This is a genomic window from Cryobacterium algoricola (assembly GCF_004402485.1).
Classification (GTDB): Bacteria; Actinomycetota; Actinomycetes; order Actinomycetales; family Microbacteriaceae; genus Cryobacterium; species Cryobacterium algoricola.
In genome coordinates, this window is record NZ_SOFG01000015.1 from 1 (window position 1) to 85,449 (window position 85,449).

72 protein-coding genes, 3 tRNA genes and 1 pseudogene are annotated in these 85,449 nt (G+C 68.8%); 36 read left to right on the forward strand and 40 right to left on the reverse strand.

Translation table 11 applies throughout. The annotated features are described in order from the left end of the window. Positions 1 to 859: NlpC/P60 family protein (locus tag E3O44_RS12035; protein WP_134535023.1), on the reverse strand; the 859-nt coding region annotated here is incomplete at its 3' end. Next, positions 852 to 2,249 (reverse strand): M23 family metallopeptidase, encoded by a 1,398-nt coding sequence (locus E3O44_RS12040; protein ID WP_134535024.1) that lies wholly within the window; start codon positions 2,247 to 2,249, stop codon positions 852 to 854. The genes E3O44_RS12040 and E3O44_RS12035, both read right to left, overlap by 8 nt. A gap of 252 nt (positions 2,250 to 2,501) precedes the next feature. Between E3O44_RS12040 and E3O44_RS12045 the strand changes: the two genes are divergently transcribed. The 3 genes from E3O44_RS12045 to E3O44_RS12055 all read left to right on the forward strand — a co-directional run bounded on the left by E3O44_RS12045 (position 2,502) and on the right by E3O44_RS12055 (position 2,894). Next, a tRNA-Glu gene (locus tag E3O44_RS12045) sits at positions 2,502 to 2,574 on the forward strand. Positions 2,575 to 2,679: 105 nt separating this feature from the next. Next, a tRNA-Asp gene (locus E3O44_RS12050) sits at positions 2,680 to 2,753 on the forward strand. A 68-nt stretch (positions 2,754 to 2,821) separates the two neighbouring features. Then, positions 2,822 to 2,894, forward strand: a tRNA-Phe gene (locus E3O44_RS12055). Between the two features lie 300 nt (positions 2,895 to 3,194). On the opposite strand, the gene E3O44_RS12060 is transcribed toward E3O44_RS12055, so the two are convergent. The 3 genes from E3O44_RS12060 to E3O44_RS12070 all read right to left on the reverse strand — a co-directional run bounded on the left by E3O44_RS12060 (position 3,195) and on the right by E3O44_RS12070 (position 5,415). After that, on the reverse strand, positions 3,195 to 3,500 hold the full coding sequence (locus E3O44_RS12060) for a hypothetical protein (protein WP_134535025.1): 306 nt from the start codon (positions 3,498 to 3,500) through the stop codon (positions 3,195 to 3,197). Positions 3,501 to 3,763: 263 nt separating this feature from the next. Beyond that, complete coding sequence (locus tag E3O44_RS20000) at positions 3,764 to 4,474, reverse strand: GNAT family N-acetyltransferase (RefSeq protein WP_134535026.1); 711 nt, start codon at positions 4,472 to 4,474, stop codon at positions 3,764 to 3,766. Positions 4,475 to 4,839: 365 nt separating this feature from the next. Beyond that, complete coding sequence (locus E3O44_RS12070) at positions 4,840 to 5,415, reverse strand: helix-turn-helix domain-containing protein (protein WP_134535027.1); 576 nt, start codon at positions 5,413 to 5,415, stop codon at positions 4,840 to 4,842. A 196-nt stretch (positions 5,416 to 5,611) separates the two neighbouring features. Between E3O44_RS12070 and E3O44_RS12075 the strand changes: the two genes are divergently transcribed. The 5 genes from E3O44_RS12075 (at position 5,612) to E3O44_RS12095 (ending at position 8,075) form a co-directional block, all read left to right on the forward strand. Then, positions 5,612 to 6,253: a hypothetical protein gene (locus E3O44_RS12075; protein WP_166792640.1), complete on the forward strand. Its 642-nt coding sequence runs from the start codon at positions 5,612 to 5,614 to the stop codon at positions 6,251 to 6,253. A 193-nt stretch (positions 6,254 to 6,446) separates the two neighbouring features. Continuing rightward, positions 6,447 to 6,881, forward strand: a complete 435-nt coding sequence (locus tag E3O44_RS12080; RefSeq protein WP_134535029.1) for a hypothetical protein — start codon at positions 6,447 to 6,449, stop codon at positions 6,879 to 6,881. A 134-nt stretch (positions 6,882 to 7,015) separates the two neighbouring features. Continuing rightward, positions 7,016 to 7,210 carry a helix-turn-helix transcriptional regulator gene (locus E3O44_RS12085; RefSeq protein WP_134535030.1) on the forward strand — a complete coding sequence of 65 codons (195 nt, stop codon included), beginning with the start codon at positions 7,016 to 7,018 and terminating at the stop codon, positions 7,208 to 7,210. After that, entirely contained in the window at positions 7,197 to 7,607 is a 411-nt protein-coding gene (locus E3O44_RS12090) for a hypothetical protein (RefSeq protein WP_134535031.1), read from the forward strand. The genes E3O44_RS12085 and E3O44_RS12090 overlap by 14 nt, the downstream gene beginning before the upstream one ends. 39 nt (positions 7,608 to 7,646) lie before the next feature. Further along, positions 7,647 to 8,075 (forward strand): GNAT family N-acetyltransferase, encoded by a 429-nt coding sequence (locus E3O44_RS12095; RefSeq protein WP_134535032.1) that lies wholly within the window; start codon positions 7,647 to 7,649, stop codon positions 8,073 to 8,075. Here E3O44_RS12095 and E3O44_RS12100 read toward each other — a convergent pair. Continuing rightward, on the reverse strand, positions 8,017 to 9,024 hold the full coding sequence (locus tag E3O44_RS12100) for a DMT family transporter (RefSeq protein ID WP_134535033.1): 1,008 nt from the start codon (positions 9,022 to 9,024) through the stop codon (positions 8,017 to 8,019). The genes E3O44_RS12095 and E3O44_RS12100 overlap by 59 nt on opposite strands. A gap of 72 nt (positions 9,025 to 9,096) precedes the next feature. On the opposite strand from E3O44_RS12100, the gene E3O44_RS12105 reads away from it, so the two are divergent. Next, complete coding sequence (locus E3O44_RS12105; RefSeq protein ID WP_134535034.1) at positions 9,097 to 9,999, forward strand: LysR family transcriptional regulator; 903 nt, start codon at positions 9,097 to 9,099, stop codon at positions 9,997 to 9,999. A 22-nt stretch (positions 10,000 to 10,021) separates the two neighbouring features. Here E3O44_RS12105 and E3O44_RS12110 read toward each other — a convergent pair whose 3' ends face one another. Together E3O44_RS12110 and E3O44_RS12115 are read right to left on the reverse strand one after the other, a co-directional pair. Continuing rightward, positions 10,022 to 10,486, reverse strand: a complete 465-nt coding sequence (locus tag E3O44_RS12110) for a DUF2975 domain-containing protein (protein ID WP_134535035.1) — start codon at positions 10,484 to 10,486, stop codon at positions 10,022 to 10,024. Positions 10,487 to 10,622: 136 nt separating this feature from the next. Beyond that, the gene (locus E3O44_RS12115; protein WP_134535036.1) at positions 10,623 to 11,186 is read right to left on the reverse strand and encodes a hypothetical protein; all 564 of its coding nucleotides are present in this window, start codon (positions 11,184 to 11,186) and stop codon (positions 10,623 to 10,625) included. Between the two features lie 270 nt (positions 11,187 to 11,456). Between E3O44_RS12115 and E3O44_RS12120 the strand changes: the two genes are divergently transcribed. Next, the gene (locus E3O44_RS12120; RefSeq protein WP_241976299.1) at positions 11,457 to 13,493 is read left to right on the forward strand and encodes a nuclease-related domain-containing DEAD/DEAH box helicase; all 2,037 of its coding nucleotides are present in this window, start codon (positions 11,457 to 11,459) and stop codon (positions 13,491 to 13,493) included. Between the two features lie 40 nt (positions 13,494 to 13,533). Here E3O44_RS12120 and E3O44_RS12125 read toward each other — a convergent pair whose 3' ends face one another. Beyond that, the gene (locus tag E3O44_RS12125; RefSeq protein ID WP_134535038.1) at positions 13,534 to 13,920 is read right to left on the reverse strand and encodes a DUF4180 domain-containing protein; all 387 of its coding nucleotides are present in this window, start codon (positions 13,918 to 13,920) and stop codon (positions 13,534 to 13,536) included. Between the two features lie 126 nt (positions 13,921 to 14,046). Here E3O44_RS12125 and E3O44_RS12130 point away from each other — a divergent pair, with 126 nt between their 5' ends. From E3O44_RS12130 to E3O44_RS12140, 3 genes are all read left to right on the forward strand, one after another. Beyond that, entirely contained in the window at positions 14,047 to 14,304 is a 258-nt protein-coding gene (locus E3O44_RS12130; protein WP_134535039.1) for a hypothetical protein, read from the forward strand. A 518-nt stretch (positions 14,305 to 14,822) separates the two neighbouring features. Next, positions 14,823 to 15,305 carry a DUF1579 domain-containing protein gene (locus tag E3O44_RS12135; RefSeq protein WP_134535040.1) on the forward strand — a complete coding sequence of 161 codons (483 nt, stop codon included), beginning with the start codon at positions 14,823 to 14,825 and terminating at the stop codon, positions 15,303 to 15,305. Continuing rightward, on the forward strand, positions 15,266 to 15,778 hold the full coding sequence (locus tag E3O44_RS12140; RefSeq protein ID WP_134535041.1) for a GNAT family N-acetyltransferase: 513 nt from the start codon (positions 15,266 to 15,268) through the stop codon (positions 15,776 to 15,778). The genes E3O44_RS12135 and E3O44_RS12140 overlap by 40 nt, the downstream gene beginning before the upstream one ends. Positions 15,779 to 15,962: 184 nt before the next feature. Here E3O44_RS12140 and E3O44_RS12145 read toward each other — a convergent pair whose 3' ends face one another. Then, a complete protein-coding gene (locus E3O44_RS12145) occupies positions 15,963 to 16,331 on the reverse strand; it encodes a DUF1801 domain-containing protein (protein ID WP_134535042.1) in 369 nt (122 codons plus the stop codon). Between the two features lie 85 nt (positions 16,332 to 16,416). On the opposite strand from E3O44_RS12145, the gene E3O44_RS12150 reads away from it, so the two are divergent. The 3 genes from E3O44_RS12150 (at position 16,417) to E3O44_RS12160 (ending at position 18,347) form a co-directional block, all read left to right on the forward strand. Beyond that, positions 16,417 to 17,256 (forward strand): sigma-70 family RNA polymerase sigma factor, encoded by an 840-nt coding sequence (locus tag E3O44_RS12150; protein ID WP_134535088.1) that lies wholly within the window; start codon positions 16,417 to 16,419, stop codon positions 17,254 to 17,256. Between the two features lie 114 nt (positions 17,257 to 17,370). Further along, positions 17,371 to 17,607: a hypothetical protein gene (locus E3O44_RS12155; protein WP_134535043.1), complete on the forward strand. Its 237-nt coding sequence runs from the start codon at positions 17,371 to 17,373 to the stop codon at positions 17,605 to 17,607. An 89-nt stretch (positions 17,608 to 17,696) separates the two neighbouring features. Beyond that, positions 17,697 to 18,347, forward strand: coding sequence for a DUF6518 family protein (locus E3O44_RS12160; protein ID WP_134535044.1), 651 nt, complete (start codon positions 17,697 to 17,699; stop codon positions 18,345 to 18,347). A gap of 31 nt (positions 18,348 to 18,378) precedes the next feature. Here E3O44_RS12160 and E3O44_RS12165 read toward each other — a convergent pair whose 3' ends face one another. Next, positions 18,379 to 19,065 carry an NUDIX domain-containing protein gene (locus tag E3O44_RS12165; protein ID WP_134535045.1) on the reverse strand — a complete coding sequence of 229 codons (687 nt, stop codon included), beginning with the start codon at positions 19,063 to 19,065 and terminating at the stop codon, positions 18,379 to 18,381. A gap of 169 nt (positions 19,066 to 19,234) precedes the next feature. Here E3O44_RS12165 and E3O44_RS12170 point away from each other — a divergent pair, with 169 nt between their 5' ends. Further along, positions 19,235 to 20,224: a DUF389 domain-containing protein gene (locus E3O44_RS12170; protein WP_134535046.1), complete on the forward strand. Its 990-nt coding sequence runs from the start codon at positions 19,235 to 19,237 to the stop codon at positions 20,222 to 20,224. A gap of 238 nt (positions 20,225 to 20,462) precedes the next feature. Then, positions 20,463 to 21,047, forward strand: coding sequence for an acyltransferase (locus tag E3O44_RS12175; RefSeq protein ID WP_134535047.1), 585 nt, complete (start codon positions 20,463 to 20,465; stop codon positions 21,045 to 21,047). A gap of 16 nt (positions 21,048 to 21,063) precedes the next feature. Here the strand turns inward: E3O44_RS12175 and pip are convergent, their stop codons facing one another. The 10 genes from pip to E3O44_RS12225 all read right to left on the reverse strand — a co-directional run bounded on the left by pip (position 21,064) and on the right by E3O44_RS12225 (position 32,925). Further along, complete coding sequence (gene pip, locus E3O44_RS12180) at positions 21,064 to 22,020, reverse strand: prolyl aminopeptidase (protein WP_134535048.1); 957 nt, start codon at positions 22,018 to 22,020, stop codon at positions 21,064 to 21,066. Positions 22,021 to 22,038: 18 nt separating this feature from the next. Beyond that, positions 22,039 to 22,710, reverse strand: coding sequence for a response regulator (locus E3O44_RS12185; RefSeq protein WP_241976303.1), 672 nt, complete (start codon positions 22,708 to 22,710; stop codon positions 22,039 to 22,041). Between the two features lie 95 nt (positions 22,711 to 22,805). Further along, positions 22,806 to 24,176: a sensor histidine kinase gene (locus E3O44_RS12190; RefSeq protein WP_134535050.1), complete on the reverse strand. Its 1,371-nt coding sequence runs from the start codon at positions 24,174 to 24,176 to the stop codon at positions 22,806 to 22,808. Positions 24,177 to 24,271: 95 nt separating this feature from the next. Beyond that, positions 24,272 to 25,150 carry an ABC-2 transporter permease gene (locus E3O44_RS12195; RefSeq protein WP_134535051.1) on the reverse strand — a complete coding sequence of 293 codons (879 nt, stop codon included), beginning with the start codon at positions 25,148 to 25,150 and terminating at the stop codon, positions 24,272 to 24,274. Next, positions 25,147 to 26,160, reverse strand: a complete 1,014-nt coding sequence (locus tag E3O44_RS12200) for an ABC transporter ATP-binding protein (RefSeq protein WP_134535052.1) — start codon at positions 26,158 to 26,160, stop codon at positions 25,147 to 25,149. The genes E3O44_RS12195 and E3O44_RS12200 overlap by 4 nt, the downstream gene beginning before the upstream one ends. Positions 26,161 to 26,311: 151 nt before the next feature. After that, positions 26,312 to 28,408: an acyl-CoA dehydrogenase family protein gene (locus E3O44_RS12205; RefSeq protein WP_134535053.1), complete on the reverse strand. Its 2,097-nt coding sequence runs from the start codon at positions 28,406 to 28,408 to the stop codon at positions 26,312 to 26,314. A 224-nt stretch (positions 28,409 to 28,632) separates the two neighbouring features. Further along, on the reverse strand, positions 28,633 to 30,666 hold the full coding sequence (gene recQ / locus E3O44_RS12210; RefSeq protein WP_241976300.1) for a DNA helicase RecQ: 2,034 nt from the start codon (positions 30,664 to 30,666) through the stop codon (positions 28,633 to 28,635). Positions 30,667 to 30,803: 137 nt separating this feature from the next. Beyond that, the gene (locus tag E3O44_RS12215; RefSeq protein ID WP_134535054.1) at positions 30,804 to 31,421 is read right to left on the reverse strand and encodes a copper resistance CopC family protein; all 618 of its coding nucleotides are present in this window, start codon (positions 31,419 to 31,421) and stop codon (positions 30,804 to 30,806) included. 9 nt (positions 31,422 to 31,430) lie between these two features. Next, entirely contained in the window at positions 31,431 to 32,147 is a 717-nt protein-coding gene (locus E3O44_RS12220; protein WP_134535055.1) for a YcnI family copper-binding membrane protein, read from the reverse strand. Positions 32,148 to 32,247: 100 nt separating this feature from the next. Then, entirely contained in the window at positions 32,248 to 32,925 is a 678-nt protein-coding gene (locus tag E3O44_RS12225; protein ID WP_134535056.1) for a hypothetical protein, read from the reverse strand. Between the two features lie 107 nt (positions 32,926 to 33,032). On the opposite strand from E3O44_RS12225, the gene E3O44_RS12230 reads away from it, so the two are divergent. After that, entirely contained in the window at positions 33,033 to 34,064 is a 1,032-nt protein-coding gene (locus E3O44_RS12230) for an EamA family transporter (protein WP_241976301.1), read from the forward strand. A gap of 204 nt (positions 34,065 to 34,268) precedes the next feature. On the opposite strand, the gene E3O44_RS12235 is transcribed toward E3O44_RS12230, so the two are convergent. Next, positions 34,269 to 36,530, reverse strand: coding sequence for a DEAD/DEAH box helicase (locus E3O44_RS12235; RefSeq protein ID WP_134535057.1), 2,262 nt, complete (start codon positions 36,528 to 36,530; stop codon positions 34,269 to 34,271). Positions 36,531 to 36,850: 320 nt separating this feature from the next. On the opposite strand from E3O44_RS12235, the gene E3O44_RS12240 reads away from it, so the two are divergent. From E3O44_RS12240 to E3O44_RS12250, 3 genes are all read left to right on the forward strand, one after another. Continuing rightward, complete coding sequence (locus tag E3O44_RS12240; RefSeq protein ID WP_134535058.1) at positions 36,851 to 37,975, forward strand: FUSC family protein; 1,125 nt, start codon at positions 36,851 to 36,853, stop codon at positions 37,973 to 37,975. 146 nt (positions 37,976 to 38,121) lie between these two features. Then, complete coding sequence (locus tag E3O44_RS12245) at positions 38,122 to 39,315, forward strand: aggregation-promoting factor C-terminal-like domain-containing protein (RefSeq protein WP_241976302.1); 1,194 nt, start codon at positions 38,122 to 38,124, stop codon at positions 39,313 to 39,315. A gap of 180 nt (positions 39,316 to 39,495) precedes the next feature. After that, positions 39,496 to 39,870 (forward strand): hypothetical protein, encoded by a 375-nt coding sequence (locus E3O44_RS12250; protein ID WP_134535059.1) that lies wholly within the window; start codon positions 39,496 to 39,498, stop codon positions 39,868 to 39,870. An 8-nt stretch (positions 39,871 to 39,878) separates the two neighbouring features. On the opposite strand, the gene E3O44_RS12255 is transcribed toward E3O44_RS12250, so the two are convergent. Beyond that, positions 39,879 to 40,661, reverse strand: coding sequence for an IclR family transcriptional regulator (locus E3O44_RS12255; RefSeq protein WP_134535060.1), 783 nt, complete (start codon positions 40,659 to 40,661; stop codon positions 39,879 to 39,881). Between the two features lie 107 nt (positions 40,662 to 40,768). On the opposite strand from E3O44_RS12255, the gene hutH reads away from it, so the two are divergent. The 3 genes from hutH (at position 40,769) to E3O44_RS12270 (ending at position 44,592) form a co-directional block, all read left to right on the forward strand. Beyond that, the gene (hutH, locus tag E3O44_RS12260; protein WP_134535061.1) at positions 40,769 to 42,376 is read left to right on the forward strand and encodes a histidine ammonia-lyase; all 1,608 of its coding nucleotides are present in this window, start codon (positions 40,769 to 40,771) and stop codon (positions 42,374 to 42,376) included. Positions 42,377 to 42,514: 138 nt separating this feature from the next. Next, a complete protein-coding gene (locus E3O44_RS12265; protein WP_134535062.1) occupies positions 42,515 to 43,162 on the forward strand; it encodes a response regulator in 648 nt (215 codons plus the stop codon). 14 nt (positions 43,163 to 43,176) lie between these two features. After that, positions 43,177 to 44,592, forward strand: coding sequence for a sensor histidine kinase (locus E3O44_RS12270; protein WP_134535063.1), 1,416 nt, complete (start codon positions 43,177 to 43,179; stop codon positions 44,590 to 44,592). Positions 44,593 to 44,630: 38 nt separating this feature from the next. Here the strand turns inward: E3O44_RS12270 and E3O44_RS12275 are convergent, their stop codons facing one another. From E3O44_RS12275 to E3O44_RS12310, 8 genes are all read right to left on the reverse strand, one after another. Then, entirely contained in the window at positions 44,631 to 47,072 is a 2,442-nt protein-coding gene (locus tag E3O44_RS12275) for a S8 family serine peptidase (protein ID WP_134535064.1), read from the reverse strand. Further along, on the reverse strand, positions 47,069 to 48,907 hold the full coding sequence (locus tag E3O44_RS12280; protein ID WP_166792641.1) for a copper resistance CopC/CopD family protein: 1,839 nt from the start codon (positions 48,905 to 48,907) through the stop codon (positions 47,069 to 47,071). Before E3O44_RS12280 ends, E3O44_RS12275 begins: the two co-directional genes overlap by 4 nt. A gap of 29 nt (positions 48,908 to 48,936) precedes the next feature. Next, positions 48,937 to 49,461, reverse strand: coding sequence for a hypothetical protein (locus E3O44_RS12285; RefSeq protein ID WP_134535066.1), 525 nt, complete (start codon positions 49,459 to 49,461; stop codon positions 48,937 to 48,939). Between the two features lie 57 nt (positions 49,462 to 49,518). Further along, positions 49,519 to 50,121, reverse strand: coding sequence for a hypothetical protein (locus E3O44_RS12290; RefSeq protein WP_134535067.1), 603 nt, complete (start codon positions 50,119 to 50,121; stop codon positions 49,519 to 49,521). Then, positions 50,118 to 52,541, reverse strand: coding sequence for a multicopper oxidase family protein (locus E3O44_RS12295; protein WP_134535068.1), 2,424 nt, complete (start codon positions 52,539 to 52,541; stop codon positions 50,118 to 50,120). Before E3O44_RS12295 ends, E3O44_RS12290 begins: the two co-directional genes overlap by 4 nt. Before the next feature lie 19 nt (positions 52,542 to 52,560). Beyond that, positions 52,561 to 53,907: a multicopper oxidase domain-containing protein gene (locus E3O44_RS12300; protein ID WP_166792642.1), complete on the reverse strand. Its 1,347-nt coding sequence runs from the start codon at positions 53,905 to 53,907 to the stop codon at positions 52,561 to 52,563. A 23-nt stretch (positions 53,908 to 53,930) separates the two neighbouring features. Beyond that, the gene (locus tag E3O44_RS12305; protein WP_166792643.1) at positions 53,931 to 55,331 is read right to left on the reverse strand and encodes a multicopper oxidase domain-containing protein; all 1,401 of its coding nucleotides are present in this window, start codon (positions 55,329 to 55,331) and stop codon (positions 53,931 to 53,933) included. Then, on the reverse strand, positions 55,321 to 61,989 hold the full coding sequence (locus tag E3O44_RS12310; protein ID WP_134535071.1) for an SdrD B-like domain-containing protein: 6,669 nt from the start codon (positions 61,987 to 61,989) through the stop codon (positions 55,321 to 55,323). The genes E3O44_RS12305 and E3O44_RS12310 overlap by 11 nt, the downstream gene beginning before the upstream one ends. A 332-nt stretch (positions 61,990 to 62,321) precedes the next feature. Between E3O44_RS12310 and E3O44_RS12320 the strand changes: the two genes are divergently transcribed. Both E3O44_RS12320 and E3O44_RS12325 read left to right on the forward strand, forming a co-directional pair. After that, entirely contained in the window at positions 62,322 to 64,010 is a 1,689-nt protein-coding gene (locus E3O44_RS12320) for a M23 family metallopeptidase (RefSeq protein ID WP_166792644.1), read from the forward strand. Between the two features lie 214 nt (positions 64,011 to 64,224). Beyond that, a complete protein-coding gene (locus E3O44_RS12325; protein ID WP_194088621.1) occupies positions 64,225 to 65,253 on the forward strand; it encodes an ice-binding family protein in 1,029 nt (342 codons plus the stop codon). A gap of 108 nt (positions 65,254 to 65,361) precedes the next feature. On the opposite strand, the gene E3O44_RS12330 is transcribed toward E3O44_RS12325, so the two are convergent. Then, positions 65,362 to 66,297 (reverse strand): 5'-3' exonuclease, encoded by a 936-nt coding sequence (locus tag E3O44_RS12330; protein ID WP_134535092.1) that lies wholly within the window; start codon positions 66,295 to 66,297, stop codon positions 65,362 to 65,364. Positions 66,298 to 66,429: 132 nt separating this feature from the next. Between E3O44_RS12330 and E3O44_RS12335 the strand changes: the two genes are divergently transcribed. Together E3O44_RS12335 and E3O44_RS12340 are read left to right on the forward strand one after the other, a co-directional pair. Then, positions 66,430 to 66,804 (forward strand): ArsR/SmtB family transcription factor, encoded by a 375-nt coding sequence (locus E3O44_RS12335; protein ID WP_134535074.1) that lies wholly within the window; start codon positions 66,430 to 66,432, stop codon positions 66,802 to 66,804. Positions 66,805 to 66,814: 10 nt separating this feature from the next. After that, a complete protein-coding gene (locus E3O44_RS12340) occupies positions 66,815 to 67,048 on the forward strand; it encodes a hypothetical protein (RefSeq protein ID WP_134535075.1) in 234 nt (77 codons plus the stop codon). Between the two features lie 34 nt (positions 67,049 to 67,082). Here the strand turns inward: E3O44_RS12340 and E3O44_RS12345 are convergent, their stop codons facing one another. The 3 genes from E3O44_RS12345 to E3O44_RS12355 form a co-directional block, all read right to left on the reverse strand. Further along, a complete protein-coding gene (locus E3O44_RS12345) occupies positions 67,083 to 68,186 on the reverse strand; it encodes an acyl-CoA dehydrogenase family protein (RefSeq protein ID WP_134535076.1) in 1,104 nt (367 codons plus the stop codon). 185 nt (positions 68,187 to 68,371) lie between these two features. After that, positions 68,372 to 68,884 (reverse strand): Dps family protein, encoded by a 513-nt coding sequence (locus tag E3O44_RS12350; protein ID WP_134535077.1) that lies wholly within the window; start codon positions 68,882 to 68,884, stop codon positions 68,372 to 68,374. A gap of 139 nt (positions 68,885 to 69,023) precedes the next feature. Next, positions 69,024 to 69,542 (reverse strand): NUDIX hydrolase, encoded by a 519-nt coding sequence (locus E3O44_RS12355; RefSeq protein ID WP_134535078.1) that lies wholly within the window; start codon positions 69,540 to 69,542, stop codon positions 69,024 to 69,026. A gap of 282 nt (positions 69,543 to 69,824) precedes the next feature. Here E3O44_RS12355 and E3O44_RS12360 point away from each other — a divergent pair, with 282 nt between their 5' ends. Continuing rightward, positions 69,825 to 70,523, forward strand: coding sequence for a DUF4232 domain-containing protein (locus tag E3O44_RS12360; protein ID WP_134535079.1), 699 nt, complete (start codon positions 69,825 to 69,827; stop codon positions 70,521 to 70,523). Positions 70,524 to 70,728: 205 nt separating this feature from the next. Here the strand turns inward: E3O44_RS12360 and E3O44_RS12365 are convergent, their stop codons facing one another. From E3O44_RS12365 to E3O44_RS12375, 3 genes are all read right to left on the reverse strand, one after another. After that, positions 70,729 to 72,369, reverse strand: coding sequence for an NAD-dependent malic enzyme (locus E3O44_RS12365; protein WP_134535080.1), 1,641 nt, complete (start codon positions 72,367 to 72,369; stop codon positions 70,729 to 70,731). 96 nt (positions 72,370 to 72,465) lie between these two features. Further along, a complete protein-coding gene (locus E3O44_RS12370) occupies positions 72,466 to 75,909 on the reverse strand; it encodes an efflux RND transporter permease subunit (protein WP_134535081.1) in 3,444 nt (1,147 codons plus the stop codon). 77 nt (positions 75,910 to 75,986) lie between these two features. Further along, positions 75,987 to 77,648, reverse strand: a complete 1,662-nt coding sequence (locus E3O44_RS12375) for an aminotransferase-like domain-containing protein (RefSeq protein ID WP_134535082.1) — start codon at positions 77,646 to 77,648, stop codon at positions 75,987 to 75,989. Positions 77,649 to 77,711: 63 nt separating this feature from the next. Between E3O44_RS12375 and yczE the strand changes: the two genes are divergently transcribed. Beyond that, positions 77,712 to 78,335: a membrane protein YczE gene (gene yczE, locus E3O44_RS12380; protein WP_134535083.1), complete on the forward strand. Its 624-nt coding sequence runs from the start codon at positions 77,712 to 77,714 to the stop codon at positions 78,333 to 78,335. Here yczE and E3O44_RS12385 read toward each other — a convergent pair. Beyond that, complete coding sequence (locus E3O44_RS12385; protein WP_134535084.1) at positions 78,332 to 79,117, reverse strand: MerR family transcriptional regulator; 786 nt, start codon at positions 79,115 to 79,117, stop codon at positions 78,332 to 78,334. The genes yczE and E3O44_RS12385 overlap by 4 nt on opposite strands. Before the next feature lie 116 nt (positions 79,118 to 79,233). Here E3O44_RS12385 and E3O44_RS12390 point away from each other — a divergent pair, with 116 nt between their 5' ends. From E3O44_RS12390 to E3O44_RS12400, 3 genes and pseudogenes are all read left to right on the forward strand, one after another. Beyond that, the gene (locus E3O44_RS12390; protein WP_198415912.1) at positions 79,234 to 80,076 is read left to right on the forward strand and encodes a CPBP family intramembrane glutamic endopeptidase; all 843 of its coding nucleotides are present in this window, start codon (positions 79,234 to 79,236) and stop codon (positions 80,074 to 80,076) included. Between the two features lie 221 nt (positions 80,077 to 80,297). After that, positions 80,298 to 81,233, forward strand: coding sequence for a DUF4097 family beta strand repeat-containing protein (locus tag E3O44_RS12395; protein ID WP_134535085.1), 936 nt, complete (start codon positions 80,298 to 80,300; stop codon positions 81,231 to 81,233). Continuing rightward, positions 81,230 to 81,616: pseudogene (locus E3O44_RS12400) on the forward strand (PadR family transcriptional regulator); the annotation flags it as partial. The gene E3O44_RS12395 and the pseudogene E3O44_RS12400, both read left to right, overlap by 4 nt. Positions 81,617 to 82,246: 630 nt before the next feature. Here the strand turns inward: E3O44_RS12400 and E3O44_RS12405 are convergent. Further along, on the reverse strand, positions 82,247 to 82,531 hold the full coding sequence (locus E3O44_RS12405) for a hypothetical protein (protein WP_134535086.1): 285 nt from the start codon (positions 82,529 to 82,531) through the stop codon (positions 82,247 to 82,249). Positions 82,532 to 82,615: 84 nt separating this feature from the next. On the opposite strand from E3O44_RS12405, the gene E3O44_RS12410 reads away from it, so the two are divergent. Continuing rightward, the gene (locus E3O44_RS12410) at positions 82,616 to 83,134 is read left to right on the forward strand and encodes a MarR family winged helix-turn-helix transcriptional regulator (RefSeq protein WP_134535087.1); all 519 of its coding nucleotides are present in this window, start codon (positions 82,616 to 82,618) and stop codon (positions 83,132 to 83,134) included. 173 nt (positions 83,135 to 83,307) lie between these two features. Next, positions 83,308 to 85,449: APC family permease (locus E3O44_RS12415; protein WP_134535094.1), on the forward strand; the 2,142-nt coding region annotated here is incomplete at its 3' end.

Genomic DNA, 85,449 nt, shown 5'->3' on the forward strand with positions numbered 1-85,449 from the left:
CTGCCGCGCGCGCGGCCGACGCGGCCTGGTCTGCGGCAGCCTTGGCCGCAGCCGCACTCTGGGCCGCAGCGAGCGCGGCCGCCGCGGCCGCGGCATCCACACCGGCCTGGTAGGAACGCTCGGTGTCTGCCGTGGTGTCCTTGAGGAGGGCGAGCTGCCCGTAGAGATCGTTCGACTTCTGCTGCTCGGCCTCGAGGGCGGCTTCCGCGGCCTGGGCCGCGCCACTCGCCGCATCGAACTTCGTCATGGACTCGCCGGTGAGCCTGGTGCGCTCGACAGTCGCCGCGGCGGCCTGCCCACCGAGGGACTCTGCCGAGTTCTTGTCCTGGACGGCCTCCCGGTAGATGGTCTCGGACTGTTCGCTGAGCTTGCTCGCGGTTCCGAGCTGCTCGAGGAGCACGTCGGCGGAGCTGCCGTTGAGAAACAGGTTGAGCGAGAGGTCCTGCGCGCCGGTCTTGGCGAGGTGGGCGGCGATCAGGCCGGCCCGCATCTTCGAGGTGTCCGCCTTCTTCGACGCGGTCGCCGCCTGCTCGGTCAGGCTCGTCTCGCGCAGGGTGGCGGCGTCGAGCTCGTCTTGGGCGACCCGGTACGCCTCCGCGGCGATCTGCGAGGCCTTGGACGAGGCATCCGCTGCCGCCTGCAGGCCGGTCAGCAACGCCGTGATCTTCTCGATCTCGGCCTGCTTGGTCGCCTCGCTCGCCTTCGCCTTCTGCACGTCGTCCCAGCTGGGGTACCCCTGGTCGCCGTAGGCGGCGGGCGCGATGATGCCGACGGATGCCGACACCGCGCCGATCGCGACGGCCGCGGCGAAGAGGCGCACGGGCTTCCGTCTCGTGAAGGATGTGCCGTCGTTAGCCAAGTGGTGCTCCCCTGCTCGCCATGAAGGGCTGCGGATTGATCTGGGGGCCATTGACGCGGACCTCGAAGTGCAGATGGCATCCGTCGGCTGCGCCGGTCATCCCGACGCTGGCTATGTTCTGCCCGGCGCTGACACTCTGGCCGTTGGAGACGAAGGTTCCGCCCGAGCGGATGTGCGCGTACCCGGTGGATACCCCGCCGCCATTGTCGATCTGGATGTAGTTGCCGTAGGTCCCGTTGGGGCCGGCGTAGGTGACCACGCCATCGTGGGCCGCATAGATCGGGGAGCCGCAACTCGCGCCGATGTCGGTGCCGCTGTGGAATCCCTTGCTGCAGCTCGAGCCGCAGATCACCGCGCGTGGGCCGAAGCCGTCGGTGATGCGCCCGCTGGCCGGAACGGCCCAGCCCTGGGAGCTGATGTAGCCGCCGCCGAGTCCGGCGCCGGGGCTGCTGCCGCCGCCACCGCCGCCCGAGTTGCCGCGGTTGGCTGCCGCTGCCGCGGCAGCCTCAGCGGCGATCCGGGCCGCTTCGATCGCGGCGAGGCGCGCACGCTCGGCCACACCGGCCTCGTAGCCGGCCGTCGTGGAGGCCTGGGCGTCCTGCATGAAGGCCAGCTGGGCGGCGAGTTCGACACTCTTGGACTCTGACTCTGCGAGGGCGTTCGCGGCGGCCTCTGCGGCCGCCTGCGCCGCCGCCATCGCGGCCTGCGCAGCTACATTGAGCCGCTCGCGCTCGGTCTGAGCGATCTTGGCCTGGTCACCGAGCGACTGCGCCGAGTTCGTGGCGGCCTGGGCCTCCTCGTAGACGCCCGTGCTGCGTTCGACCATTTTGCTCATGCTGCCGAGCTTGGAAAGCAGGGCGTCGGCGCCTGTGCCGCTCGCCTCACCGTCCAGGAGCAGGTTGACGGTGAGGTCGGTGCCTCCCGTACGGTAGAGCTGGGCCGCGAGCTGACCGGCCTGCTTCGTCGCGGCATCCGCTGTCGCCTTGCTGGCGTCGGCCTGCGCCTGCAGGTCAGATGCGCGCCGGGTGGCTTCGTCGTAGTTCTCCTGGGCGACCCGGAGTTCGGCGCCACGCTTCTCGGACTCGGCCTGGGTCTGGGCGACCTGGGTCTGCAGATTCGAGATCAGATTCTGGATTTCGGTGACCTTGGCGGACGCGGCGGCCGTGTTCGACTTGGCGTTCTGCACGTCCTGCCAGCTCGGGTAGTCGACCGCCTGAGCGCCGCCGGCGGGAATCACGAGCGTCACGATGAGGGCGAGGGCCGTGGCGAGGGCGGTGGCGGCGGTGCCTCTGATCAGGCGCCGATGACTGTGAACGCGGCGTCCGCTGACCGGCCGGAGCGGACCTGCCTGTACTTTGGCCCCGCGGTCACTCGTCACTGCCTTGCGCATAAAACTCCCTGATTGGGCACCGCGTGAACACACTGGTCACGATGCCACCTCAATTCACAGTAACAAGTTCGCGCCAGTATCGCCCGGTATCGGACCCGAATCTAACCCCCAACCGGGTGGATTTGCCGCCATTCGTGGGCGCGCCGGGGCGCGGGCGACACGCCGCGGATATCCGCTCGGCCGCCGATTTGGGGTTTTCGACCAAGAGACCGTATGCTTACTCGTCGGTAGCCATGATGTTTATGGCGTCTCGGCCCCATCGTTTAGAGGCCTAGGACGGCGCCCTTTCACGGCGTTAACACGGGTTCGAATCCCGTTGGGGCTACGCAACCTGCCTAACTGAATGTGCAACAATAAGCAGGTAGTAAATCAGTACAAGCAACACCAGCATCACCAATAAATGAAAACGCACGTTTGGTTCTCATTGTGAGGCCCTGTAGCGCAGTTGGTTAGCGCGCCGCCCTGTCACGGCGGAGGTCGCCGGTTCAAGTCCGGTCAGGGTCGCAAAGGTAAAACGCCCTTTCGCGAGAGAGGGTTTTTTCCTTGGAAGCGACTTCTCGAGGTTGTTTTCTGGCCCTGTAGCTCAGTTGGTAGAGCGTTCGACTGAAAATCGAGAGGTCACGGGATCGACGCCCGTCGGGGCCACCCGCTGAAATCCCCGGTTATCCGGGGTTTTTCTCGTTAACGGATGTCTTTTCTCCGGCCTGACAGGAGACCTAGAGCGGATGCCGTCGCATCCGCTCGCCCAGCGTCGCCGTTCGCACCGAGAATCGCCCGCAGGCCAGGGTCGCTGGGCGCAAGGAGCGATTCTTGATGAGGCCGGCCCGCGAGACGGGACCCCATCTATCCAGTCCCCAGTGGATTTTCCTGCGTCTACTGTCCACAGTAGGCAGGGACCGATTGCCGCAAGTCGAGTCAAAGGAGAGTTTCCAGTGTCGCAATGGCCTAGAGTCCACCCATCAGGCTGCAGGTGTAAACGCCGTCGCTTGTCTTAACCAGGATGGTCTTAGTCGCCTCGGCGCTCGATGAGTAGATCTCACCGCCGCCGGCGGTGAGTCCACGGAAGCTGAGTCCGTCGATCGTTTCGCCCCACAACGTTTGCTCGGGCATGCAGTCGTAGTGGCGTCCGCCGAATGAGACCTTCGAGGGGACGGCGTGGGGCCAGAAGTCCCAGTCGCCTGTCGCGTTATGCACGGACCAGCGTTGGATTCCGACGCCAATGACGGCGAGCATTGCCAGGGCGAGAATCACATTCCCCCACTTGACTCTCCGAACGCTCTTAGGCTGAACTCCCCCGTTTGCTTCAGCGGCGACGGACGACTATGACAAGTCGCCGTCCTCTGCACCTCACCCTGCCCCGGGCACTTTCCCTGCTTCCGCAGATAACTCGGCCCGGCCTTGGACTTGACCATAGCGGGCCAGTGCGACCACGCCTGGGGCCATCGCCGTCGATCTTCGTCGTTGAAATGGATACCATCCTGAGTTCGGGCACCCGTGCTAATTCCGAACCGGTCCTAGACGTGGCGGATGAGCCAGTCAAGAGCGGGCGCCCCCAAAGCGCGGTCGGCATAGATTTGTCCGCCGATCTCCTCGGCTGCGTCTGCAGTTGTCGGTCCTTCCCAGATCAGGGAAAGGCCAACTCGACGAGCTACGGATGCCGAGGCCGGATTGTTGGTCAAGATTCGTGCCGTGATCGGCCGGCTCGAATCTGTCGAGCCGGCTGCGTCCACGGCGGCGCGTGCAACCTCGGATGCGAGCCCACGGCCCCACCACGACGGTGACAGCCGGTACCCGAGATTCCAGACGCCTGCAGGCGTCATCGACACGCCGCCCGTGCCCACAAAACTGCCGTCCGGACGTGACCGGCCCGGCCTAAGGCCTCGGTAAGTGATTGCCCACTCGCCAAGGCCGAAATCCTTCCAACTCTTGATCGACCTCGCGATCACTGCATCCGACTGCGCTCGGCGAGTGTGTCGTCCGGTTGGCAGATGCAACCATGTCTCCGGATCCGAGTAGACGCTGAACACAGCATCCGAATGACCAGCGAGCAATGGCGAGAGGTACAGGTGTTCAGTCTCGATCAGCCCAAGGTCGGCAGTCGCGCAGCCCCTCTGCCCGTTCACTTGACGATTCTCCCGCTTCGGCGTTGGGATCCCAGGTTCCGGAGGACTACTCCAACGGCGGCAATAGCAAGACAGAATAAGAAGTCGATCGTGCCCGCCCATCCCGGACTCGCTGTCACAAAACCGTTCCCATCTGTCCGCTCCCAGTCGCAGGCACGGCCGAGTGGCCACGATGAGAAATAGCCATGCACCTGAACCGCCTCCGACACGACAGCGAAAGGTGCGGACTCCCGCTGCGGTCCTTCAACAATGCACTTGTAGTCGAGGCCACCATACGTGGCAGCCAACCAGACGAACCCGAACACTCCGATCGCCGCCAGGAGCCCGATCGTGGTCAGAGCAATACCGGTACGCCTCATCGCCTGAATCTCCACCCGAGCATTCTGCATGGGCCAGTCCCGTCAATCAATGACGCCGAGGACCCTGAACAGAGCGTACTGCGTAGTCGCTGCGGGCCTGCAGCCTGGTCAGACGCTCTCCAGCGTGGCAGCCTCAATCAGGATGCCGCGGTCACGGAACTCGCGAGGCACGCGGTCCGCCTCTGCAGGGATGTCGTAGTCGCTGGTCGAGGGCGACCACGGGTTGTCAGGGTTCCCCTCCCTGGCGAGGATCCAGTCCGGGATTGGCAGCGCATCCGCGTTCAGTCGGTACTCGCACAGCGCGGCGATGGCGGTGTCCCAATGCTGGGAGCGGGTCGGGAGCGGCTCGGTCAGTGTCAGGCCGACTCGTGTCGAGCCTCTCTCGGCAGCCAGGTTGTCGGCGAGCTGCAGGAAGCGGCGGAACGCCTCGGGCTCGTCGGAATCGGCCAGCGCGGCACTGATCTCCGAGGCGATCCGGGCGGCGTCACTGCGCACCGTCGGAAGCGTGACGACGGTGTGCCGCGTCGCGAGGAGGAGCGCCTCGAGCGTCGCAACTGTGGGCTCACGCTTGCCGTTCTCGATCAGCGACAGCGAGGAGCCGGCGATCCCGGATCGAACGGCCAGCTCACTCTGACTCAGTCCGCTCGCCGCACGGGCAGAACGAGCCAGGATTCCTGCGCTCATGACCCCACCACCTTTTACTAGTTAGTAAAAATCTAGCACTGTGGCTTAGTGAAGTCACCGGTTGAACGGACCAAGATTCGTGTAGCCGCGCCACCGCATCCGCTCGCAGAGAATAGTCGGCACACCTTGGCCAGTGGGCGAACACGGCAACTCTCGGCATCGAGTGCGATCACGCAGATCGTGGCACTATCTCGGCATGGGACGCGAATCCGGTCACGAACGATGGGTCTCCCTGCGGGGACCGAAGAGTTGGCTACCGGTCTTCGTCGTGACTCCGCTGCTTCTCATGGTCTTAATGGTCGACGGCATCAACCTGAGTCTTCTTTTTGTCCGAGACGGTCTGGCTCTCATCTGGTTAATCGCGATAATGGCTGGTTCGGCCGCATTGATGCTCGCCCTGCCATTGTGGGTCGCCCGACTCGCATATCCCTTTGCGCGGATCAACCCGTCAACGTCAACGATCCGCGCCCGACGGCGTCGCGCTCACTATTCGGACATCACATCGGCGCAATTGCTCGTCAGCGCCTCGAAGAAACATCGGGCGATCAATCTGCTGCTGCGATCGGGCACCGGGCTGCGCGCCGTAGTTCTCATCAGAGATGCTCGGCGACGCACGCTCAACCGCGAGCTCGCCGAGCTTGCGCTGGATGTGATTCGGCAGTCACATATCGCGATACCGGTATCCGTTCACGACCCCGAGGGCAGATTCGCACGGTACAACTTTCCGACCAACGTCACTCGCGAGGACGCCCTGGAACTCATTGAATCTCCGCCAGACCTGGAAGACGCCCTCCCCATCCCGCACCGACCCAGGTCCCGCCCGGCTGCCACCGACTGAGATGGCCTCGCCTGTGCCTCGGTTCTCGCCCGAACCCAATCCGGGATCGGCAGCGCACCCGAGTCGAGTCCTCGCGAAGGGTGGGACAAGTCAGAATTTGCGGGCCCAGGAACCGCACGAGGTCGCCGAACTCTCCAGTGCGGAGAACATTCGTGGAGATCCGGAACGCGTCTGACGGTGCGACACTACCGGTATGAGCGCAGCGGAAAGGGTCATCGTCTCGACTCTCGACGGGCAACTCTTCGTCGAGGTCTGGCTTGATGCGGATGACGAGTTCAATCGCGCCCAGGAAACCTTCGAGGTAGCACTGCGTGATGGACGGTTCGAAGAACAGGCAGCAAGCGTGCTGATGCCAGAGTGGTCGGTTCAGGCCGTCAATACCGGCGGAGCCCAGCTATCCATCATGCGCAAGACATCGGGCGGTACGGGCACGGATGCCCAGATGGAATGGACCCTGTGGCCCCTCTCGGTGCCTCTCGTTGACATCACAATCCGAAACTGCGGCGAAGTCGTCTGGTCTGTTCGGGGATTCGCACCAGCAGCGGACGAACACAAGCAGTCCGTATCGGCCGAGTCGTTGAAACGCCTTCGACCGATGCCGGACTCGACCTGGCCCATGGTTCCCTAACCGGTCGTGGTCGGTGGGATGGCTACCATCACAACTTTGGGCGCCAGTAGTTGTTCCAAATCCGTTCTTGACCTGGACATCCGATATGACAAGCAGGCTTGTCATATAACTGGTGTGACAAGTACGCTTGTCACATGAGAAGCGCACTGAAGGAACTGCGAATAGAAGCGGGGCTTTCGCAGGCTGCACTCGCCGGCATCCTCATGGTTTCGCGTCAAACGATCAACGCGATCGAGACCAGTCGGTATGACCCGTCTCTGACACTCGCCGTTCGGATTGCCCGTCATTTCAACCGCCCTGTGGAGGAGATTTTCTATGTCGAAGATTGACCGCTCGCTCGCTCTCAACATTGGTGTCGTGGTCGTCACTATCGTGGTCGCGTCAGTGATCATCGGGCTGACGGGAAACCCGGCCTTCCTCATCGTCATTCTCGCCGTGGCGGGAAGTGCGGCCTGGAACATCGTTCGCATTTATCGGCGACCCGGGGAAGCCTCGGACGTCGACCGGCTCAATTCGATGAAGTACATCGATGAGCGGGATCGAAGCCTGGCCATGAATGCCTTCGGGATTGTGGGGATCGTCGCACTGGTGATGTCGGTAGTCACGGTCTTCCTCACGCTCGTCACGGATGCCCTGGGAGCGGAGTACATCGCGCTCGTACAGTTCTTCGTCCTGTTCGGGACTTGGGCGGCGGCCAATAGCTACGTGACACGCAGTCGACGGTAAATGGGGCAGTTCGGTACGCGTAACCGGTTAACTGACGGCATGACTGCTCACTATCGTTTTTCGGGGGATGCCGCAGAGATCAACCGGGAGTTGGTCCACCGTTGGATCAGCAAACTGTCGTATTGGGCGCCAGGTCGTTCCCGGTCACGACAGGACGCAGCGATAGACGGCTCACGGAACTTCGGCATCTACAGCACCACCTCGAATCAGCAGGTCGCGTACGCCCGGATGGTCACCGACGGAGTGACCTTCGCGTGGCTGTGCGATGTCTTCGTCGACCCGGAGGTTCGCGGCCAGGGCATCGGGGAGATGCTCATCGCGGGAATCGTCGAGGACTGCCGACCCCTCGGACTGCGTCGCATCGCTCTCGCGACCGCTGACGCGCACGGCCTCTACGCCAAGTTCGGGTTCACGCCCTTGGCTTCAGCGGAGGGCTGGATGGAACGCCTCGACCAGCCAGACTCCTAGCCCCTCCTCGGTCGTCCTCGACTGGTGTCGGGCACGGGTCGATGCCTGCTCCCGGGGCGAGGCGGTGCCGTTGCTCGATGGACCGGCCCCACGCCGTTCCCGCGAGAATCAGGGCGATGCCGACGTATCCGGCGAGCGCCACGGGGTCGTGAGCGACGGCGATTCCGACGACCGCGGCCCAGACCGGCTCGGTTCCCAGGAGGAGACTGACGCGCGAGGGCGAGGTACGCCGCACCGCCCAGGTTTGGATCAGGAACGCGCAGACAGTGCACGCGACGACGAGGTAGAGGAACAGGACCGTGCTTCCGGGGTCGAGACGGGCCAGAAAGTGCGGGATCGAGTCGCCGTAGAACAGTGACGCCGCCGAGAAGAGCACCGCGCAGGTCGACAGTTGCACCGTGGTGAGGTGGAGCGAGTTCATCGGCGTGTTGCCCGTGAGCTTGGACATCGACGTGACGTGGACGGCACGGATGATGGCCGCGGCAAGCACGAGCAGGTCGCCGAGGCTCGGCGCCTGGAAGACACCGCCACTGGCGAGCAGGGCCACTCCACCGATGGCGATGAGCGCGGCCAGGAAGAACCTGCCGGGCAGACGTCGACCGGAGACCGCGGAATCCAGGATCGGGGTGAACACGATCGTCAGGCTGATGATGAGTCCGGCGTTCGTGGCCGAGGTGTGGGCGATCCCGAAGGTTTCGAAGGCGAACACGGCAGCCAGCACACTCCCGAGCAGCATCCCGGAGCGCAACTCCGCTGCCGTGATCCGGTGCCGCCCCGCGGCGACGAGGGCCGCCATGATGACCGCAGCGAGCAGCATCCGTGTTGCAAGCAGGGCGACGACGGATTGGGGCGTAACCAGTTCCTTGGCGACGAGGTAGGTCGATCCCCACGCGGCGGCGACGAGAAGCAGGAGCAGGTCGACACGAAAACGACTGAGGAGGGCGGGCATTCCTTCATCGTCCAGCCTGCCGTCGCGTAATACAAGACAGCACTTTGGTGTCCCATGCGTTAGTTTCAACTTATGGAACTGGGTCAGCTTCGGGCGTTGAGAGAACTGGGCGACCGCGGCAGCATTGCCGCCGTCGCGGCCGCGCTGCACGTCACGCCGTCGTCGGTCTCGCAGCAGATCAGTGCCCTGCAGCGTCAGTCAGCAGCTCCCTTGACCTTCAGAGACGGCAGAAGGACGGCACTCACGGATGCCGGGCGCGCCCTCGCGCTGGCGGCGATCGATGTCGAAGTGGCACTGGAACGCGCCGGGCAGGCGGTGGCACGCTTTCAGGGCGATCAGCTGGGCACCGTGTCCGTCACGGCGTTCCACAGCGTGGGCCTGGCCGTCTTCGGACCGTTGCTCGCCGCCTGCCGGAGGCCTGACCTGCCCGGCGTCCGGCTGAGCGATTTCGACGTGGCCCAGGAGGACTTCCCCCTGCTCACCACCGATCATGATCTTGTGCTCGCCCATCGTCTGGCCGGAAGCCCCGCGTGGCCACGGTCAGTTCGGGTGGAACCCCTCTTGTACGAGCCGCTGGATATCGCGGTCCGCCACGATCACCGCCTCGCGTCGAAAGCCACGATCGAACCGGCTGATCTTCGCGACGAGGACTGGGTCGCGGTGCACGACGGCTTCCCGCTCACGCAGGCGCTCGCCCTGATCGCGGGAATCGGAGGGAACGAGGCCCGGATCCTGCACCGGATCAACGAGTTCGCGGTTGCCGCCTCCGTCGTCGAAGCGAGCGGATGCGTCGCGCTGATGCCTCGGTACACAACCGACCTGCGCGACCACCCGGAGTTGGTCCTGCGTCCGCTGGCCTACCCCGGCCTCGGACGGCACATCGATTGCCTGGCCCGGCCGGAAACGCTTGAGCGCGCCAACGCACAGGCAGTTCTTGCGCAGGTCAGGGCGATCGCCGCGACGCTCACCGGGTGACCCGGGCGGAACCGAGTCAGGATCAGTCGTGGGAGTACTGCGGCGATGAGGCGCCCGCCCGCAGGAAGCGGGCAAGCGCGCCAAGAGCGCCAATCGCGATCAGCGCGAGAAGTCCCCCGCCGATGAGCCCGAGCATCACACCCGGAGTCGTGTATCCCATCACGCTCAGCGCGATGAAGGCCGCCACAACGAGCACGAGGAATGCGACGAGACACCCGGCCATAGCGAGCAACCAACCGTGCGCCACCTCGAATCGGTGCTGACGCGCGAGCACCACGACTCTCAACCCGAAGACGGCAGCAACCTGCCAGCACGCGATGGCGAGTACGCCCCACGTAATGCCCGGAACCACGAGCAGCGAGACCTCCGGGAACGCGGCACCAACGCTCGCCGCCTCGGCGGGGAGAACCCACACCTGGATGAACACTGATGCTACGAGTGCGACCACAAGTACCGCAATCAGCGCGAGCGACGTTCCACGATTCAAGTTCTGCCTCCAACCACTGACTGGTTGCCCCCCATAGACACCACGCCTTCTCGAACCTTACCGACGACACCTGCCCGGGGACAAGCATCTCGGTACCATCGCTCGGCGGGGTGCGGTAGCCCCGGGGGTTCATCCCCTATGTCAGTCCGAGGTGGCTCGCAATACCGTCGAATACTGCAGACTGGGCGGTGAGTGAGCCGCGCCAATCTCCAGGAATGGCCAACGAGTGGTTGGCCCTCGGCACCGACATCACGTTCGCCCGCGTCTCAGCGATCGACGCGGGGAGCCACAGCGCGTCAGCGGTGCCTCCAATGGCCATATCGGTGACCGGGGCTTCGGCGAGTGCCGTTCGAACACCAGCGTCGGTCAGGACGGGCGTCAGCCAGACGCCGGGAATGCCATTGCGGCGTGCCCAGGGGAGAGCAAAACAGCCAAATGACTTGGCGACGACGAGCCGCCGCGACGATGAAGGCGCAGCATCGAAGGCCTCCGCGACTGCCTTCTCGACGAAGGGCTGCGGATCGCTCCGCGCGTCGTCGTTGATGGTCCACTCGACGGCCTGCACGTGCCATCCGCTTTGGGCCAGCATCTGTCCACACCAGTAGAGGATTGGACCCTTCACGGGATAACCGACGCCGGGAAGAAGGACTGCGACAGGCGCATCCTCCAGATCAGACGGTGACCAGACGAAAGTCGACATGGCCCCAACCTACTGGCACGAGCGCTCCGGGAATGCCTCGCCATCGACGCCTTCCGTGAGCACGGCGACGTCTGGCGCTCCGTCACGAACGGTGCAGCACTGCCAACACCCACGCCCTGGTGCGGCCCCGAAAAGGGCTCAGCGGCCCGGTCAGCAATGCGGGTCTGGGCCGCTAGGCTCAGCACATATCTAGGTTCGGGGGGACGGATGCCGGCAGGCGGATCGGCATGGACCGAGGCGACACGCCAGCTGGCACTTTCGGAAGCTCACGTGCTCGCCGCTGAATCCTCACGGGCCAAGGCGGCCAACTACTTCGCCGCGGCCGACAGTGAAAAGCGCATCGCGCACGTCCTCGCTCCCCTGGCCGCGGCCGGATACCACTTCCTTCCCGACCGCCAGTGGCCCGGCAGCCGTCGCGCTCAGGTCGACATGGTCGTGGTGGGGCCGGGCGGACTTTTCATTGTGGACACCAAAGCCTGGAAGGACCCGGTTGTCGCCGCGGGTCGAGTGTTCCGGGGGCAGGCCGATGTGACTGACGAATTCGACGCCCTGGCCGACCTCGCCTGGAAGACGGAGGCGGCCCTGGCGGAGATCGGTCTTGCTCCCGGTGAAGTTCGGCCGATCGTCGTCTTCGCCGGCCACAAGGGAGTCAACGCATCGGTCGGCGGGGTTGAGATCGTCGGCGAAGGTGACATCGTGCGCCATATCGCGCGCCGCGGGCAGCGCCTGACCACGTCGGCCGTCGAGCGGGTATTGGCCGCGGCTCTGACCTACTTCCCGCTGATCGGCGCGCCGGCCCCGGTCGACGTCACCCTGCCCGAGCCGATCATCGCCCCGGAACCAGCGCCCGACCTGGACCATCTGCCGAACGAGAGCGACATCGAAGCCGCCATCCTCGAAGGGCTCCTCGCTCCTCCGATCGAGGAGTGGATGACGTTCCTGCATCCCGACCAGGCGAAGCTCGTGCGCCGCAGCTTCAACGGGCCATCCCGCATCCGCGGCGCGGCCGGCACGGGCAAGACCGTCGTCGGGCTGCACCGCGCGGCATACCTCGCGCGTTCCCAGGCCGACGCCCAAGTGCTCGTAACCACCTACGTGCGCACGCTGCCCGCAGTCCTGGGCAATCTGCTCGCCCGCATGGCCCCGGACGTCGCCGACCGCGTCGAATTCAGCGGGGTGCACCAGTTCGCCCGCAAGGTACTCGATCTGCGCGGCATCGACGTGCGGGTCAACACCAAGGCGGCCGACCTGGCTTTCGCGGATGCCTGGCGCCAGACATCCGCTCCGCTCACGGCGATCGAGGCGAAGTCCGCGTATTGGAAGGAGGAGCTCGATCACGTCATCAAAGGTCGCGGCCTGACGACCTTCGAGGACTATGCGGATTGTGCCCGCATCGGCCGTCGTCGCCGTCTCACCGTTGACCAGCGTCGATCCGTCTGGGCGCTCTATCAACGATACGAGTCGTTGCTTCGAGAGCGCGGTGTCCATGATTTCTCCGATCTCATCCTGCTTGCCGAAGCGACCCTTCGGGCTCAACCGCTTCTCGGGTACACCGCGGTCATCGTGGACGAGGCGCAGGACCTGTCCTGTGCGATGATCCGTATGCTCGCCGCGGTCGCAGGCGATGGCGCGGATGCGTTCACCCTGATCGGCGACGGCCAGCAGACCATCTACCCCGGCGGGTACACCCTCGCCGAAGCCGGCCTGTCTGTCGCCGGTCGAGGAGTGGTGATGGACGTCAATTACCGCAACACCGCAGAAATCCTTGCCGTCGCGGCCCGCATCGTCGATGGCTCCGACTACGTCGATATCGAGGGTGCGACGTCCGGTGCCGTCGCCATGACCTCACCGCGGCACGGCGAGAAACCGGTGCTCGTGAAAGCACGCACCGGCACCGAGCACGACGGCCGCCTCGTGCAACACATCCGTCGCATCACGACGGGCGTGGACGTGGGCTGGGGCGACGTGGGCGTGCTCTGTTTCCGCACGAGCGAAGTGAAAGCCGCCGTCACGTTGCTGCGCGCCGCAGGCATCCCGGTGATCGAACTGACCGCATACGATGGCCGCCCCACCGATGCCGTGAAGGTCGGCACGATCAAGCGGGCCAAGGGCCTTGAGTTCAAACAGGTTCTCCTGCCGTGGGTGGCCGAGCATCTCATGTCTCCGGGCGTCCGCTCCCCCGGATCGCAGATCGACTCGACGACGGAGCGAGACGAACGAGACCGGCGGGAACTGTTCGTCGGCGTCACCCGTGCCCGGGACGGCGTGTGGGTCGGCTGCATCGCCACGCATGGCAGCTCGGCGTGAACACCCGACGAGGGTCAACGGCCAGCCGACCTGACAGGGGTTACTCGGCGCTGACGGCGATTCTCGGCGCGAGTTTGGCCTCGAGGGCGGCGCGATCGGCGACGAACCAGACGTGCTGGCCACGGTTGGACTCCCAGACGAAGTCGCGGAATGAGTCGCTTCGGGCAACCCATTCGCTCACGTCTCCGAGCACGACAAGCCGCAGCTGATAGTTCACCGCCTTCTGGGTGATCTCCCCCGCGAGCCCCGACGACAACCGGAAGAAGTCCGGATCCAGCCGCGCAACCGGGATGGCGAGCAGGTCAGCATGGTCCATCCAGGCGTTCCCGATCAGGTCGGAGGTCTGTTCCGGGGTCGAGATCGCTGGGCCGTCGGCCTCGACGTACAGGACGCGAATACTCTCGCCCGATTCCCGCGCACTGCTCATGCCTCGACTGTAGATCGTGCCGGCCCCGAGCGCCGGAGTGCTACGCGGCGGGCCGCGCACCCCGCACATGTATGCGCGCTACCGTGACAGCACGACCACAGACATCGGCCTGGAAGGGACACAACCATGCAGAGCGAATTTTTCGCGAAGGTCTTCGGAGACAAGGAAGACCCTCGGCGCCGCCTCGAGGTCATCTTCGGCGGAGTTGCACCGTCAGCTGGACCGCCACCCGCCGCGCGCATGTGGGCGACGACAGTTCTCGCTCGGGCCGGAATTGACCCGGTGAGCAATGACCTCGCCGCGATCACCTGCCTCAGGCGCGCTCAGCCACGATTGACCCTGCGGGCCGCAACCTACCTGGCCAAGGACGCGGCCGTTCGGTAGCGACCGACCTGGCCCACAAGACGGGTCGCTCGAGCGGATGTCCGCGGCTGTGAAAGAACTAGGCCCGGCGGCATCCGCCCTCGCTCAGAAGTCTCGACATGCCCCAACGCACCGGCAGGAGTCTTTCGGGCGTGCCGAGCTACTCCACGGCGGGCCGGATGCCCGCACCCTCGGGAACGAGGACGATTCGACCGAAGACCGAACCCGCATCCAACTGCCGGTGCGCGTCGGCAGCAAGTTCCAGCGTGGGTGGGCTGCATCGCCACGCACGGCAACTCGGCGTGACCACGGACGCGGTCAGGCGGCGAGGGCGGCCTGACATCGGCTACGTTGGGCGGAAGCACAGGTCTGGGAAAACCAGATGACTGTTCGACGCCCGCTCCTTGTCGGTGGGGGCTCGCTCGTCGTCCTGATGGCTGCCTCTGGATGCACGACTGACAGCGCGACGATTCGCCGGCCGTCGGCTGCGGCCGAGACGTCGAACCCTGCCGCTCCAATACCTAACTGAAGGACGAGTCATGCCGCTCCCCCGCTCAGCTCACGCACCGAACGATTTCGACTTCATTATTGGAGACTGGGTCGTGAAACATGAACGGCTGCGCGAGCGGTTCACGGGCTCCGAAGTATGGGACGAGTTCGACGGGCTCTCGTCAACATCAAAGATCCTCGGAGGCTTCGGCAATCTGGAGGACAACCTTTTGAGGTATCCCGCGGGTGATTCACGTGCTGTCGCCCTGCGTTCCTACAACCCCGAGACGGGGCAGTGGAGCATATGGTGGCTCGACGGCCGCAATCCATCGTCGTTGGACACGCCCGTCACAGGGGCCTTCGAAAACGGGATCGGGACCTTCCTGGCGACCGACACGCTCGATGGAATCCCCATCGTCGTGCGTTTCATTTGGGACTCGACGCGCGAGGACCCGACGTGGGAGCAAGCTTTCTCCACCGACGACGGATCGACGTGGGAAACGAACTGGCGGATGAGGTTCATCGCCGCATGATCCGCCACGGCAGTGCAGAGGACCTTGAGGAGTGCGCCGCGCTGTGGGTGAGGGCCTGCGCCGCGCGTGACGGAGTCGCCGTCGCCGGAGTGGCGGAACGAGCCCGACCGAAGTTCGGCCACGCGGAGAGCTGGATCGTAGCCGAAGAGCCCGGCACCGGGATCGTGGGGTTCGTACTCGCGACAAAGCCGCAAAGCGGCCTGCCGACTGATCCGCCTGACGCTGCGGTCGTCAGCCTGCTCGCCATCGCACCCGACGCACAGGGACTCGGGCTCGGCGGCACGCTCCTCGCCCGGGTCGCCGATGCCCTCGCTCGCCGCGGCCATGAGCGCGCCGTTCTGCACGTCCTGGCCGACAACCACCCGGCGGTTCGGCTCTATGAACGTCAGGGGTGGATGCCGTGGGGCGCGCCGTTCCCACACTCGCTTCTGAAACGGCCGACGCAGACGTATCTGCGCGACCTGGGAGCGTAGGCCGCGCGGAGCATCCGCTCACCGTCTGCATCCGGTCTTCGAGCTCGTCCCCTCCACCGACGACGGGTCGACTTGGGAAACGAACTGGCGAATGAGGTCCATCGCCGCCTGATACCGAGCGGGTCAGAGGAGGCCGGCCAGGATCGCCCCGGCGAACGAACGGTGTTTTCCAGTCTGAGCTTGTCTAGGCGGCGTTGAGCGCTACCGCGGCACGGACGAGCGTTTGGAAGGCCGTGGCGTTGATGGTGTCTCCCTCGTGGAGGTCAATGGCTCGCCGCACGTTCGCGTCGAGGCTGGAGTTGAAGAGTTCGTCGGGGTCCTCGAGCGAGGCGCCTTTCGCGAAGGTGAGTTTAACCTTGTCCTTGTAGGTCTCACCGGTGCAGATGAGGCCCTGAAGGCTCCAGGTCGGCACGCCGAGCGGGTTGGTCGCCTTCTGCCATTTGGTCTCCTCGACGACGCCGGACTCGGCCGTGAGGATCAGCTCGCGAACGTGGGCGAGCATGTCGCTCCGCCAGCCGCCGACTTCGGCGATGATCTGCTCTATCGATGACATGGGAATCCGTTGGACCTTTCTGAGGCACGGAGCGAAGCCCGCATGCCTCCCATAGTATGAGACCTCCAATGAAGGCGTGGCGATCATGGACGAGACGGTAGTTTTCGAGCGGGAGCGTCCCAGACTGTTGAGTCTTGCCGGACGCATCCTGCGGGACAACACAGAAGCCGAGGACATCGTCCAACAGGCCTGGCTTCGACTTCACACCACTGACGCCGAAATCGAGAATCTGCCGGGTTGGCTGACCACGGTCACCACCCGGCTCTGCCTGGACAGACTGCGCGCCGAGAAACCGATCCTCGTCGAGGACACAACGCTCCCGTCCACGACCACCGATCCCGCCGACGAAGTCGCGCTGGCAGAGACGGTCGGGACGGCGCTTCGGGTGGTCTTCGACCGCCTCTCGCCCAACGAGCGTGTGGCTTTCGTGCTTCACGACAGCTTCAGCGTTGACTTTCCCACGATCGCCACGATACTCGGAAGCACTCCCGCGGCTACGCGCAAGCTTGCCTCGCGGGCGCGCAGCAAAGTGCGCCCGCATGACATCGGAAGAAGCGGCAGGGCCGACTGGAAGGTCATCGACGCGTTCCTGGCCGCTGCACGAGAGGGCGATTTTGAGCAGCTCCTGGAACTCCTGGCACCGGGCGTGGTCGTCGCCGGTGATGAAGCGGCCATTGCGACGGGCACACCGACCCGACTCGAGGGGAAGAGCGCTGTCGCTGCGCTGTTCAACGGTGCCGCCAAAGCCGCGCTCCCCGTGTTCATCGACGGTCGCGCGGGTGCCGCGTGGTTCCACCGTGGTTCGGCACGCGTCGCGTTTGATTTCACGGTCATCGACGGCGTTGTCGCCCGAATCGACTTCCGCGCCGACCCGGTAGTACTGGCTGCAGTCGTCCGGCGTGATGCGGGGAAAAGCCGCGGCTGACCGTCACCTGATATCCATCGAGGACGTCAGCGGTCACACTTAGCAATGCTCAACCGTCATACAGGTAGCAGACCTCAGCAGGGGACTGCGCATTCACAGTGAGGATTCGAATCGATGAGGACAATGACCTGCGAGCAGCTAGGCGGACCCTGCCAGGAAACGTTACGTGGCGAAACAGCCGATGACGTCATCAAGGCCCAGAACCAGCACCTCAAAGATGCCGTGAAGGCGGGAGACACCGCGCACGAGCAAGCGCACAACGAGATGAAAGCGCGGTGGAGGCACCCGAAGCAATCGATGGACTGGTACACCTCCACCAAGAAGGAGTTTGCCGAGATCCCCGCGGACTGAACAGCAGCATCCGCTCACCCGGTGTCGCCGCGACTGACCCGGCACGCGGCCCTCGTAGACAAGTCCTTCGACACGGCTAAGGTCAGGGGATGTCCACTCGTGCCGCCTCAGTTACTCCGCGCTGGTACTCGGCGACCTGGCGTTCGGGCCTCCTCGCCGGCGTGATCGTACTGCTGGGAGCCCTCCTGATCGGCGGGCTCACCAGCGTCGCCCAGCAGTACCTCCCGGACTGGATTCGGTCGCTGAGCAACTCGGCCGGCGGCTGGACGATGTTCAGCTTCCTGCTGGTGTGGTCCAGCCGCGCCCGCCCGTTGCTCGGCGGGTTCCTGGGCATCGTCGCCTTCCAGGCCCTCAACGAGGGCTATGGCCTCGTGTCCTTGTGGCGCGGGTACTTCTACTCTGACCCGTTCGCATCCAATTGGACGATCATCGGCCTCGCGGCCGGCCCTGTGCTCGGCGTCGCTGCGGCACTCACCCGGCATGGCAACCCTCTGTGGCGGGCCCTGGGCGTGACGCCGCTCGCTGCCGTGCTCCTCGGCGAGGGGGTGTACGGGCTGCAGTTCATCGCGAACACCACCAGCCCGATCTACTGGACTCTCGAAATCGTGCTGGCCACGCTCTTCATGGGCATCGCGATCGGGCGCACGCGCCTGCGCTCACCGTCACTGATTCTGGTCGTGTGCGTGTGGCTGGCCGGGTCTCTCGCATTCTGGTTCCTCTTCTCCTACGTGCTGCAGTAGCGCCGCTCCATCTGCAAGCTCGCCGCTCGGTTCAGAAGAGGCCGTTAAGGGCGGCCCACTGCAGGAGGAGCACGGTCTTGCCGTCGACGATGCGGCCGTCGGCCACCATGGCCAGGGCGTCCTGGAAGGGGATTTCCAGGACCTCGATCTCCTCGCCCTCCTCGGGCAGGCCGCCCCCTGGCGATACCCGGTCGGACGGGCCGTATGCGGCGACGTAGAAGTGCAGACGCTCGGTGACCGAACCCGGACTCATGTAGAGGTCGAACACGTGCCGCAGCTCCCCGACCGCCACGCCGAGCTCCTCGCTCGCCTCGCGCCGGATGGCGACCTCGGGCGAGTCCTCGTCGAGCAGGCCCGCCGCGGTTTCGATGAGCATGCCGTCGGGATGGTCGTTGACATAGGCGGGATACCGGAACTGGCGAGTCAGCAGGACGGTCTTGCGATTCGGATCGTAGAGCAGGATCGTGGCGCCGTTGCCGCGGTCGTAGGTTTCACGCTGCTGGCTGGTCTGCTGCCCGTTGCGTCCGCGGTACCGGAAGGTCGTGCGACGCAGAACGTGCCACCCGTCGGAGGTGACTTCGACACGGTCGACGGTGACGTCAGGGTTCCTGTCCAGGTCTGTTCCGACCCGATCCAGGCCGGTTCTACCCCGGCCGTCCGGCACGTCGACGCCGGGGTGGCCGGGTCCTGGATTCGATGCGAGCGGGGTCCGGGTCATATCCGCAAGCGTACGGCGTCGCGTCTGGCGTCGCCGGGGCTCCAGGTGCTCTGGTGCGCCCGCTGTCACCTGCCCCTGCCGCGGATGCACGTTCCTCTCTAGGATCACTGCATGCACCTACCCATTCCCCGCACGACGGCGCCGCACCCACGATCGCGAGGGACGAATCATGCTCGATGAGGCCCGCTTCAACACCGTCGCGAACATGCGCGCGTCGGTCTTCTTCGACGGCCCGGATGTCCGCAGCCGCTACAGCCGGTTCTGGATGCTGCTCGTGCTGTCTGCGTTCATCGCCTCGGCCGGGATCGTCGGCGACTCCACGGCGACCGTGATCGGCGCGATGATCGTCGCCCCGCTGATGACGCCGATCATGGGCACCATGCTCGCGACCGTGATCGGGGACCGGGCCAACCTCATCCGCTCGCTGCTCCTGGTCGTCGCGGGCGCCGCGACCGCGGTCGCGATCGGGTACGCGGTCGGGTTCCTCGTCGTCAACGACGTGCTCGCCGACACGAACGCGCAGGTCTCCGCCCGGGTCACCCCGGGACTGATCGACCTGCTCGCGGCCCTCGGCACCGGCGTGGTCGGCTCGGTCGCGCTCGTGCGCAAGGACATCTCGGACACCCTGCCCGGCGTCGCGATCGCGATCTCGCTCGTGCCGCCGCTCGCCGTGGCCGGCCTCACCCTCGAATCCGGCTCGGTCGCCCAGTCGCTCGGCGCGCTGCTGCTCTTCGTCACGAATGTCGTGGCCATCATCGGCACGGGCGTCGTCGTGATGTCCGTCTACGGCGTGACCCGGCTCGCCCGCGAGCCCCTGGCCGGCGAAGCGCACCGGGGAATGGGCCGCACCGTCGCCCTGCTCACGGTCATGTTCGTCGTGATCGGCGTGCCGCTCGCCATCTCCAGCATCGGCATCAGTGCACGCGCCATCGTCGAGCAGGGCGTCCACCGGGTGGCGGAGACCTGGGCGCAGTCGGTCGGCTGGGAGGTCGATACGGTGAGCACCCGGGACGCCGATGTCTACATCCGCCTCGAAGGCCCCCTCCCGGTCCCCGACACCGCGGCCCTCAAGGCCCAGCTGGATGCCGCAGGCATCGACACGAGCCGGGTCACGGTCAACCTCGTCCCCGTCTACTCGGTCAAGCTCTCCACTCAGTGAAGCTCGCACAGTGGGGGATGTCCCCCCGAGGGGTACTAGCGTGTCGCGGCAATTGCGGGGTACGTTCCGTTCGTGACCGCCGGGATCGGCGGTCACGACGCATCCGTTCCTCGTACCGTCCGCTTCCTCCTGTACACCCGAGCACAGGGATTGCCGTGAATACGACCTCACCGCGCCGACTATCGCAACGACCCCGATCAACCACACCGCCCTCCGCCTTGCCGAGGGGAGCCGCCCGATGAACGTCACGGCCCCCGGGGAAGTGGACCCGAGCGCGGTCATCGGCGCGGGCGCACACATCGCCGACCTGGTGCAGGTGCGCGAGTACGCCCGGATCGGACCGGGCAGCATGCTCGGCCGCGGCGCGTACGTCGGACCGGGCGTTGTGGTGGGCCGGAACTGCATCGTGCAGGAATACGCCGTCGTCTACGAGCCCGCGCTGCTCGAAGACGGGGTCTTCGTCGGGGCGGCTGCCGTGTTCACGAACAACCCGCACCCGCGCGCGATCAACGGCGACGGGTCGGCACGGCCCGCCAGCGAACGGTCGACGCTCGGCGTGACGGTGCGCACCGGGGCATCCGTCGGGGCGCACGCCGTGTGCCTTGCGCCCCTGACGATCGGGCGCTGGGCGATGGTGGCCGCCGGCGCCATCGTGACCGCGAACGTGCCCGACTTCGCCCTCATGGTCGGGGTCCCCGCCGAACGCGTGGGCTGGGTCGGCCGCAGCGGCGCGACCCTGGAGCACGTCGGCGACGGACTCTGGGTCTGCCCGGCCACCGGGGAACGCTACCGGCAGCACGACGGGCAGCTCACCCTCGAGTGAACCGCCCGTGCGCGGCTCAGGCGGCGAAGCGGTCGGTCGCCTCGATGATCGCGTCGAGGTTGCCGGGCTCCTCGAAGGAGTGTCCGGCGTCGGGGATCATGCGGAAGTCGGCTTCCGGCCAGTTCTTGTGCAGCTCCCACGCGGTGAACGCGGGCGTGCACATGTCGTAGCGACCCTGCACGATCACGCCGGGGATCTCGCTCAGCCGACCGGCGTCGCGGATCAGCTGACCGGGCTCGAACCAGCCGAGGTTCCTGAAGTAGTGGTTCTCGATGCGCGCGAACGCGACCGCGAAGTCGGGCTCGGTGAACCGGGCGATCGTCGCGGGCTGCTGCAGCAGTGTGATCGTCGACGACTCCCACGTCGACCAGGCCACGCCGGCGCGCTCGCGCACGTAGCGGTCCGGGTCGTGCAGCAGGCGGCCGTACGCCTCGATCAGTTTGCCGCGTTCCTCGACGGGAACCGGTGCGAGGAAGCCCTCCCACAGGTCCGGGTAGATCGCCGCGGCGCCGCCCTCGTAGAACCAGTCGAGTTCGACCGGCCGCAGCGTGAAGATGCCGCGCAGGATGATCTCGGTCACCCGTTCCGGGTGGGTTTCGGCGTAGGCGAGGCCGAGGGAACTGCCCCAGGATCCGCCGCAGACCTGCCAGCGGTCGATGCCGAGGTGCTCGCGCAGGCGTTCGATGTCGGCGACCAGGTGCCAGGTCGTGTTCGTGCTGAGGTCGGCATCCGCTGCGCTCGCGTGCGGGGTGCTCTTCCCGCAGCCGCGCTGGTCGAAGAGGATGATGCGGTACTTCGCCGGGTCGAACACGCGACGCTGCTGGGGGCTCGATCCGCCGCCGGGGCCGCCGTGCAGGTAGACCGCCGGCTTGCCGTCCGGGTTGCCGGATGCCTCCCAGTAGATGGTCTGCCCGTCACCGACCTCGAGCATCCCGGTTTCGTAGGGTTCGAGTTCAGGGTAGAAGGTGCGCATCTTCCGAGCCTACGGCGCTCACGGGCGGGCCAGGCCCTGTTCGTAGGCGAGGATGACGATGTGCACGCGGTCGCGGAGGCCGAGTTTCTGCAGGATCCGGCCGACGTGGGTCTTCACCGTGGACTCGGAGAGGAAGAACCGCTCGGCGAGTTCGGTGTTGGAGAGGCCCTCGGCGATCGCGAAGAAGACCTCCCGCTCCCGGTCGGTCAGCACGTCGATGCGCGCGGCATCCGCTGAGGAGCCTTCGCCCGCCTCGGCCGAGTCCTCCCCGTCGGCGGGGAGCCGGGAGCCGAACAGCTCGAGCATCCGCCGGGTGACCCGGGGCGACACGGATGCCTCCCCCGAGGCGACCGCCCGGATCGCGGCGGTGAGTTCGCTCGGTTGGGCGTCCTTGAGGAGGAAGCCGCGGGCGCCGGCCTTGAGGCCGCCGAACGCGTACTCGTCGAGGTCGAAGGTGGTCAGGATGATGATGCGGATCTGGGGGTGTGCCGCGGTGATCAGCCGGGTCGCCTCGATCCCGTCGACGCCGGGCATCCGCACGTCCATCAGGATCACGTCGGGCTGCATGCTCGCGGCGAGCCGCACCGCCGCAGCCCCGTCGCCGGCCTCCGCGACGACCGTGAAGTCGTCCTCGGCCTCGAGCACCATCCGGAAGCCCATTCGGAGCAGGGACTGGTCGTCGACGAGCATGATCCGGGTCTGGGCCGGGGCGGGATCGACCGCGGCGGGGACGGACGCCGGGTCTAGGGCAGCCGGGTTCGTGGCAGCCGGGTCGAGGGGACCGGTCATGCGGGGGCCTGCCCTTCGTCGAGACTCATCGTCGCGCGCACCCGCCAGCCGCCACCGCGAAGCGGACCGGCCTCGAGGGTGCCGTCGTAGAGGGCGACCCGTTCGCCGAGACCGATGATGCCCCGCCGGCCGCCCACGCTCGGCTGCTCCGCGCGGGAACGGCCGTCGTCGTCGATGACGACCTCGACCCGGCCGGGCGTCGAGGAGAGCCGCACCGAGACGACGCTCGGCTGCGCCGCGTAGCGCAGGGCGTTGGTCAGGGATTCCTGCACGATCCGGTAGATCGTGAGCTGCACACCCGGGCTGCCGGGCACGCGCCCGCTCAGCTCGAGCCGTGCCGGGAGCCCGGCGGAGCGGAAGGAGTCGACGAGGTCGACGAGCTGGTCGGCGCCGGGCTGCGGGGCGAGTGGGGCGGCGGCACCTGTGGTCGCCATGGCCGACGGAGTGGTGGCCGACGCGGTGCCGGCGCCGAGCCCTGGCGCCGGCTGCCCGGGGGCGGATGCCGCGGCATCCGCCGTCTCCTCGTCGTCGCGGTCGTCACCGAGCACGCCGAGGAGCCTGCGCATCTCGGCCATCGAGCCGCGCCCGGTGGAGGCCACCTCGCGCATGGCGGCGCGGGAGCGTTCGGGGTCGCGGACGGCGAGGGCGTCGGCTCCGTCGGCGAGGGCGACCATGACGGACAGGCTGTGGGCGACGATGTCGTGCAGCTCGCGGGCGATCCGGGCGCGTTCGGAGCTGCGAGCGAGCTGGGCCTGCCGGTCGCGGTCGTGGGCGAGCTGGGCGGCGAGGCTGACGAGCGAGGCGACGTAGCGCATCCGGTCGCCCACGCTCACGCCGATGACGGTGGCCACGATGAGCAGGACCGCGTCCTGCGAGGCGACGGTGACCCAGGAGATGAACGGGTTGCCGGAACCGAAGTAGGCGCCGAGGGTGGAGATGCCGACCGCGACGGCGAGGCCGATCCAGGCACTGCGCACGTTGCGGTAGACCGCGACCGCGTAGAGGGCGATCATCACGGGCAGGGTGTCGCCCTGGCCGTGGTTCGGGAACGACGGGAGCAGCGCGGTGCACGAGATCGCGAGGGCGAGCAGCGGCGCGTGCCTGCGGAAGAGCAATGCGCCGGAGATCAGTGCGGTGAGGAGCAGTGCCGAGACGATGGCGACCGGCGCGGGGCCGCCGCCCGGGCGGGTCGCGTCGATCAGTAGCACGATCGCGGTCGGCACGAGGTAGGCGGCCGCGACGAGGGAATCAACGAGCCAGGGGTGCCGCGCCCAGAACCGACGGGCGACCCCGGGAGGCGTCGGCAAGCGCAGGCCAGCCCCGTCCGCGACGGGGGTCGCGGCGGGGCTGGGACTGGTGGAGGTCATGCTTGGGACTCTACTTGCTGCGAACTGGGCGGATGCCTGTCACCGGTCGGCGCCCCGCCCCGCGCTGGCCGCACGGTTCCGTTCGACCCTGCCGGTCACGCGTCGCGGCGCTTGAGCAGCACCGCGGCGGAGCCGAGGCTCACGATGACCCAGACGAGGACGATGATCAGGTCGACCGTCCAGTCGAGCGGCACCTGGGCGAACTGGATCAGGCCGAACATGCTGACTCCCGCGGAGGAGATCAGGTACGGGAGCACGTCGGTCGCCCACGTGGCCGGGATCATCTGGAGCACGACCGGGAGGAGCAGGATCACGCCGAGCGCGACCGCGATGCTGCCGGCCCCGCTCCGCACGATCGTGCCGATGCCGAGTGCGAACACCGCGACGAGCGCCAGGTACAGCGCACCACCGAGCACGGGGAAGATGACCTCGGGGGCGAAGAGGCTCGCGTGCAGGCCCTGGCCGTTCGCGATCGCGACCGTGACGGCGTAGGCGGCGATGTTGCTGACGAGGCCGGCGACGAAGGTCGTGACGAACAGCACGAGGGCCTTCGCCCAGAGCGCCGGGAGGCGCTTCGGCACCGCAGTCAGGGTGGACCGGATCATGCCCGTCGTGAACTCGCCGGTAACGACGAGCACGCCGAGCACGGCGACGATGAGCTGGCCGAAGAACACGCCGAAGGTCGAGGCCTGCGCCACGAACCGGGCCTGGTCGGTGCCCGGAACCGTCGCGATGTCGGTCCCGGCGAGGTCGAGCCCGAATGCCATGATCGCGGCAAGGCCCATCGACACGACGAGCAGCACGGCGAAGCACCAGATCGTCGAGCGCACGGTGCTGAGCTTGATCCACTCCGAGCGGATGATGCCGATCGCGTTGAGGTGCGGACCGGTCGGTGTCGACGCGGGCACGAATTCCGTGCCGATGTCGGCGAGGGTCTCCGGGGTGCCGGCAGCCAGGGTCGTGGGCGTGCTCATCGTGCTGCCTCCTGCAGTTCGGTCTCGCGCGGATCGTCGTTCGCTGCGGCATCCGCTGCGGCATCTGTCGTGTCGGAATCGTCGTCGCCGAATTCGTCGTCGCCGGTGCCGCCGGTGCGGTACTCGACCTCGTTCTTGGTGAGGGACATGTACGCGTCCTCGAGGGATGCGGTCAGGCTCGTGAGTTCGTGCAGCGCGACGCCGGCCGCTGCGGCCTGGTCGCCGATCTCGGCGGCCGTGATACCCGAGATCTGGAGCACGTCCTGTTCGAGGTTCACGACGGTGACCCCGGCCTGCGCGAGCAGGGTGGCGAGTCTGGTCGCCTGCGGGCTGCGCACGCGGACGGTCGCTCCGCCGGCCTGGCCGATGATCTCGGACACGGGAGCGTCGGCGATGACCCGGCCACGGCCGAGCATGATGATGTGGTCGGCGGTGAGCGCCATCTCACTCATCAGGTGCGAGGAGAGCAGCACGGTGCGGCCTTCGCCGGCGAGGTGCCGCATCAGCTTGCGCACCCACAGCACGCCCTCGGGGTCGAGCCCGTTGACGGGTTCGTCGAGGATCAGGATGCCCGGGTCGCCGAGGAGCGCGGCGGCGATTCCGAGGCGCTGGCCCATGCCGAGGGAGAAACCGCCGACGCGCTTGCGGGCGACGGAGGTGAGGCCGGTGAGCTCGATCACGTCGTCGACGCGGCTCGTCGGGATGTTGTGGGTCGCGGCCATCGCGAGCAGGTGGTTGCGCGCCGAGCGGCCGGTGTGGATCGCCTTCGCGTCGAGCAGCACGCCGACCTCACGGAGCGGGGCGCGGAGGTCCTGGTAGCGCTGCCCGTTGACGAGGACCGTGCCGGAGTCCGGCCGGTCGAGGCCGACGATCATCCGCATTGTCGTGGTCTTGCCCGCGCCGTTCGGGCCGAGCAGGCCCGTCACGGTTCCGGGCTGGATGGTGAAGTCGATCGCGTCGACCGCGACCTTGCTTCCGTAGCGTTTGGTCAGGGACTGTGCCTGAATCATCCGTCTCCTCATTCGCATCGTTGGCGGGGCCGGACGTCGGTGGACGTCGGCCCCGCACTCACGATACGCAGGGCGCCTCTCGGGGCGCATCGGCCGAACGGATGCTTACCGGCCGTTGCGCGTGGTACCCCGGTACGACAACCGGGCGCCGCTACTTCTTGCGGGACGCCTTCTCATCTGCCGGGGCGTTGCCGGAGGCGCGGAGCGCGGTGTAGTAGTCGCGGGCCTCGTCCTGGCGTTCCTGCTCCGCTCCGGAGGCGATCTTCGCGCGCAGGTGCTCGGGGCTGTACCCGAACGAGTCCACGAGGTCCTGGGCGAAGGGGCGCAGGCGGGCGATGATCCGGTCGATGTACGCCGTGACCGACTGGGCACGCTGCGCGGACAGGCGTCCGTTGATCAGGTACCAGGCGAGGTGCTTCTCGACGAGTCCGAGCCCGAACAGGTCGCGCAGCCAGGTCAGCACCTGCTTGTTGCCGGCATCCGTCGTGTGCTCGACGGCGCGGGTGAAGGCCTCCCACTGCAGGAGCTCGCCGTGCGCGCGGGCCGCCTCGATGAGTTCGTCCTGGTGCGAGTTGAACAGGTCGGCGGACTGCTGCGGGGACAGCTTGCTCGCCGGGCGGAGCTTGCCGGCGATGTCGCGGATCATGGTCTCGACCCGGTCGGTGAGCAGCTCCCGTTGCACGTTCGTCTCGCGGAGCTGGCCGACCGATCGCGCGGTCGAACCGAAGTCGGCGACGGCCTGGCCGAGGGTGCGGAGGCCGGTGTTGTGCAGGGCACGGTCGGTGGCCTGCTGCACGACGTAGCGGGCGAGGACCCCGCTGCCGGCGTCGGCGAACTTGCGGCTGAAGTCGGTGAGGAGCCGCTTGGCGACGAGCTGGAGCAGGACGGTGTTGTCGCCCTCGAAGGTCACGTAGACGTCGAGGTCGGCGCGGAGGCCGACGAGGCGGTTCTCGGCGAGGAAGCCGGCGCCGCCGCAGGCCTCGCGGGCCTCCTGGATGGTGTCCAGTGCTGCCCAGCTCGAGAGCGGCTTGAGGGCTGCGGCGAGGGTTTCCAGGTCCTGGCGGTCGGCATCCGTGTCTGCGACGCCGCTGAAGACCTTGTCGAAGGCGACCAGGAACTCGTCGTGGGCGAAGGTCTGCGCGTAGGTCGTCGCGATGCGCGGCAGGAGTCGGCGCTGGTGGCGCTGGTAGTCGAGGATGACCTGTTCGGCCTCGCCGCCGGCGGTGAACTGGCGGCGCTGGCTGCCGTAGGTGACGGCGATGGTGAGGGCCATGGCGGATGCCTGGGTCGCGGCCCCGTCGAGGGACACCCGGCCCTGCACGAGGGTTCCGAGCATCGTGAAGAACCGGCGGCCGGGGCTCGAGATGGCACTCGAGTACGTGCCGTCTTCGGCGACGTCGCCGTAGCGGTTGAGCAGGTTCTCGCGGGGGATGCGGACGTGGTCGAAGGCGAGCCTGCCGTTGTCGATGCCGTTGAGGCCGCCCTTGAGGCCGTCGTCCTCGCCGCTGACGCCGGGCAGGAAGGCGCCGGTCTCGTCGCGGAGGGGCATCCAGAAGGCGTGGACGCCGTGGTTGACGCCGCCCGTGATGAGCTGGGCGAAGAGCACGGCCGCGATGCCGTCGTTCGCGGCGTTGCCGAGGTAGTCCTTCCAGGCAGCGCGGAACGGGGTGTGTACGACGAATTCCTGGGTCTCCGGGTCGTAGGTCGCCGTGGTAGCGATGCTCGCGACGTCGGAGCCGTGGCCGGTCTCGGTCATCGCGAAGACGCCGGGGGTGGCGAGGCTCATGATGCCGGGCAGGTAGGCGTCGTGGTGCGTGCGGGTGCCGAGGTGCATCACGGCGGAGCCGAAGAGGCCCCACTGTACGCCGGCCTTGATCTGCAGGCTCGGGTCGGCGGTGACGAGTTCTTCGAACCCGGCGATGTTGCCGCCGTGGTTGTCTTCGCCGCCGAGGTGCACCGGGAAGGCGCGGTGTACGTGGCCCTCCGCGGCGAGGAGCTTCAGCTGCTCGAGCACGCGCAGACGGTGCTCGGCCATCGAGAGGCCGGGTACACCCTGGAGCTCGGGGCGGGCGGTGAGCTTTCGGGCCTCGATCCGGATCTCCGGCCAGCTGCCGAGCAACTGGCGGCTGAGCGCCGCGACGTTGATCGAGGGAACCGGGGTGAAGGTGCCGGTGGGGGCGGGTTTAGGGGCGACCGGGGAGGGCGTCGCCGGTGTCAGAGGTGCGGAGCGCTGGGCAGTGTCAACCATCGTTGGTCCTTTGTTCTCGCTCGAACTCGAAATTTTCTACGCGGACGTTGTCTACAGAGATTTTTTGCAGGCAGAATTTTTCTACACACTAGGGCGGGTCGGCGAGGGCCGGAAATAGTGCATGACGAGGCTACAAAGGCGGGTGCCGCGCCCGGCATCCGCCTTGTAGCTTTCCACAGGTGCCGCGCCCGAACGAGTGCCCTTAGGCACAAAGGCGAGAAATCCTAAGCGGATGCCGCGGCGACGACCTCGAGGACGCCTTCCCCGTAGGCCTCGAGTTTCTTGGCGCCGACCCCGGAGATGCCGTCGAGGTCGCCGACGCTGCCGGGGTTCGCGACGGCGATCGCGATCAGGGTCGCGTCGCCGAAGACGATGTACGCGGGAACGCCCTGCTCCTTCGACACGGCCGAGCGCCAGGCCCGGAGTGCCTGGAACAGCGCCTCCTGCTGCGGGGTGAGATCGGCGGCCGCGGCCTTCGCGGCGCCGGTGCGGGCGGAGGACGTCGACCGGGCGGCGCGCTCGGGTTCGCTGCGGAGTTCGACGGTGCGGTGGCCGCCGAGCACCTCGGTGGCGACCGGGGTGAGCACGAGGGTGCCGTATTCGCCGGAGGTGGCGAGGATGCCCTGGGCGAGCAGCTGGCGCACGACGCCGCGCCACTGCTGGTCGGACAGGTCGGCGCCGATGCCCCAGGTCGCGAGCTGTTCGTGGTGGTGCTGGGTGGTGCGCGGGGTGGTCTTGCCGCGGAGGATGTCGACGATCTGGCCGGCGCCGAAACGTTGGTTGCGCTCGCGGAGCAGCCGCACGATGGTGGAGAGCAGTTTCTGGGCCGGCACGGTGCCGTCCCAGCCGACGGGCGGTTCGAGGCAGGTGTCGCAGTTGCCGCAGGGTTCGCTCGCCTGGCCGAAGTAGCGCAGCAGGTTGACCCTGCGGCAGTGCACCGTCTCGCAGAGGGCGAGCATGGCGTCGAGGTGGGCGGAGAGCTTGCGGCGGTGGGCGAGGTCGCCGGGCGACTCGTCGATCATGCGGCGCTGCTGCACGACGTCCTGCAGGCCGTAGGCGAGCCAGCCGGTCGAGGGCAGGCCGTCGCGGCCGGCGCGGCCGGTCTCCTGGTAGTAGCCCTCGACGGACTTCGGCAGGTCGATGTGGGCGACGAAGCGCACGTCGGGCTTGTCGATGCCCATGCCGAACGCGATCGTCGCGACGATGATCACGCCCTCCTCGCGGAGGAACCGGGACTGGTTGCGGGCGCGCACGGCCTGGTCGAGGCCGGCGTGGTACGGCAGGGCGTTGAGGCCGTTGGCGCGCAGGAATTCGGCGGTCGCCTCGACGCTCTTGCGGCTGAGCGCGTAGACGATCCCGGCATCGTGCGGGTGCTCCGTCTTGATGAAGGAGAGCAGTTGCTTGCGGGGTTCGGCCTTCGCGACGATCCGGTACTGGATGTTCGGACGGTCGAAGCTCGCGACGAAGTGCCGCGCGCCCTCGAGTTGCAGGCGCTGGGTGAGTTCTTGGTGCGTCGCATCCGTCGCCGTGGCGGTGAGGGCGATGCGCGGCACGTCGGGCCAGCGGTCGGCGAGCTCGGACAGGGCGAGGTAGTCGGGGCGGAAGTCGTGGCCCCACTGCGAGACGCAGTGGGCCTCGTCGATGGCGAAGAGCGCGATGGTGCCGCGCTCGAGGAAGCGCTTGGTGGCCTCGGAGGAGAGTCGTTCGGGGGCGACGTAGAGCAAGTCGAGGTTGCCGGCGAGGTAGTCGCGTTCGACACGGGAGCGTTCGGCGGAATCCTGGCTCGAGTTGAGGAATTCGGCGCGGACACCGACGGCAGTGAGGGCGTCGACCTGGTCTTGCATGAGGGCGATCAACGGGGAGATGACGATGCCGGTGCCCTCGCGCACGAGGGACGGGATCTGGTAACAGAGGCTCTTGCCGCCGCCGGTGGGCATCAGGACGACGGCGTCGCCGCCCCCGATGACCTGGTCGATGATGGCGGCCTGCTCGCCGCGGAACGAGTCGTAGCCGAACACCGTACGGAGCGCATCCGCTGCGGTCGCGAACTTCGCGGTGGCGCGGCGGGGCGGGGCGGATGCCTGTGCGAACGCGCCCGCGGATGCCGCGCGCCGCGGGGCACCGGCTCCCGGGCCAGAGTCCTGCCCGTCGCCCGCTCCGTAGTCCGGGGGCGGCGGAGCGTCGTAGTCCTCCGGCGCATCGCGGTCGTCGGGCACCCACTCGTCCGGTTCACGGGGCAGTTCGGCAGTCCAACTCACCCCGCGAGTCTACCGGCGACCCCGGACACCCTCGCCGGCTTTCCCCACCCCGCCCATCCCGCGAGAGTACGAAAAGTGCCCCTTCCCGCAGCGGGAAGGGGCACTTTCTCCGCTCTCGCGGCAATGGGTGGGGCGGGTTAGGGGGTGGGGCGGCGGCGGGTGAGGAGGAGGGTGGCGGCTACGGCGACGATGACGGCAGCGGCCGCGCCGCCGATCCAGAGCAGGTCGGTGGGGGCGACCGCGCCTTGCGCGGCGCCGGAGGGGGCGGATGCTGCGGGGGTGTCCGTGGGGGTGGTCGTGCCGCAGGTCGGGGCGGCGGCGAGGCCCGGCGCCAGGACCTGGCCGGCTGCGGGCTGCCACGTGAAGGTGTAGCTGCCCGAGACGGGGTGCCCGTCGGTCGAGACGACCTGCCAGGTCACGGTGTACTCCCCCGGCTGGCCGAGCTGGGCCGTGGTCTCGAGTTTCGCGCCGAACAGGGTGATGCAGCCGTCGCCGTAATAGAGAGGTGCGTCGGTCGGACCGCTGATCCGCATGGCGTTGCCGGTTCCGGTGCCGTCGAGGTTCAGCAGGGTGTCGTTCGTGGTCACGGTGAAGTGGCCCGGCTGCTCGGTCACGACCGAGTTCTCCGCGGGCGCGTAACCGACCGGGTAGTTGTGCGCGGATGCCGGGGCGGCGGAGAACCCCAGCGCCGCGGCAACCACGGCCGCGACGCCGAGCGCGCGCAGGGACCAGTCGCGGACGTGGTTGCGTCGCATGGTTCTCTCCTAGGCCGAGTGCTTGCGGCGGGCGGTGATCGCGAGCACGAGCCCGACGACGCCGACGACGAGTCCGCCGACTCCGAGCACCCGGGCGAGCACGTCGGGGGCGGATGCCGAGGCAGCCGTCGCTTCGGAGCTCGCTTCGGTGGTGGTGTCGGTGTGGGCGGCGCCGTGCTCATCGGAGGCGACGGCCGCGGTGACCGCGATCGACGGCGCCGGGTGCTCCGGCTCGGCCTCCCCCTCGACGGTGTGCGCGTCCCAGTTCGTCGAACCGGTGACACAGGTCTGCACGACGGGGAACTCGAGGGTCGTGCCCGCGGCATCCGCCGGCAGCATCAGGCTGAGGTCGAAGGTCGTGCGCAGGCCATCGGCCATCGGGGTGATCGCCGTGTACACGACGCCACCGATGCGGGTCGTGATCGAGTTGCCGTCGTCGTCGGTGATCGGGGTCGCGAGCGGGGTCTCGGTCTTCGCGACCGTCCAGAGCGGGTTGACGGTCGGCGTCACGCTCGCGATGCTCTCCGGGATCGCGATGCTGATGGAGGTCGTCGGCGAGCCTGTGCAGCCGTGCGGGAGCGCGAAGCTCAGCACGGTGTACGAGCCGGCCGCGGCCGACGACGGGTCGATCTCGATGTGCGCGCTCGCGGAGAGCGGGGCGGCGAGGGCGAGAATGCCGCCGGCGAGCAGGGCGGATGCCGCGAGGGCGGTGGTCTTGAACGTCACTGTGGTTCCTTAGATGGTTGGCGCCGCCGAACGACCGGGGCATCGGGCTGCAGCGCACGCGACTGCCCCTGGTTCGGAGCGAAAAGCAAAACGGTCTGGTCTAGGCGAATCGCAGGGTCGCCGGCGGGCCGCGGTGCCGCATCACGGACAGGGAAACCAGGAGTTTGCGGGGCAAGACGATGCGGGCCAGTGCGGGGGCGCTGTGCCCGGTGCGCGCGCGGACCGGCAGGGCGCGGGAGACCAGAATCCTGCGGACGACCAACCGCGCACTCGCGACGAGGACTCCGAGCGCGCGCGTACCGTGCCGCAGTGCGACGATCGTCACCACGGCCGCCAGGAGGTGCGCAAGCCACATCAGCGCCGCGTCGAGGGGGGCCGCGGACATGCCGGCCATCGACGGGGCCGAATGAGCATCGGACAGGCCGGGCGCGGTCGTCGCCCCCGACTGCACCGCGAGCAAAGCGGAACCGGCCGCGTGGCTGTGGGCGGGCAGGGTGCCGGCCAGGGCATCCGCCCGGAGGGAACCGCCGGACGCGCCGAGGGAGAACAGACCGTGGAAGATCAGCTGGCTCGCGAGCACGGCTGTCGCGGTGCGCCAGAGGGAGCGAGTGCCGCCGGACAGGCCTACGCAGACGATGCCGGCGAAGGCGAGGGAGACGACGACGGGGAGGAGACCGGGGGTCGCGCCACCGCCGAGGGTGTGCGAGAGGGCCGCGACGAAGGTCGCGAAACCCGCGATCGCCCAGCCGCGGACGAAGCGCGTCCAGCGTGCGGTCATTGTCCCTCCTTCGGCCGTATGGCTCCCACCATACCGGTGCCGGAATCGGCACCGGTGCCCGGGAAGTGTGCAGGCCTGTGCCGGCGCGCGGCACTCGCCTAGGCTGGATGCCTATGCTCACCGCCCTGGTCGGACTCGCCGGCGCCCTCATCTACGGGAGCGCCGACTTTCTCGGCGGTCTCGCGGCCAAGCGGCTCAGCTCGGTGCTCGTGACCGCGATCGCGGCGAGCTCCGGGCTGGTCGTCCTGCTCGGTGCCCTGCCGTTCGTCGGCGGCGTCTGGTCGCCGGATGCCGTGCTCTGGGGCGCACTCTCCGGCGTGACCGGGGCGATCGCGATCTCCCTGCTGTACGCGTGCCTCGCGATCGGTCCGATGAGCATCCTCTCGCCCCTGACCGCCGTGGTCTCGGCGGTCGTGCCGATGACCGCCGGCCTCGTCGGCGGCGAGCGTCTCGCCCCGGTCGGATACGCCGCCCTCGGCCTCGCCCTCGTCGCGGTCGTGCTCGTCGGCTTCGTACCGGAGAAAGGCGCGGTTCGGCCGACGACGCTCGGGTTGCTGATGGCGATCGGGTCCGGCATCATGATCGGCGCGTTCCTGATCCTGATCGACCTGACGCCCGACGACAGCGGACTCGTGCCGCTCGTGCTCAATCGGGCGGTCAACGCCGCGATCATGTTCTCGATCGTGGGCGTGCTCGCCATCGTCGCCGCGCGTCGGCGGCGGGTGCTCGCCGGGGTCGGCGCGACCGGCGGCGATGCGAGCGGAATGAGCAGCAGCGTGGGCAGCAGCGCCGGCCGTGTCGGGAGCGATGCCGCCTCCGGCTTCGAGGCCACGGATGCTGTGGCTCGCGCAACAGACCCGGCCGCGTTTCCCGAGCACACCGGCCGGCGCACCCGGTCCACCCTCACGATCGGCCTCACACTGGCCGCGGTCTGCGGTGTCATCGACGTCGCGGCGAACCTGCTTCTGCTCATCGGGATCCGGATCGGGGACCTCAGCGTGATCAGCGTGCTGACCGCGATGTACCCGGCCGGGACGATCCTGCTGGCTGCGGTCGTGCTCAAGGAACGGATCGCACCCGTGCAGTGGGTCGGCCTCGGTCTCGCGCTCGCGGCGGCCGCGATGCTCGCACTCGCCTGACCCGCGGCATCCGCTCACCCACGCCACGCGCCGCGCCGCCCTGCCCCCGCCGCCCTTCCCCCGCCGCGCCCACCGTGAGGTGTCGCGAATCGAGGTTCATCCGCCCCAGGGAACCTCGATGTGCGACACCTCAGCGGGGAAGGGCGGGGTTAACGAGCGCAGGGCACCCACCGGATGGTGGATGCCCTGCGGGTGGTGCGAGTGTTACAGGCCGGCGAGCTCGCGCACGGCCGCGTCGCCGGGGGCGGCGTTCATGAAGCTGGCTTCGATGTCGGCACGCTCGAGGAGCTCGTCCATGCGACGACGACGCTGCTTCGGGATGAGCGTGACGACGGTGCCGGACTTGCCTGCACGGCCGGTACGACCGGAGCGGTGCAGGTACGTCTTGTACTCGTCGGGGGCATCGGCCTGGATGACCAGGTCGATGTCGTCCACGTGGATGCCGCGGGCCGCGACATCCGTTGCCACCAGCACGTTGACGCGACCGCTGGTCAGCATCTGCAGGTTGCGGGTACGGCGGGCCTGGTTCAGGTCGCCGTGCAGGCTCGTCGCCTTCACGCCGGCGTCTTCGAGCTGCTCGGCGAGCTGCTCGGCGTACGCACGGGTGCGGGAGAAGATGAGCGTCTTGCCCTGGCGGTCGACGAGCTGGCCGATGATGGCGCTCTTGTCGCGGTGCTCGATGACGAGGACCTTGTGGTCGATCGTGGAGGAGGCCTGGTCTTCACCGGCGACCTCGTGGACGGCCGGGTTCGTCAGGAACTCCTTGACGAGCGAGGCGACACCCTTGTCGAGGGTTGCCGAGAAGAGCAGCTTCTGGCCGCCCTTCTTGGTCTGACGCAGGATGCGCTGGACGGGCTCGAGGAAGCCCAGGTCGCACATGTAGTCGGCCTCGTCGAGGACGGTGACGACAACCTCGCTGAGGTCGAGGCGACCCTGTTCGATGAGGTCCTCGATGCGACCGGCGGTGCCGATGATGATGTCCACGCCGCGCTGGAGGGCGCTGACCTGGCGGTACTGCGGAACGCCGCCGTAGATCTGGGTGGTGAAGAGGCCGACGCTGCGGGCGATGGGCTGCACGGTGCGGTCGATCTGGAGGGCGAGCTCGCGGGTCGGGGCCAGGATGAGCGCGCGGGGCTTGCGGGCCATCTTGCGGTCCTTGGCGCCGTTGTTCTCCATCAGCTTCTCCACGAGGGGAGCGCCGAAGGCGATCGTCTTGCCGGAGCCGGTCTTGCCACGGCCGAGCACGTCGCGCCCGGCGAGCACGTCCGGGATGGTCGCGGCCTGGATCGGGAACGGGCTGGCGGCACCGAGGGCGCCGAGTTCGCGGACGATGTTCTCGCCCAGGCCCAGGTCGCCGAAGGTCACGCCGACAACTTCAGCTGCCGTGGTCGCGATGGCTTCGAGGCGCTCGAGGACGACGTCATCACCGGAGGCGAAGTGCGCCTTGGTGTCGCGGCTCGGGTAGAAGTTGCTGGAGTGGCCGCCGTCGTCGTGCGCGGAACGGTTGCTGCGGTCGGAGTGCGAGCGGTCGGGACGGTCACCGTAGGAAGGACGGTCGGACCTCTCGGTGCGAGCCGCACGGTCGGGACGGTCACCGTAGGAGGGACGCTCGGTGCGGGCCGGACGGTCGCCATAGGACGGGCGGTCGGAGTGCGAACGCTCGGGACGGTCACCGTACGAGGGACGCTCGGTGCGGGCCGGACGGTCGCCGTAGGACGGACGGTCGTTGCTGCGGGCGGGACGGTCACCGTAGGACGGACGGTCGTTGTTGTACGCCGGACGGTCAGTGCGGGGACGGTCGTTGTTGTACGCGGGACGGTCGTTGCTGCGGGCGGGACGGTCTCCGTAGGACGGACGGTCGTTGTTGTACGCCGGACGGTCGGTACGGGGACGGTCGCTGTTGTACGCAGGACGGTCGTTGCTGCGGGCCGGACGGTCACCGTAGGACGGACGGTCCTTGTTGTAGGCCGGACGGTCGTTGCTGCGGGCCGGACGGTCACCGTAGGACGGACGGTCGTTGTTGTACGACGGACGGTCCGTACGGGGACGGTCGCTGTTGTACGACGGGCGCTCCGAGCGGGCGTTGTACGTCGGGCGATCGGTGTTGCTGTGCGTCGGGCGATCGGTGCGCGAGGCTCCGTTGTACGACGGACGGTCGTTGTTGTAGGACGGGCGGTCGTTGCCGCGGGCCGGCCGGTCACCATAGGCGGGACGGTCGTTGCTGCGGGCCGGACGGTCACCGTAGGCCGGGCGGTCGTTGGCGGGGCGTCCCGCGGCGCGGTCGGCGCGTTCGCCGGCGTTCCAGCGGGCCTTCTTGGGGGCGCCCGCATCGGCCTGGTAGCCGCGGTGACCCGGGCTCTTGCTGCCGTTGTTGGATCCTCCGCGGGATGGTCCGCCCTTGGCGGCATACTTCGGGTCGAAGTTCTTGTTGGATCGACTGACAGCCGGATTGTTGCTCGTAGGCATAGAAAATTCCTGGGTTGTATTGGGTACATGGCAGAACAACGACGCACACGCGTCGCAACCTGAGAACCCGGGCAGTCTATGGCCGGGGCCGTTCACATACAGTGATTTTTCACCAGCGGATTACTGGGAAACCGGCCCATCCTGACTTACAAACCCATCCGCGCATACAAGTGCACACGGTGTCAAGAGCCGACCTGACTACGTTACCGGATAGTCCCCCAAAAGTCACGGACGAGTTTCGGCACGCCCCTGGTTCGGTCGCACCTACCGGCAGAAGAACCGGTTCAGGCGGTACCGTGTCGTGACAGGAGGGGCCGCAGATGACGCAATCGGGCGTACGAAAGACCGTGCGACACGCGCCCCGGTGGGTGGGATCGCAGCTGAGCGCAGCACGGCTGCTGGCCGCGGCGAAGGCTGCCCTCGCCGTGGCGATCGCGTGGACGGTCGCCGGATACCTGCCGGGAGTCGCCAATGAGTACCCCTATTACGCGCCGCTCGGAGCGCTCGTCAGCATGTACCCGACACTGATGAGTTCCGTTCGGAACGCACTGCAGACTCTCGGCGGCCTCTTCGTCGCGATCGTGCTCGCGGGTGCGGTGCTGCTCGTGAGCGCACCGAACGTGCTGACCATATCGCTGGCCGTTGGCGTGGGCGCGCTCGTCGCCGCGACAGGGGTGTTCGGCGCGAACCGGGAGTACATCCCGGTGACGGCCCTGTTCGTACTCATCGTCGGAGGGCCGAACGCGGACGGGTACTCGATCGGCTACCTCGAGCAGATCTCCCTTGGTATCGTGATCGGCCTCGCGGTGAACCTCCTGATCCTGCCGCCGCTCACCCTCGACGCGGTCGGCCGCCAATTGTCGCACTACCGCGGCAGGCTCGCCGGCCACCTCTCCGACCTGGCCGAGGCGCTCACCGACACCTGGCCGCCTGAACGCGGCGACTGGGCGAGCCGCGGGGACGAACTCATCGCGCTGACGCGTGACGTTCACGATGCCCTGTTCCACGCGGAAGACAGCCGCAAGGGAAACCCTCGGGCCCGCATCCACCGACGCGACCTGGCCAGTGACCGGGACGACCTGGCCGCGCTCGAGACCGTCACGTTCCACGTGCGCGACATCACCGATGTGCTCGCCGGGGCCGCGTGGGGAGCACCGATCGCGCTCGAACTGCGTCCGGAGCTCAGGCCGTCACTCGGTCGCGCCCTGCTCGCGGTCGCTGCGGTGCTGACCGGGTGGGAGTCTGGCCGGGACGGAGAAGCAGTCCTGACGGACTCCGGCGCTTTCGAGACGGCCGAGACCGCCGTTGCCCAGCTGACGGCCGAGTTGGACACCCGGCAGGACGCCACTCCCGCGACGGCGATGGGCGCCGCGACCGCGATCTCGCTGGACCTGACCCGGATCCTCGCAGCCCTCCGCCCTCGACTGGCCCGGACCGCGACCTGATGTGGGCGGGGCCGGCGGATGCCCGAACCCGGCCTCCCGATGACGCCGCCCGGGAATCCGGCCGGGACGGTCCACGGGCCGCGAACTACACTCGGTAAACGGCGGATGGGAGACAAGTGCGGGCGAGAGTGCGGGCGTGGAGTGTGATGGCGACCGTCATCGCCCTGCTCGGCGCGGGCGCATCCGTCGCCGTTCCCGCCCAGGCCGACGACTATCCGAGCTGGGCCGACGTCGAGGCCGCCCGCGCCTCGACCGCGGCGACCGAGGCGGAGGTGTCCCGGATCGGCACCCTGCTGACGGGGCTCGAAACCCAGGCCGCGACACTCGGAGACGCGGCGATCACCGCGAGCGCGGCATCCGCCACCGCCGACACCCAGTCGCTCGCTGCCGCCGCACGCGCCGCGACCCTCGCCGGCAGGCTCGCGACCGCGACCGAGAAAGCCCAGACAGCGGATGTCCAGCTCGGGCTCCTGGGTGCGCAGCTGTACCGCTCCGGCGCGAGCGACGCCGTCGCCACCCTGCTCCTGGTTCCGGGCCAGGCGAGCGATCTCCTCGCGGCGCTGAGCACCTCGACCAGGCTGAGCGAACTGACCTCCGGCATCCGCGACCGGGCCCTCGCCCAGCGCAACCTCGTGCAGAGCCTCGAGGAGCAGGCCGCCGTGGCGTCGACGGAACGCGACCGCCTCGCCGTCGAGGCGAAGGATCGCGCGGCGGCCGCGGCCGAGGCCCAGCGCGCGGCCGATGCCCAGCTCGCCGAGCAGCGCACACGCTCGGACGTGCTCGATGCCCAGCTCGCGAGCCTCAAGAACACGACGGCCGAGACGGAGCGCTCCTACCGGGCCGGCGTCGCAGCGGCCGCGGCGTACCAGAAGCAGCAGGAGGAAGCCGCGCGGGCGGCCGTGGCGAACGCGGCGGCCCAGGCCGCTGCGGCAGCGGCGGCCCAACCGGCGTCGGGCGGGTCCGGGTCGAACGGATCCTCCGGTTCCGGCTCGGGCGCCGGGTCGACCACGGCCCCGCCGTCCGGCACCGTGTCGTCTCCCGCGGCCGCCCGGGCGTACGCGGCCGGCGCAGTCTCCGCGCGGGGCTGGGGCGGCGGCGAATACACCTGCCTCGTGTCGCTCTGGAACAAGGAGTCCGGCTGGCGGGCCGACGCCTACAACGCGAGCTCGGGGGCATACGGCATCCCCCAGTCGCTGCCGGGCAGCAAGATGGCCTCCGCCGGAGCCGACTGGCGCACGAACGCCGCAACCCAGGTCGACTGGGGCCTCGGCTACATCGCCGCCGCCTACGGAACGCCCTGCGGCGCGTGGGCGCACTCGGTCAGCGTCGGCTGGTACTGAGCCGGGCATCCGCTGCGCGACCGGGCTCCCAGCATTGACCGCTGGGGACAATGGTCACCCGCGCACCGGCCACACAGTGGTCGCAGCGACGACTGTTGCGCTCGGCGGGTCCGCAGATGGATGCGCCGCGCGAGAATGGAGGCACGTCGCCCGTCCGCGGTGACCGGAGTGGAGCCCCGCATGACCGAATCCGAGCTCGTCAACCTGTGGATCAAGGCCCGCTGGCACGTCATCGTGTCCCAGGTCGCCCCCACCTTCCTGCTCACCGCACTGGTGGGTTTCCTGGCCCTGGGTCTGGCCGGAACGGCGCCGAGCGTGCGGGTCGCGGCGGCCGGCGTGCTCCTGGCCTCCGGCATCCTCGGCGCGCTCGTGCAGATCAACGCCGCCAATGAGGCCCTCGCTGTGATCGCCGACCTGCGAGCCGGGGGAAGCACGTCGGCCGTGACCCTGCGCATCGTGTCTGCGGCACCGTGGGTGAACGTGGTGCGGTTCGTGACGCCGGCCGTGTTCGTCGTCGTCTACGTGGCCCTGCTGATCGCCCTGTTCGTCCGCTGAGGCAGCTGTCACGGACGCCCGTGGATGCGGCGGGAGAGTTCCGCGGCGGTGCCGGCGAGTTCGGCGGCGAGCGCGGGCCACAGGTCTTCCGCGATCCGCTCGCGGGGGAAGGTCACGGCGATCCCGGCGGCGGGCCAGCCGGTGTGGTCCCGCACGGCGACGGCGACGGATGCCATCCCCGGCGTGATCTCCCCGTCCTCGCGGGCGAAGCCGTCGGCCCGCACCCGCGTCAGCAGCGCACGCAGTTCGGATGAGCTCCGCGGTCCCTGGCCGGGGCCCTCGCCCTGGCGGCGTTCGAAGGCCGCCTTGTCGGGATATAGCGCGCGCAACTGGGCGGCGGGCAGCGCCGCGAGCAGGGCGCGGCCGCTCGCGGTGAGGTGACTCGGGAGGCGGACGCCGACATCCGTGACGAGCGAGGGCCGCCGCGGCGCGCGTTCCTCGACGAGATAGACGACGTCGCGGCCGTGCAGCACGACGAGGTGGGCGCTCTCGCCGATGCGGTCGACGAGCTGCGCGACGAGCGGCCGGCCCAGGTGGGAGAGGGGTTGCTGGCGGGAGAATCCGGTGCTGAGCTCGAAGGCCGCGACGCCGAGGCCGTAACGGCGCTCCTCGGGGAGGTGCACGACGAATCCCTGCTCGACGAGCACGGCGAGCAACTGGTACACCGTCGACCGCGGCAGGTCGAGGGCGGTCGCGATCGCGCTCGCCCGGGCCGGGCCACGCTGCGCGGCGAGGTGGGAGAGCAGCCGCAGGGTATTGAGTGCGGCCGGCACCTTGGGGGTGACCGCCATCCTGATGCCTCCCTGCCTGCCACCCCGTGCGCAAGATGTCCGGTATCCCGGACACATTCGAGTGTATCCGTGTCCCCCGGCCGCCGCGTCGGGTGTGCAATCAGAAGATGAGCCACACCGAAGCATCCGTCACAGCGGGCACCCACCCGGCCGCAGCATCCGCCGCCACATCGAGCGCCGCACCCGTCACCGTCGGCGCCGGCGCCGTCTCGTTCGCCGACGTCGTCGCCGTCGCCCGTCACGACGCTCGCATCGTGCTCGACCCGGCCGCTCTCACCGGCGTCGCGGCGACGCGCGCGATCATCGACGGCCTCGCGAGCGACGTGAACCCGCACTACGGCATCTCGACCGGTTTCGGCGCGCTCGCGTCGACGTTCATCGAGAGCGACCGCCGCGCCCAGCTGCAGGCGAGCCTCGTGCGCTCCCACGCCGCCGGCAGCGGGCCGGAGGTCGAACGGGAGGTCGTGCGCGCCCTCATGCTGCTGCGGCTCTCGACCCTGATGACCGGACGCACCGGAGTGCGCCCCGCGACCGCCGAGGCCTATGCGGCGGTGCTCAACGCCGGCATCACCCCGGTCGTGCACGAATACGGTTCGCTCGGCTGCTCGGGCGACCTCGCCCCGCTCGCCCACTGCGCCCTCGCCGTCATGGGCGAGGGGCGCGTGCGCGACGCTGCCGGCACGCCGATGGGCGGCGCCGAAGCCCTCGCCGCAGCCGGCATCACCCCGGTCGTGCTCGCCGAGAAGGAGGGCCTCGCCCTGATCAATGGCACCGACGGAATGCTCGGCATGCTCGTCCTGGCCCTCACCGACCTGAAGCGCCTCCTCACGACCGCCGATATCGCCGCGGCGATGAGCGTCGAGGCCCTGCTCGGCACGGATGCGACCTTCGCGGCCGACCTGCAGGCCCTCCGGCCCCAGCTCGGCCAGGCCGCGAGCGCCGGCAACCTCCGCGCGATCCTCACCGGCTCGCCCCTGCTCGCCTTCCACGCCGGCCCCGAGGACCCGACCGTCCAGGACGCCTACTCGCTGCGCTGCTCCCCGCAGGTGCACGGCGCCGCCCGCGACACCGCGGACCACGCCGCACTGATCGCCGGGCGCGAGCTCGCGAGCGCGGTGGACAACCCCGTCGTCACCCTCGACGGCCGGGTGATGTCCAACGGCAACTTCCACGGCGCCCCGGTCGGCTACGTGCTCGACTTCCTGGCGATCGCCGCCGCCGACGTCGCGAGCATGAGCGAGCGCCGCACCGACCGCCACCTCGACGCATATCGCAACAAGGGCCTGCCGCCGTTCCTCGCCCACGAGGTCGGCGTCGACTCCGGCCTGATGATCGCGCAGTACACCGCCGCCGGGATCGTCTCGGAGCTCAAGCGGCTCGCCGTGCCGGCCTCTGTCGACTCGATCCCCTCCTCCGCGATGCAGGAGGACCACGTCTCGATGGGCTGGGCCGCCGCCCGCAAGCTCCGCCGCTCGATCGACGGCCTCGAGCGCGTCCTCGCGATCGAGATCATGACCGCCGCCCGCTCGCTCGACCTGCGCGCGCCGCTCCTGCCGGGTGCGGCGACCGGCGCCGTGCGCGACCTCGTCCGCACCGTCGCCGAGGGTCCGGGACATGACCGCTTCCTCTCCCCCGAGATCGAAGCCGTCGTGCAGATCGTCGCGACGGGCGCGGTGACGGATGCCGCGGCATCCGTCACGGGGCCGCTCGCCTGAGTGCTCGACCGGCGCCCGGTTCGTCCCGAACGGGGGTATCGCGGCAGATAGACGAACCGGTCGGGTGAGGCCATGATGATGACCTCAACACGCAGGTAGTCCAGTTCCCGACAGGGCAGCGACCGACCCGGGGGAACAATGATTCGCATCCTGCTCGCCGACGACCACACCACGTTCACCGAGCTGCTCGCGGGCGCGCTCAACCGGGAACCCGATCTCTGTACGGTGGGAACGGCCCAGAGCACACGACGAGCCGTCGAGTTGAGCCGTGAGCTCCAGCCCGATCTCATCGTGCTCGACTACCACCTGACAGACGGCAGTGGACTCGCCGCCGTCGCACTCATCCTCGCCGAGCGGCCGTCGACCCGGATCGTGATGCTCACCGGGGATCCCAGCCCGGAGGTGATCGAGCAGGCGGCGGCGCTCGGCGTGTGTGCCTTCCTTCCCAAGGATGGCTCCCTCGCCGGGCTCGTCGACACGATCCGTCACGCGCGGCTCGGCACCTTCTCGCTGCACCCTTCCCTCATGGTTCAGCTCAGCACCCAACGGCAGTCCCGAATGCTGGAGCAGCCGTCAACGTCGCTCACCCGCCGCGAGCTGGACGTACTCGCCCTCATGGCCGAGGGCACCGAGGTGCGGATCAGCGCCCAGATCCTCGGAATCTCCGAAAACACCTGCCGCGGCTATGTGAAGTCGATTCTCGCCAAGCTCGACGCGCACTCGCAGCTTCAGGCCGTGGTCAACGCGACGAAACTGGGCCTCCTGGAGGTGCGGGAGCGTGTGTAGTCCAGCATGCGACGATGGCTGAGACTCGTCGTCGTCGCGACGAGCACGACCGTCGGTGGCTTCGCGACCGGGGTGGCGGACACGACCGGACCTGGCTTCGCAACCGGGGGTGGGTCCACGACCGGGGATGGGCCCGCACCAGAGGGACCAGTGATACCTCCGAGGTTCGGAGCGCCGTCCTGCGTTTCCTCGCCATCGGCGTGATCACCCTGGTCGCCGTCCTGATCCCGGTGTACGCCTGGATCCACGGCCAGGCCGAGCAGCGTGCCCTCTCCGAAGCCATCCTGCGCACTCATCAACTCGCCGATTTCACGGTGGGCCCGCTCCTGGACAGAGCCGTCCGGGCCGGAGACGCATCGGCGATCAGTCGAGTGAATGCCGGGCTCAAGCCGTGGATGGCAGACGGCTCCCTGGTGCGGGTCAAGATCTGGAGCGGCGACGGGAAGATCCTGTATTCGGACAGCGCGGACCTGATCGGCGACACGTATCCCCTCCCGGCGTGGAGCCCCGACCTCCTGTCCGGGGGACGGGAACACGCGTGGCTCGGCCAGCCCATCGGCCTGGACACCGTGAACGAGGCGGCGGCGGGCGAGCTGGTCGAGATCAACGTCCGTGCAACGGATGCCGAGGGCTGGCCGGTCATCTTCGAGGCGTATTTCGACGATGAGGCCGTTCAGAACGCCCAATCCCGGCTCATGCTGGACGTGCTCCCCGTGCTCGTGGTCTCGCTCGTCCTGCTGCAGCTGGCGCAGCTCCTTCCGGCGATCGGACTTGCCCGCCGGATCCAGGCCGGCCAGGCATCCCGAAGGCGTCTGGTGCAACACGCCATCGTCGCATCCGACTTCGAACGACGCAGAATCGCCCGGGAGCTCCACGACGAAGTGATCCAGGACCTCGCGGGCCTGTCGTATGCCCTCGAAGCGGAGGAGAGGCACGGTGCGAGTGAACGTCGCGCACTCACAGGGCAGGCCCGTGGGATCCTCCTGCGCAACCTGCGCACCTTGCGCGCGATCACCACCGAGCTTTATCCGCCGGACCTGGAGCGGCTCGGTCTCAACGAGGCGCTCCGACGCCTCCTGGACCACGTGGCCGATACCGGCATCGTCGTGCACTCCGAGTTGTCTCCGGATGTTCCGTCCGACAAGGAGCGGATCGCTGTGCTGTACCGCGTCGCCAGGGAGGCCCTCGCCAACGTCGTCAAGCACTCCCGTGCCTCCGTCGTCGACCTCGTCATCACCGGGGACGCGGTGACGACGAGCCTGTCGATCCGGGACAACGGTCGCGGCTTCGACCCGGCCGCTGCGGCCCCCGGTGGGCATCTGGGACTGCGCATCATGCGCGACACCGTGCAGATGACGGAAGGGTCCCTCTCGATCACGTCCGTCGTCGGAGAGGGAACCACTGTCCTGGTGCGGATTCGCCGAGCCTGACCAGGACCTGGCCTCGCCCGGCCTCGCCGGCCTCACCGTTACGGGACATCGAAGGCGTCCAGGTCCTGGTTGGCGGCGGTGAGGCCGTGAGCGGTGCCGTCGAAGTAGACCGACCAGGTGCCCGCGTTGTAGTAGACGACGTCCTCGTCCTGGACCGCGCCCAGAACCGGCACCGTCGTCGTGTCGGCGCTGAAGGACAGGTAGAAGTGCGTGGCATCCACCCGCACGAACCCGTCCACGTTCGCCGCGGCCGGCAGACCGTACGGCGCGGCGCTCGCGTCGATCACCCGGCTGAACACCGTCCCGTTCCAGCTGTAGACATCCGCGTCATCGGCGGTACCGCCCACTCCGGGCGGGTTCGAGTTGCCGAGGGTGGAGAAGTACAGCGTGGATCCGACGACGCTGATCGCGTCCACGTCCAGACTGTTGCTGCCGCCCAGGCCGTGCGCACTGCCCGTGAAGTAGAGCGACCAGGAGCTGCCGTTGAAGAAGACGACGTCCTCGTCCTGCACGTTGCCGATCCCGGGCACGTTCACCTGGTCCGTGAATGACAGGTAGAACTGGGTCGGGCTGACCCGGTCGAAACCGTCAACGTTGGCACCGCCCGGCAGGTTGTACGGCGCGACACTCGCGTCGACCACCCGGCTGAAGGCCGTGCCACTCCAGTAATAGATGTCCGCGTCATCGGCCGTGCCGGCCACACCGGCCGGGTTCGTGTTCCCCAGCGTGGAGAACGACAGCGCCGCCGGCACCACGGGCTTGATCTTGTCGATCACCAGGATCGTCGTCGCCACCGCACCCCAGTTACCCGCCGCATCCCTCGCATGCACGAAGACGGTGTGGTTACCGCCTGCGAGCGCGGCGAGGAGTGCTGCGGGGATCGCGGCGTCCAGGCCGGCCGTCGGCGGGGTCGAGGTGACGCTCATGGCCGCCCCCGTCCCATTGGCGCCGAGGGTATCGAGGAAATACTCGGCCGCCGCGATGGCGGAGCCCCCGGTCGTGGTGTCGTTGGCCGTGGCGTGCAGGCCGGCATCGGTCGTGCCGTTGCTGAGGCTGGGTGCAAGAACGAGTGACGACGTCACCGGGCCGGTGAGGTCGGCGGCGATCGGATGTTCCAGGAGCCACTGGTAGGCGGCCAGGACGTTGAGCCGTCCGGAGCCATAGGACGGGTCCGGACCGGTGGGGCCGAGATCCAGCGCGGTCGCGGTGAGCGCCGCCTGCGCCTGGTCGGTGGTCAGTCCGGGGACCGAGCTGAGGAGCAGCGCGAGCGCTCCCGTGGCGTTCGGCGCGGCCATCGACGTGCCGGAGGCGGTCTGATAGAGACCGTAGCGATCATCGGTGAGGATATTCACGCCCGGCGCGACGAGGTCGGGGAAGATCCGGGTTCGCCCGCCGCACGTGGATGGCCCACGACTGCCGGAGGTATAGATCAGATCGTTTCCGGTGACCGCGCCAACGGCCAGGGCCTCGGGGTAGTTTGCCGGACTCACGCTCGTGGAAGCGCCCGAGCCGTAGTTTCCGGCGGCGAAGACGGGCAGGATGCCGACCGCGCGCAGGGCTTGCAGGTCGGGCTGGAACGAGAGATCGCACCCGGGTCCGGCGCCGATCGACCACGACCCGTTGACGAGCTGGGGAGCGTCCGGCGTGTTCGGATCATGGTCGGGGTCCAGCACCCATTGGAATGCCTGGTGGATCGCCGTCGCCGTCGCCACGCCCCTGTCGTTGAAGATCTTTGCGGCGATCCAGCGGGCGCCCGGAGCCACCCCGATCGACGTGCCGCCGGCATCCCCGCCGAGGATCACGCCGGTCGTCGCCGTGCCGTGGCCGGTGAGGTCGGTCGGCGTGACGGGATGCTCGCCGTAGGGATCGAACCAGCTGTCCGTTCCACCGCGCCAGCGGCCCGCGAGGTCCGGATGGGAGACGTCCACGCCGCTGTCGAGGCTCGCAACCACCACGCCCTGCCCGGAAAAGCCCAGGTTCCACAGGGCCGGAGCGCTGACCTTGTCGACGCCGGGTTCCGGGAGGCCGACGGAAGGAACCACGGTGACTTCGTCGGGGATGATGCTCTCGACGTCCGGGCGCTCGGCGAGGTCCCGGATGACATCCGCGGTGGCGGTCACCGAGATCCCGTTGACGACCCAGAGGGGGATGCTCCTGGTGACCGTGCCCTGGTCGGCCCTGGCTCGCAACAGGGTTCGGATCGGCACCTGCGACGCGTTCGCGGTTGCCGTCAGCTCCTGGATGGCGCCCTTCAGCCGGGCTGCCCGGCTGGTACCACGGACGCGCTTGAGGTCGGCCCTGTCGCGCAAGGTCACGACCACGGTGGTCACACCGCCGGGAGGGAGGGCGGCGAGGATCGCCTGGAGACCGGGGTCGAGGCCGGCGGATCCCGGAGCGGTGCCGGGCCGGGCCGAGGCCGCGGGGGCGAGCCCCGTGACCAGCAACGCGACCAGTGCCGCCACGGCAAGTGTCTTCTTCATCGTTTGCTCCCGCTGTTTTCGCTGGCCCGCACCGGATGGAGCGAAACCGCGACCGCGGCGGGCCTCCGGCGACGGACGAAGTAGACGGCTCCCAGCAGGGCTCCGAGGAGCAGGACGGCGAGAACGGACGTCACCATTTCCAGTGGACGGACATCCGCGGGGCCCGCGACGGCGACAGTCCAGTCGACGCGCGTGACCGCGGTGGGGAAGCCGTCCCGATCGAGGGCAACGGTCGCACTCCAGTCGCCCGACGCCGGCTGGGCCGTCTCGGCTTCGAAGCGGCCGGGCTCGATCCGCTCGAGGACCACCCCACCCGTTGTCCCTGTCGGTCCGGCGAGGGTGACCGTGACGTCGCTGACGGGCTCCGCCTCGAGCTTGACGATCGAACGGGACCGCACGATGAGGCGGCTCCGGTCCGGTCCGGCCGCCACCTGCTCGAGCGTAACGAAGAGCCCGTCGACGGTAGCGGTGTGCAGGGTGGTCTCCTTGGTCGCCGAGGCGACCTCGCGGGCGGTGGGAACCGAGGTCAGCAACCCCGCGGCGCCCACCGCGAGCACCAGAACGAGGACCTCAGCACCGACGATGACGGCAAATCGCCGGGGTGGTACCGGCGCCCATCCGCCGGATCGGCCGAGGATTCGGCCCACCCGCGCGGCCAGTCGGGGATTGACGAGCAGGGTGTTGATCCCGCCCAGAACCAGGGCGACGACCACCAGGACGAGCTTTCCGGCGACGACGGCGCCATAGACGGTCGAGGCCACGAAGCTCAGGTCGGGGACGTGGAGACCCGCCTCGTAGAGTCCGGTCGCGACCAGGACGACGGTTGCGATGGCCGCCATCGGGCTGAACGCCCGCCAGGCCGACGCGAGGATCGACCTGCGGGTTTCCCGGTTGCGGTGGAGCAGAGGGCTCAGACACAGGGCGAGGACGGCGAGGCCACCGGCCCAGACTCCGGCGGCGACCAGGTGCGACGCGGCAGCAAGGACAGCCAGGACGGATCCCCGGGGCAAAGTTGACGCGTGACCAGCCCACGACTCCAGCCCGACGACGGCCACGAGCGCGATGACGGCACTCCGCAGCTGCCCGCCGGCCCGAGGTGAACGTGCGGCCCGGTACAGGGCGACCGCCGTGATCACGAGCGCGATTTCCCGCCCCGACCACAGGTAACCCCAGGGGGTGCCGGTCAGGGTTGCCCAGGTTGCGTCGAACCAGTCGCCCAGGGAGCCGCCCCCCGGTTGAGTGAGCAGAAAGGGGGTGAGTGCCCCGGTGACGACCGCGACGCCGGCGGCGAGAGCTCCGATGAACCGTGCCCGCCGGCGCGGAGCCATCCCCGTCTCGTCCGTCGAACCGAGCACTCGACCCGAGACGGCAAACGCCCCGATACAGAGGATGATCGCGGAGAGATCGATCCAGCGGATCAGGAGTCCCGGCAGGTCGGGGAGTCCGTCCGCTGCGGAGGCGACTCCCGCGGGACGGGTCCCGACGCCGAAGTACATCGTCCCGTTGGACGTGTGACCGTCGTCGGTGGCGAGCACCTTCCAGTCCAGCAGGTACGTCGCCTTCGCGAGCGGTTGCGTCTGGATCCTGACGATGCCGCCGTCATCCGCTTCGGACACGGACGCACTCGCGGCCACCCGCTCTCCGTCGGCCGTGCGGAGCTCGAAGGTGCTGGCATCCTCGGAGATGGCCTCCGTGAACCAGAGAGTGAGGGTCGTTCTGCCCACGGAAATCACGCCGCCATTGGGCGGATCGGAGCGCTCGAGTCCGCTGTGGGCCCAGGCCGGCGACGCCCCGAACAGCACCAGCACGACGGCGGCAAGGAGAATCGCGGCCACGCGGCTCCGAATCCGGGGCCAGGACCGGGTCATCCCCGGGCCTCGATGTGCTCGAGCCGGGAGTCGCCCAGAACCAGGGTCACGAGTGACCCGGCGTGAATGGCGTTGTGGGAGTTGGCGAACAGGAAGAAGTAGGTTCCCCCCAGCTCGAGCTCGGACGCGTGGTGGGGCCTGGAGATGACCATGGTCGCCCCGGTGTCCTCCACGACCACGATGGGGAGCAGGGTCGTATCGTGGATCATCCGATCGGCCTTGTCCGGGTCGACGACCTGGTAGCGGAATTCGATCAGGCCACCCGCCGCCGTGACTCCGATCAGATTGACGTCGATCCCGTACCGGGCCGCCATGCCCTCGGCGGTGACGAGGGTGGTGCCCGCACGGACATCGGCCTTCTGTCCCGGCCACCAGGCGAACGCGGCACCTGTGCTCACACCGAGAAGAAGGAGGGCGACCACGGCGATGGCGACCAGGCGGCGGCGACCGGGACGCTCCATCGAATCCTCCGGGTTCGACTCCGGGTGCGTGTCCGACTGGGGCAGGATGTCCGTGGTCATTGTGAGTCCTTCCTTCCGTCGGCCGGCCGGGGGTGGCCGGCCGGCCGACGGTGTTCGCTACGGGACATCGAAGGCGTCCAGGTCCTGGTTGGCGGTCGTGAGGCCGTGGGCGGTGCCGTCGAAGTAGACCGACCAGGTGCCCGCGTTGTAGTAGACGACGTCCTCGTCCTGCACAGCGCCCAGGACCGGCACCGTCGTCGTGTCGGAGCTGAAGGACAGGTAGAAGTGGGTCGCATCCACTCGCACGAATCCATCCACGTTCGCCGCGGCCGGCAGGCTGTACGGCGCGGCACTCGCGTCGATCACCCGGCTGAACGCTGTCCCGTTCCAGCTGTAGATATCGGCGTCGTCACCGGCTCCAGTGACGCCCGGGGGTACCGCGGCATTGTCGGTGGAGAAGTACAGCTGACCCCCGACGATGCTGATCGCGTCCAGGTCCGTCGCCCGGGCTCCGGTGAGGCCACGAACACTGCCATCGAAGTAGAGCGACCAGGTGGTGCCGTTGAAGAAGACGACGTCCTCGTCCTGCACGTTGCCGATCCCGGGCACGTTCACCTGGTCCGTGAATGACAGGTAGAACTGGGTCGGGCTGACCCGGTCGAAACCGTCAACGTTGGCACCGCCCGGCAGGTTGTACGGCGCGACACTCGCGTCGATCACCCGGCTGAAGGCCGTACCGCTCCAGGANTCACCCGGCTGAAGGCCGTACCGCTCCAGGAATAGATGTCCGCGTCATCGGCCGTGCCGGCCACACCGGCCGGGTTCGTGTTCCCCAGCGTGGAGAACGACAGCGCCGCCTGCACCTGGAGCACCGTGGACGCGGTCCCGCTCCAGTTCCCGGCAGCATCCCGCACCCGCACCGTCAACGTCTGCGGGCCCTCGCTGAACCCTCGCACGTCGACAACCGAGGACACGGCCCACGGGCCCGTCCCGGTGAGAGTCATCGGCGTCCCATTGCCGGCACCCGGATCCGCCCCCGAGAACCACTCGGCACGCGTGACGGCCGAACCGGCATCCGTCGCCTGCGCCGTCAGGGTTACCGTAGCGGCGCCCCCCGTCGGGTTCGGTGTTGCCGCGACCGCACTGACCGAAGGCTTGACCTTGTCGATCACCAGGGTCGACGTCGCCACCGCACCCCAGTTACCCGCGGCATCCTTCGCATGCACCGAAATGACGTGGCTCCCATCCGAGAGCTTGGCGACGGTCGCCAGTGGAATCTCGAAGTAGCCGGCCTCGGAAGTGCTGTTGTAGGCGGCGTCCGTGGCCCTGACCACGATGCCGGAGCCGTTTGCGGTGACCGTGTCGATGAAGGCCTCGGCCGAGCTGATGTTGCTGCTGACGGTGGCGGAGACGGGATCAGCCATGGTCGCCACGGTCACCCGGATGGCTGAAGGGCTGCCGTTGAAAGCCAGGGTGCCGTTGTTGGGTGTCGGCGCGACCGTGATGCCCGAGGTGGTGGGCGCGGTCTTGTCGACCACCAGGTTGATGGCGACTGGCGCGCCCCAGTTGCCCGCTGCATCCTGGCTGTGGATCGACACGACGTGGGTGCCTTCGGCGAGCGCGTTCACGGTCGCCGCAGGGATGGTGGCGTCCAGGCTGGCCGTCGGTGCGGCAGCGTTGACCGCCAGCACCGGTCCCGAACCATTGGGTCCGACGGCGTCGATGAAGTACTCGGCCCCGGTGATATTCGAGCCGCCGGTCGCCGAGTCGTCCCCGGTGGCGTGCACGGCGATGACCGCAGTCCCTGTCCCGTTCGTGAGGCTGGGAGCCAGTGACGGGGACTTCGTGGTCGGTCCGGTGGCGTCGCCGCCGGTGACCAGCACGGAGCTGAAGACACCCCGGTTACCGACGGAGTCCTGGCCTCGGACGTAGACGATGTGCTGGCCGGACGGAATGGACACCGAGGCGGTGACGTTCACGCTGCCGGCTCCGCTGCCCGTCATCGGGACGCCTGTGCCGGTCACGGTGTCGATGAAGTATTCGGCCCCCGCGATGATCGATCCACCGGTGCTGGTGTCGGAGACGGTGGCGCTCAGGGCGCCACCCGCGAACGCGACAGAGTTCGTGGCCGGTCCGCTTGTGTCCGGCCCCGCCACACCGCTCGCGGGGACCGTCACAAAGGTGAGCATCCCGCCGGCGCCGGCCGCGTTGCTGTTGTGCAGCAGCAGGCTGCCGTCGTAGATCGGCAACCGGTTCAGCGCGGCAGTCGCGGCAGGGGTCGTGACGACGGCGTCCGCCGTTTGGCCGGGACCGAAGGTCTCCGCAATGTAGTGACGTGAGTACTTCAGTGGGCTGCCGTCCAGTGCGACGACCTTCTGCTCTGTGCCGAGTGAGGCCAGGGAATGGTACAGGCTGCCCGCGTTGACGTAGCGGAGTAGGACTTTGTTACCCGCGGCCGCCGCCGGGATCGGGTCCGTGTTCGGGTAGGCCTTCCCGTTGATGAGGGAGTACCGGGGAGCGTACTTGCGCATGTCGAAGGCCGCCGGGCTGGCAGCGTTGTTGAGAGCCGGGTCGATCTCACTGAGAACCAGGACCGCCTCATCGTCGAACGCGGTGGTCGCGTCGTACGCCTGACCCGGTGTCGCGGGACGGACGATCAGCGCGCCATACAGCCCCATCGCCACCTGGTGCTGGCCATTCGGAACCAGACCGGCCTCGTAGAGGTACGTGCCCGGACGGCTGGCCGTGAAGGTGTAGGTCGTGGATGCCGCGGGGGCGGCGCCGACGCGATCCGGAACCATTTGCTGCCCCTGGAAGAGCAGGGCGGTGTTCTCCGGCAGCTGGTTGTGCAGCGTGACGGTGACCGTGTCGCCGGCGTTGACGCACAGTGTCGGCCCGCCGGGCCGGGTCACGCCGGCACCAGCGGTGGTGCTGTAGCCCCAGACGGTGACGGCCTGGGTTCCCAGGGTCGTGGATCCCGAGGCCGCGTACAGGTCGCCAGGCGCGGTGCAGGACACACTCGCGGCCTGGGCCGCGGCCGCCGGCGCGAGGAGGGCCACCAGCACGGCGAGCCCTCCCCCCGCCAGCAGCCCGGTCACGAGGGCGGAGACCGTCTTCTTCATGCTCTTCCGGTGAGACATCGTTCTGCACCCTTCCTGGTCAACCGCAGCTGTTGGGCGTCGGCGGATCGATCCGCATGTACGTGATCGGCCCGGTCATATTCGTGCCCCAGGACGTGATCTGGAACAGGGCGTGGTTGTGGGAGATGATGTAGTACTCGCCGCACTGGTTCACGCTCTGAATGCCGGGCGGCAGGGCTTCCTTGGTCCCGAGGTACGGACTTCCGCTGTAGAAGACACCGATCGATTGGTCGGCCAGCGACGGCACCGTCACCGGGACCGGGTTGGACGGGGAGTAGTTCTCGGCGTCGTACCACTTGAAGATCACGTCCCAGGTCTGCCCGGGGCCGATGTTGATGGCGAACTTCTCGAACGCGAGGTCCTCCCCCGTCGGACCCTCCAGCGGGCGGCCATCCCTGGCCACGACGAGGCCGTTGTTACCGTGCGGGTGGAACGGATAGTCTTCGGTGCCCACATTCAGGTAGCGGGCCATCCCTGGCTGGTCGACCGGGACGGCCGTGCGGTCGAATTCGCCCACCTGCGCGAGCGCACCGTACGGCTGCGCAGGCAGCCAGCTTGCCCCGTTGTCTGCGATGCTGTCCGGGTAGCCGCGCCCGTTGATCAGCCAGTACCGCGGGTGGTAGTTGTTCATGTTGAAGCTCTTGCCGTTCTCGACCGCCTGGTGCTGGTAGGGGTCGATCTCGCTCAGGAGCACCATGAATTCCTCGGCCGGATTGAACCGGCTGTCCGCCCGGTTGTTGGCGTACTCGCTCGCGACCGAGCCGGCCGCTCCACCCGATGGAACGGCCGACGGGCGCACGATCAAGGCGCCGAACAGGCCCATCCGGACCTGTTTCTCGGGGTTGGTCCCCGACTCGTACACGAAGGTGCCCGGGTTGGCGGCCACGAAGCTGTATGTGACGGTCCCGCCTCCGGCAGCGGCCGTGCTGGTCAGCGAGGTGATCGCGCCTGACCCTGTGGACTCCGGTTGCGCCGGGGTCCCGTTGGCCAGGACATTCGTCTGGCCCGGAAAGACGATCGAAGCGGCCTCCGGCAGGGTGTTGCGCAGGATCACGGTGACCGTGTCTCCGGCGTTGACGCACAGCACCGGACCCGGGTGCTGGAAGGCGCCGAACCCACTGGAATACCCCCACATGAACGCGGTGTTTCCGTCGGGCAGGCTGATGTAGCCGGTCTTGGTCGTCAGGTTGAAGATCGGGGTGGTGGCACCTCCCCCGACCCCCGTGGTGCAGGCGATACCGACCCGTGGAGGGGTCACGGCGATCGCCGGCTGGGTGAACGTGGCCATCGTGGCCCCGACCAGGGTCAGGGCGAGCAGCAGCGCCGCCCGGCGCAGACCGCGAGCGCGAACCTTCACGTGCGACACGGCATTCCCTCTCATCATGGCTCTCAGACTCCCCAGTCGTTCGGATAGGCCTGCGCGCGGAGGCCGCCGGGCGCGTACACGCGGATCTCGGTGGCCTGGCCACCCATTCCGCCCGGGGCCAGGTTGTTCGTCGCGGGGTAGTTGCGGTTGTAGAGCATGTAGGTGTCGAAGCCCGGCCCGGTGTGCGCGGGTGCGGTGAAGACCACGTCGAAGCTCTCGCCGGGGCCGATGCTGATCGTCTCGGTCTCATAGGACGTGTCGGTGCCGTCGCGTCCCCGCATCGGGGTGGCATCGCGGCCGACCACGCGCATCCGGATCCCGGCCAGGGTCATCGCCTGCTCCCGGAATCCGAGGTTCGCGAACCGGAGGGCGACCGTCTCGCCGGCGTTGCAGGTCACGAGCGACGACTGCGGTTGGTACTGCAGCTCGGGATGCCCGTCGGGGGCGACGAGGTCGCCGGAAACCGGGTCGGTCTGCACCGCGAGGGCGTGAATGGATGCTGCCGCATCGATCGGCGCATTGGGGGCGATGGTGTCCGGGTAGACCCGTCCGTTGAGGAGGCCGAAGTCGGCCCGGTAGTCGCTCCACTGCGGCAGCTGGATATGAGCATCCGCCCAGTGCGCCTCGGCCCACACCTCCGACAGGAACATCGCAAACTCGCGGTCGTAGCCGGTGGAGCCGTCCCCGTCGTTGTAGATGAACTGGGTGTGCCCGCCGATGTTCTGACCGTCCTGCAGGGGACGGACGAATACCAGACCGGTCATGCCCATCTGGACGTGCTCGACATCCTCGACGTGGCAGTGGAACATGTAGGTCCCCGGCTCGCGCGGACGGTACACGTAGGAGAAGACCCGCCCGGTCCGCACGGCCACCGACCCGGACGGTTCACCGTCGAAGAACGGGATCACGTTGCGGAACCCATGCCAGTGCAGGGTATGGGCGTCGAACAGGTCCGGCCGCAACGCCAGACCGAGGTTGGTCAGCTGCACGGTGAAATCGACCGGGTGGGCAGGGTCGAATTGCTTCGTCCAGAACATCGGTGCGGAGTGCTGGGCCTTGTTCTTCTGGTTCGTCAACTGGGTGTCGCCCAGGCCCGTGACGTTGCGGAACCCGAAGATGTAGGTCGTGAACGGGTCCGGCGCGAGCACGTCGGGGTGGAACGGCGGGATGGCCGGGGTCTTCGGGAGGAAGATCCACCCGTCTGTCCCGGCCAGGTAGAGGTCGGGATCCCCGATGGCCGCGATTGCGGCCTCGGGAAGCAGGACGTTGCCCGCCCAGACGCCGGTCCCGACGATGGCCACCGCGCCGCCGGCGAACTTGAGGAGGTCGCGTCGGCTGAAAGGCTGTTTGAAGATCATTCCCGTATCTCCCTTGGGATCGGAGGTGCCGTTGCGGTGTGCCTGGTCGATCGGGTCAGGGGACATCGAAGGCATCCACGTTGAAGTCGCCGTTGCCACCGAGGCCGTGTGCGGTGCCGTCGAAGTAGACCGACCAGACGCCGTTGTTGTAGTAGACGACGTCTTCGTCCTGAATCGCCCCCAGCGTCGGCACGGTCGTGTTGGCGGCGCTGAACGAGACGTAGAAGTGGGTGGCGTCCACCCGCACAAAGCCGTCGATGTCGGTGTTGGTCGGCAGGTTGTATGGCGCGGCGCTTCTGTCGATCACCCTGCTGTATGCGGTGCCGTTCCAGCTGTAGATGTCGCCGTTGTCTGCGGAACCTCCGACGCCTGGCGGGTTCGCGTTGCCCACCGTGGAGAAGTACAGAATTCCGCTGACGACGCTGATCGCATCCAGATCGAGGTTGTCGTTGCCGCCGAGGCCGTGGACACTGCCGTCGAAGTAGAGCGACCAGGTGCCCGCGTTGAAGTAGACGACGTCCTCGTCCTGCACGTTCCCGAGGCCGGGCACGGTGACCTGCCCGGTGAAGGAGAGATAGAAGTGGGTGTCGTCGACCCGGTCGTAGCCGTCGACATTGGCACCGGTCGGCAACCCGTATGGCGCGGTCGTCACGTCATGGACCCGACCGAAGGTGCTGCCGGTCCAGCGGTAGATGTCCGCGTCGTCCGCCGTGCCACCGACGCCGGGCGGATTGCTGTTCCCTTGCGTCGAGAAGTACAGGGACTGGCCGGCCGGTGGCGGAGGCGGAGGAAGGGCACCGGTGGCGAACGAGATCGCGTCCAGGTCGAGGTTGGCCGAGGCGTCGAGGCCGTGGGCGCCGCCGTTGAAGTAGATCGACCAGGCGCCGTCGAAGTAGACCACGTCCTCGTCGTCCACCGCGCCGACGCCCGGAACGGTGGTGGTCGTGTTACTGAACGACAGGTAGAAGTGGGTGGCGTCCTTCCAGATGAGGCCGTCGACGTTGGGGTTGGTCGCGCCGGTGGCCGACCCGCTGTTCGGCAGGTTGGTCGGCGCGGCCGTGGCATCCAGGACGCGAACGTAGGAGCTGCCACCGTTCCAGCGGTAGACGTCGGCGTTGTCACCGGTGCCGCCCGCGCCCGGAGGTACGGCCGCGTTGTTCGTGGTGAAGAACAGCGTGTTCCCGACGACACTGATCGCGCCCATGTCGATGGCGCCCAGGAGCCCGTTTGCGCTGCCGTCGAACCACAACGACCACGAGCTGCCGTCGAAGTACACGACGTCCTCGTCGGCCACGGTGCCGATCCCGGGGAGGGTGACGTTCCCGGCGAACGAGGCGTAGAAGTGCGTGGCATCCACTCGGGAAAAACCGTCCGTGTCGGCACTGCTCGGGACGTTGTACGGCGCGGCGGTCATATCGATCGACCGGCTGAATGCGGTGCCGTTCCAGACGTGGATGTCGGCGTCGTCAGCGGTGCCGGACACGCCGGGCGGGTTGGTGTTTCCCGTTGTCGAGAAGTACAGGTCCGAGGCCGGCGGAGGCGTTGTCGTCGCGCCGAACTCGTCTGCGCCACTGTCGAAGCCGCCCAGTGCCGGCCGGGCCTGGTTGTCGAAGTCCGTGGCCGGCGCGTTCACGCCGGCGGTGCTCGCCGCGCCCAGGTTGCAGGCAGGCGTTCCGGGGCAGGCGCTCAGGTGGTAATTGCCGAGCAGGTTCGGCGGCGCTTGCAGGGTGACGAGCGTGGCGTCCACGAACGCCGGGTTCTGTCGCCAGGTCGCGAAGGAAACGGAGACGTCATACGTCGAGACCACTGCCGGGTCGGCAGAGCTGTTCGTCGGACTGGTCGTGTACGCGTGGGACGCTGAGCTCTGCTGGACGACCGAGTTGGTCGGGGCGAGCACCCCGGTGCCGTCGGCCACACCGAGATCCCAGTTGTTGATGTCCGCTGCGCCGGTCAGGCCGATGCCGGTGACTGTGGTTCCGGCCCGGGTGCCGGCCCGGTTGTCCCAGAAGATGTTGTTGAACGACACCGGATTGCTGAAGGTCGGCGAGCCGGCAGGCAGCGTGGCCTGCAGCTGGTCGCTGTTGGCCGAGGTCGCCAGGCCGGCGGGGGCCGGTTGGCCGTCCGACGTGACCGCTGTGGCCGTCGTCAGGTTCTTCATGATCGTGTTGTTGTAAACCCGTACGTTCGGGGCATCGTTGATGCCGATGCCGCCGCCCTCGTGGGTGGACACGTTGTTGACGATCATGTTGTTGTAGACATTCATCGGGAAGTTGCCGGCCATCAGGAAACGGATGCCGCCACCGTCGTCATTGGCCATGTTGGCCTGGATCTGGTTGGCATAGATGTCTACCGGACCGGAGCCGGGCGAGAGTGCACCGACCGTTGCCGGCAGCTGCCCGGCGATCATGATCGCTCCGCCCTCGTCGTTGGACGAGTTGAAATAGATGCGGTTGTGGTGGATCTTGCCGCCCGGGCTCAGGCCGTAGGCGCTCAGCCCGCCGCCATACTCCAGCGAGAAGTTGCCGCAGATGTCGTTGCCGGATACTTCGTAGCCGTCGGCGCCCGCGAAGAGGCCGATGCCGCCTGCCAGGTTGGTTCCGGCGTTGGCGATGACGCGGTTGTTGGCGATCCGCACGTTCTCGTTGTGGTTGCTCGTGTTCGGTGCGGCCAGGTCGGGCGTGCCGATCCGGATGGTCCCGTAGCCGCCGCCGTTGTTCTGCACCACGTTGTTGGTGATCTGCAGGGAGCGGGCGTACGCGTTGGCGAAGATCGCTCCGCCCTGCGTGGTGATGTTCGGCGGCAGGCCCGTCGGACCCCCGGTGAGGGCGTCGATGTTGCCGGGGAAGCCCACCTGGTCGCCGCCGCGGATGTCGAAGCCGTCGATGGCCGCCGTGAATCCACTGGTGAACTGGCGGGCCGCACCGGGTGCCGTCGTGGCGTTCGCCGACGCCAGAACGTAGATCGCTTCGCCGTCGTTCACCGCCTGGTTACCGTCCCAGGTCAGGCCGCCGACCTTGGCGAACCAGGCCGTGGCCAGGGCGGTGTCTCCGCCGAACGCGCCGGCGTCGATGATCGATCCCGGCACGAAGGTGGTGCCCTGGAAACCGCCGGACCCGACGCCCTGCAGCTTGACCGGAGAGGCCATGACCAGGTTCTCGTAATATGCGCCGCGGGGGTTGGCCGCGGTGGGCGTTGCCGGGTACACGATGACCAGGTCGTCGCCGTTGTTGGCGAACGCCGCGTCGAGTGCGGCCTGGATCGTTGTGTGGGTGCGGCCGGGGCCGACCTCTCGAACGGCAGGGTTGTAGCCGGTTCCGAGCACGTGGAAGCTGAGCCCGTTGACGGTGCTTTGCCCGTTGCCCGAAGTGATCGTGAGCTGTTGCGCCCCGACCGGGGCCGTCGCCGGCACGCTGGCCGTGATCGACGTGTCGCTCCAGGCGGTGACGTCGAGCGTTGTCGAGCCCAGATTGACGTGACCGGTGCCCTGGGCCGAGCCCAAGCCGGTACCGGCGATGGTGAAGGAGCGGCTGCCCGTTGCGGCCACGTACGGTTGCGACACGCTCAGCAGCTGCGGTGTGGCGGTGTCGAGGGCGCAGGTCACCGCCGTGTTGACCCCGGTGGTCGGGGACCCGACATACACGCCGACCTGGGTCGGGGCGAGGTCGGTCGGAATGGTCACGCCGGGGAATGCCTCGAACTCGGTCGCGATCGAGCGATATCGCGGGTTGTAGTTTGCGTTCAGATGCCCGGGGACACCGGGGTCGTTGCCCACGAAACGGTACATGTTGGCGCAGACACCCGAGGGGGTCGGGCAACTGATGTGGTTCGTCGAGGGCAGCAGCACATCGTACGCGCCGTTGAAATCGGACTCGACGGTCGTAACCAGCCGGTTGGCGAAGTCATAGATCCCGACCGGGGCGAAGGCCACACCCGTCTTCTCACCGAAGAGTGTGGACCGCGGGTCGGTGGAGAAGTTGATGTCGTCCACGATCAGGCCGCGCAGACGGGCCGGGACGGGGACATCCGTGAAGATGTTGAACATGGGCACGACCGACTTACCGTTGTTCACCCGCACGAGTTTGGTGTCGCAGGTCGGCTTGGCTGCGCCTTCATAGGGCGACCCGCCGATGCCCAGGAACGTGGGGTTCGAGACTGCTGTCGAGGCCGGTACGGTGACGCCGACGGGGACCCCGTTGGTACCGTCGCCGACCACTGCGGGGTAGTTGTCCGTCTTGCTGCCCGCGAGGTCGACGGTGTGGAGCGTTCCCGCGCAGGCCGGCGGCGGCACCTGCGGAACGATCTGATCGCCGTTCGCGATGTTGATGTCCGTCTCGCTGGTGACCTTGTACAGGGGGTCGCCGGTGGCATCCTGCGGGATCGCGATCTTGACCAGATAGTCGCCGCTTCCGAGCGGCTGGAAGGTACCGCCGTCGCACACGGGGTTGGCCGGATCTGTGGCGATCACCGTTCCCGTGCAGGCGTCGGCGAAGCCGTAGTTGCCGTCCACGGCCGCACCGAAGTTCGCCGCCGGTGTGCCCTGGTCGGTCGGGTACGGCCCGAACTGGACGCCCTGGATGAAGCTCGAGATGCACTCTCCCGATGTCTCCTGGTTCGGCGCGAGCACGTTCTCGTCGAAGGCCGCCGAGTTGTCTGCGGCGTGGACGAGAGGCTTGCCATCGACATCCCGGGCCACGCAGCCGGTCGGGCGGCTCCAGTGTTCCGAGAGGTAGGTGTTCAACAGCTTTCCCTTGGCCAACGACCCGTCCGGCGCGAGTTCGAACGCGTCGTTCGTGCCCCCACACGGCGCGGTCGTCGTGCCGCAGTCGACTGTCGACCAGAGCTCGACCGGCACGTCGGAGACACCCGGCTGCCAGTCCTCGGATGCGGCATATTGCGGGTCGAGCTCATTGCGGGTCGTGTCGTAGCTGACCGAGCCGACGATGCCGCCATTGCGGGGGTCGATGCCGTTGGCGCCTGTCGAATCGTAGGAGTGTACGCCCCAGTCCATCGTGCCGCCGAGGCCGATGATGCTGAGCACGCTGACGTCGACGCCGGCGCCCTTCACCGTGGTCGGGGTCGGCTGGTTGTCGGCCTGGTACGTGACACCGGTCGTGTAAAAGGAGTTGTTGAAGTTCTCCATGACGGTCCACTCGCTGAGAGGGTATGCGCTCTCGAAGTGGTAGTAGCCGGTGCTGTCGGTGGTGACGAGGTTCGTCCCTCTGTCCATCAGCGAGTTGTCCTGCTTGCGCATGGTCAGCGTGAAGTTGGGCATGCCGGTCTCGCCCGGGTCCTTCACACCGTTGCGGTTGGTGTCGTTGAAGACGTACCCGTCGTATTCGGTCCACCAGCCACTGTCCGGCAGATTGCCCATCTTCACCGTCTCGCCGTTCTTCACGGTCACATTGACCGAGTCGAGGAAGTGGTTCTGCGGCTCGTCCCACCAGCTCAGGCTGTAGTTGCCGTCGGGCACGCCCGAGATGTCGAAGGTGCCGTCCGTGCCGCCGTGACCCACCCAGACTGCCTGGTCGCCGGCCTGCAGGTCGCTGAGCGAGAGCCACGGGTTGACGATCGGCTTGCCCATCTTGCTCCCGGTCAGACCGAGCCAGTGGTTGTAGTCGCCGCCCTTGGGCGGGCTGTACTGCTTGACGTTGACGACCGCGCCTGTAATGTGACCCGAGCCTGCGGTCAGGGTGTTCGTGGGCTTCACGAATCCGAAGATCGGCCCGGGTACGGGTTCGCCGGCCAACAGGGCCTCGGTGTCATATCCGGTGCTGCCCTCCATCACCCAGGCGTCGAAGTCATGGTTTCCTTCAAGGGTCGTGGTCTGGATCCAGGTCTGGTTGGGCGGGGCCGAGGCAGTGAGCGCGTAGCGGTTGCTCCCGAGGTGGGGCATGGTCAGGATGCCGTCGGCATTGCTGACACAGTGGCCGCCTGACCCCGGGATCGGCACGGGGAGCATGCCCGCGTCGAGGCTGGCCACCGGGATCACGTGGCTGATCGGGTCCTCACCCTGGTACACGGTGCACAGGGGGTTGCCATACACGTCGGTCTGTACCTCGCCGAGAGTGTCGGCGATGTGGCCGGTGAAGCCGGCCAGGCCCGGCTCACCCTGGTCGAGGGTTCCGTTGGTCGTCGCGCTGTCCTGGAAGATCTGCGCCCGGAGCGTCGAGTCGGGAAGGGGGGTCGGCTGCAGTTCGACCGTGACGAGACCCGGGTCGGGAAGCGGCACGGTGAAGTGCGCGCCGTCGATCTTGTAGCCGTCGGAGAGCACAGAGATCAGATAACGCCCGTTCGGGAGGGTGAGACCGCCGGCGAAGTCGGACTGGTCGCCCTGGCGCACGATCGGACTCGTGCTGTGCGGAGTCTCCCTGATCGATGTCCACTCGCAGGAGCCCGGATACCCGGTGTCGAGGGTGTTGCAGCCGGAACCGAGCGCCGGACTCCGCTGGGCGGTCGTCCCGGTGTTGTCCTCGTTGACCATGTAGGTGAAGTTGGGGATGGCGGCACCCTTGGCGACTCCGGCACCCGAGAAGGCACGGGGCTCCGTGCGGGCGCTGATCACGTTCAGCGTCAGGCTGCTCGTCGTCGCGGCCTGGGCGGGCAGCGCGGGCGGGGCCGAGAGCATCGCTATCGGCATGACCACCGCGGCGGCGGCGATCACAATCCGCTGCCACAGAGGCCGCCGTAACGAAGTGAACCCGGACGAGTCTCTCGTCGCTTCCATGGTGACCTCCAACGTCTGGAAGGCTCCATGCTGGTCGGACGCGACCTGCCGACCAAGCCGCACCTGAGGGATGCCCTCCTCCCCAAAATTGGGGGGCGAGCGTCACTGCACCCCCCGAATTGGGTGGTCGAGCACCCCAACGTGAGGCTTGTCCGCCCGGAGTGCCGTGGTCACGATGGGAGCCCATCCTCGATGGGAGCCCATCCTGCCCGGAGGCCGGCGTGGCACGCCTCGTGCCGCGCTTGTCACCCGGGCCGGCCCATGTCACGATGGCCGGGCATTGACCCGGTCGATCTGCCCATCCATCACCCGAAGCTGGATTGCTGAGACTCATGAGTGCACCCCGAGGTGTCCGTCGGATCAGTCGCCGTGCGCGCATTCGCCCGGCCTCCCGACTGGTGCCTCCGCTCGCGACGATCGTGATCGTCGCGCTCGTGATCGCGGGGATGCCGACGTCGGCACAGGCGGACGCCATGCAGCCCGCAGACCAGCCGGTTCCGGTCGCAACGACCGTCCCCACGCCGGATCCGGCACCGACGCCCGTACCCGATCCACTGCCCGCGCCCGTGCCCGTGCCCGTGCCCGTGCCCGTGCCCGTGCCCGTACCCGATCCAACGTCCACGGCGACGACGACACCGACGACGACGGAACCCGCACCCACCCAGGCGCCGTCGCCGGCGCCCGACCCTACGACGGCCCCGGAGCCCACACCTACTCCACTTCCCACCCCGACGCCGACTCCGACTCCGACGACGACTCCGACTCCGACCACGGCCCCGGATCCCACGCCCAGCACTCTTCCCACGCCGACGCCGACTGAGACCCCGACGGCGACAGCGACAGCGACTCCGGAACCCACGCCCACAGTGTCGCCGACCCCGACTGCCCCGGTCATAGTCGCGCCGGAACCCCTGCAGGCCTTCGGCCCCCGGGCATCCGTCGTGTCGTCGGCCGTTCGACAGGCAGCCGCTGCCGCCCGCGCCGCCGACTCCACGAGAGCACTGACGGAACAAGCGTCCGCCCGCCGCGCCGCCGCAGTCGCGGCCGCCCAGTCCCGCCTGCGCGCGGCGGAGATCAGCCTGGCTGCGGCGAAGCTCGCAGACGCCTCCGCCCACGCCGACTACGCGGCCGCCGTCAGCCGGGCCGACCTCGTGCATGCGCTGAGGCAACGGGCCGGAGTCACCGCCGAGGCATCCCGCCGAGTGCTGGCGACCCTGATTCGCGGCCTGATGCAACAGTCCGGCAACAGCACCCTCGACGTGCTGCTCGACGACAGGGTCGACCACGACCTGTTGTTCCAGCTCGGCACACTGGATACCCTGTCCAGGCTGACCGCGAATCTCGACGACGTGCGCACGCGAGTCGCTGCGGACGTGAGTCGGGAGCAGGCGCTCGAGAAGCAGGATGTCGCAGCCCAGGACGCCATCGCCGCGGTCCCCGTTTCCGCCGCCCGCACGGCGGTCGCGGCGGCGCAACACGAGATCGATGCCGCATCCGCCGCCCTCGCCGACCTTGCCCGGTCAGCTCCGGCCGCCACAGCTGCGAGCGAAGTGCACCCGTTCCCTGCACCCCCACCAGTCACAGACAGCGGGCGTCTGAGCGGACAGGGCTGGACGGCACCGGCCACCGGGCGCATCACCGATGAGTTCGGTCCGCGTCTCGTGCACCCTGTTGCCGGGGTCGGTGACTTCCACCGGGGGACGGACATCGGCGCCGGGTGCGACGCGGCCATCTATGCGGCGGCCGACGGAGTCGTCGAGGCCGCCGGCGTGCTGGGCACCTACGGCAACTGGATCTTGATCGACCACGGAAGCGGCGTCGCAACGGGCTACGCGCACATCGCCCCCGGGGAGACCCTGGTCAGCGTCGGTGAACGCGTTGTGGCCGGCCAGGTGATCGCCGGGGTCGGGAACACCGGCGCCTCGACCGGCTGCCACCTGCACTTCGAGGTCAGGATCGACGGGACCGCCGTCGACGCCGTCCCGTTCCTGGCCCTCCGCGGCGTGAACCTCGGCACCTGAACCGCACTCGCTCGCGATCAGGACCGCCGCCGGATCGCTCGACCGCTGCGCGCCTGACCGGGGAATCGTCTGAACGAACCAATAAGTTGTATACAAAATCTGAGGGTTCCTCTAGGGTGAAACCGGAAGTAGACGGGAGGGAATGGCCCTCCCGCCCTCCCGCGCACCTGCATAGCAGGATAGGGCAGTGGCTTCCTTTCTCTTGGGGGCCCCCATGCACCTGCGTAACCTGAAATCATCTCCGCGGCGGATACTCGTGACGGGTGCCGCCTTCGCCCTCGGCGTTCTGCTCGCGACCGGCGGGGCCGGTGCAGCGCAGGCCGCCGGCTCAGTGCAGGCCGTCATCGGCCTCGGCACCCTGGACAGCTTCGAAGTGCTCGGCCACACGACAGTCACCAATACGGGCGCGACCACGATCACGAACGGTGACCTCGGCCTCAGCCCGGGAACCTCCGTCACCGGGATCGCCCCGGTCACGATCGCCAACGGCGTGGTCCACGCCACGGATGCCCAGGCCGAGCTCGCGCAGGCCGACCTGACCACGGCCTTCAACGATGCGGCCAGCCGGGTGCCCGACGTCTCCAATCTGAACGACCTCGCCGGCCAGACCCTCGCTCCCGGCGTCTACGCCGGCGGAGCGCTCTCCCTCAGTGGCACGGTCACCCTGGCCGGTAGCGCAAGCTCGGTCTTCATCTTTCAGGCCGCGAGCACGTTGATCACCGCATCGTCGAGCACCGTCGCCTTCTCCGGCGGCGCGAATGCATGCAACGTGTTCTGGCAGGTGGGCAGCTCGGCAACGCTCGGCAGCAACTCGGTCTTCGCCGGCACGATTCTCGCCCAGACCTCGATCACCGCCGAGACCGGCGCCACGGTCGCGGGCCGACTTCTCGCGAGCACCGGTGCCGTCACCCTGGATTCCAACGTGATCACCCGGCCCAGCGACTGTGCGGCGCGCACCGCGATCGTCGCGAGCACGCCGACGGCGGCGCAGACCGCGGCCGCCGCAGCAGCTGCGCAGGCCGCTGCCGAGGCCGCCGCCGCTGAAGCCGCCGCCAAGGCCGCCGCCACGGCCACACCGACGCCCTCGGCCACGACCCCGTCCAGCACGACCGGGCCCGCCACGGAGCTTGCCGCGACCGGAATCGACATCGCCCCCGTTCTGTTCGGAACCGCAGTGCTGCTCGGCATCGGACTCCTGCTCGTCCTGGTCGGGCGTTCACGGCGAGCGCGCCAACGCCGCTGACGGGAAACACCGCGGCGACCCGGAGCGTTCGTCCGGCGCCGTGCGCGACAGCGGATGCCCGGGCATTCCGACCCGGGACCGCTCGCCCGGGACCGGCGCTCACGGCCGTCAGGTGCGGGCGAGGAGGGCGGCGCGAACGCGCTTCATCGAGGAGTCGAGGCCCCATTCGGCGGAGATCCGGTCGAGGTCGGCATCCTGCTCGGGGGTGGCCGGGCGAATGCGGGCGTCGAACGTCGGCAGAACCAGCTCGCGCACGACATTCACGACCGTCGGGGCGACCGTGAGGTAACCCGCGGCGGCGCGGATCTTCGCGCGCACCCCCGCGGCCATGACCGAGGTCGGGTCGGCCGCTGCGGCGACGATCCCGTCGAGGTCGCCGAAGTCCGCGAGCAGGGTGGCCGCGGTCTTCTCGCCCACACCAGCGACTCCCGGCAGGCCGTCCGAGGCGTCGCCGCGGAGGGCCGCGAAATCGGCGTACTGGGCCGGGGTCACACCGGTCTTGGCGACCAGGGCGGCATCCGTCAGGGTCTCGAGCCTGGCCATGCCGCGGCCGGTGTAGATCACCCGCACGTCGCGGGAGTCGTCGACGAGCTGGAAGAGATCCCTGTCACCGGTGACGACGTCGACGGGGATGTCCGAGTGGGAGGCGAGGGTGCCGATCACGTCGTCCGCCTCGTGCCGCGGGGCGCCGATCACGGGGATCCCGAGCGCGCCGAGCAGCTCGCGGATGATCGGAACCTGAGGACTGAGAAGGTCGGGGACGTCCTCGGTCGCTGTGGGGGCATCCGCTGGGGAGGACTCGGGCGGGTTGACTGCCGCTACCCGGTGGGTCTTGTACGTCGGGATCAGGTCAACGCGCCACTGCGGCCGCCAGTCGTCGTCCCAGCACGCCACGATCTCGGTCGGCGGGAACTCGGTGACGAGCCGGGTGATGATGTCGAGCAGCCCGCGCACGGCGTTGACCGGCTGGCCGTTCGGCGCGCGCACGGTGTCGGGCACCCCGTAGAAGGCACGGAAGTACAGGGCAGCGGTGTCGAGCAGCATCCGGCGCTCCGGTGGAGTGGTCACGGCGGAATCCTGTCACATCAGGCGGCCGTGCGTCCACCGCGCCGCCTCCGTGTGATTGACTTTCTTTCGGGTGTAAGAATATAGTTACACCCGGAAGGAGGAACCGACATGAACCTGGAACAACTCAGCGCAACCCTCTCCGCCGTGGCGAGCCCCCAGCGAATGACGATCCTCGCCGAATTGAGCACGGGCCGCGTGCACGTGAGCGAACTCGCCCGTCGGGTCGGGATGTCCAGGGCCCTGCTCTACATGCACCTCGCCAAGCTCGAGGCGGCCGGGTTCGTGAGCACGTCCCTCGAGTTGTCGCCGGAGGGCACCGCGCTCAAGCACGTCGCTCTCGAACCGTTCTCCCTCACGATCGACATCGACACCATCACCCGGGCGCTCGCGGCGACCAGCAACGCCGCGAACTCCACCGCGCCCGACGAGGCCGTCAGCACACCATCCGCCCAGACACCATCCGCCCCGACAACATCCGAGTAAAGGACGCCTCATGGACATCCCGTTCACCATCATTCCGCTGGTCGCCATCATCGGCGGCATCACCTACGCGATCCTCACCCGGTACTTCGCCTCGCGCGCCGAGATTGCCGCTTCGACGGGATCGCCCGGCCTGCAGGCCGCCCTGGCCGCGAGCAACGACCTCAACGCCCAGCTCCTCGAACGGCTGACCTCGATGGATGCCCGGCTCGGCTCGATCGAGCGGACCCTCACCGAGGTCGGCTGACCGCAGAGCGCAGGCGCGCGGGCGAGCGACACCGCTACCAGGGCGAGGGGCCGCCCCCGGGGACCGAGCCACCGTCGAGGAGCAGGGCGCCGAGCGCGGCCTCGTCGCGTTCGGCGTGGTGCTGGCGCACGTAGAGCTCGAGGTCGGCAACCCGCTGCGAGTGACGGGCCTCGAAGGCGAGCGGCCACGGGCCGAGCGCATGGCCGGCCCGCATGATGACGTCCTCGACCGAGCGCGCGACGAGGCCCCGCACCCTCGCCGCGAGGACCGCCCCCGCCTGGCCGGTCGCAGTGCCGTCGTCGATGGCCGCAGCCGCTGCCGCAAGGGCGCCGCCGCACGCGCTCAGGGCAACGTCGATCGCACCGAGGTGCGCGAGCGCGATCTGGTCCGCCGGCCAGTCCTGCGCCCCCCGGAACACCCGGCGGGCGATCCCGACCGCCCCGCCGAACCAGCAGGCGGCGACACCGATCCTGTCCCAGGCGTAACCCGGCCGGTCGAAGTACCAGTCGTCCTCGCGGATCGCGACCGCGGGCACGCCGCGGAAGTCGACCGGGCCGCTCGTGATCGAGGGAAGTCCCCGGCCGACCCAGGCGTCCTCGAGCACGGTGATTCCCGGCGCGGTGAGGTCGACGGCGAAGAGCCGCATCGAATGGCCCGAGGTGTGCGCGGTGACGAGGGCGTTGCTCAGCGAGCCCGCGAGGGAGCACCACGGCTTGAGCCCGTCGAGCCGCCAGCCCTGCTCCGACTCGATCGCATCGAGGCGGGTGCCGCGCGCTTCGGCCGCGAAGACACCCCAGCTACGGGTCCCGTCGACCTCGCCGCCGGGAAGCTGCCCCGGTTCGACGGATGCCTGGCCCAGGATCGAGAGGGCGGCGAGATGACCGTCCGTGGCACGCGCCGCAGACAGGTCCGCCGCCGACACCGTCGCGAGCGTCTCGAAGAGGCGCCGGGTATCGCCCTCGCCCGTACCGGGCAGCCGGCTCCCGAGGTGCGTCGCCAGGCGGAGGGCCCGCCCGGTGTCGCCGTTCACGAGCAGGGCCTCGTCGGCGACCACCCGGAGTTGCTCACTCGCCTCACGGTCTCCGGGCGCGGCGAGCCAGACCGGTGCGCTCTCGCTGTCGAAATTCCGCTGGTTCATCTGCGGCCTCGCCTTCTTGTGCTTGTCATCGTCGACCCGCGTGCCGGTTCCCGGCGTCCTCCTCTCGCCGCTTCCCCCGTCGCCGCGTCCCCGGGTTCGCGGCGTTCGGCGTTCCGCCCTCGCGGCCGCACCCCGTCCTGATCCTGATCCTGATCCTGATCCTGACGTGCCCGTCCGGCCAGGGGTCAGTCCGTGATCTCCGTGACCGCCCGGCCGGAGGGGCGGGTCGGCGATTTGGCGGTCGCCTTCCGCGGCAGGCGGTTCTCGGCGCTGACCATCCAGGCGTACTGTTCGAGCTTCTCGATGAAGCCGTGGAGGATGTCGGCGCTCGTCGGGTCCTCGTCGTCGACGGCGTCGTGCACCGTGCGGATGTTCTTCACCGTCGCGTCGAGCCGTTCCGTGATCATGACGACGGTCTCGGCGGTGTCGACCTCGCCCGCAGGGAACTTCGGCAGGTGGGTGTCTTTGGTGACCGTCTCGGTGCGGCCATCGGGGAGCGCGTCGAGGGCGCGCATCCGCTCGGCCAGTTCGTCGGAGAAGATGCGGGCGTCGTCGATGATTTCGTCGAGCTGCAGGTGCAGGTCGCGGAAGTTGTGGCCGACGACACTCCAATGCGCTTGCTTGCCCTGCACATGCAATTCGATGAGGTCGACGAGGACGGACTGCAGGTTGCCGCCGAGTTCTGCTGATGCCTTCATGGGTGCCCCTCTCACGCGGGAACCGTCGCCGGCGGGCTGCCGGGCGAGGGTCCCGCTCGTTTCGAACAGCACGATAGCAGGGGTGCGCAGGTCACGTCAGGCCGGGCGGATGCCCCGTTCGGGTCCGCTGCGGGGGTCGCTACTCCGGGGTGCCTACCGGGCTGTCTGCCGGGCTGTCTGCCGGGCTGTTGCGGCGGCGGAAGAGCGCGGGTCCGGCGTGGGCGAGCGCGAGCCGAAGCCGCTCGTCGTGGGTGCCCGGCAGGGGCGGGAGGGCGTCGAGGGGCCACCAGGCGGCGGCCGTGTTCTCTCCGTCGGCCGGGTGCGGTTCGCCGCTCACCCAGCGGCAGAGGAAGAGGACGTCGAGGTATTGGGCGTGATCGCCGTTCGCGTACTGAAGGGGCTCGCTGGCGAAGACGCCGACGAGAGCGTCGACCTCGGCGACGAGGCCGGACTCCTCGAGGACCTCGCGTGCCGCGGCATCCGCCGGCTCTTCACCGGGATCGACGACGCCGGCGACGTTCGACCAGTTGCCGTTGTCGGCGCGACGGACGAGGAGCGCCTCGTCGCCGCGCACAACGACCGCGGTCACGCCGATGAGCCAGAGCGGGGCGTGACCGATGCTTTTGCGCAGTTCGAGGACGAAATCAGGAGTGGCCATCCTTCGAGCCTAGCCAGTGCGGTCCCGGGCACCACGCCTCACTCGCCGCCCCGCCCTCACCCGTGCAGCATGGGGGCTAACTCAGGAAGATTTCACGTCGGCTCGAAGCGCGGGCCCGGAAACACGCGGATGTCCCAGGCAGACTCCACGGATCTCCTGAGTTAGCCACCGCGGCACCGGCTACCGGTCTGCGCAACCCCCCTCCCGCACGGAGGCCCCGCGCGAGGCTGGTGCGAGACTGGTGATGCGGCCGCTCAGACGGACCGCGACAGGGGGGGCGACATGACCAGATCACGGGTCGAGGCAGCGCGGCGGGGGACGTCGGGCGGCACCGGGCACCGAATGGCGGCGGCGCTCGGGGCAGCGGTGCTGCTCTGCACAGCGCTCTCCGCGTGCGGGACGGCGGCACCGTCGTCGACGGCCAGCACGACGGCGACGGCCCCGGCCTCGGCGACCCCGACGGCGACGGATGCCCCGACCGGCACCCCCACCCGGTCACCCGCAGCGGTCCCCACGTCCACGCCCGGCGACGACGTTCCCGTCGCCTGCCCGGCCGGTGCGCTCGGCGCGGCCCTGATCTCGCGGCCGATGGACAGCGGAATGAGCAGCTTCTTCTGGGACCTCACCCTCACCAACACCGGGTCCCAGGCCTGCACGGTGCAGGGGTACCCCGGTGTCCGGCTCGTGAACGCGGTCACGGGGGCACTGCTCGGCCCGGCCGCGGCACACGAACGCTACCCGACGGTGACGGAGGATGCCGTCGAGCTCGCTCCCGGCGCATCCGCCTACAGCCTGCTGCACCTGCACCAGGCGGGCGTCTACACCTGCACGCTCGTCGCCGTCACCGAACTCGACGTGACACCGCCCGGCACGGATGTCCCTCTCCGGGTGACGACGCCCAATCCGATCCAGGGTTGCGACGACCCACTCATCGGCCTCGTCAATGCCGGTCCGTTCGCCCCTACTTCTCTCGTCTACTAGGCGCCCACCGGACAGTCCCTGCTGGTCGCGTGCACGGGCGGTCACGGCGAACATCGGGGGCCAACTCAGGAAGACCGTGCCTCACCTGAATGCCGGGGCCCGGAATCACCCGGATGCGTGCCGGCGCCGACGCGAATTTCCTGAGTTAGCCCCCGGGTCTGCCGGAGAGTGCGGCGAGAAGGACGCGCCAGGAAGGAAAGACTAGCTAGTAGGCGGGATGCCAGGTCGCGGCGGCGACCGCGGCCTCGGGGTCAGCGATGGCGACGCCGTTGACCCCGTCGCGCACCGCCTGGGCGACCACGGCGACGGCGACGCGGCGCGAGACCTCGGGCAGATCCCGGAAGGAGGGCAGCACGGCAGCGCCCGGCCGGGTGACGTCGACCATGCCGGCGATCGCGTGGGCGGCGGCGAGGAGCATGGCCCGGTTGAGCACGGCCGCCCGGGCGACCATCGCGCCGAAGCAGATTCCCGGATACATCAGGGCGTTGTTGCCCTGGCCGATCTCGTAGTCGATCCCATCGAAACGGACGGGGGCCGAGGGGCAGCCGGTGCTGACGAGGGCGGCGCCCGCCGTCCACTCGATCACGTCGGCCGCGGTCGCCTCGGCGAGCTCGGCCGGGTTGGAGATCGGGCAGATCAGCGGACGTTCGACGTGGGCGGCCATCTCGCGCACCGCCGCCTCGGTGAAGGCGCCGAACTGGGTCGAGGTGCCGATGAGCGCGGTCGGGTGCACGGCGGCGATCACGCTCTGCAGCGAGCGCGGGTCGGCGAGCGCGGGCGCGAACGCATCCCCCGCCAGTTCCCGCGCGGGGCGGGCGTACCGCCGCTGGCCCGCGGTGAGGTCGGGCAGGCTGTCCACGATGAGTCCCTGCCGGTCCATCAGGTAGATCCGGGCCTCGGCCTCGGCGAGGGACTGTCCCCCGGTCACGACGAACTCGTCGACGATCTGGTCCGCGATGCCGATCCCGGCGGACCCGGCCCCGAAGACCAGCACGCGCTGGTCGCCCAGGGTCAGCCCGGAGATCAGCATGCTCGTGTTGAGCGCGGCGAGGATCGTGACACCGGTGCCCTGGATGTCGTCGTTGAGGGTGCAGATGCTGTCGCGATAGCGCTCGAGGATCGGCGCCGCCGTCGCACGGCCGAAGTCCTCCCAGTGCAGCAGGGCACCGGGGAAGAGTGCGAGCGAGGTCTGCACGAAGGCGTCGATGAACCCGTCGTAGTCCGCACCCCGGATGCGCGGAAACCGGTTCCCGAGGTACCGCGGGTCGGCGAGCAGGGCGGCGTTGTCGGTGCCGACGTCGATGAAGACCGGGAGGATCTGGGCGGGGTCGATGCCCGCTGCCGCGGTGTAGACGGCGACCTTGCCGGTGAGGATCTCGGCCCCGTTGACGCCCCAGTCGCCGATGCCGAGGATGCCCTCGCCGTCGGTCGCGACGATCAGGCGGATGTCCCTCCCGTTGGCGTATATCCGGAGCGCGTCCGCGATGCTCTCCGGGTCGAGTGCGGAGATGTAGGCGACATCGCTGCCCGCGTAGTAGTCGCTGTACTGCTGGATCGCCTGGGCGACGGTCGGCGCGTAGACGATCGGCAGGAATTCGACGAGGTGCCGCGACATGGCGTAGTAGAAGAGGCGCCGGTTCCGGGTGCAGACGTCCATCAGGAACAGGCGCTTCTCGAGGTCGTTCGGCCGGGCCAGGAATCGGCGGTAGAGCTGGCCCGACTGCTGCTCGATCGTCTGCACGACGTGCGGGAGCTGTCCGGTGATGCCGCCGCGCATCCGCTCGGCCCGGGTGAATGCGGTGCCCTTGTTGCGGTACGGGTCGGCGAGGATGGATAGCCCGGTCATGGAGTGCCTCTCGCGAGTTGGAGGCCGCGACGGTGTGACCGGTGTGCCGGGCCAGAGGCTGCTGCCTACCCCGCTTCACCCAGTTTAACCCCGCGTTTACCCCAGGTTCGTCGCTGCGGCATCCGCCTCGGCCGCGCGGGCCGCGTTCTTCTCCTCGCGGCGGACGGCCCGGCGTTCCCGGCCGCCCTCGACGAGGAAGTAGAGCACCGGAAGCACGATCAGGGTGAGCAGCGTCGAGGAGACCAGCCCGCCGATCACGACGAGGGCGAGCGGCTGGGAGATGAAGCCGCCGGTGCCGGTGAGGCCGACCGCCATCGGGAGCAGGGCGAAGATCGTCGCGAGCGCGGTCATCAGGATGGGGCGCAGCCGCCGGGAGGCGCCGTTGACGAGCGCCTCGCGCACGTCGAGCCCCCGCCTCCGGTACTGGTTGACGAGGTCGATCAGCACGATCGCGTTCGTGACGACGATGCCGATCAGCATCAGCACGCCGATCAGCGAGGGCACGCCGAGGGGGATGCCGGTGATCACCTGCAGCGCGATCGCTCCCGTAGCCGCGAACGGGATGGACACGAGCAGCAGCAGCGGCTGCAGCAGCGACCGGAACGTCGCGACCATCACGATGTAGACGATCAGGATCGCGGCGAGCAGCGCGATGCCGAGCTGCTGGAAGGCGTCGGTCTGGTCCTTCGTGACGCCGCCGAGGGTCGCGGTCGCGCCGGTCGGCAGGGTCGTGTCGGCGAGCACGGTCGCCATCTGGGCGTTGGCGGTGCCGAGGTCGTTGTTGTTCGGCGTCGCGGAGACCGTCGCGGTGCGCAGGCCCTTCGTCGTGGTGAGGGTGGCCGGACCGTCGACCTGCGCGACCGTCGCGAGGGTACTGAGCGCGACCGGCCCGGCGAGCGTCGGGATCGGCAGGGCGGCGAGCTCGGCGGTCGTCGCCGGGGAGGTGCCCCCGGTGAGATACACGGACAGGTTCGCCTCGTTGATCACGATCGACCCGACGACGCTCGGCTGCATCGCCTGGGAGACGAGGGTGCCGAGGGCGAGCTCGCTGAGCCCGGCGGCGGCGGCCTTCGTGCGGTCGATTGTCACGGCGAGGTACGGCCGGGAGGCGGCGAGGTTGCTCGAGCTCTCCTTGATCGCGTCGAGCTTCTTCACCGCGGCGAGGATGCTGTCGCTCGCCTTCTGCAGGTCGGCGCCGTTGGCCGCGGTGATGTCCACGGCGATGTCCGAGGTGCCGCCGAAGCCGCCGCCTGCCGAGACGCTGAAGTCGCCGACGTCGGTGAGCGCGGCGAGCTTGCCGCGGACGGCGTCCTGCACGGCGTCGGGCTTGGCCACGCCGTCGGTCGTGATCGAGTAGCTCACCGTGCTCGTGGTCGGCGCTCCCCCGGCGAACGCGGCGAGGGCGCTGCCGCCGCCGATCGACACCTGCACGATCTTGACGCCCGCCGTGCCGCGCAGGGCCGTTTCGACCGTCGTCGAGGCGGCGTCCTGGGCGGCGAGACTCGTGCCGACCGGGAGCGCCTGCGCGACCCGGAACGTGGTCTGTCCCGTCGACCCGAGGAAGTTGACCTTCATGAACGGGATGATCGCGACCGTTCCGCCGAGCACGAGCACCGAGAGCAGCAGTGTGACGACGGCGTGCCGGAGCGTCCACCGGATGATCGGCAGGTAACCGGTCTGCAGGCGGCTCGTCTCCTCGACGATGGCGGTCTCGGGGGCGGATGCCGCGTGCCGCGTGCGCCGGGATGCGGGGGCCGCAGGGGCCGCAGTGGTGGAGGTCGCGGGGGTCGCCGCGAGGACGGACTCGCCGAGCGGGTCCGCCGCCGCTCCGGCTTCGGCAGCCCGCGCCTGCGGTTTCGGGAGCGGGCTGCCGAAACCGGCGCGGTCGCGGTCCGATTCCGCCGAAACCGGCGCGGTGGTGGCCTCGCCGGCGGCGGCATCCGTTGCCACGAAGACCGGGGCCGCCTCGGGAGTTGTGACCGGCTTGGCGGACTTCGGCGTCTTCTCGGGCTTGCCGGGCTTCGGCGTCTTGGCGGGCTTCGACTTCGGGGCACGCAGGAACCAGTAGGCGAGCACGGGCACGATCGTCAGAGAGACGAGCAGGGAGGCGAGCAGCGCGATCGTGACGGTGAGGGCGAAGGGGCGGAAGAGTTCGCCGGTCGACCCGCCGACGAAGGCGATCGGCAGGAAGACCGTGACGGTCGTGATCGTCGACGCGGTGATCGCGCCGGCGACCTCGCGCACGGCCTCGACGATGGTCTCGGACCGGTCCGCCCCGGGCACAAGGTGGCGCTTGATGTTCTCGATCACGACGATCGAGTCGTCGACGACGCGGCCGATCGCGATCGTGAGGGCGCCGAGGGTGAGGATGTTGAGCGAGTATCCGACGCTCTGCAGGCCGATGAACGTGATCAGCACGGAGGTCGGGATCGAGATCGCGGTGACGAGGGTCGCCCGCACCGAGAGCAGGAAGACGAGGATCACGAGCACGGCGAAGACGAGGCCGAGGATGCCCTCCTGCGTGAGCGAGTTGATCGACTCCTGAATGAAGGGGGCCTGGTCGAAGACGACGGTGAACGTCGTGCCGGGCACGACATCCTGGAGCTTCGGGAGGATCGCCCGGACGGCCGTCGACACGTCGACGGTGTTGGCGGCGGGCACCTTCGTGACCGCGATCGTGAGGGCCGGTTGCCCGTTGACGCGGGAGATGCTCGCGACGGGGTTCTCGCCGAGCACGACCGTGGCGACGTCGCCGATCGTCGGCGGGGCGGCGGGCGCGGCACCCGGGGCGGCGCCGGTACCGCTTGCAAGCAGCGGCAGGGCGGCGATGTCCGCAGCGGAGGTGAGCTTGCCGCCGGCCTGCACGGACAGGGTCTTGTCCCCCTCGGTGAGTGAACCGGCGGGGATGAGCGCGCCGTTCTGCTGCAGCGCCGAACGGATGGCCTGCGTACTGAGGCCACGGGCGGCCAGCTGGGCGGCATCCGCTGTGATGGTCACCCTGCGGCCGACGTCGCCGACGAGTGCGGCCTCGCGCACGCCGGACACGTCGCGGATGTCGCCGAGCACGCTGCGCTTGAGGTCGTCGGCGAGGGTGGCCTGGTCGCCGCCGGAGACCGCGAGGGAGATGACCGGGAAGTCATCGATGCTGCCGCTGATCACCTGCGGGTCGAGGTTGTCGGGCAGGCGGGTTTTGATGCGGTTGATCGCCTGGCTGATGCGGGACTCGGCCTTGACGAGGTCAGTGCCGTAGGTGAACGTCGCGCTCACGAGCGAGGAGTTGGTGCTGCTCGTCGTCGAGGTGGATTCGAGGCCGGCGATGCCCTGGATCGCGGTCTCGATCGGTGTCGACACGTCGTCGTTGACAACCTCGGGCGAGGCGCCGGGGTAGCTCGTCGAGACGAGCAACTGCGGCAGTTGCAGTGAGGGGATCAGCTCCTGCTTGAGGCTCGTGAGGGCGAGGCTGCCGAAGATGGCGGCGACGATCGTGATCAGGGCGATCAGGGCCCTGTTCTTCATGCTCAACACGGCGAGAAAATGCATGGCTCAGTATCGCATCGCCGTGTGACACCCGTGTTGCGTTTCGCACCCCTTGTCCGGTGCGGTCGGGCGCCCCGGGGTCAGACGACGTCGGCGAGGTAGCCGGTGTCGGGCAGCGGATGCCGCAGCAGCGACCCCCAGGCCAGGCCCAGTGCGTCCACCGCGCGTTCCATCTCGAGCGCGCCGTGGCAGAACGGGACCCGCAGGAACCGTTCGAAGGCGCCGTCGACGCCGAAGCGGGGACCGGCGGGCACGAGGAGGCCGTGATTGCGCGCGGCGAGCGCGAGCTGTGAGCTCGCCGGCCGCCCGAGGTTGACCCACGCCGTGAGGCCGCCGTCGACGTGCGGCACGGCCCACTCGGGGAAGCGCTCGGCGAGAAGGGCCTCGACGTGGTCGCGCCCGGCCCGGAGCTCGCGGCTGCGCCGCTCGAGAATCGCCGGCATCTCCGGGAGCATCCGGGTGACGATGAGCTGCTCGAGGATCGGTGTGCCCATGTCCGTTGCCGTGCGCGCGGCGACCAGCCGGCGAATCAGCGCGGGCTCCGCCCGGATCCAGCCGATGCGCAGGCCACCCCAGATGGTCTTGCCCACCGAACCGACCGTGACGACGGTGCCGCGGTCGCCGGTGCCAGCGCCGGTACCGACGTCTGTGCCGCTGTCGACGGCCGTTCCATAGCCGTTGATTCCTACGCTCCCCCGCTCGCCCGGCGCGTATGCCGCGAACGGCATGAAATCATCCGACCGGTCGATGCTGAGCTCGCCCATGGTCTCGTCCGCGATGAGGACCGTGCCCTGCCGCGCTGCGGCCTCGATCACCCGGGTGCGCTGCTCGGCGGGCATGGTCTGCCCGGTCGGGTTGTGGAAGTCGGGCATCAGGTAGCCGAGCACGGGGTTACTGCCGCGCAGCGCCTGGAGCAGGGCCGGCTCGTCCCAGCCGGAGGAGCCGTCCGGGTCGGCGCCGCCGGCGGCCCGGGCCGGGAGCGCACCCGAACCCGCCGCCAAGCCCGCCACCGCCGCACCCGCCTCCGCCTCCGCCTCCGCCGCCGAACCCGCGCTCCCCCGCGCGGTCACGCTCACGGGCACGAGCCGCGCCCCTGCCGCACTGAACGCCTCGACCGCGTGCGGGTAACTCGGCTGTTCGATCAGCACCCGGTCTCCTCGGCTGACGAACACCCGGGCCAGCAGCGCGATCGCATGCTGGGCTCCGATCGTCACCATGATCTGTTCCGGGTCCGTCGGGAGCCCCCGCACCCGGTACCGTTCGGCGATCGCGGCGCGCAACTCCGGGATGCCGACGGGATCGAAACCGGGACCGTTCAGGTGGCGCGAGAGGTCCTCGGCTGCGCGCGCGGCGACATCCGCCAGCCCGCCGAGCGCCGACATGGTCGCCTTGCTGAGATCGAGAACGCCGGTGTCACCGGATGCCCTCCCGGAACCCGGGCCGGCCGCAGCGAGGGAGCCGGCGCCGGAGCCCGGCAGCCGCACCACGCTGCCGGAACCGCGCACGCTCGAGAGCAGGCCGGCGGCGCGCAGCTCACGGTAGGCGGCCGTCACGGTCGTGCGGCTCAACCCGAGCCGCACGCCCAGCTCGCGTTCGGCCGGCAGGCGGGTGCCGGCGGTGAGGCGGCCGTCGAGGGCGAGCAGGCGGATGCGATCGGCCAGTCCCCGATAGGCGCTCCCGCCGGTGCGCCACTCGCCGAGCTTCGACTCGAGGGCACGGGCGCTCAGCTGGGTATCCGACATGAGGCCACTCTAGACAGATTGGCTACTTGATAACAGGCCATTCGTGCAATTGGATTGGTTTCCATGACCCGTCGCCTCCTCCAGCTGCTTATTGGACTCTTCCTGTACGGAATCGCGATCGCGCTGATGGTGCGCGGCGCGATCGGCGTCGCCCCCTGGGACGTGCTCACCCAGGGCATCGACAGCCACACCCACCTCGGGTTCGGCCTGCTGACCGTCATTCTGAGCGGCGTCGTGCTGTTGTTCTGGATCCCGCTGCGCCAGAAGCCGGGCGTCGGAACCGTGCTCAACGCGCTCCTCGTCGGCCCGTCGGTGGATGTCGGCCTCTGGCTGGTGCCCGCGGGCCTCGACCTGTGGCTGCGCGCGCTGCTCTTCGCGGCAGGCGTGCTGCTGCTCGCCGTCGCGACCGGCCTCTACATCGGGGCGCACCTCGGCCCCGGACCCCGCGACGGCCTGATGACCGGCCTGCACCGCCGCACCGGCTGGCCGATCTGGATCGTGCGCACCGGCATCGAGGGAACCGTGCTCGCGCTCGGCTGGGTGCTCGGCGGCAACGTCGGGATCGGCACCGTGCTGTTCGCGGCGCTCGTCGGTCCGCTCTGCCAGTGGACCATCCCCCGCCTCGCGCTGCCGCTCCCCGCGTCCCGGACACCCGCGCCCGCTTCGGCCCTGGCCGACGCGCGCTAGAGGTTACGGTCGGCGTAGGCCTGGAGGGCCGCGCGCACGAAGGCGGCGCCGGCCTGGCCGCCGTAGTTCGCGGCGAAGCGCTCGTCGGAGACGTACATCTCGCCGAGGCCGGTGAGGTATTCCCTCGACGGTCCCGCGCCGCCGGGCCCGCCGCCGGGGGTGCCCGGGATCGCCCGCAACCAGTCGAACTGCCGCTGGGCGAGCGCCTGGGCCTCGGGTCCCGCGGGGTCGAGGCCACCCAATGCTCCGGAGCCCGAGGCGGACGCCGCCGCGCGCCAGTCCGCGAGGAGCCGCGTCTGCCGCTCCTGCCACGCCGCCTTCTCCGCGGCGCTCATCCCGTGCCACCAGGCGTCGCCGCTCGCCCAGGCCGCGGCGCCCCAGCGCCGTTCGACCTCGTCCTTGTGTTCCGTGTGATCGAAGCCGTCGAACATGTCCTCGGCCATGAGTTGTTCCTTTCTATTCAGGGTGGTGATGGTGTCCTCGACCGAGCCGATCTGGCGATCGAGGCGGTCACGCTCGCCGCGCAGCCAGGCGAGGTGCGCGGCGAGGGCGCGGGGGGCATCCGTCTCGTGGTCGAGCACCTCGCGGATCGCGGGGAGCCCGAGCCCGAGCGCACGCAGCATCAGGATGCGCTGCAGCCGCACGAGCGCCGCCGCGTCGTAGTAGCGGTAGCCGTTGCTGCCGATCCGGCTCGGCGGGAGCAGCCCGAGGTCGCCGTAGTGCCGCAGGGTGCGGCTCGTCGTCGAGGCGAGCCGAGCAATCTCCTGAATCGACCAGTCCATGTGCGCTCCTCGCTTCTCCCGCTGCCGGCGCTGCTGCCGGCGTGTTCCCCACGATAATTCTTGACGTTGCGTCAAGGTCAAGCCCGGGTGCCGAATTCGATTCGGTACCATGTGGCATGCACGACACGACCCGGGCAACGGATGCCGCGGCGCGGCCCCGCGCGCGCCTGGCACTCCGCCTCGTGCCCGCGTCCCTCGTCTCGGCGTCAGCGGTGCTGCTCTTCGGCCTGCACACCCCGGTTTCGATCCCCGCGGGCTACCTGCTCCTCGGATTCGCCCTCGCCACGGCGTTCGTCATCGACCGGCCGCTCGCCCGCGACCTCGCCCTCGTGGCCCTCGGTCTGCTCTTGATCAGCACCATCTCCCTCGCGGCCAACATCGACTACCCGAACATGGCGCTGATGGGGACGGTACTCACGCTCGCGGTGCTCCTGCCGTACCTGGTGTCGCGCTACCTCTACCGCGAGCGGGCGATCCGGTTCCCGATCCGCACCGGGCGACCGTGGACATCCGCCGCGCTCGGGTACCTGGTCGTCGTGATCGCGCTCGGCTATGCGATCCTGCCGACCTATTTCATCCGCTCCGGCGCGTTCCAGAACTGGCCGACCGTCACCGCGCCGGACGAGATCGGGCGGCTCTTCGTCGGCGTCGGCTTCGTCGGCATCTGGGACGAGCTCTTCTTCATCTGCACCGTGTTCGCCCTGCTGCGCCGGCACTTCCCGGACTGGCTCGCTAACCTGCTCCAGGCGGTCATCTTCACCTCGTTCCTCTGGGAACTCGGCTACCGCAGCTGGGGCCCGCTGATCACCTTCCCGTTCGCGCTCCTGCAGGGTTTCACCTTCGCGCTGACCAAATCCCTCGGCTACGTCATCGTCGTGCACCTGCTCTTCGACCTCGTCGTCTTCCTCGTGATCGTGCACGCACACACCCCGGCCTGGCTGCCGATCTTCCTCTACTGACGCGCACCCGCCCGCGCGCGCCCGCGCGTTGACGCGTCTGCCGGCCCGCGAGGTGCACCTTTCCGGTCGAGAGTCACCCGCGGAACGGGCACTCTCGACCGGAAAGGTGCACGGGGGTTGCGCGGTCGCGAAACGCGATATATCGTGAATCACAACGGACGCGATATAGCGCGAAAGAGATTTCCGGCATCCGCAGCGGATGCCCCCAGAAGGAGCACACAATGGCACTCGAAAAATGGTTGGTCGCCCCCGGACAGACCCGGGTGATCGACGTCGAACTCGTCAACCGGCTCAAGGTCGGACTGATCGGCGGCAAGGTCGACATCATCGGCCACGACGAGCCGTTCACCCGGGTCGAGGTGCACAGCGTCAGCGGCAAGGACCTGCGCATCTCCCTCGACGGCGACACCCTCGAAATCGACCATCCTCAGCTGCGCTGGGACAACTTCATCGAGGTCTTCGCGTCCTTCCGCGGCAGCGCCCGGGCGGACGTGAGCATCACCGTCCCGCGCGACATCGCGCTCAAGCTCGGCGTGGTCTCGGCCACCGCGCTCATCACGGGCCTCCGCAGCGACCTCAAGCTCAACACCGTCTCCGGCGACCTCGTCGTCGACGGCGTCATGGGCGACATCGAAGTCAACGCGATCAACGGCGAGATCTCGGTCAGCAACCACTTCGGCGACATCACCACGCACACGGTTTCCGGCGACGTCACCGCGAGCGGCAGCATCCGCCGGTTCAGCGTCGACGGCGTCGCGAGCAACGTCTTCCTCGACCTCGAGGGCTCGCCGGACACCGTCAACACGAACACCGTCAGCGGCAACCTCACCGCCCGCGTCGAGACCGGCCTCCCGATCAAGTACCACCTCAATACGATCTCGGGTGTGCTCCAGCTCGACGACCAGACCGTGAAGGGCACCCTGGGCAAGGGCTACGAGTCGAGCACGGGCGTGCTCGCGGGCAGCTGGCTCGAACTGCACGCGAACTCCGTCTCCGGTGACATCTCCGTCGTGCGCCGTCCGGCCGCGGCAGCGGATGCCCCGGCGGGCGCCGCCTGGACCGCGACGTCGGAGTCGGCGCCGACGGCATCCGCCGCCTCCGGCTCCGCGCCGGTCGGAGACGCCCCGGCGGACACCGCAACGGGGGTCTCGGAATGACTCCCGTCTTCGCCCACGGCAGCCTGCGGCTCTACCTGCTGAGCCTGCTCGCCGAGCAGCCGCGGCACGGGTACGAACTGATCCAGGCGCTCAGCGACCGGTTCGGCGGCACCTACATCCCGAGCGCGGGCACGATCTACCCGCGACTGGCCAAGCTCGAGGAAGAGGGCCTCGTCACGAAGTCGACGGACGGGCGCAAGACCGTCTACGAGATCACCGACGCCGGACGCGCCGAGCTCCTCGCCCGGACAGGCGACCTCCACGCGCTCGAGAACGAGGTGACCGACTCGGTGCGCCGGCTCGCGGACGAGGTCAGGTCCGGGGTCGCCGCGGCGATGACGAACCTGCGCGCCGATCTCGCGGCGGCCGCCCGGCAAGCCAGGGACGACGCCGGCTTCGGAACGGCCGGGCGGGCACGTGGGGGCTCGGGTCCCACCACGGGTACCACTGCGCGTGGCGCGGGCGCCGGTACCGGGTATCCGGGTACGGGCGGCCCAGCGGATGCCGCGGGGTCCGGTTCCGCCGGCGCGGCTCCGGGTGCGGGTTCGGCCGGCTCGGGTTCCGCAGACGGCACGAGCGCGGGTCCGGCCGGCGCAGGTACAGACGCAGGTACAGGCGGCCAGACGCCGACGACCGGGACCCCGTCGGGATCCTCCACCGACCGTCGCCTCGAGTCCAATCGCGCCCTGCGCGAGGCCGACCTCGTGCTCAACGAATTCCGCCAGCAGCTGCGCGCCGACCTGCGCAAGCAGGCCGTGCACGCGCGGGTCCCCGCCGCGACCGTCTCGGACCTGCGCGCCCGCCTCGCCGAGGTGCGCGCCGGCATCCTGAACACACTGCCCCGCTAACCGCACCACGCGCCCTACCGCGCGCCGCGCGTGTTCGCGAGAGTACGTTTGTGGCCCTTAAAACCGTGTTTTAGGGGCCATAAGTGTGCTCTCGCGGAGAGGAACGCACGTTGCCGGGGAAGGGTCGGAGGCGACCTGCGGGAGGGGAGCGGGCAGGGAAGGCGGTTAGGGGGCTTCGGGGGCGGGGTGGTGGATCTGGGTGCGCTCGCCCGAGCGGTCGATCTCGTGACGGCTCATCAGTTCGCCGCAGATCGGGCAGGTCGCCTCGGCGCGCTCCGCCTGCTTCTGCTCCGTCGTTTCCGTCGTGTACGGGCCGAGCGGCGGCGGCCCGATCCAGGGCAGCAGCGTGCGATTCAGCCAGGACACGGCGCCCAGCAGACCGTGTTCGCCGGACGCCTTGTCGCCCGGAGTGCCCGGGTCATTCGTCCCATTCTTCGGTTGGCGTGTCATAATCGTTAGTGTACTAATCAATTACGATGAGTGCACTAATCAATTCCGTCGACACGGCCGAACAGTAGGACACGGGACGAACCGATGACACAGGATTCCCCGACCGCGACCGATTCCGCCCGCGCGACTCCAGCCGGGACCCCCGGCGCGACCGCTGCCGCACCCGCAGCCGCACCCGACCTGCTCCGCCTCGAGGACCAGGTCTGCTTCGCCCTCGCGATCGCGTCCCGCAGTGTGATCTCCGTCTACCGGCCGATCCTCGAGCCGTACGGCCTCACGCATCCGCAGTACCTCGTGCTGCTCGCCCTCTGGGAACGCAGTCCGCGGTCGGTCTCCGACCTCAGCGCCGAACTCCGCCTCGAACCGGCCACCCTCTCCCCCCTGCTGAAGCGCCTCGAGGCCGCAGACCTCGTCACGCGCACCCGCAACACCCACGACGAACGCGTGCTCGACATCACGCTGACGGATGCCGGCCGTGCGCTTCGCGAGGACGCCCTCACTATTCCGCCGCGCATCATCGACAAGCTCGGCATGAGCCTCGACGAGCTCACCGCCCTCCGCACCTCGCTCTGGCGGGTGATCGACGCGGCGCAGTCCTCCTGACCCGCGAAAGCGGGTGAATCGTCGCTTTCGCTGCGGCAGACCGACGATTCATCCGCTTTCGCGGAAGCCGCGGACCGGCGGGGTGCGGGAAGCGGGGATAACCCAACTCGCGCGCGGCTCGCAGTATTCCCGGAAGTTTGACACTTCTGTGCAACGGAGTAGTGTCGTCCCTCGTGACACCAGACGGCTCCCAAGCGCCAGAAACTCGCTCCGCGAAGCGGTGGATCATCGGCGAACCACTCTCGACTGAGCATCTCGAGGGTCAGCTGCTGCCCAAGCACCTCGCCCTGCCGATCTTCGCGAGCGACCCGCTGTCGAGCGTCGCGTACGCCCCGCAGGAACTGCTGATGATCCTGACCCTCGGCGGGCTCGCCTTTCTGAGCTTCGCGCCCTGGGTCGCGGCGTGCGTCGTGCTGCTCCTGGTGGTCGTCGTCGCGTCCTACCGTCAGTTGATCAAGGCGTACCCCTCCGGTGGCGGGGACTACGAGGTCGCCTCCAAGAACCTCGGCGAACGCGCGGGCCTGCTCGTCGCATCCGCCCTGCTCGTCGACTACGTCATGACCGTCGTCGTCTCGGTCGCGAGCGGCGTGGACAACATCATCTCGGCCGTGCCGCAACTCGTGAACTTCCGGGTCGAGCTCGCCGTCTTCTTCGTCGTGATGCTCGCCGCCGTCAACCTGCGCGGCGTGCGCGAGTCGAGCAAGGCCTTCGCCTTCCCGACCTACCTCTTCATCGCGAGCGTGATCCTGATGGTCGTCGTCGGCCTCGTGCGGGTCGTCTTCGGCGATGCGCCCGTCGCCGAGTCCGCGAGCTACGGCGTGCACGCCGAGAACCTCGCCCAGTCGGCGTTCATCCTGCTGCTGTTGCGCTCCTTCGCGAGCGGATGCTCCGCCCTGACCGGCGTCGAAGCGATCGCCAACGGCGTGCCGGCCTTCAAGCACCCGAAGGTCAAGAACGCCCAGCGCACCCTCGTGCTGATGGGCGGCATCGCGATCGTGATGTTCATCGGCCTGACCACCCTCGCGCTGATCGCGAAGGTGCACTACGCGGAGAACCCCTGCGACCTGATCGGCTGGGCGGAGTGCGCCACGTCGCCGCAGCGCAGCCTGATCGCCCAGATCGCCGCGGCGACCTTCGGCAACAACTCGATCATGTTCTTCGTGCTGCAGGCCGCGACCGCCGCCGTGCTGCTGCTCGCCGCCAACACGGCGTTCAACGGCTTCCCGCTGCTCGGCTCGGTGCTCGCGAAGGACTCCTACGCTCCGAAGTCGCTCAGCACCCGCGGCGACCGCCTGATCTACTCGAACGGCGTCGTGCTCCTCGCCCTCTTCGCGTGCCTGATCCTGATCGTCTTCCAGGCCAACCTGACGGTCCTGATCCAGCTGTACATCATCGGCGTCTTCGTGTCGTTCACCCTCGGCCAGACCGGCATGGTCAAGCACTGGCTCACCCTGCTCAAGACGAACCCGCCGAACCGGGCCTCGATCATCATGAGCCTCTCGATCAACGGCTTCGGCGCCGCCCTCACCGGCGTGGTGCTCATCGTCGTGACGATCACGAAGTTCACCCACGGCGCCTGGCTCGTCTTCGTGATGATGCCGGTGCTGTTCACCCTGATGCTCGGCGTGAACCGCTACTACCGGGACGTAGCCAAGGAGATCGAAGTCGACCCTGACACGACCTTCGGCTCCACCGGAGACCACGCGATCGTGCTCGTCGGCAAGATGCAAAAGCCCGTGCTCAAGGCGCTCGACTACGCGATCGCCGCCCGGCACGAGGGCATCGAGGCCGTACACATCTCGATCGACGAAGAAGAGACCAAACAGCTCCAGCGCGACTGGGTACGGCAGAACATCCAGGTGCCGCTGCGCATCGTCGAGTCGCCGTACCGGGACATCAGTTGGCCGTTGATCAGCTACATCAAGGAGCGCCGCGCGGCGCACGGCTCCGAGGTCGTCACCATCTACACCCCGATCTACATCGTCGGGCACTGGTGGGAGAACCTGCTGCACAACCACAAGGCCCGGCGCCTCCGCCAGAAGCTGATGCTCGTGCACGGCGTCACGATCGCGCTCGTGCCGTGGCTGCTCGACTCCTCCGAACTCATCTACGGCCGCAGGTCCCGCCCGATCCCCGGCCAGGACCGTCGCGGCGAGCCGGTGCGCCCCCGCCCGATCCCCCGGCGGCCGCTCGCTCCGGCGACCTCCGCTCTCGAGATCCAGGCCGCTGCCGCGGCGGCCGCAGCGACGAAGACCGGCTCGGGTGCGGCATCCGGTGCCGGCGCCAAGGCCGGAGCCGCCGCGGGTCGCCCCGGG

What these genes read in the sequence shown, in the direction of transcription:
- E3O44_RS12040 (WP_134535024.1), bottom strand. Translation starts at nt 2,249, where the DNA reads ATGCGCAAGGCAGTGACGAGTGACCGCGGGGCCAAAGTACAGGCAGGT.
- E3O44_RS20000 (WP_134535026.1), bottom strand. Translation starts at nt 4,474, where the DNA reads ATGGGCGGGCACGATCGACTTCTTATTCTGTCTTGCTATTGCCGCCGT.
- E3O44_RS12070 (WP_134535027.1), bottom strand. Translation starts at nt 5,415, where the DNA reads ATGAGCGCAGGAATCCTGGCTCGTTCTGCCCGTGCGGCGAGCGGACTG.
- E3O44_RS12075 (WP_166792640.1), top strand. Translation starts at nt 5,612, where the DNA reads ATGGGACGCGAATCCGGTCACGAACGATGGGTCTCCCTGCGGGGACCG.
- E3O44_RS12080 (WP_134535029.1), top strand. Translation starts at nt 6,447, where the DNA reads ATGAGCGCAGCGGAAAGGGTCATCGTCTCGACTCTCGACGGGCAACTC.
- E3O44_RS12085 (WP_134535030.1), top strand. Translation starts at nt 7,016, where the DNA reads ATGAGAAGCGCACTGAAGGAACTGCGAATAGAAGCGGGGCTTTCGCAG.
- E3O44_RS12090 (WP_134535031.1), top strand. Translation starts at nt 7,197, where the DNA reads ATGTCGAAGATTGACCGCTCGCTCGCTCTCAACATTGGTGTCGTGGTC.
- E3O44_RS12095 (WP_134535032.1), top strand. Translation starts at nt 7,647, where the DNA reads ATGACTGCTCACTATCGTTTTTCGGGGGATGCCGCAGAGATCAACCGG.
- E3O44_RS12100 (WP_134535033.1), bottom strand. Translation starts at nt 9,024, where the DNA reads ATGCCCGCCCTCCTCAGTCGTTTTCGTGTCGACCTGCTCCTGCTTCTC.
- E3O44_RS12105 (WP_134535034.1), top strand. Translation starts at nt 9,097, where the DNA reads ATGGAACTGGGTCAGCTTCGGGCGTTGAGAGAACTGGGCGACCGCGGC.
- E3O44_RS12115 (WP_134535036.1), bottom strand. Translation starts at nt 11,186, where the DNA reads ATGTCGACTTTCGTCTGGTCACCGTCTGATCTGGAGGATGCGCCTGTC.
- E3O44_RS12125 (WP_134535038.1), bottom strand. Translation starts at nt 13,920, where the DNA reads ATGAGCAGTGCGCGGGAATCGGGCGAGAGTATTCGCGTCCTGTACGTC.
- E3O44_RS12130 (WP_134535039.1), top strand. Translation starts at nt 14,047, where the DNA reads ATGCAGAGCGAATTTTTCGCGAAGGTCTTCGGAGACAAGGAAGACCCT.
- E3O44_RS12135 (WP_134535040.1), top strand. Translation starts at nt 14,823, where the DNA reads ATGCCGCTCCCCCGCTCAGCTCACGCACCGAACGATTTCGACTTCATT.
- E3O44_RS12145 (WP_134535042.1), bottom strand. Translation starts at nt 16,331, where the DNA reads ATGTCATCGATAGAGCAGATCATCGCCGAAGTCGGCGGCTGGCGGAGC.
- E3O44_RS12150 (WP_134535088.1), top strand. Translation starts at nt 16,417, where the DNA reads ATGGACGAGACGGTAGTTTTCGAGCGGGAGCGTCCCAGACTGTTGAGT.
- E3O44_RS12155 (WP_134535043.1), top strand. Translation starts at nt 17,371, where the DNA reads ATGAGGACAATGACCTGCGAGCAGCTAGGCGGACCCTGCCAGGAAACG.
- E3O44_RS12160 (WP_134535044.1), top strand. Translation starts at nt 17,697, where the DNA reads ATGTCCACTCGTGCCGCCTCAGTTACTCCGCGCTGGTACTCGGCGACC.
- E3O44_RS12165 (WP_134535045.1), bottom strand. Translation starts at nt 19,065, where the DNA reads ATGACCCGGACCCCGCTCGCATCGAATCCAGGACCCGGCCACCCCGGC.
- E3O44_RS12170 (WP_134535046.1), top strand. Translation starts at nt 19,235, where the DNA reads ATGCTCGATGAGGCCCGCTTCAACACCGTCGCGAACATGCGCGCGTCG.
- E3O44_RS12175 (WP_134535047.1), top strand. Translation starts at nt 20,463, where the DNA reads ATGAACGTCACGGCCCCCGGGGAAGTGGACCCGAGCGCGGTCATCGGC.
- pip (WP_134535048.1), bottom strand. Translation starts at nt 22,020, where the DNA reads ATGCGCACCTTCTACCCTGAACTCGAACCCTACGAAACCGGGATGCTC.
- E3O44_RS12185 (WP_241976303.1), bottom strand. Translation starts at nt 22,710, where the DNA reads ATGCTCGTCGACGACCAGTCCCTGCTCCGAATGGGCTTCCGGATGGTG.
- E3O44_RS12190 (WP_134535050.1), bottom strand. Translation starts at nt 24,176, where the DNA reads ATGACCTCCACCAGTCCCAGCCCCGCCGCGACCCCCGTCGCGGACGGG.
- E3O44_RS12195 (WP_134535051.1), bottom strand. Translation starts at nt 25,150, where the DNA reads ATGAGCACGCCCACGACCCTGGCTGCCGGCACCCCGGAGACCCTCGCC.
- E3O44_RS12200 (WP_134535052.1), bottom strand. Translation starts at nt 26,160, where the DNA reads ATGATTCAGGCACAGTCCCTGACCAAACGCTACGGAAGCAAGGTCGCG.
- E3O44_RS12205 (WP_134535053.1), bottom strand. Translation starts at nt 28,408, where the DNA reads ATGGTTGACACTGCCCAGCGCTCCGCACCTCTGACACCGGCGACGCCC.
- E3O44_RS12215 (WP_134535054.1), bottom strand. Translation starts at nt 31,421, where the DNA reads ATGCGACGCAACCACGTCCGCGACTGGTCCCTGCGCGCGCTCGGCGTC.
- E3O44_RS12225 (WP_134535056.1), bottom strand. Translation starts at nt 32,925, where the DNA reads ATGACCGCACGCTGGACGCGCTTCGTCCGCGGCTGGGCGATCGCGGGT.
- E3O44_RS12230 (WP_241976301.1), top strand. Translation starts at nt 33,033, where the DNA reads ATGCCTATGCTCACCGCCCTGGTCGGACTCGCCGGCGCCCTCATCTAC.
- E3O44_RS12235 (WP_134535057.1), bottom strand. Translation starts at nt 36,530, where the DNA reads ATGCCTACGAGCAACAATCCGGCTGTCAGTCGATCCAACAAGAACTTC.
- E3O44_RS12240 (WP_134535058.1), top strand. Translation starts at nt 36,851, where the DNA reads ATGACGCAATCGGGCGTACGAAAGACCGTGCGACACGCGCCCCGGTGG.
- E3O44_RS12245 (WP_241976302.1), top strand. Translation starts at nt 38,122, where the DNA reads ATGGCGACCGTCATCGCCCTGCTCGGCGCGGGCGCATCCGTCGCCGTT.
- E3O44_RS12250 (WP_134535059.1), top strand. Translation starts at nt 39,496, where the DNA reads ATGACCGAATCCGAGCTCGTCAACCTGTGGATCAAGGCCCGCTGGCAC.
- E3O44_RS12255 (WP_134535060.1), bottom strand. Translation starts at nt 40,661, where the DNA reads ATGGCGGTCACCCCCAAGGTGCCGGCCGCACTCAATACCCTGCGGCTG.
- hutH (WP_134535061.1), top strand. Translation starts at nt 40,769, where the DNA reads ATGAGCCACACCGAAGCATCCGTCACAGCGGGCACCCACCCGGCCGCA.
- E3O44_RS12265 (WP_134535062.1), top strand. Translation starts at nt 42,515, where the DNA reads ATGATTCGCATCCTGCTCGCCGACGACCACACCACGTTCACCGAGCTG.
- E3O44_RS12270 (WP_134535063.1), top strand. Translation starts at nt 43,177, where the DNA reads ATGGCTGAGACTCGTCGTCGTCGCGACGAGCACGACCGTCGGTGGCTT.
- E3O44_RS12275 (WP_134535064.1), bottom strand. Translation starts at nt 47,072, where the DNA reads ATGAAGAAGACACTTGCCGTGGCGGCACTGGTCGCGTTGCTGGTCACG.
- E3O44_RS12285 (WP_134535066.1), bottom strand. Translation starts at nt 49,461, where the DNA reads ATGACCACGGACATCCTGCCCCAGTCGGACACGCACCCGGAGTCGAAC.
- E3O44_RS12305 (WP_166792643.1), bottom strand. Translation starts at nt 55,331, where the DNA reads ATGTCCCCTGACCCGATCGACCAGGCACACCGCAACGGCACCTCCGAT.
- E3O44_RS12310 (WP_134535071.1), bottom strand. Translation starts at nt 61,989, where the DNA reads ATGGAAGCGACGAGAGACTCGTCCGGGTTCACTTCGTTACGGCGGCCT.
- E3O44_RS12320 (WP_166792644.1), top strand. Translation starts at nt 62,322, where the DNA reads ATGAGTGCACCCCGAGGTGTCCGTCGGATCAGTCGCCGTGCGCGCATT.
- E3O44_RS12325 (WP_194088621.1), top strand. Translation starts at nt 64,225, where the DNA reads ATGCACCTGCGTAACCTGAAATCATCTCCGCGGCGGATACTCGTGACG.
- E3O44_RS12330 (WP_134535092.1), bottom strand. Translation starts at nt 66,297, where the DNA reads ATGCTGCTCGACACCGCTGCCCTGTACTTCCGTGCCTTCTACGGGGTG.
- E3O44_RS12335 (WP_134535074.1), top strand. Translation starts at nt 66,430, where the DNA reads ATGAACCTGGAACAACTCAGCGCAACCCTCTCCGCCGTGGCGAGCCCC.
- E3O44_RS12340 (WP_134535075.1), top strand. Translation starts at nt 66,815, where the DNA reads ATGGACATCCCGTTCACCATCATTCCGCTGGTCGCCATCATCGGCGGC.
- E3O44_RS12345 (WP_134535076.1), bottom strand. Translation starts at nt 68,186, where the DNA reads ATGAACCAGCGGAATTTCGACAGCGAGAGCGCACCGGTCTGGCTCGCC.
- E3O44_RS12350 (WP_134535077.1), bottom strand. Translation starts at nt 68,884, where the DNA reads ATGAAGGCATCAGCAGAACTCGGCGGCAACCTGCAGTCCGTCCTCGTC.
- E3O44_RS12355 (WP_134535078.1), bottom strand. Translation starts at nt 69,542, where the DNA reads ATGGCCACTCCTGATTTCGTCCTCGAACTGCGCAAAAGCATCGGTCAC.
- E3O44_RS12360 (WP_134535079.1), top strand. Translation starts at nt 69,825, where the DNA reads ATGACCAGATCACGGGTCGAGGCAGCGCGGCGGGGGACGTCGGGCGGC.
- E3O44_RS12365 (WP_134535080.1), bottom strand. Translation starts at nt 72,369, where the DNA reads ATGACCGGGCTATCCATCCTCGCCGACCCGTACCGCAACAAGGGCACC.
- E3O44_RS12370 (WP_134535081.1), bottom strand. Translation starts at nt 75,909, where the DNA reads ATGCATTTTCTCGCCGTGTTGAGCATGAAGAACAGGGCCCTGATCGCC.
- E3O44_RS12375 (WP_134535082.1), bottom strand. Translation starts at nt 77,648, where the DNA reads ATGTCGGATACCCAGCTGAGCGCCCGTGCCCTCGAGTCGAAGCTCGGC.
- yczE (WP_134535083.1), top strand. Translation starts at nt 77,712, where the DNA reads ATGACCCGTCGCCTCCTCCAGCTGCTTATTGGACTCTTCCTGTACGGA.
- E3O44_RS12385 (WP_134535084.1), bottom strand. Translation starts at nt 79,117, where the DNA reads ATGGACTGGTCGATTCAGGAGATTGCTCGGCTCGCCTCGACGACGAGC.
- E3O44_RS12390 (WP_198415912.1), top strand. Translation starts at nt 79,234, where the DNA reads ATGCACGACACGACCCGGGCAACGGATGCCGCGGCGCGGCCCCGCGCG.
- E3O44_RS12395 (WP_134535085.1), top strand. Translation starts at nt 80,298, where the DNA reads ATGGCACTCGAAAAATGGTTGGTCGCCCCCGGACAGACCCGGGTGATC.
- E3O44_RS12405 (WP_134535086.1), bottom strand. Translation starts at nt 82,531, where the DNA reads ATGACACGCCAACCGAAGAATGGGACGAATGACCCGGGCACTCCGGGC.
- E3O44_RS12410 (WP_134535087.1), top strand. Translation starts at nt 82,616, where the DNA reads ATGACACAGGATTCCCCGACCGCGACCGATTCCGCCCGCGCGACTCCA.